The organism is Plantactinospora solaniradicis (assembly GCF_042658085.1).
GTDB lineage: Bacteria > Actinomycetota > Actinomycetes > Mycobacteriales > Micromonosporaceae > Plantactinospora > Plantactinospora solaniradicis.
Map to the genome: position 1 here is coordinate 90,679 of NZ_JBHSPR010000029.1, position 107,281 is coordinate 197,959.

Consider the following 107,281-nt stretch of genomic DNA (forward strand, 5'->3'; position numbering starts at 1 on the left):
GGCGGCCGGGTCGACGGGGATCTCGGGGCCCGTCGACCCGGCCGGGCCGACCGGAGTGCTGATCGGTGGCCGGTACGCGGTGAGCACCGCGATCCGGCAGGCCAACAAGGGTGGCGTGTACCGGGCGCGAGACCTGCGTACCGGAACCGAGGTGCTGATCAAGGAGGCGCGGCCACACGTGGGTACGGACGCCCGGGGCAGGGACGTCCGCGATCTGCTCGGGCACGAGGCACGGGTGTTGCGGCACCTGGGACCGCTCGGCGTCGCCCCTGCGCCGCTGCGCGAGTTCGTGCAGGGGGACCACCGGTTCCTGGTCGAGGAACTGCTGCCGGGACAGCCGCTGCGGCTCGGTGTGCGGGACTTCCCCGAGGCGGGGCCGGGCGGACTGGACGTCGCGGCCCTGCTCGGCGTGCTGGGCAGGCTGGCCCGGCTCGTCCGGGCGGTGCACTCCGTCGGCGTGGTGCTCCGGAAGCTCACTCCCGACAGCGTGCTGCTGCTGCCCGACGGGGAACTTCGGCTGGTCGACCTCGGGCTGGCGGCGCTGCGTACCGGGGGACCGGACGACTGGGCCTGCCTCGACCTCGACGGTGCCGACCTCCTCGGGTTCGTCGCCCCGGAGCAGTTGCGGGGGGCAGCGCCGGACGGCGCGGCGGACCGGTTCAGTCTCGGCATGCTGGCGCTGCACCTGGTCGGCCGGACCACCTCGATCCGGTCGCCGGGCCTCCCGCCGGTGCGGTCGCTGGAGGAACGGGTCAACGCGTTGGTCGAGCCGTCGCTCGGCGGACGTCCGATACCGACGGCGCTGCGCCGGGTCATCACCGGACTGCTCCGGGAGGATCCGGGCGACAGGATCGGGTTCGACGAGGTCATCGCGCTCTGCGAGGGTGCCGATCCGCGCCTCGGCGGGCATCCGACGTCGACGGATCCGGAACGGTGTCGTACCTCCGACGGTGGCGAAGCCGACGCGGAACTGCCGACCCTGCCGGAGGGGAACTGGCGGGACCTGGTCGGCGGTCTGATCGCCCGGCTCGCCACCGACAACGACCGGGACCGTGGCGCCCGGTCGACCGGGCAGCAACCGGCGAGCAGCGGTTCCGGTCGAGGTGTCGAGCCGTGCACGGTGCGGCACGGCATCGCCGGGCCGATCGCGGTGCTGACCCGGCTGATCGCCGACCGATCGTCGACCGTGCAGGCCGATCCGGCCGACCAGATTCCGAAGCCCGGCCGGATGTCCGAACCCGGAACGGTGTTGCGGGCCGGTCGGGTGCTCGACGCCCTGTTGGACCGGCTCGTGCACCACCTGGACCAGGAGCCGCACCGGCTTCCCGGGCTGTACGCCGGCTCCGCCGGAACCGCCTGGGCACTCTGCGACGCCGGCCGGCTGCTCGGCCGACCGTACCTGGTGGACCGGGCGGTCGAACTGGCGCTGCGGTTACCGGTGGTATGGCCCGATCCGGGTCTGAGCCACGGCGTCGCCGGGCTCGGCACCTGCCTGCTGCACCTGTGGCAGCACACCTACCTGCCGGCACTGCGGGACCGGATCACGGCGGCGGCCGGGCACCTGCTCGACACGGTCGACCGCGCCGGCGCGATGCTCTGGACCGTCGACCCGTCGTTCGACTCCGCGTTCGCCGGCCACCGCTCGTACGGCTTTGCGCACGGCACCGCGGGCATCGGCGCCTTCCTCCTCTCGGCGGGGAACCTGCTCGGGCGCCGGGACCTGACCGCCGCTGCCGTCCGGTGCGCCGACACGCTCCTCGACGCCGCCCGGTACGTCGACGACGCCGCGCTGTGGCCGAGTACGCCGACGGCCTCGAAGCCCCGGGCACACTGGTACGACGGTTCCGCCGGAGTCGGCACCTTCCTGTGTCGGCTGTACGTCCGGACCGGCGAGGCGCGCTACCTGAGCGCCTCGGTGGCCGCCGCCCGGGCGGTGATGCGGGCGCGGTGGGCCTCCGGTACGACGTACTGGCACGGGCTGCCGGGTGACGGAGACTTCCTGCTCGACCTCGCCCGCGCGACGGGTGACGGGCGGTACGTCCGGTGGGCCGAGGCGCTCGCGGCGCGACTCTGGGCGGTCCGGGTCTACCGGGACGGCGTCGCGCTGCTGCCCGACGAGTCGGACCGCCGGATCGACGGTGGATTCGGTACCGGCCTGGCCGGGCAGTTGGCGTTCCTGCTCCGGCTCCGGGACGGCGGGCCGCGCCTCTTCCATCCCGATCCGGATGTCACGCCACGTCGGGACCCCGACCGTGGACTGGCCCGCGGCGCCGACCTGCTGCCTCGGCCCAGGACGGCACCGGGCCCGGGGACGGGCGCCGGACTCCCGGCACCCGGGAGCGGAGTGCCGCTGGTCGCGCTGCCGGGAACCGCACTCGTCCACCGCGCCGCCGGCTGTCCCGGCGGCCCGGCCTGTCGCTGCTGACCCCGCTCCAGACGGGGGACCGTTCGGCAGCCGCTGACCCCGCTCCGGTGGGGGCCGGCCGGTCGTCGTCGTGGCGCGGGTTACCGCTCAGCGGCTCGGCTGCGGCCGGAACAGTGGCACCATGCCGTCGAGCAGGCGTTGCAGGCCGAACTCGAAGAGGCTGTCGAGGTTCAGGTCGACGTCGGGCCGGTTGGCGCTGCTGGCGAGCAGGGGAAACGCGCCGGCGTTGAACATGGCGGCGACGGCCGCACCCCGGGTACGCATCCACTCGTCGTCGGTGACGCCGGTGTCCTGTTCGGCCTCGGCCTCGCGTTCCAGGTTCACCGCCGTGCCCCGTACGTAGTTGGCGGTCGTGGCGGCGATGTGGATCACGGTGTCGAGGTCGAGACCATGGCCGCTGACGGCTCGCATCGCCCACTCGGTGTGCGCCATCGCGTTGGGGGCCAGCAGCGGGCGGGTGAGCGAGACGACCTGGGACAGCCACGGGTGCCGCCGGTAGATCGACCATTGCAGCCGGCAGACGTACTCGAGTTGGGCCCGCCAACCCGACGGAGCCGGATCGGGCAGGTCGTCCTCGCCGAACGCGGCATCGGCCATCAGCACCACCAGGTGGTCCTTGCCCCGGACGTGCCGGTACAGCGACATCGTGGCGACCCGGAGTTCCGTGGCCAGCCGCCGCATGGTCGTCGCCGGTAGTCCCTCGGCGTCGGCGACCTCGATCGCCGTCCGTACCACGTGCTGTTGGGTCAGCTCGGGCTCGGCCCCGCCCGCCGAACGGCGCCGGGTGGCACGTGGCGGCGCCGCTCCGGCCGAACCCGGGTGCGGTCGCCCCTGGTCGCCGACCACCACCGTGCCCCGGCCGGGCTCGGCCCGGACCAGGCCCTCCTGGCGCAGCACGGTCAGCACCTTGCTGGCGGTCGCCATCGCGACGCCCCACTGCCGCATGATCTGACGGGTCGACGGGATCTGGTCGCCCGCGCCGAGTTCGCCGGTGCTGATCCGTTGCCGGATCTCGGCGACGATCCGGAGGTAGGGCGGGTCGGGGCGGGTCACGGTCACCTCCGGGGTTGACGTCGCTGTCGCACTAGAGCACTGGCGCACCGAGGATAGCCGGTCGCCGAACGGCTCCCGGTGATCCCGCAGGTCGGCCGCTTGTCGCGAAAACTAGTGCACTAGTGCCACTCCACTCGTCGATTGACGAGAAAAGCGCACCACGTCGACCATGGTGCCACGTGAATCTACGACGTACGGGCACGAGCTGCGTACGGCGTACATCCGCCTGACCAGACCTTGGAGGAACCAGTGCGAAACACCATCCGGGCGATCCGTGCCCGCCGATCCGCGCCGACCGGCCGTCGAACCCGCGCGTGGCGCCGCGCCCTGGCCGGCACGGTCGCGGTGGCCGCGGCGATCGGCGCCGGGACCGTGCTGCTGACCGTCGCGGCCGCCGACCCGGTCGACGCGGGCGAGACCCGATCCGGGCCGGCGGTGGTCCGGACGGATCGCGGAACGGTCCGGGGAACCGCCTCCGGCGACCACCGGTCGTTCCAGGGCATTCCCTACGCGGCGCCGCCGGTCGGAGAGCTGCGCTGGCGGACGCCCCGGCCGGCCGCGCCGTGGACCGGCGTCCGCGACGCGAGCCGCCCGGGACCGGCCTGCGCCCAGTTGCGGGGCCTGCCGATGGATCAGCCGAGCGAGTCGGAGGACTGCCTGTACCTCAACGTGACCACTCCGGCGGCGCGACCGGGCCAGAAGCTGCCGGTGATGGTGTGGCTGCACGGTGGACACTTCCTGTTCGGCCAGGGCGACGTCTACGGTGGCCGGTCGCTGGCGACCCGGGGCGACGTCGTCGTGGTCACGGTGAACTACCGGCTCGGTCCGCTCGGGTTCCTGGCCCACCCGGCACTGGATGCCGGACCGGGCCAGCCGACGTCGGGCAACTTCGGCCTGGAGGACCAGCAGGCGGCGCTCCGCTGGGTCCGGGACAACGCGGCGGCCTTCGGGGGTGATCCCGGCAACGTCACCCTGTTCGGCCAGTCGGGTGGGGCCACCAGCGTCTGCACGCACCTGGCGGCCCCGGCGTCCGGCGGACTGTTCCACCGGGCAATCATCCAGAGCAACTCCTGCGCGACCCCCTTGCAGACCCGGCAGGCCGCCGAGGGTCAGGCCACGGCGCTGGTCACGAAACTGGAGTGCGACACGGACCCGCGCGGGACCGCCGGTTGCCTGCGGGGGAAGTCGGCCGCCGACCTGATCACGGCGGCCGGATTCCCCGGTCCCGAGCACGATCCCGGCCCGTCCGCCGGTGGGACGGTGCTGCCGGTCGACCCGGCGCGGGCGTTGGCAACCGGCCGCTTCCACAAGGTGCCGGTACTGACCGGGACCACGCACGACGAGTACCGGGGTCAGGTGTGGGGCATGGAACGTTCCGGCATGAACTGCCCCGACGGGCCGGGCACCGGCCGCTGCGAACTCACCGACGACCAGTACCCGCACCTGGTCGACGCCTTCTTCGGTGACCGGGCGGGTCGGGTGAACGCGCGCTACCCGCGCGACGACTACGACAGCGCCAGCGAGGCACTGGCTGCGATCATGACCGATCACGAGTACGTCCGCCCGGCGCTCGACGCCGACGCACAGTTCGCGCGGCACGTGCCGACCTACGCGTACGAGTTCGCCGACGTCCAGGCGCCGTGGTTCCGTACCGAACCGGTGCTGAGCTTCCCGCCCGGCGCGTACCACCTGGCCGACCTGCCCTACCTGTTCGACGTCGGGTACGTCGAGCCGCTCCGCGCCGAACAGCGGCAACTGGCCGACCAGATGATCGGGTACTGGACCCGGTTCGCTCGTACCGGGAACCCGAACGGTTCCGGCAGCCCCGACTGGGCGCGTTTCCAGGGTGACTCCCGGTATGTCCAGTCACTCGCCCCCGGCGCGGGTGGGATCCGGCGGACCGACCTTGCCCGCGACCACCGCTACGACTTCTGGCGTTCGATGGGCTGACGCCTGCGACGTGAGCTGTCCGGACTGTTCGGCCGGGCGCAGTGCCGGGGTTGCGCGACGCGCGATCCCGGCATGCCGGGCCGACCCGCGCGTGGTCGGCGCTGCCCCGACATCGTCGCCGGTACGCCGGACGGCGTTCGCGGCGCCGCCCGCCGGGTCCACCGGCGCCACCGGGTTCATCCGGCGGGCGGCCATCCACTGCACCGTCGCGCAGCTCGCGACCCGCTGCGGATCGCCCAGTTCGCGGAAGAGCCGACGCCCGGTCCGGGCCGCCGACCACGCCGCGGTGGGCTCGGCCCGGGCCAGCAGGAGCAGCGCGGAACTCAGTGCCAGTACGGCTTCGGCGCGGCTCGACGCGGACGTGCCCCGCAACGCCGTACCGGCGTGGTCGAGAGCGCGCTGCCAGTCCTTGACGTACCCGCGAAGCTGGAAGAAGTTGGTGGGCGCCACGGCGAGTCGCCAGGCCAGTTCGGTGTCGCCCAGCGTGGCCGCGTGCGTCACGGCGGCGGCCACGAGGTCCCGCTCGGCACCGAGCCATCCGACCGGATCGTCGTCGACGGCGCGGAGCAGGTCGACGGGCGGTCCGAACCCCTCCGGCGGTCCGAGGTCACCGGCGGGGAAGACCTGACAGGGCACCCGCTCGTCGGCCCGCAGCGTCAGTTCCAGCAGCCACCAGTACGCGCTGCGCAGGGCCGTGGCCCGGACCGGCGGAGGATCGTCGAAGCCGACCCGCTCCTGGGCGTACAACCGGATCAGCTCGGGCATCCGGTAGCGTGCGGTTCCGGCGGCCCCGGCTGGACCAGGGTTGACCAGCCCGGCGTCCACCAACTCGTTCAGGGCGAGTTCCGCGGTGCTCCGATCGGTGTCCAGCAGCGGAACGACGAGCCAGCCCGGGAATTCGGCCACCGGAAGCGAGCCCAGCCGGCGCAACAGGGTGGCCGCGACCGGGTCCAGCCGCTGGTAGGCGCTGGCCAGCCCACGCCGTACGTCGCGAGTGCCCTCGGTGAGCCGGTCGAGCCGGCGGGTGTCGTCGGCCAGCCGCTCGGCGGTCTGGGCCAGCGAGTGTTCCACCCGGGTCGCGAGTCGGCTTCCGGTGACCCGGATCGCCAGCGGCAGTCCGTCGCAGAGCTGGGCCACCCGCTGCGCGGCCGGTACGTCGTCGACGACCTGCTCGGGCAGCATCCCGGTGAGCAGCCGGACCGCCGAGTCGACCGGCAGTCCGTCGAGCGCGACCAGGTGGGCGCCGTCCAGCCCGGTGAGCGGACGCCGGGCGGTGACCAGCGCGGCCGAGGCCGGTCCGGTGGGCAGCAGGGACCGGACCTGTTGCTCGTCGGCGGCACCGTCGAGGACCACGAGCAGTCGGCGCTCCGCGACGACCGAGCGGTACAGGGCACACCGTTCGGTCCGGTCGGCCGGGATCGACCGGTCGGTCACCCCGAGCGCGCGCAGGAAGGCACCCAGCACCTCGTGCGGATCCACCGGCACGTCCCGGCCGTCGGTGAGTTCGGCGTACAGGCATCCGTCGGGGTGGTCGCCACCGAGCTGCCATCCGGCCCGGACGGCCAGCGCCGTCTTGCCCACCCCGGGCAGACCGGAGACGACGACCACGGCCGGACCGGGTCGCCCGGTTCGGGCGTCGACGACGCGGCGGATCCGGGCCAGCTCCGGTCCCCGTCCCACGAAGTCGGCCACCGCGGGCGGTAGCTGGCGCGGCGTCACCGGAATGTCGCGCGGCTCGGCCGGAGCCGCTGGCAGGAGTGCCGGGGCGGAGCCGGCCCCGGACGAGACCCGGGAGGTCGTTGCGGCGGCGGCGGGGATCGTGGCGGTCGGTCCGGCCCCGGGCGTGACCGTGCGAGCGGGCTCGTCGGGTAGTCCGGGGTCGGGTAGTCCGGGGTCGGGTAGCCCGACCCAGCCGGCGCATGGCAGGACGGCCGTGCCGTCCCGACCGCCGGGCCGACGGTGCGCCGGGCCACGTGGTTGCCCGCTGGGGCGTCGCCGGGGCAGTGCGTCCGGACGCCGGCCGGGCAGCCCGCCGGCCCGGCGGTGGCCCGGCGGTCCACCGGGGCGTCGGCCCGGCCGGTCCGGCTCGTTCCGGCCGGTCGGCCCCGGTGACGTGAACGAAGCCGTCCCGATCGGCGGATCGAGCACCGGATCCCGGTTGAGGATCTGACGATGCAGCACCGCGAGCTGCGGACTCGGCTCGATGCCGAACTCGTCGGCCAACCGGCGGCGGAACTCTGCGAAGGCGTCGAGAGCGTGGGTCACCCGACCGGACCGGTAGAGGGCGATGATCAGGTCCGTGTGCAGCCGCTCGTTGAACGGATCGGCGGAGGCGAGGCCGACCAGCTCGGTGACGAGGGATTCGTGCCGTCCGAGGGTGAGGTCCAGTTCGATGCGGCGGGACTGCACGGCCGCGCGCCGCTCGTTGAGCAGGGTGGCCGCGGTCTGCACCACCTGGCCGTCCATTCCGGCCAGTGCCGGCCCGCGCCAGAGGTCGAGCGCGGCCCGGAGCTTCGCGGCGGCGTCGGCGAAGGCCCCGGCCGCCGCAGCCCGCTCCGCCTCGCCGACCCACTGCTCGAACAGCAGCGAGTCGATCTCGTCGGCCGACGCGGCGAGTCGGTAGCCGGCGGTCTCGGTGACCACCGCCGTCGGCGGCGCGCCGGCCCGAGCGAGCAGCCGGCGGAGCTGGGAGACCACGATGGTCAGTTGGGAGCGGGCCGTCGGCGGGGCGTGCCAGTCCCACACCGCCTCGATCAGCCGCTCGGTCGGCACCGTACGGTTGGCTTCCAGGAGCAGAGTGGCGAGCAGGGCCGAGACCCGCCCGCTCCGGATCCGGAGTGGGACACCGGCAGCCTCGATCGCCAGAGGACCCAGGATTCTGTACCGCATACGCGTCACCGCCTCGCCGTGACAGCCGTACGGCCGCCGAGGCCGAGCCTGGTCCAACCGTCGGTGTCGAGCCAGGGACACCAGACCCGACGACCCGGGAGGATCGCCCGCGCGGCCGGGCGAGGGTCTGCGGCGCGAGGTCGGTCAGTCAAGTGCCAGGTTGACCAGGACGGTGAGCGCGATCGATCCCAGAATCGAGATCAGGATCATCAGTAGGCAGCCGAGCCCGCCGCCGAGCGGGCGGATCTCGACCCGGCCGAAGCGCATGCCGGTCAGAGCTCTCGGAGCCGGGGCAGCAGCTCGTCCTGCGCCCAGTCCAGGAACATCGGTTGGCCCTCGACGCCGACCTGGACGAACGCCACGTCGGTGAAGCCGGCGTCGACGTACTTCTGGAATGCCGAGACGTGTGCCTCCAGGTCCGGTCCGCACGGCACGAGTTGTGCGATGTCCTCGGGCCGGATGTGATCGCTGGCGCTGACGAAGGACTCGGGGCCGGGCAGTTCCGCCTTGACGGTCCAGTTCAGCGCGGCCCACCGCCACTGGTCGTGCACCGTCTTGCGGCAGGCGTCCTCGTCGGGCCCGTAGCAGATCGCCGCCTGGCCGTAACGCGGCTTGCCGGTGCCGCCGGCCTCGTCGTACATCCGGACCACCGCCGCGTCCGGGTTGTCGCAGACCAGCGCGTCCGCGTACTCGGTGACGAGGGCGACGGAGTGCGGCCCGGAGGCCGCGACGGCGATCGGGACCGGCGTCTCCGGCCGGTCCCAGAGGTACGCCTCGGGAACCTCGAAGTGGTTGCCGGAGTACGACAGGTTGTCGCCGTCGAGCAGCGGCCGGATGATCTGCAACGCCTCCTCGAGCATCTCGTGCCGCTGGTGCACGTGTGGCCACGCGCCGACGACGTGTTCGTTCAGGTTCTCCCCGGCGCCGAGCGAGAGGGTGAACCGACCGTCGGAGAGCACTCCGATCGTCGCCGCCTTCTGCGCCACCACCGCCGGGTGGTAGCGCCGGATCGGGCAGGTGATGTAGGTCATCAGCTTGATCCGGGAGGTGGCGTGGGCGACCGCGCCGAGCACGGACCAGGCGTACGGGGAGTGGCCCTGGGCGTCCAGCCAGGGGTAGTAGTGGTCGGAGATGACCAGGTAGTCGAACCCGGCCTGCTCGGCCCGGACCGCCTGTTCGACGAGTTCCTTCGGTCCGGTCTGTTCGCACATCAACGTGTAGCCCACTCCGACCATGTCGACCTCCTCCGCGATGGGCGATTTCGCTTGTCTACCCGGTTCGGTCGCGGTGAATCCTGGCCGTGTCGATTCAGTGACGTCCTTGACTATCTGTCGACGTCCGGAGTAGCTTCGTCCTTAACCGGTTAAGGATCACCGGTGCATCATCCTTGTGGTGGGGATGACGGCGCCCGGGGGGCCGGTTCCGCCGGCCGCCCGGGCGCCGCGTGCCGGTGCGTCTTCCCCCGGGATGAGCAGCCGTATTAACGTGTCCGACCATGGTGATCTCTCGACGTGTCGGTGCCGTGCTCGTGGCGGCGACGGTCACGCTCTCTCTCGGCGCCACCCCCGCCACTGCGACCGGCCGGGGGTCCGGCCACGACGGCGCCGGGGGCGGACCAGGTGCGCCCGGTGCCGGCGACAACTACTTCCCGGCGGCCGGCAACGGCGGATACGACGTGCTCCACTACGGACTCGACATCCGCTACGAGCCGTCCAGCCGGGCCTTCACCGGAGTCGCCACGATCGACGCCCGGGCCACCGACCGGCTGTCCCGGTTCAACCTCGACCTGCGTGGCTTCGAGGTACGGTCGGTGACCGTCGACGGCCGCTCGGCCCGCTACGACCGGGACGGTCAGGAACTGCGGGTGTCGCCGAAGTCGGGGCTGTCCCGGGGTGAGCGGTTCACCGTGGTGGTCCGGTACGACGGCACCACCGGACGGCCGACCGACGTCGAGGGCGCCCTCTACGGCTGGGTCTCCACCCCGGACGGCTCCTTCGTCGCGAACGAGCCGGACGGCGCCTCCACCTGGTACCCGGTCAACGACCACCCCACCGACAAGGCCAGTTACGACTTCCGGATCACGGTGCCGGCGGGCAAGACCGCCGTCGCGAACGGTGAACTCGTCGACCAGCGGACCAGCAAGGGCTGGACCACCTTCGTCTGGCGGGCCCGGGACCCGATGGCCAGCTACCTCTCCACTGCCTCGGTCGGCGACTACGACCTGCGGCGTTCGACCGGCCCGCACGGGTTGCCGATCATCGACGCCGTCGATCGGGACCTGGGGCCGGACGCCGCCGCCGGACTGGCCCGGACCAGGGAGATGATCGCCTACTTCGCCGACCTGTTCGGCCGCTACCCGTTCACCTCGTACGGCGCGATCGTCGACGACGACGAGGATGCCGGGTACGCCCTGGAGACCCAGACCCGGCCGATCTACTCCGGCCCGCCCAGCGAGGGCACGGTGGCGCACGAACTGGCCCACCAGTGGTACGGCAACAGCGTCAGCCCGGCGCGCTGGCAGGACATCTGGCTCAACGAGGGTTTCGCCAGCTACGCCGAGTGGTTGTGGGAGGAGCACACCGGCGGTCCCACCGCGCAGCAGCAGTTCGACACGGCCTACGCCCGCCCGGCGACGGCCAGCTTCTGGAGCCCGCCGCCCGGCGACCCGGGAGCCACGAACCTCTTCGCCGGCTCGGTGTACACCAAGGGCGCGATGACGCTGCACGCACTCCGTACGAAGATCGGGGACCGGGCCTTCTTCGCACTGCTCCGGACCTGGTACTCCACGAACCGGAACGACACGGCCAGCACCGCCGACCTGGTCCGGCTCGCCGAGAAGGTCTCCAAGCGCCAACTCGACGGCTTCTTCCAGACCTGGCTCTACACCCCGGGCAAGCCGACGTCCTGGTGAACCGAGCGTCCTGGTGAACCGAGTTAAGTAGCCCTCCACCGGTGTACTGGTGGAGGGCTACTTAACCGGTTGCGTTAACTTCTCCATCGGCCTACCCTGATCCGTGCCGCCGCAGGGAGTCGGGTGGTAACTGTCGGGCTGCAGTTGCCAATCCCTCACGTTCCCCCCGTCATGGGGTTCTCCCCGAGGTAGGTCATGAGAAAACGAATCTATGCCGCCGCGTCGGCCCTGATCGCGCTCGTCGTTGCCGTGGTCGTCTCCCTGGTCATCGTGGCCCAGCCGGCTCAGGCAGCGGCTGGTTTCACAGTCAGCGGCGGGCGGTTGCTCGACGCGAACGGCAACCAGTTCATCATGCGCGGCGTCAGCCACGCGCACACCTGGTACGCCAGCCAAACCGGTTCATTCGCCAACATCAAATCGCTGGGCGCGAACACCGTACGGGTGGTGCTCAGCAGCGGCGCGCGGTGGACCCAGAACAGCGCCAGCGACGTCTCCAACGTGATCTCGCTGTGCAAGGCGAACCGGCTGATCTGCGTCCTGGAGGTGCACGACACCACCGGGTACGGCGAAGAGGGCGCGGCCATCACCCTCGACCAGGCGGTCAGCTACTGGATCAGCATCCAGAGTGCCCTGGCCGGCCAGGAGAACTACGTCATCCTGAACATCGGAAACGAGCCGTTCGGCAACAACGAGGCCACCAGCGCCACCTGGCCGACCGCCACCCGTAACGCGATCACCCGGCTGCGCAACGCCGGATTCGACCACACCATCATGGTCGACGCCCCGAACTGGGGTCAGGACTGGCGCTTCATCATGCGAGACAATGCCCAGTCGGTGTTCAACGCCGACCCGGACCGGAACACCGTCTTCTCGATCCACATGTACGGCGTCTTCGACACCGCCGCCGAGATCACCGACTACCTCGGCCGGTTCCGCAGCGCCAACCTGCCGATCGTCGTGGGCGAGTTCGGCCACAACCACTCGGACGGCAACCCGGACGAGGACACCATCATGTCGTACGCCCAGGCCAACGGGATCGGTTACATCGGCTGGTCGTGGAGCGGCAACGGCGGTGGCGTCGAATACCTCGACATGGTGACCAACTTCAACGTGAGCCAGTTGACGTCGTGGGGTCAGCGGATCTTCAACGGTGCGAACGGGATCCGCCAGACGGCCCGGGAGGCGACCGTCTACGGCGGAACGAACCCGCCGACCACCGGCCCGACCACCCGGCCGCCGACGACTCCGCCCACCACCCGGCCGCCGACGACTCCGCCGACCACCCCGCCGGGTGGCAGCGGCGGCTGTACGGCCACGGTGTCGCTGAATTCCTGGAACGGGGGCTTCGTGGCCACCGTACGGGTGACGGCCGGCTCCTCGGGCACCAACGGCTGGCGGGTGAGCGTCGCTCTTCCGTCCGGCGCCGCGGTCACCAACTCCTGGAACGCCCAGGCCAGCGGCACCACCGGCACGGTCACGTTCAGCAACGTGAGCCACAACGGCCGGATCGCCGCCGGGCAGTCGGTCGAGTTCGGCTTCCAGGGCAGCGGCAGCGGCACGGGGATGTCACCGAGCTGCACCGCTAGCTGATCGAGGTAACGCCAGAGCCGGTGCGGTGGGCCAGGACGGTCCTCCGCACCGGCTCCCGCGTCACACCGTCAGGCGCGCTGCTGGAGCTTGGGCAGCACCTCGGTCGCCACCTCGGCCAGCACGGCCTCGTCACCCGCGTACCAGCTCGATTCGCGCGGCCAGTGCGTGACCACGTCGGTGAAACCGAGTTCGGCGGCCCGGCCGACTGCCTCGGTGAAGTAACCGGTGCTGGAGAGCGAGAAGACGGGTGCGGAGTCGAGCGAGAGGTAGCGGTCCAGGGTCGCGGGATCGCGACCGGTGGCGGCCAGCGTCTCGTCGAGCCGCCCCGACAGGTCCGCCACGGAACGCCACCAGGCGTCGAGGTCGTCGTCGCCGTCCCGTAGCCCGGTCGTCACCCAGCCCTGGCCGTACCGGGCGACGAGCCGCATCGAGCGCGGGCCGTTCGCGGCGACGACGAACGGTACCCGGGGCGTCTGGACGCAGCCCGGATTGCTTCGCGCGTCGACCGCCGCGTAGTAGTCGCCGCGCCAGGTGATCTTGTCCTCGCGCAGCAGCAGGTCCAGCAGCTCGGTGAACTCGGCCAGCCGGTCGACCCGATGCCGGGGGGAGAGGGTCTCGCCACCGAGCACCGCCGAGTCGAAACCGATGCCACCGGCGCCGAGCCCGAGCAGCACCCGCCCGGCGGAGACGTCGTCCAGTCCGGTGACCTGCCGGGCGAAGTGCACCGGATGCCGGAAGTTGGGGGAGGCGACCAGGGTGCCGAGACGGATCCGGGAGGTCACCATGGCCGCGGCCGTCAAGGTACCGACCGCGTCGAACCACGGACCGTCCACCAGGTCCCGCCAGCCCAGATGGTCGTACGTCCAAGCGTGGTCGAACCCCCACTCCTCGGCCCGGCGCCACCGGTGCTCGGCCACGGACCACCGTTGGTCGGGAAGGATGACGATACCAACGCGCATGATCGGGAGTTTACGCCCGACAAAAGTCACCCGATCCGGTGATGGTGTGAACGCTCTCAGCAACCTCACAGCTACGGTGAATAGGGTCACGGACGTGCCGTGATGATCCACCGTGGAGGATTGGGCCCGAAACCCGGGGCCACGTCCGTCGTAGACAGCGGCAAATCCGCCGTAAACAGGAGTAACCAAATGGTCTTCAGGAAGATGTTGAGCGCGCTCGGCGTCGGTGGTCCGAGCGTGGACACGGTGCTGACCAACCCGAACACCCGGCCCGGCCTGGTGCTCGACGGACAGGTGAACCTGCGTGGCGGCGACAGCCCGGCCGACATCGAGCAGATCACCCTGGCCCTGGTCACCCGGGTCGAGATGGAGGCCGGCGACAGCGAGTACGCCGGCACCATGGAGTTCTACCGGCTTCCGGTGAGCGGTGCCATGCGGCTTGAGGCCAAGCAGGAAGTCATGATCCCGTTCCAGCTTCCGGTGCCGTGGGAAACCCCGATCACCGACGTCTACGGCCAGCGGCTGCGCGGGATGACGATGGGGCTGCGTACCGAACTGGCGATCGCCCGTGCGGTGGACAAGGGCGACCTCGACGCGATCGCCGTGCACCCGTTGCCGGTGCACGAGAAGATCCTGGAGGCGTTCGCCCAGCTCGGTTTCCAGTTCAAGAACGCCGACCTGGAACGCGGGCACATCTACGGCGTCCAGCAGACGCTGCCGTTCTACCAGGAGATCGAGTTCTTCGCCGCACCGCAGTACGCGAACGCGATTCGCGAGGTCGAGCTGACCTTCGTCACCCACCAGCATGGCGTGGACGTCATCATCGAGTGTGACAAGCGCGGCGGGATGTTCTCCGGCGGACACGACACCGTCGGCCGGTACACCGCAACGCACGTCGAGGTCGACCAGGTCGACTGGCGGGCCCGGGTGGAGGGCTGGCTCGGGCAGACGGTCGCCAGCTACGGCCGGCACCCCGGCTTCGGTCACCCCGGCAAGCAGGGCGGCCACCACGGCCGGCACGGGGCCGGCGGCGTCGTCGCCGGTGCCGCGCTCGGCCTGGCCGGCGGCATGGTCGCCGGCGAGATGCTGGAGGACGCCTTCGAGGGCGACTTCGGCGACTTCGGCGGGGAGTAGCCGGGGGAGTAGCAGCAAAGGGTCGCGGTCCCCGCCGAATCCGGCGGGGACCGCGACCCCCGTGGCATGTCGCCACTGCTCGGGACACTCCGGCTACGCCCGGTCCTCAGGCGCCCGGAGTGTCGTTACCGCCTGCCGTGCCGCCAGGAGCTACCCAGCTTCGCCAGTCCACGGCTACCAAGGTAGGCGATGGTCAGCAGGGTGATGAAGAACCAGGCGTTGTCCGCGCGGAACACGTCCACGCCGACGGAGTTCCGGCCAACCAGTTCAGAGGCGAGCAAGGTGCCACCCACTGCGGCGAGATAGATGTAGAACTCGGTCGTCCGGTAAGCCGGCTTGGTTTCGTTCCCCGGGTTCCGCCGCGTCGGCTCGTCCATCCGGCGCTGCATCTCCGACAATGTCTGCTGTATCTGCTGGTTGGAGATGTTCTGGGCGCCCATTTCCCGGGTCGGCGCCGACTGCATGGCCTGCTGGCCCACCGGCTGCCTGGACGGGGTCTGCGTACTCATCTTTTCCTCCTCGGATTCGATGAGATCTCTTGCGACCTCCCGTGGCCGCGGCATCACCACGGCCCGGCACCCGCTGCCTACCCGACCGGGTAGGCCACAAACAGCGGGCCGCCAGCAAACGGGCTGGTCAAGCGGCGGCCAGCTCCGCCCAGCGGGGCGCCGCGCGGATCGTGGTCGACCGGGGTCCGTCGCCCGGCGTTTGGGAACCCGGGCACCGGGGACACCCCGGACAACAACGAGACGGCGAGGTGGTGGACGTGCGCGGAGACGACGAACGGCGGCAGTCGGCCCGGCGGGCCGAAGACCGGGTCAGTCGCGGGGAGTACGCGCCCGGCGCGATCGAGGAGGTCACTCTGCCGGTCGACGAGGGGCGCGAGGCGCACGAACTCGACATCGAGGATCCGGCGGACGGGGCGCGCGATCCGGATGTACTGCGCGACGGTGGGCCGACCCGGAACCGGGGCGTGATCACGACAACCGGGGGCCGGAAGGCCGGACCGGCCAGTGTTCGGCGCCGACCCCGCCCACCCGGCGGGAACGTCGCGCCGACCACCACCGGGGACGCGACCACCGGCGGCATGAACACCCCGGCATCCGGGTCGACCAGCGACGCGTCCGGCCAGGCCCGGCAGATCGGCAATTTCACGGACAAGTAGTCGACAACACGCGGTCGGGGGTCGGAGTTGTCTCCTGCCCCCGATTAAGTCCTTGCGCTTGACGTACGTGCCCTTGCCGGCCACGACGTAAGCAGATCCTTCGTCGACCAGAATCCGGATGGCCTTCAACGCCGTTCCGCGAGCGATCCCGTGCACGGGTCGGTGTCGCTCGTGGCACTGGGGGTGCGGGGGCGGCACGTCGGCCCCGGTCCGCCCGCGCGCGCCAGGCGGCTCCAGGTTCTGGAGAATCCTGGGCCGTGCCGGAAGATCATCCGCCGGAGAACGGCGAAGACGAGATTGTCGTCGAGAGCTACGTCGCCGCGTGCCCTATCGGTCCGGAACTGGCCGGTCAGATCGTCGAGTTGGCGGACCTGCCGTGGAACGATCCGGACATCACCGACAGGGCGATGCGCGGCCTCGGCTGGTCCGACGACGAGGTGCCGACCGACGAGGCGCGCTTCGTCACCGCCACCGGTCACGCCGTCTACGGCGACTCCTGCTTCTACATGCCGTTCGTCCACTCCTACTTCGTTGGCGGAGAGCTGTGGTCGGACGACTTCTGGGGCGCGCTGCCCGGCTGGTCCAGCCAGCGGGGGGCTGGACGTGAGGAATTCGGGGCGCACGTCGACGCCGCCGTCGACCGGTTCGCCGAACGGCTCGGCCCACCGGAGTGTGATGTGCGGACCGAGGGCACGCGCATAGCCATCGGCCGGTACTCGTGGCGGTACGCCGCCTGGCGACGCGGCGGCAACATCCTCGTGGTCGGCCCGGCCCTGGACGGCTTCTCCTACGGTCAGGACGAGGAGGCCGTCGTCTACGTCGGTGGGTTCACCGAGGACGCCGTGTTCCCGGACGCCGACGGCTTCCTCGACCTCATGCGCTGGTAACAAGGCCCAGCCGGCGCCCTGAAGAGCATCGACAGTGTGGTGATCGCCTGGTCCATGTCGGCGAACTGGTTCGGCCGTAAGGTCGGGCCATGATCGAATCCCAACGCGAAGCCGTGCCGCGCAACGACGGTGGCGAGTTCGACACCGCCCTCGCCTTCTTGTCCTTCGCCCGATCATGCGTGCTGAAGAAGGTCGCGGGCTTGAACGAGGAGCAGTTGCGGCGCCGCCTGGTCGTCTCCGACACCACACTGCTGGGCCTGGTCCAGCACTTGACCGACGCCGAACGGTACTGGTTCGGCTACACGTTCGCCGGCGACCCGCGCTACGCCGAGGTGGACCTCGACATGATGGTCGAGCCAGGCCGGTCCCCAGATCAGATCGTTGCCCGCTATCGGGCTGCGATCTCCGAAAGCGACGCCCACCTCAGCGCAGCCGCTGGTCCGGACGTCCTCACCGCGCAGCCGGTCGGTGACGTGCCTCGTACGCTTCGCTGGGTGCTCGCCCACATGACGAGCGAGACCATCCGGCATGCCGGTCACGCCGACATCCTGCGGGAGCTTATCGACGGCGTCACCCGTCGGTAGGAAATCGCGGTTCGGGGCCGCATCCCATCCAGCGCTACGCACCCTCGTCGACCGCTCCGACATCACCGGCCCGAAAGATCGGCCAGGTGACGGTGAGGAACGCACGGACTGATCTGACGCGCAGATGGCGTCGTGGTGCAATCGCCAACTGGTACTGCTGAGGGGCCGTCTCGTCCTGCTTTGTGGTCCGTCCGGGCACCCGAAACGTGGTCGTGCCGTCCTCCGGAGAGCGCCATGATTGGCTCCGTGACCAGCTTTCCTGCGCAGGCCTGCCGTGTCCGCGACAACACGCTCGCACCGCAGCGCAGACTCTACGCATTGCGGGAGTGCGCTCTGCACTGCGCCCCATACGGATTCCGCGCCACCTGGCACCACCTGGTCGTCGCCGCCCGTATCCCACGCAGGCTCACCGACGATCTCGACGCGCTCGTGCGCGCCGCCGACGAACTACAGCGGACACGCGAATTGGTCCTGCATCGTGCGCAGGAGTACGCCGCCTTGCGGCGTCGAGAGAAGGCGACTGGCATGCGAACCCCACGGACGTCGCCGCCCTGGAACTCGTGGGGCTGGTCCCAGATCGCCTACTGTCCCGACCCTGAGCACCACCCGACGGGACCTCTCGCCACGGTCGTCCAGGCGGTCCTCGATCGCTACGATGCCGGAGTCGACGTCGACAGGCACTGCCTGGCATGCGGCATCGAACGGCGCCGCCCGGGCCGTGCATGCTCGACCTGCGGCGTCCATCCGGACGGCCCCGCCGCACGCTGGCGTGCCTCCCAGATCGAGGAACGCTGGCAACGGGTCTGGCACCGTGAGTTCGACGACCGGCCGACGCCTCTCGTCCCATGAGTTCGAGGTGCACGGATCTGCCGCCGAGCGTGCGCGCCCCCACCAGCCCTAGCCGTCACGCTCCGTGGGCGGCCTCCAGGGCCGGCCGACGTCCGCAGCTGCCGAGAAGAGTACCTCTGATGTAACCGATGATGCGGGCCGTTCTACGGTCGTGGTGCGTACCGCACTCTTGCGAAGGGCCAGTCGGTGGAAAGCCATTTGGACACCGCCTCGTACAGCGGCTTGTCCAGTTCAGCCCGAGCGACGCGCGTCCAGGAGCGTACCTCCACAATCGTTTCATCGTCGCGTGCTGGGTAGATGTAGACGCAGCCAATCACCTCATCAGCCGGCACCTCGATCACGGAGTACGTGAAGCCGACTCTCCGGGCGAAATCTTCTGCATGTCTGCGCAGGTCAGTAAGGTTCTGCTCCAGGGACATCCCGTCTATCGGGGGCCAGCTTCCATCCTCGAAACCCGGCGTCGACCGGATGTGCTCAATGCTGCTGGTCCATGCCGCGTGATCTGGCTCATTGTGCTGGGGGCCAAGTGGCTCCAAGCGAAATCGCTTGGCTGTGAGCTCGCCGGGAACGGCGAAGTAAATAGGAACCAGCGCAGACCGGGGCACATCAGTAGCTTATCGCCGAGCCTCGAGCATCCTCAACTGCCGCCGACCGGGCGCGCCGGACACCGGCACCCCGTCACTCTCCGTGCACCATCGTTCGGCTGCCGAACGCACGCTCGTGCCGATGAGCGAATGGTCCCATCACCGGCTCCGACCGATCACATGAAGGAGATGGTGGAGGCCACGGCGTCGTCCGACGCTCCTGGTCGGCCGCGACAGCTGCGCTATCGAGCCCGGCTTCAACACGAGTTATAGCCTGGGTCTCGTGGCGGTGATGCGCGCGTTCGAAGCTGACGACTACCATCCGGACTACGGGATTATGATTCTCGCCGACACGAACCAGGCGTGGAAGCCGGACGAGGACCCACAGATCCCGCATCACCGCGATCGCGGAGACATGCCGACCGGGGCATTCGCCGGATCGGGCGCGGGCTGGATCGCCGCTCAGGCCCCTGGCCTGTCCGGCCATACAGTGCGTGTTGAGCTGCACGACGCACCGCCTCCGGCCGAGCACGCCGACTTCGATGACGTCCTGGAAACACCGTTCCGATCAAGCTCGGGCGAATTGACCCTGACCGACCTGACCGGCGGCTACGGTGAGACCGACCTCCACCTCGGCGACACGGAGTGGTTCCGGGTACGAGTCGCACGCCGGCCGACTGACGGCGACGGGTACTACTGGCTAATCCGATTCTGGCCGAACCCAGTCAGAGAACTGCCCGCCTGGTTCACCCGTAGCTCCGAGACGGGAGACCAGCCCTCGGGCGTGGCCGGGGACATCGAAGCGCTACTGAGATGGACTCCTCGGCTGCCGCTGGAGACCAGCATCGGCGATCTGGCCAAGCGGCTTCTCGTCAGCAACACAGCCGTACGCAAAGCGCTGGCAGTCGCTGAGGCGAAGGGCTTACTGCATATCGACGGTGACGACCCAGTGCGGCTATCGCTGGATCATCGAACCGACTCTTGAACAGGGCGAACGAACGAGAACAGGCTCAACGCATCCATGATGCGTGCACTCAATTGCCGCGGACCGTGCGCGGCGCCACCAACCAGCACCGTCACGTTCCGTGGCCGAGCCTCCCGCGTCGCATGACGTCCGGTCGTGCCGATGAGCGTGCACCTGATCATGACGCCGAGGTGCGATCGGCGAAGCGTCAGTTGACCTCATCCATCCAGCTTGCGCGGACAAGAATCTCAGTGGCGACCTCGGCGGGAGTACGGTCATTCGTGACTGTGAAGTCCTCAACGAGGGCTTCGGTAGGTATGGGCCGGTGCTCGTCCAACGCCCTCAGGTGCTGCTCAAGCTTTGATCCCGTGTCTCGTTGGCGCAGGCGGTTGCGGACGGTGTCGACGTCCGCGATCAGCCTGACCAGACAGACGTCACAGCCCGCGAGACTCTCCGCGTACTGTTCCCGCTGGGCCTGGCTGTCGATGACGGTAGCGGCAATGAGAAACCGTGCGCCGGCGGCCCTGAAGTTCGCCCATACCGACGCCAGGTTGAGGCACTTGAGTTCGTCATAGAATCGACCGCCCGGGGGGCTCACGCTTGGAGACGGCCCGAACTGGGCCAGCATGTCTGTGTCAACGACGGCCGTGGCGTGGCCCGCTTCGGTGAGAACACCTCCGATCGCGTCTGCCACGGTTGACTTTCCAACCCCGGCGACGCCGGTGAGGAGCAAGGCTTGACACACAGAGGTCTGCACGGCTTTCGGCCCCGAGGCGGGGCGGGCCGACGCCGTTGCGTCTGGATTCAACAGGAACCAGTAGTTGACCGTGGGGCCTTGTGCGGCCAGACCGCCGCCCAGTGACTCGTACAGTGTCCGGGCAGGGGCATTTGTCTCGCCCGTAGTCAGGAACATCCGGGTAGCACCGGCCTGTGCACCGGCTGACATGAACGCGTGTAACAGTGCCCGACCGATTCCCAGCCGGCGGTGCTCCGGCGCTACCTCCAGTCGGTGGAGGTAGAGCATCGAGGAGGTGTCGGGCCGGATCAGGTGATAGCCCCAGCACCACCCGACGATCTCCGCACCGTGGGAGGCCACGAAGGCCAGAGCACCTGGACTCCCTAGGAACGCCTGGCCGCCGCCGCCAGCCGCTGCTCCGAACCTACGCGACGCGCGATCGAAGAGTTGAACGTCGGCTGCCGGTACTCGACGGATCACACGTCATTCTCACCCTTCACCCGTCAGGACGCGGGACAGGAACGCACGGATCTGCCGCAGAGCACGCGCGGCGACAGGTCGTCTACGAGCTACGCAGGGTGACGGCCCGCTGGCGTGTGGCGCACGATCATGGCACCCCTCTCTGTCAAGCGCTGGTCGGGAGCAGTGTTCTAGGCTGACTGGCGGCGGGTCCGGGAAGTGACTTCTCCGAAGAGCCGGCATGGGGATGTGAGCTGGTCACGCTGGAGTCAGTAGTCGTCTCCCGTTGTCCTCCCGGGCCCGTCACCGTGGTAGCCGTTGCATCGTCGATCATGCATCGGTAGACGATGTCGGACAGGCGTCGTTTCAACGCTCGCATCGCTTCCATCGACGTCTTCCCGGCGGCTTTCTTCCGATCAAAGTACGCACGCCCTTCGGTGGGGTTGCGTAGCTGGACGGTGGCCATGATGTGCAGGACTCGGTTGATCTGCCGGTTCCCGGCACGGGAGAGCCGGTGGCGTACCTGCTCGCCGGAGGACGCGTCGATGGGAGCGGTGCCGTTCCAGGAGCCGAAGTGAGCCCGGTTCGGGAACCGGGTGATGTCGCCGGCCTCGACCAGCAGCCGGGCGGCGCCGGATGGCCCGATGCCGTGCAGGTCCATCAACGTGGTCCCGGTGGAGGCCACCAGGTCCCGCAGTTCCTTGTCAGCATCCTTGGAGCGCCGGTAGATGCGTTCGAGGTCACCGATCAGCTCTGCGGCGACCCGGCGCCGGGCCTTGCCGACCACGTCACGGGGCCGGACTGTGGCCAGCAGTGCTTTGGCCTGGGCGGCGGACAGGTTCTTCTTCGCCCCGCCCGGAATGAGCTCCAGCAACAGTTGGTGTAGCTGGGAGACCATCCGGGTGTGGTCCTCACCAAGCGATCGCCGGCGGTCGACGAGGATTCGCAGCAAGGCGAGCTGCTCATCGTTGACGACCGGACGCAGCCCGGCCATCCGGGTGCCGACCAGCGCGATGGAATGGGCGTCGGTGGCGTCGGTCTTGCGACCCTGGCCGGTGGCGAACACCCGCGCCCTGGCGGATAGCTTCGGCGGGACGTCGACGACCTGCTCCCCATCGGCGAGTAGCCGGTTGGCGATGTGCCGGCCGATGCCCTGGCAGCCTTCGATCGCCCACACCCGGTTCGGCCATCGGTTGGCGTACTTCCTCATCGCCGTGTAGCCAGCGTAGTTGGTGTCGTAGCGACCCCCGCCGACAACGGTCTCGTCGCCGGCCATGACCTCGATCGTGGCAGAGCGCTTGTGCGGGTCCATCCCGATGACCACACGATCCGACGTGACCTTCAACGTGTCCTCCGATGCTCGATTCACCTGGTTGTCGAGCCGGGAGGGCAACGCTGCTTCGAGCAGTGCAAACCCCTCTCGAGCCTCTCCCCGCCCTGGCGGCGCCCGGGACTGCGCAGGCCAAATGAGAGCCACACGACCAGCGTGGGCAGCCGAAAAGAGAGCGACAGCCCGGGCGCCTGGACCAAAGCCTGGCCGGGCCACGGTCCTACCGCAATGAAACAAGCAGCCGATGACAGCGCATCTTGGCTCAAGTACGTTGGCGCCATGGCGACCTATTGGACCTTGGGGTGCGATGCCGACGATCCTCAGCGGCTCGCCGCCTTCTGGGCGTTCGCTCTCGGGTACGTCAAGGAGTCCGGTTTCGATGAGCCCGACAACGCGTCGGTCGTGGACCCGAATGGCAGGGGGCCCGCGATTGGTTTCCTGAAGGTACCCGAGGGCAAGTCCGCCAAGAACCGGATGCATATCGACGTCCGGGTGGCGGGTCCAGGCCCATGGGATATGGACGAGCGTGTACGGCTGATCCGGCAGCAGGTGCCCGAGTTGGTAGCCGCTGGCGCGACGGTGGTCCGGGAGGAGTGGTACGACGACGCCTTGGGACACGTCGTCATGCAGGACCCCGAGGGCAATGAGTTCTGCGTCGCCTGATGCCGTGATGGAGTGCAAGTTCGAGGGCGTGGTGTGGGAATGGCGAGGGCCGTCCCCGTACCACTTCGTGACGGTGCCTTCGGCGTGCGCCGACGTCGTGCGCCAGTTGGCGTCGGCGGTCACGTGTGGCTGGGGCATGGTGCCTGTCGGGGTTCGGCTCGGGCGGAGCCGATGGCGGACCTCGTTGTTTCCCAAGGACGGCGGCTACGTGCTGCCGCTGCGGGACTTGATGCGCAAGAACGAGGAGATTGCCCTCCACGACATCGTGCACGTCCTGTACCGCTCGGAAAGTTGGTCCGACCAGCGCCACCTGGGAGTATTCGTTGATCAGGCCGTTGGTCTCGGTCAGTTGCCTCCGCGTCGCCTTGACTACGGGTTCACCCGCGGGTGCTGGCGCAGGTGTTCACCTGGCGCGAGAGGGACAGCGCGGCTGAAGAGGTCGGTGATGGGATTGGTGACGCATCCGATACTAACGGCGGGCCCGTCGACGACCAGGTCGGATACTTGAGGTGGGGTCGGCTTGTCTGGGCTGGCAAGATGCTGACGACCCGTCGTCGGATCTTCAGGCCAGGACGTTGGCATTGACGGCGAAGGCGCTTTCCCGGAGGCAGCGATCCATATAATCCCCGACCGCCCGTTTGGGGTGTAGGCGTCGGTGTGCATGCGCTTGCTGATACTCAGGTGACACCATCCGGTTCCGGCCGGCTTGTGAGCTACCGGCGCCCGACAGGAGGATCTGGCGATGGACGGGGGACGGGACCGGGAGCTCGACACGCTGCTGAGAGCGATCCCAGAGGGTTGGACGCGTGCGGAGGTAGCTGGACGAGCTTGGGGCGTTACGCGTACTACTCGCGCAGGAGGCAAAGTGGTCTCCATAAACGCGGAGCGACTCGGCGCCACCGAGCAACTCGGTGCGAACGTCTGGATCACCTCTGAGGGGCCAATCCTCAGACCCTGTGAGGTGCCGGCGGAAAAGGTCATGCAGGTTCTTCGTGCTGCGGCGGTAGGGTATTCCAGGTAAGCAGAGACGACAGGGCTTCCCGAGTAGCATTCATGCTGCCGCATTCCACTTGTTGTGTAGCGTGTGAAGATGCGCTAGGGCCATGTCGATCGCGGAAGCCCTTGGTGTGACGTCGCGGTACGCCTGCGCCAATAGGCAGCCACCCTGTACGGCTACCAAGAGGCCCGTGGCGAGTTGTGAGACGTCGGCTACATTTGCCTCTGGTCTTGAACAGCCAAGGCCTGGGCAAGATCCGGGCACGGTTGGAGGCAAAGACGGCACCAGCGGTACCCACGCAACCACAGCCGCAGGGTTGGCCTTAAGTCAGCGACGCTCGTCGAAGCCGCCGGCAGCCTCGTCGAGATGGGCGAGGAATCGGGTGATCGCTGGAGGTCGCGCCCGACCGGCGACGGTGGCGGCGAAGACCTGACGGACGGATTCGTCGTCGCGGTGTAGGCGCAGCAGCGCTATGTCGGCCGGCGTGCCCCGTACGGCCAGGGCGGGGACGAGCGCGACGCCGAGTCCGGCCGCGACGCAGCCGAGCTTGCCGATCCACTCCGCCGCCACGATGTCGATCTTTGGGTGAAAGCCGGTGGGCAGGCTGGCCCTCAGCAGCGTCTCTTCGGCCGTGGCGGAGCCGACGACGAACGGGTCGTCGGCGAGGTCGGCCAGCCGTACCGTGCCCCGATCGGCCAGCTTGTGTCTGCGGGCGACCGCCACCAGTAGTCGCTCGTCGAGTAGGTGGTGCAGGTTGAAGCGGCCGGAGTCGATGGGGCCGGTCGGCGATGAACTCACCACCGCGACGTCGGCGTCCCCGGTGACCAGGCGGTCGAGCAGGGTAGGGGTCATGCCTTCGACTAGCGACAGCGCCACCTGCGGATACGTGGCGCGGAACGATGCCAGGGCACGGGGCACCAGCGCGGCGACGGCGGTCGGGAACGCGCCGACTCGCAGCCGGCCATTGCCAAGACCGCGTAGCGCATCGAGGTCGCGCTGGGCGGCGGTGAGCCGGTCGAGCACCGCCTCCGCGTGCGGCAGCAGGATGCGCCCCTCTTCGGTGAGGGCCACGCCGCGCGGCAGCCGATCGAAGACCCGTACCCCGACCTCCGCTTCGAGTGCCGCGATCTGCCGCGAGACCGCCGATTGGGTGAAGCGCAGTTGACGGGCGGCGGCGGTTATCGATCGGTAACGCGCCACTGTCTGGAAAACCTTGAGAAGCTGGGTTTCCATGCTGCCATGCTAGCTACGCATCAGTCTCATGATGAACATTCGTTGGTCGCATCACTTTCGGTGCCTTAGCGTGGCGGCCATGGCAGAGAGCGCGGTTCTCGGTACCGGACTTATGGGTGCGGTCATCGCCCGTCCCCACCGGCCACCGGGTCGCGCTCTGGAACCGCACCCTGCCCGGACCGCCGGTGATGGGCATGGTCCAGGCGCGCGATCTCCGCCAGCACGTGGGTATCCCCGGCGTCGGACTTTGCATCAGAGGTGGAATGCCGTTCCCGATACCGCGCCACCGACATCGGGTTGATCGCATACACCTGATACTCCGCCGCGCCCAGCGTCTGCACGCGCGTGTCACGGCCGGTTTCGATCCCGATCCGCACCGCTCCTCCTGACCTGGCTCGTACGAGCACCAGCCCATCGGAGACCCCTTCCGGTGTCGTGGTCCACTGCTGTGGTGTAACGAGTTTCCGACAGGACACGATGATCGAGGCGGTGGCCGTGGCGGGACCGGTGCCGAAAATGCCTGACCGTCAACAACGCCAGTCAACCGAACGATGTCGCCCCCATTGACGCGCCTGCGTCAATGTCCGAGGGGCGGTCGTGCTTGATGATCTGGTATCGAGGCATGTAGCTGGGATGCTGGCCCGCGCTTGGACCCTCAGCGCGATGAGAGTCGCGAGATCGGCCACCATCGGCGGAGGTTCGCACTTGGCCGGTGCCCCAGGACGGATACGGGAGTGTCGTACGGTTGTCCTGTGTGCAATGGACGGCCAACGCCTTTCTGGCGCCGGTCATCCGTTGCCATTCGGGGGTCTCATGGAGATACGGTTGCTGGGCCAGTTGGAGGTCCGAGTCTCAGGAAAACTCGTGGAAATGGGCGGCCCTCGGCAGCGTGCCGTGCTGGCGGCCCTGGCAGTGGACGCCGGTCGCCCGCTGCTCGCGGATCTGCTTATCCATCGGGTCTGGGGGCAGGATTCGCCGGCCCGGGCGCGTCAGGCGTTGTACGTCTACGTCGCCCGGCTTCGTGCTGTTTTCGCCACCCTCGACGCGGATGAACCGGTAAGACTGCTCCGCCGCGCCCGCGGTTACCTTCTGGACATCGCAGTGGACCGCGTGGACCTGCACCGGTTCACCGAACTCGTCGCACGGTCCCGGGAGCCGGGCGCTATTGACGAGGACCGAGCGGTGTTGCTCCGGCAGGCGCTCGACCTGTGGCGGGGTACGCCACTTGGGGACCTGTCCGGTGACTGGGTGGAACAGGCGCGGCGGGGATGGCAGCGACAGTACCTGGATGCGGTGGTCGGGTGGGCGGAGGCGGAGCTGCGACTCGGACGAGCCGCCCCGCTGGTCGGGCCACTGACCGCTGTGTTGGCGGACCATCCGGTCGAAGAGTCGGTGGCGTTGGTGCTGATGCGGACGTTGCGGGCTGCAGGGCACCCGACCGGCGCATTGGATTGCTACACCGCCACCAGGAAGTCGCTGGTCGACCAGCTCGGCATCGAACCCGGCGCCGAGTTGCAGCGGCTGCACCAGGCGATTCTGCGGGGTGAATCCGACGGCAGCGACGAATCCAGACCGACGGGCGGGAGTCCCGGATCGACGGCCAGGAACGCGCAAAGTGGGACCGTGCCCGCGCAGTTGCCCTTGCAGGTACCGGATCTTCTCGGTCGAGACCATGAACTGGCCCGGTTGGACGCGATGGTCGCGAATGCCGGGGGGTGCGCGGCTGGCGTCGTCACCGGCACGGCCGGGGTCGGGAAGACCGCGCTAGCCGTGCACTGGGCACACCGGGTGGCCGATCGGTTCCCGGACGGGCAGCTATATCTGAACCTCCACGGGTTCGACGAAGAGTGGGCGTCGATCACACCGGCCGATGCCCTGGACGACCTGCTGACCGGCCTGGGGGTCTCGCCGGAGCAGCGGCCGGGCGGATTGGATGCGCGGGCGGCCTTGTACCGCAGTCACCTGGCAGGCCGGCGGATGCTGGTGGTCCTGGACAACGCCCGCGACTCCGAGCAGGTCCGGCCGCTGCTACCAGGGACGCCCGGGTGTGCCGTGGTAGTGACCAGCAGGAACCAGTTGACCAGTCTGGTTGTGGTGGAGGGCGCCCACCCGATCGCGCTGGACCTGCTGTCCGTCCGGAGCGCACACGAGATGCTGACCCGGCGCCTGGGGCCCGAACGTATGGCCGCCGATCCGCAGATCGTGGACGAGGTCATCGAGCAGTGCGCTCGGCTTCCCCTCGCCTTGGCGATCATCGCCGCTCGAGCCGTCGCCCATCCCGACTTCTCGCTCGCGTCGACGCGCGACGAACTGCGCGCGAGCCGAAATGCCCTAGACGTCCTAGACGGCGGCGACCCCTCCACCAATGTCCGAACGGTACTGTCCTGGTCCTATCGTACCCTCAGCGAGCAGGCGGCCCGCCTGTTTCGGCTGTTGGGCCTCCATCCGGGCGCCGACATCGCCGTTCCTGCGGTGGCGAGCCTCATCGGTGTGCCGGTCCACCGTGCCCGGCGGCTTGTGGCCGAGCTCATTCGGGCCAACATGATCACGCACCACCTACCCGGCCGCTACCTACTGCACGACCTGTTACACGAGTACGCGGTTGAGATGACCGGCTCCGTCGATTCGACAGCCGAGCGAAGGACGGCGCGGCACCGGCTGTTCGACCACTATGTGCACAGCGCATGCTCCGCAGCGTTGCTGCTGGTTTCCCAGCGTCTGCCGCCAGTGCCCGAGACGGCACTCCCCGGGGTGACCGTGGAGAAGTTCGCCGACCCGCAGGCGGCCCTCGGCTGGTATCAGGCTGAGTGCGCGGTACTGGTAGCGACGGTCCGAGATGCCGCGGCTCATGGCTTCGACTCGCACACTTGGCGGCTCGGCTGGACCCTTCGGACCACCCTCACCCGTCGGGTGCGCTGGCCCGACAGCTCCGCCCTGCAGCGACTGGCATTGGAGGCCGCCCGGCGCTGCGTGCGTGACGGCGACCACAGTGAGGACCGAGCCGGCCAGGCACACCTCCACCGTGGACTGGCTAGAGTCGAGACCCGCCAGGGCCAACACGACCGGGCCGAGGCACATCTGCGCACGGCGCTCGTCATTTCCACCGAGATGGAAGACCCGCTCGGCGTGGCGGACACCTACATCGGTTTCGGCTGGCGTCATCAGAGACGGGGGGAATTCGCCGAAAGTGTCCGCTACCTGGAACGGAGCCGGGAGATTTACGAGGACATCGGCCATCGCGCCGGACAGTTCGAGACGTACCATGCGATCGCATGGGCTCATACCCGCCTGGGTAACTACCAAGAGGCGCTCGCGTACGGGGAGCGGGCGCTGCGCGGCTATGAAGGGCTCGGGGACGACACCGGTGAGGCGCACGTGTGGGACACACTCGGGGCGTGCCACCGCCGGGCGGGCGACCACCAACAGGCGATCTTGTGCTACCAACGCGCGCTAGCGTTGTTCCGGAAAAACGGCAACAGCCTGTACGAAGCAGACACTCTAACCTTCCTCGGCGACGCGTGCCAGGCCATCGGAGAAACTGAGGCAGCCCGGCGTGCTTGGCAGCGGGGCCTCGACCTGTTGCCCGGTCTCGAAGGCCCGGAGGTGACGGACGTACAGGGCCGGCTTCGTCAGCGGACCTCCGCCTGAGCCGACGCCGTTGCGATGACACCGGACGCAACCTACGCCTGGCGGTTCGGGAACTGGTCAAGCTCTCCGCCTGGCACGCCGCTGTCGCTCGGTGGCGCCTACGCATCATCCGGAGGTTCGGCCTACACCCTGTACATCGGCGGCGGGAGTAGGTTCAACCGCCAGTCGGTTGGCGTGCCTGCGCTAAGTGCCAGGAAATGTGGTTCGCTGGGAGCAACACCTCGGGCGCCCTGCCCCGCCGCCGGTGGACACGAGCAAGCCGCAGCTGGCAGTACTCGATAGCGTTCTCGTCCCGCGAGCCCGTAGGCCCGATCGGACCGCCCGGCAACAGTGGATGACGCGAGACACGAGCATGACGCAAAACACCTCCGTCGCAGGGAGCCGTTACTGGCGACGCCGCCGGATCCGACAGCTCGGCAATCCGACCACCGGGGCCGCCGCCGATGCCGGCGCGCTGGCCCAGCCCGAGCAGCTCGCCCTCAATTCTTTGTGGCCCCAGCGGGGAGTGCGCGATTGCTGCGGACTGTGAAGGGCAGAGCGTCGAACAGGCGGATCGTGACCAGATGGATGAGTCGGGAGACCATGACCACGACGGTGCCGTACTCCGACGAAACCCCAGCTCACAGCTGGTTATGCGCGCCCACGCCCACCTCGCCGTCACTGCCGCACACGCCGAAAGAGGGGCTGTGAACCCGATGGGGACCGGCTCATCCCACTCACCTTGGGCGAGGTCCGTCGTCTCCTGGCACACCTGATCACCCGGGTCCGATCATTTGACCACGTCTATCGAGGGCCGTGGTGACGCCGTCGCCACCAGTACCGGGCTAACGTGAGCCACTACCTACGAGGGCAGCGAATTCAGCAAGTATGGTTGGAGTGATAGACGCGAATCACCGCCAACGACTTTCAGAATGACCACCTGCCCGCGAGGTTTACGCTATGACGACGGCCACCGAGCGATCTTCGAGTGCCCTCACGGGCCATCGTTGATCACTGCGGTGGCCGCCTTCATATCCGCGTCACATCCATCGCCGGCGTTGACTGGCGTTGCATTAGGGAAAGCCGCCGGCGATTCCGGTCAACGCGCCAGTCCGTAGTCCCCCCAACCGCCGCATCCGAGCCGTACAGCACCCTTCAGCCCGCCACTGCCGTTACCGGACCATCGATAGAGGCACCAGTCGCCGCCGACATAAGTATAGCCGAGCAGGTCCCCAATTCCATCGCGGTCGAGGTCGCCCATACCGGCGATATGCGCGTCGTAATCGTTCCAGCCGCCGCAACTCGAGGTGGATGTAGACCCGAAGCCGCCGTTGCCGTACCACCGATATAGGCAGTCGTTATGGATCGAGACGAGATCGGCGTTCCCGTCTCCGTTGAGGTCGCCAATGCCGGTCAAGCCGTGCTGGTAGGGCGCCCAGCCACAGCCGATCTGTGTGGTAGAGCCGAAGCCGCCGCTGCCGTTGCCAAGCCACTGGTAGAGGCACCCGGAGCCGAATCCTCCGGACCTGCTGACAGCGACAATGTCGCCGTCGCGGTCGTTGTTAAGATCGCCCGCACCGACAAGGGCACCGTAGTAATCTCCCCAGTTGCAAGCGATCTTCGATGCCGAGTTAAAACTGCCGATGCCATTTCCTGTCCATCGATATAGGCATCCATCCGGGTTGTATCCGAGCTAATTTTTAGCAGGACGTTCGGAATGTCCCGGAACGGATGTCAGCTAAACCGGTAGTCAACGTCCGGTATGTGTGGGTGCCAGTTCCTGAGCAGTTGTAGCGGAGAACACCGGCGCCACCGCCGGACGGAATGCGGACAGTCATCAGCGTCTGCCAACCGTAAATCCTCTGCCGTTCCAGGAAGACACTCCACGACCCACTGCAGCCTGACACTCCCCCGCCTGCAGTGATGAGCGATCCGCTTTTGAAGGGGACGTTTGCGTATATCGAGCATTGGGCGAATGCTGGGCCGGCAGTGAATACCGCAGTCAAAGATGCGCCGATTGTTAATGCAGTAGCAAGTGCAATTGACCTGCGAGAAAAGCCACCCATTAAGGTCCTCCAAGCTTTAGGGGCGATGGCCGAGACACTACCGAAGGTCATTCGTTTGAATTGCATTAGATCTCCTATCTTCGAGAGGATACTGGATGAGTTGCTGCACGGAAGCCGATATCCGCCTTCACTAATCCCGACGATGTCGCCTATGCCATCGCTGTTGATGTCGCCTGGCGCGGCAAGTTGGTACGGCCTCCAGCCGCAACCCAGCTGATCTGCGGTTCGGATTCCGCCGGATCCGTTACCCGACCAGCGGTACAGGCAATCGTTAGGCAAGTTGGTCGCCATGATATCGCTGATTCCATCGCTGGTGAGATCGTTGTGCTTGTCAGCGATGGTCGCGTGTGCTGGAGAAGGCGCGAAAGTAAGCGCGAGCACTGCGACAGCCAGTAGGATTGATAGCCTCCTTAGCGTACTCCGGACGCGTTTTCCTGCGTCTTTCGATGGGCATGCTTGTCCCACCTCTCCTGTCATCCGAGAAGCCCCTTCGCGGGACCTGGCGTATAGGCCCGCCGAATTCGAACATAGCCGCATCGTTGGCTGACATCAATGCCCCAGAGACGGTTGGGCGCGGCTGCAATGTTTCTGCAAGCACGCCTTAAGGCGTTGCCCTAGTTTGACTTTGTCGGGTGGGTACCAGCCGGTCGCATGGAAGGGAAAATCCGAGGCAGTTCCTGGAGGGCCACGAACAGGCTCGTCCCGCCGCTTTCGGATGCAGGCCCAGGGCCCGACGCGGAGGAGTTACCGCCATCGGGGTAATCCACCATCAACTGCGTCCCCCAGGTGTGGTTCTCCGCAGCCAGGCGTTGGACGAGGTCGCGGATCTCGGACGCGACCTGGTCGGAGCGACACAGCCTGATCATGCTCATCGCACTCGGCGAAACGATCATCTCGATCGGAACCAGTCGCGGTTTCAGCGACGAGCACCCGATCACCTGGTCCGTCCTCGGCGGCTCCGCACTCGGTTTCGTCGTCGTGGCGTTCCTGTGGTGGGCGTACTTCGACATCGCCTCGCCTGCTGCCCCGACCCCGGTCTTCGAGCTCGTCCCACAGGGCGGCATCGGGCTGGCGTGCGAGCCGGCCGAGCAGCATGCCGACGCTGACACCAGAGGCGTCCCGCCCATCCCACGTCGAGCGCCAGTCGAGCACCGGACGATTCACCACATCCGTCGTCCCTTGGCGCACACAGCGCCGTGAGCCGCCGCCCGGCCACGGTTCATGATTCGACATCCGCCTCTGCCGCCGGTCGGGTGCGCCGCTCGGCGAAGCAGGCACGCTGCATACGGTCTGCCCGTCGCGGGTTCCCTCACAGAATGCGGGCGGAAGCCCGGCCGTTCGATGCTCTCACCAAGGGCCGGCCAGGAAGGCAACGCGGCCGACTGCCGCCCCATAGGTCATCATCGGTGGGTAAATGTTGTCGCCTTCGCCGTACACGAAGACGTCCTTCCGGAGCGCATCACCCAGCGTACGCAGGAACCGGCAGAACGCATCGAGCCGCTCCTGTCCCTGGATCTGATAGAGATCCACGTCGCTGAGGATCTCCTCCACGGCCCACGGCCGGACCATCCACTCCAGGTCGGGATCGGGCCACACCGTCAACAGCGTCCTCTCCTCACGGTCCTCGGCCGCAAACAGATCGGCCGCAGATTCCGGTACAGCAGTCTCCCGGTCACCGCGCTCGCACCGGCACAACCATCCGCGCGAGCGGATCAAATCAAAGACGAGCTGCCAATGGGCCAACGTCGTATCCGCCACGATCACGTCCGGGGCACTACCGTTCCCAACCGGGTCGAACCACTGCTTCACGTCGTCCCACAGCAGGTCACTCACCAGACGATGATCCCCCGAGGTCCCGCCACCGGCATCCCGATCTGCCGCGAGCAGCGTGCTACGGAACGTAGTGATACCGAAAACCACTCGCCGCTCCACGTACGCCGACGAGCTGGAATGCGAGGCCGTCGCACGACGTGAGCGGCGGCGCGTGCGACACTCGTCGATCGTGGACACCGATGACGTGTGGCGCCTGGTCGAACAGTCGCGAAGTGAGTCGGACGAGGCTGTCGTGGACGCCAACGAGGTGGCACAACGCCTGGTCGCACTGCTTGGCCAACACGAACCCACTGAGATCGTCGCCTTTGCCCAGCCGCTGTGGGATCTGCTTGCCCAGTCGTACCGGGCCGATCTCTGGGCGGCCGCCTACGTGATCAACGGTGGCGCCTCCGACGACGGCTTCGACTACTTCCGTGGCTGGCTCATCGCTCAGGGACAAACCGCATTTCACCAAGCACTCGCCGACCCGGACAGCCTCGCCAGCCACCCCACCGTGACCCAGGCCGCCGCAGAAGGCGAGGACCTGTGGGGTGAAGACATGCTCGGCGCCGCGTGGAACGCGCACCTGACAGCAACCGGGCAAGAACTACCGTCCGACGCTTTCGCAATTCGGTATCCGCAACTCGACCCCGACTGGGACTTCGACTTCGACGACGAGGCCGAGATGCGCCGACGCCTGCCACGCCTCACCGAGCTCTATTACCAGCCGGCCGAGGCATAGCAGAACCCTGCCGAACAACCGACCCATCACAGGACGTTGCGGCATGAGACGTCTGGCGTCCGAACAGCATCGACACATAGTCTGCCGACCCGAGCCTCAGGACGATCAACACCGCCAGATCGACTGCGCGCTCATGCCGCAGTCCACGCGCTTCGCGCTGGCCGGAGTCGTCACGCTTTGTGGCCAGCCTCCGGTCTCGATTGACGTCCAGCACCTGTCCCAGCCGGCTCGGTCTCGAACTGGGCGGGGCATCCTGTCGTGGCTCTGGCCAGGCGGGAGCACCGCTCGGTGGCCTCGCGCGGTCGAATGTACAACCTGTGGTCGCGTCAGGAAGAGACGCAACGCGATGGGAGGGCCACCGTACGGTCGGACTCGCCGACTATACGGCCGGTACCGATCTTGGTTCGAATCGTGACACTCTCCTTCCTCTACAGGGGAGGGCCTAGCGTGGCGTTGGGCTATACCGGCCCCGCGAGCGGAAAAACCGATCCGAGGAAACGCAGGATGACACTGAGGCGGCAGACTAGTGAGCGGCTGAGTTGAGGTGCCCGACACGTCCAGTGGAGACCTGCCGTGGATTCTCGGGGAGTCCGTTTCTGGGTGCTGGCGCTTTGGTGGCGTTGGACTGCAACGAATCAGGGTCTATCGCGCATGATCACGTATCCGCTCATGCCGCCGCCCGAGTGTGACGGCCGTCGCGCGGCGCGCTCGAGCCGGTCGACTCAGGCGGGGTCGCCGAGATAGCCGACGTCCGTGGAGCCCGACGCGACGTGGACGCGATTTCCCCCAGTGCCGTAAGACCTGGGCGATCCTTGCGGCGCCGGCCGGGTTGGCGGAGTGGACGTTGATGACTCCGACGTCAAAGGGGCGCCTGTCAAAGGCCGCCCGTTCCAGGACCTCCACGACCGGCCAGATCGTGTCGTTTCCGCCTAGGTCGTGGTCCAGCCAGAGCTCGTCCAGGCGCCGGTCCCGGTACCGATGGAGGAGTTCAGCTCCGGCGGTGCTGGTGCGGGCCACCTCGGCGCTACGGCCATCCACGAACGAACGGAGGTCATCGACCAGGACGATCGTTCGGCGGGCATCCACGCGATGATGATGCCTGACACCGTCATGATCCGACATCCGGATTTGCCGCCGACCGGGCGCGTTCAGCTCGGCCAGAGCCGCCACCTTCCGTGGCCGTCCACCGGTTCGGTCGGCATCCGGAACTGCCGAAAGTAGTGCGCTTTCGGGAGCGCATGAGCGATCACTGCATAGTGGTGGCGGGCGGGTGGTCAAAGGAGACCGGACAGCGAAAGATGTACAGGGAGTAGCCGCGGCCGATCGAAATGCCGGTGGGGGTGAGCGATGTCGTCGCCGGCTCCTCTTCCACCGGCCGCCAACTGCAGTCCGCCCCGTTCCGCTCGCTGGAGTCGACGGTGAACAGCAGCGTCATTGGGGCAGCACACTCCGCGCAGTTCATCGGGTGCGGGTCTGTCAGCGACCAATTTGCGAAGCCACCCACTTTCCAGCCAGGCGCCAGCGACAAGTCAGACTGGTAGCTGTACCCGGCTTCCTCCTCCGTCGTCTCTTCCCATGCGGTGATCTGAGCGTCCAGGTCTTCGGGTAATAGATCGCCATACTCGTACTCGCGGACCTGTTCCGGGTGCACCACGCAGGAGACGGGCAGGTAGGAGTCGTTCACCACGGGCGGTTCGGGGCTCGTGGTCAACGGCCGAATCACCTCGGTGCTGCGCCGCCAATACAGCCGTACCCGCGGGTTGTAGCCCTCCTCCGGGTGGTCCAGCGGGCACCACAGCACCTGCATCAGATCGGTCCCTTCCGGACCGGAGAAGTCGGGGACGTCACGGCGGTAGAGCTGGGCCACCGGCAGCAGCGGAATCGGTTGGTCAACCAGCTCGTCCGGCTCGGAGAACTCATAGTCGGGCAACTCTGCCCGCTCCTCGTCGGTCAGGTCGTAGCGCGCGCCAGTCGCGTCCGCTCGGGCCTCGGCTGCCGCGTAGATCTCCCGGCTGCGGCGGACGGTTGCCGGTGTGGTCAGCCGGAATATGTAGTGGGTGTCGCCGTCCGTGCACACCGGCCACGGCTCGTCGGCCGGCCAGAGTAGCGGCCCACCGACCGAGCTGTCGGCGACCGTGGGCGTACCGGGGCGGGGATGCAGCCGCGTGGCGGTTGTCGAGTGCTCCCGCAACTCTGGGAAGAGTTTCGTGATGTCCACCGGTCGCGGCGGCGTGGTGCGCGTCATGGCTGGCGATCATACGGACCGGCTACGACGAAGATCCGTATGAGGCCTCAGTGGCCCAAGAGGCGCGGCACGGCGTTGCGCTGCGCGATTTTTCCGCAATTCGCCGAGATCAGGTGTACGGATTGCCGCAGAGCGCGGGCGACGCCGGAGCGTCCGTGACCCCTGGCGGACCGTAAACCGCGGTACGTCCAGGCGCGAAGAGATCCGGTCGTACCGATGAGCGGATAGATAAATGCAATGAATTCTGGGCTCGGGCATGCAAGGATTTTGGGGTCCCGACAACAGGCGTCGCGGGGCGCCCGAGGCCACGCCAAACCGGCGGAAGTAAGAGGCGGCTGATGGGGCGGTCGCACGCGTGGCACGCGAACGGTGCCCTGAGCAGTCGCCGCTGGACCCGCACTCTCATGCCGCCACCCGTGCGTGCCCCTGAACCCGGAGCCGTCACGCTCTGCGCGCGGACCGGGATTACCTTCGCGACTGCTTGCGGTACTGGCCGGGGGCCACGCCTTGCTCCCGTTTGAACGCCTTGGCGAAGGCGAATTCCGAGGTGTATCCGGCGCCCTGCGCTATGGTGTGCACCGGCTTGTCGCTGTCGCGCAGCAGTTGTGCGGCCAGGGTCATCCGCCACCAGGTCAGGTAGCCAAGCGGCGGTTTGCCGACCAGTGAGGTGAACCGGCGAGAGAAGGCCGCCCGCGACAGCCCGGCCTTCGCGCCCAGCGCTTCGACCGTCCACTGCCGCGCGGGTTCCTGGTGGATGTGATGCAGCGCCGCGGTGATCGCGGAATCGGCGAGCGTCGCGGCCCATCCGGTGGCCGGGCCGCCCTCGGTTTGGTCGGCGAGCCAGGCCCGCAGGATGTAGAGCAACATCATGTCCAGCAGGGCCGAAACGACGGCTTCGGTTCCGTGGTCGGAGTTGGCGATCTCGTCGCCGAGCAGATTGACAGCAGTGTGCAGCGGCGAGCGGCGGCCGAGGCGAGCCGGCAGGTGAATCACCTCGGGCAGTTCCTGGAACAGTGGATGCGGCCGGGTCTGGTCAAGCGTGTAGGCACCGCATAACAGGATCGTCGCGGCGCCCTCGCCGTCGTCGGCGCTCGGCGTCACCTCCGGCAGAGCAGCCGAGGGTGCGCCCGCCAGTGGCGTGGACAGGCTGTCGGCTAGCGCGTGCCCGCAACCGTGCGGCAGGCACACCACATCGCCCGGACTCAGCGCGATCGCCGCGCCCTCAGACGGGATCAGCCAGCACGTCCCTTCCAGCACCACGTGGAAGCCGGCCCCGGAGAACGGCTCAGCCCGCACTCCCCACGGGACGCGCTTGCGGATCTCGGCGGAATGTGGGCGTCCCGTGCGCATGACGCGGATGGCGTCACTGAGAACGTCCATCTCCAGATCGTATCGCCCGACAGGGCTGGTTGAGACGATCAGACATAAACCGAGGACGTAGAGCCATGGAGGGCGGTCTTTGATCTCCATAGGGTGAATGCAGTCAACCGATCGTCTGTCTAACAGGGGGACAGGACATGAGCCACTACACCGCCGTCGCGACCGCCACCGGCCGCGACGGCCGCGCCTTCAGCTCGGACGGCAAGTTAGACGTCACGCTCGCCCTCCAGAAGGAGTTGGGCGGCATCGGCGACGGCACCAACCCCGAACAGCTGTTCGCGGCCGGTTACGCCGCCTGCTTCGCCACCTCGATGCAACTGGTGGCACGGAAGAAGAAGATCGACGTCTCCGGCATGTCGGTCACCGCTGAGGTCGGCCTCGTCCCGAACGAGCAAGGCGGCTTCCGCCTCGAAGTCGCCCTGCGGACCAAGCTGCCGGAAAGCCTGCCCCGGGAAGCCGGTCGCGAACTCATCGAGGCCACCCACCAGGTATGCCCGTATTCCCACGCCACACGCGGCAACATCCCAGTCGAACTGCTGGCCGAGTAACCGCCGCCCGCCGGACGCCACCTGGAGCGCGACCAGCGGAGTCCGCGATCAGGTGCTCGTCGGCCCCGCCGACCCGCTCGTCCCCGGGCTCGTACTGCCGTCCGGCTCTGCCGCTAGTCGAGCGGTACCAGAGCTGTCACGCCATGAGGGAGGCTTCCAGGTCGCGGCGGGTGAGAGCGGCGCGGAGTTGTAGCGCCTCGGCCGCCAGATTCTCACGAGCGCCCTGCTCGCGGTCGATGGCGCAGACCACCGTCTCCACCTGGGCGCCGATGGACCGTAGCTGCCCGCACGACGTCAGTAGGGCACCTCCGGTCGTCACGACGTCCTCGATCACTACGACCCGCCGACCGGCAACCGGGCCGCCCTCGGCGGCCTTGGCGGTGCCGTACTCCTTGGCTTGCTTACGAACGAATACCGTGGGTAGCCCTGTCAGCTGTGACATCACCGTGGCAAGCGGGATACCGCCCACTTCCATCCCGGCCAGCACGTCGCACTCCGGCAGCAAGGCCACCATCGCTTCGGCAACCTCGCGCAACAGATCCGGCTGTCCCTCGAACAGGTACTTGTCGAAGTACTCCTCGCTGACCTGCCCGGATCGCAGACGAAACCGTCCGGTCAGATGGCAGGTGTCGTAGACGCGGCGCGCGAGCGGGTAAGTCACACGCTCAGCCTCGCATCTCGCCTGGATCGAGCAGGTATCCTCTCGGCGGCGCTCCTCGGGATCGTCCTACAAGGACGACTTCGTAAGCTCTTCGGCATCCGGATCCGCGGCCGTCCGTGTGCACCACCCGCAGCCGGAGCCGTCACATATCGTGACCGTGCTCTGGTGTCGGTCGGCGTCCCGTCGTCGCCGATGAGCGCGCACCCCTGGCTCCCGGAGCGACGTCACGTGGCGAGCACGGCGGTGAGCATCGAGAGGTACGACTCGTGGGCGAGACGCAGGCTGTCAAGGTCGGACGTCTCGAACCACGCCACGGCGTCGTGTTCGTCCGGCGCGGCGTTGACGGGTGTTCCGGTCCACCTGTCGACCAACCAGATCTGCATGTCGAACGTCGCGGTCCGGATCTCATGCATCGGCGGGCTGGACGGCTCCGGCGCCGTGATCCCCAACTCCTCCCGAAGCTCGCGGACAAGGCTCTCCTTCGGATCCTCCCCCTCGTCAACATGACCGCCCGGCAGGTCCCACACATCGGGATACCAGCGGCGTCCGGCGCTTCGATGACACAGCAACACCCGATCGCCGTCGCGAAGAACGGCCGTAACAATCCGGACCGGACCGGAGTCGTCAGCGGAGATCGTCATCGGCACATTCCGCCGCCATGTAGCCGCTGGAAACAGTTCCGCCTCGCCGTAGCGTTTCGACACCCCGTCGATGTCGAGCCCGTCAGTCATGTCGCTCCCATCATCGCGGTGTCGTCGGCGGCGTCGCGCTCAACGTCGCGCCGCCGATGCGCCCGCGGGCACGGCCGCACTTAAGTGGACAAGGCGTGATCTCGATCGTGGTGTGGTGGAGGTGAGCGGTCCGGTGACACCAGCTCGGCGGCCACGGCCTGGATCCCGGCGGCGCCAACCAGGCCCTGACAGGGGCCGGTGTCATCGTCTCGGCGATCTCGGCTCAGGAGCGGCTGAGGGCCCTTCCCGCTGCGGCGACGATCGTGCTCGCGAAGACCCAGCCGATCAGCATCAGGACGACCATGACGACCTTGTCGGCGCCGACCGGGTCCCACGCCCTCTCGTGGCCCAGGTCCACCACCGGGATCAGCAGGTCGAGTGCGTAGAGGAACGGATCCCAGGTCGGATGCTCGTCCGTCTTGACCGGGCACAGCCCGCGTCGACCGGCACAATCGCCAAGAACCGCGAAGTAGGCGGTGCCGGCGAGCAGGGCACTGCCGAAGATCGCTGCGGCCCGGCCCGGAAGGTAGCCGTAGCCGACGGTGAGATCTTGGACCAGACCCCACAGGCGGCGTGGCCATCCTCCGGCGTGCGATTCCCGGCGCAGTTTCTCCCGGAGTACCCTGCGGGCGTCACGCTCCCGTCCGGCGCTGCGGTACGCGGCCGCGAGCTGCTCATACGGCTGGGGTTCCACGGTCGGTGTGGCCCGACGCAGGATGTCCAGCCGCCGAGCGACCGGCGCGTCCTTGCGTAGCTGCTGGTAGGTGAAGTGCGTGAGGAGGAGCCGTCCGGTGCGGACGGACCAGGCCCCGGGGGTGTCGCACAGCACATGGACGGTGGCGTGGCTGAGGTCGACGCCGCCAGTAGGTGGGTGGCCCTCGAACACGAGTTGGAACGCGGTCAACCCGTCGGCGGCCACCGAGCAGCCGTCGACACAACCGACGCGGCTGTCCAGGAAGGTGACCGTGCCGTCGACGCGCGCGCCCGCGAGCGCGACGGCGCCGTCCAGCGCGGCCGATGTGAGGTCGAGGTCGCCGGCGACGACAATGTTGTCGGCGAACAGGCTGCCTGGGGCGGATGGGCCGGCGGAGATTTCGACCGCGCGCAGGTCCACGCCGGCCGAGACCTGGGCATGCTGGAGGGACACGGGACCGGCCAGACGAGCGTGCCGGGCAACCACCCCGCTGCGGACCACCGCGCGCGGCAGATACAGGCTGCCGTGCTCACCCGGATCGGTGCATCGGACGTAGGAAAGCTGGACGGCGCCGCGGATGTCGGCGGCCTGTAGGTCGACGGTGCCAGCGAAGACTGTGTCGGCCTGCGCCTCGAAGGAGCCCGCCACCGTCATTCCCCAGCCGCCGAAGGAGATCTCGCCGGGATTCTCGATCTGTGCGCCGGCAAGGTCGACGGGACCGTTTATCTGCGAGTTGTACAGGTTCATCGTGCCGTGCAACCGCATCCGGCGGCCGTAGACACCACCGGCGACCAGGCTCGGCGCTTGAACGAAGCCGTCCGGTAGCCGCGCTTCGCTGAGGATGAGGGCACCGTCGATCCGGGCCAGGTTGAGGAACAGGGCGCCGTAACAGGTGAGCCTTTCGCCGTCGAGGTCCCCGCCGACGGTGATGTTCTCCGCGTCGATGCCGACGTAGTGGTCCGGCGTCCTTGCGGAACTCGGTAGATCCGGTCGTTTGCCGAGATAACCCGTGGGGACGACCACGGTGGCTTCCAGGTCGAGCTGAGCACCGATCCGGGCGTCACGCAGGTAGCACGATCCATCGATCCGCGATCGGGTGATCGTGAGGCTGCGGGCGACGCTGATCCGGTCGGCGGCGAGACCGGGCAGGCGGCAGCCGGTCAGCCAGATCGCGGGCGCGCTGAGGCCGTCGAGCAGGGGCTTTCCCTCGAAGGTGCAGTCGTCGAAGTCGACGACACACGACAGATCGAGATCGCGCAGATCCAGCTCACCGGCGACCGTGACGCCGCGAAGCCGCAGCGCCGCCTGTCGGCCCGGTCGCGGCTCCGATCCGGCCAGCAGCATCTGGCGAATGCGGTTGCCCTGGACGGAGGTATCGCTGGTCTCCGGATCGGGTACAAACCGCTCACCCTCGTGGTACGCCTCCCACATGGACCGTTCGACCACGGACCAGCCCCGCGTAGCGACCGGATCCGTCGCTGTCTCTCCGAGAGTCACCCCGCCGATTGTCACACCGTGACGCAACAGCATCACTGAAGGTGACGCGATTGGGGGTGCCCGGTCCTTTCCGGCGCGGCGCCCTATGTGGACGCCACTGCTCCGGAAATTCGTACTTCGCGACGCCGTGCACGAACGGCACGGCGTCGCTGTCGGCGACGGGCAGAGCCCTACCGGCCGACCCGGAGCACGCCGAGGCGCTGAGTGGCCCGGGTGAGCGCGACGTACAGGTCGTTGTGTCCACGGGGAGACTCGGCGACGATCCGGTCCGGATCGACGACCAGTACCGAGTCGAACTCCAGCCCTTTCGCCTGGGCGACGGTCAGCAGCACCACCCGGCTCTCCAGTTCCGGGGCGTCGCCGAGGGCCAGGCCGGGCACCGCCTCGGCGGCCGCCCGCCCCAGCACGTCGGTCCGGCCGGCCGGCACGATCACCCCGACTCGCCCGTCGCCGACCTTGGCGATCTCGGCGCGGATCGCGTCGACCAGCCGGTCGGGCAGCGCGCCCTCCTCGACCCGGACGTCCCAGGGCTGCTCGCCGGTGCCGCGTACGGCGCGGGGCGTGGTCAGCGTGGGGTCGATCTCGGCGAGCACCTTGGCCGCGACCGCCATGATCTCGGCCGGCGTCCGGTAGCTCACCGTCAGCTCCTCCAGCCGCCACCGATCGCCGACATACGGCTCCAGCACCCCGTGCCACGACGACGCGCCGGCCAGCGCACCGGTCTGGGCCACGTCCCCGACCAGCGTCATCGACCGGCTCGGCGCGCGGCGCATCAGCACCCGCCAGGCCAACGGGGAGAGTTCCTGCGCCTCGTCGACGATCACGTGACCGAAGGCCCAACTCCGGTCCGCCGCCGCCCGCTCGGCGGTGGTCAACTGCTCGCCGTCCTCCTGCCGGTCCGCCAACCGGTCGGCGACGAGCAGGTCGGTGACGTCCAGCATCCCGTCCTCGGCCTCGGGCTCGTCCTCGAAGTCGATCGACTTGGAACCGGACGCGATCTCCAGCACGCCCTCGGCGTACTCGATCTCAACCTGGCGCTGCCGCGTCGCGCGGGCCTTGGCGGCGCGGTCGTCCCGGCCGAGCAGTTCGGCCGCCTCGTCCAGCAGCGGTACGTCGGCCGGGGTCCACCCGCCCCGGGGCTCGCGCCGCAGCGAGGCCCGTTCCGCCTCGGTGAGGCTCGTCCCGGCGACCGCGAGACGGTCGGTGGAGGCGAACAGCCCGGCCACGACCTGCTGCGGGGTCAGCACCGGCCAGAGCCAGTCCAGTACCGCCAGGACCTCGGGCTCGGTGCGCAGCTCCCGCCGGAACTCCGCGAGGTCGGCCTCGTCGAGCAGGTTCTCCCCGCCCAGTGGATCGGCACCGATCCGCTCGGCGAGCTGGTCGGCGAGGGCGTGGATGATCTCGATGTCGAACAGTGGCCGGGCCAGATTGTGCGGCCGGCCCGAGCGGCGGGCCCGGTCCCGCGCGGCGACCACGGTGGCCGGGTCGAGGACGATGGTGTCCCGCTCGATCGAGATCTCCAACGGCTCGTCCGGGACCCGTTGCCGGTCCTGGATGGCGGCGGCCAGCACCTGCACCATCTCGGTCCGGCCCTTGAGCTCGGCGACCTCGGCCGGTTCGGCCCTGGTCGCGTTGACACCGGGGAACAGCTCACCGACCGTGCGCAGCAGTACGCCGGTCTCGGCCAACGCCGGCAGCACCTGGGAGATGTACCGCAGGAAGGTCGCGTTCGGTCCGACCAGCAGCACGCCCCGGGTGGAGAGGATCTGCCGGTGCGTGTAGAGCAGGTACGCGGCCCGGTGCAGCGCCACGGCCGTCTTGCCGGTGCCGGGCCCACCCTGTACCACGAGCACACCGTCCAGGTCGGCGCGGATGACGCGGTCCTGCTCGGCCTGGATGGTCCGGACGATGTCGGTCATCCGACCGGTACGACTGGCGGTCACCGCGGCGAGCAGGGCCGCCTCGCCGGTGAGCCCGCCGGTGCCGCCGTTGCCGGTGCGGCCCGCCACGGCCAGGTCGAGCACCTCGTCGTCCAGGCCCACCACGGCACGGTCCCGGGTCCGGATGTGCCGGCGTCGGCGGACGCCCTCCGGGGTCGCGGCGGTGGCGAGATAGAACGGCCGTGCCGCCGGGGCCCGCCAGTCCAGCAGTACGGGTTCGAACTCCCCGGCGTCGGCGAACATGCCGATCCGGCCGATGTACCGGCGGATGCCGCTGTCGAGGTCGAGGCGACCGAAACAGAGCCCCTGTTCGACCGCGCCGAACCGTTCGATCTGTTCCGCGTACATGCGTACGGTGCTGTCGCGCTGCGAGCGCTCCTGCTGGGTGCCGCCGGTGTTCCGGAGTGCCCAGTCGAGTCGTTCGCCGGCCTGTTTCCGCAACTCGTCCAGGCGTCCGTAGAGCATGGAGACGTACTGCTGTTCGTCGGAGATCTCGGCCACGGACGGGCCGGTCAGCTCGGCCCGGTCGGGCTCGGTGGACCCTGCTCCGTCGGTGGGTCCGTCAGCCTCGAACCGCCCGTTGACCGGCTCGTGGAGACGCTGGTCATGCGAAACGCCGGATTGCTTTGACAAACCGTCTCTCCATTGTTAGACTTCTGCGAGAACGGCATTCGGTGCCGTTCTTTTTTGTGCGCGAACTGATGAAAGATAGCGCGTTTCCTCGCTACCGGCCACGATTGTATCGGCGGCGATAGATCATGGCTGGGGGCCGGTTTGACCGGCCGGGGACGGGCGGTCTGCCGCGGTCCCTGCGGTCAGCTACTCACGTCGCGGGCGCCGAACCGGGCCCAGGCGGCGGAGAGGAAAATCGCGATGTACGCCGCCGCCGACAGCAGTCCGGGCCGCAGCGCGTCGAACGCCACCGGATCCCGGAGCAGTTCGACGTACGCCTGCCAGTGGTGCGTCAGCAGGTACGGGTGCAGCCAGTCGAGCTGCGGGATCTGATCCAGCACGAAACTCGTCACCGAGAGCATGGTGATCGCGATGGTGGCGCCCATCGGCTGCTCGGTCAGTGTGGAGACGAACAGCCCCACCGCGCCGAGCGCGCACAGCCCCACCGACAGGTAGCCGCAGACGGCGAGCAGCCGCAGCAGCCCCTCGCCGAAACCGACCTGGGTTCCGGAGAGCAGGGTCACCGGTCCACCGCCGAACGACGCCAGTCCGGCGACCAGGCCGACCGAGGCGACCAGCAGCGTCACCGTGAACGCGAACACGACGATCCCGGCGTACTTGACGGCGAGCAGCCGGTTCCGGCCGACCGGCACCGTGAGCAGGTACCGCAGCGTGCCGAGGTTGGCCTCGCCGGCCACGCTGTCCCCGGCGATCGCCGCCACCGCGATCGGCAGGAACAGTCCCAGCTCCACGCCGAGCGCCGCCAGCGCGACGAAGAAGCCGTTGCCGGTGATCGAGGAGAAGAAGCCTGGGCCGTCGCCGTTCCCCGCCGTCGGGGCGTCGGTCACCCGCATCGCGATGGCGATGATCACGGGTACCGCCGCCAGCGCCACCATCCCGGCCTGGTTGCGGCGGCGACCGAAGATCAGCCGCAGCTCGGAGCGGAGGAAGCGGGTGCCGACCGTACGGGCGGAGCGCCGGGGCCGACGACCGCCCGGCACCTCTCCGGGGCCGGTCACGACGTCGGTCCTGCCGGGCCGGGAAGCCGTGCCGGGCCCGGAAGCCGGACCGACCTGACCGGCAGGCACCGCATCACCAACCGCGTCAACCGCTGACATCGAAGCCCTCCCCGGTGAGCGAGACGAACAGCTCCTCCAGGTCCGGCGTGACCACCGCGAAGCCGCGTACCGGCACGGCGGCGTGCACCAGGGCGGCCACGACCTTCTCCGGCGGCACCGGGCCGAGGATCCCGGTGGCCTCCCGGGCCGCCGTGTCGACGTCGGTGAGCCCCAGTTCGCGGAGCACCTGGGCGGCCTCGATCGGCCGGTCGGTCGCCACCCTGGCCCGGGGCGTGGCCGCCGCCCGCAACTCCGCCAGCGGTGCCTGGGCGACCAGCCGTCCCTGGTGCATCACGCCCACGTCGGTGCAGACCTGCTCCACCTCGGCGAGCAGGTGGGTGGAGAGCAGCACGGTCGCCCCCTCGGCGGCGAGCGCCGCGACCAGCGTCCGGACCTCCCGGGTGCCCTGCGGGTCGAGCCCGTTGGTCGGCTCGTCGAGGATCAGCAGGTCCCGAGGTGCGAGCATCGCCGCGGCCAGCGCCAGCCGCTGCCGCATACCCAGCGAGTACGCCCGGTACCGCTTGCCGGCCGCGGCGGTCAGCCCGACCCGGTCCAGTGCCGCGCCGATCCGGCCCGCGGCGGTGGCCGGATCGACGGTCAGGTCCGCCGCGTCCAACCGGCGTAGGTTCTCCGTGCCCGAGAGGTACGGATGAAACGCCGGACCCTCCACCAGCGCCCCGATCCGGGGCAGTACGGCCGCGGCCCGGCCCGGCATCCGCTCGCCGAGCAGCGTGTGTCCACCCGACGTGGGCCGGATCAGCCCGAGCAGCATCCGGATCGTGGTGGTCTTGCCGGAGCCGTTGGGGCCGAGGAAGCCGTACACGGAACCACGCGGGACCGCCAGGTCGACGGCGTCCACCGCGACCTGGCGGCCGAATCGCTTGCTGAGCCCGTGGCTCTGTACCGCTAGCTCCGGCACGGGTCCCGCCAACGGAGCGAGCGCGCCAGCCGGAGTGCCGGCGCCGGCCGACCCGTCACCGGCCCCGGCGGCCGACGACCGCTCACCTGTTGCCCTGGGCGACTTCGTAGAGCCGTTCCGGGGTCACCGCGCCGACCAGTACCCGGCCGTCGTCGGTGGCCAGGGCGGTGAAGAGCTTGCCCTTGAGCAGCCGCCCGCTGCCCCACTCGCCGCTCACCTTCGGCAACCCGCCGAGAATGCCCTGTACCAGGTCGCCCTGCCCGCCGTCGGTGTCCGCGTTCGCGGCGGTGGCGAGTTGCGGCACCTGGGCGATCAGCACCGTCGTCCAACCGGTGCCGACGAACGTCGGCTTGTCCAGTTCTGCCGGCGTGGCGGCCGGTTTGTCGGCGGTCAGCGGTTCCTCGGTCACCTTCGTCCCGGGCGGCGGGTTGAAGGCGAACTGGGCCGGATCCGGGCGTTCGAAGTCCACCTGGGTGAACGCGATCTCGAACGCGGGCGTCCGGGTGCCCTCCGGAACGATCTGGAAGCGCAGCGGCACGTGCTCGCCGGCATCGATCGCGATCTTGATCTGGCCGACCAGCGACGTCTCGTCACGCGGTTCGAGCACCAGTTCGTAGGCGTCCCGGCCGGCGATCGTGGCGGACCGCCCGACACTGACCTCGGTGCTCGGGTCGATCGCCGCGAGCGCCTGCTCGGCGGCCTCCTGTGGGCTCGACGGCAGGTGGTCGGGCCGCCCCTTCGGGACCGCGCCGTCCCCCAGGTCCAGCGTGCTGTGCCGGGCCTCGTTCTTCTGGCTGTCCCAGACCCAGATGTCCGCGCCGTTGCGGATCACGTCGGTCTCGCCGAGCGTGCCGAGGAGTGCCACCCGGGTCTTGTCCGGACCGGCGTGCCAGACCCGCAGCGTGTGCGTACCGGAGATCAACGAGGTCAGTTCCGCGCTGCCCCGCCCGCCGATACCGGGCAGGCTCGGCAGGCCGAGGTCGGCGCGTTTGATCACGGTGCCGGAGAGCCCGTCCAGCCGGGCGGTCTGCAGGTCGACGAGGAGCTGCGCGGCGCTGCGTTCGGGCAGGCTCGGCTCGGCCGCCGAGGCGAACGTGCCGACCGCGGCACCACCACCGATGATTGCCAGAGCTGTCCCGGTCGGGACCAGCCAGCGCAACGCGGGCCGGGTGTGGAAAACAGACATGTTCGTACCTCCTGGCCCCCATCCTGCGCCCTCGGCACTGTGAAACCACTGAGAACCGCTGTGGTTCCACTCAGTCGGGGGTGGCACGCTTGTCCCGTGCGGTTGCTGGTGGTGGAGGACGAGGCCCGACTGGCCACGGCGCTGCAGCGCGGCCTGCAGGCGGAGGGGTTCGTCGTCGACGTGGCCGGGACCGGCCCGGCGGGGCTCGACCTGGCCCGGCACGGCGGGTACGACGCCATGATCCTGGACGTGATGCTGCCCGGGCTCTCCGGCTACCGGGTGGTGCGGCAGTTGCGGGCCGAACGGCACTGGCTGCCGGTACTGATGCTCTCGGCCAAGGACGGCGAGTACGACCAGGCCGATGGCCTGGACTGCGGCGCCGACGACTACCTGACCAAACCCTTCTCGTACGTCGTCCTGCTGGCTCGGCTGCGGGCCCTGCTGCGCCGGGGTGCTCCGCGCCGTCCGGCGGTGCTCGTCGCCGGAGACCTGAGCCTGGACCCGGCCCGTCGTCGGGTGACCCGGGGCGGGGCCGAGGTGGAACTCACCGCCCGGGAGTACGCGCTGCTGGAGTACCTGCTGCGCCGGGCGGGTGAGGTGGTCTCCAAGACGGAGCTGCTGGACCACGTCTGGGACGCGAGTCTGCAGACCGCGCCCAACGCCGTCGAGGTGTACGTCGGCTACCTGCGTCGCAAGATCGGTCGGGACCGGCTGGAGACGATCCGGGGCGCCGGGTACCGGCTGGTGACATGACCGGCGGCGGCAATGACGGGTAGGGCCGAAGCGGCCACCCGAGCTGTCACGTCCGACGGACGCGGCTGGCAACGCCCGTGGTTGCGGCTGAGCCTGCGGGCCCGACTCATGATCATCAGTGCGTCCGGCCTCGCCGCCGGCCTCGCGGTCGGCGGACTGGTGCTGATCGGCGCGTTGGGGTACGCGCTGGAGCGCACCGTGGACACCGAGGCGCTGAAGACCGCCGAGGCGGTGGCCCGGCTGGCCGGCGAGAACGCGCTACCCGACCCGCTTCCCGTCGCCGGCAGCCAGGTACGGGTGCAGGTGATCGACGGCGAGGGCCGAATCCGAGCCGCGTCGATCGACGCCGACCGGCTGGTGCCGATGCTCTATCCCAGCGAACTGCAACGGTTCCGGGACGGCGAACGGGACCGCTTCTACCTGCCGGGGCGGCGGTTCGGGCTGTCCGGCCCGGTCCGGGTCGTCGCCGTGCCGGCGGGGCCGGCCACCGACCCGCAGACGGTGCTGGTGGCCAAGTCGACGGCGGATGTGACACACAGCGTCACGGTCGTCCGGACCATTCTGCTGATCAGCTTCCCGCTGCTCCACCTCGCGCTGGCCGCGGTGGCGTGGCGGGTGATCGGCGCCACCCTGCGCCCGGTAGAGGCGCTGCGGGCCGGCGCGGAGGAGATCACCGGGGGCGCCCGGCCGGGGCGGTTGCCGCTGCCCGCCTCGCACGACGAGATCCACCGGCTGGCGGTGACCCTGAACGGGATGCTGGGCCGGCTGGAGTCGGCCCGGGCCCGGCAGCGGACGTTCGTCGCCGACGCCGCGCACGAACTGCGCAGTCCGCTGGCCAACATGCGGACCCAACTGGAGGTGGCACAGCGGCTCGGTCCGGCGACGGACTGGCCGGCGGTCGCCGACGACCTGCTCGCCGACACCCAGCGGCTGAGCCGGCTGGTCGACGACCTGCTGCTGCTCGCCCGGTTCGACGACGTGAACGCCGGCCCGCCCCGGGCGGCCGGGCCGGTCGAGTTGGGCGAACTGATGACCAGCGTCGCCGAGCGCTACCCGGCGGCGCCGCTGCGGGTGATTCCGCCGAGGTTCCCGCTCTGGGTGGTGGGCGAGCCGGACGCCCTCGCCCGGATCCTGGCCAACCTGGTGGACAACGCGGTACGCCACACCACCAGCGAGGTCCTGCTGGAGGCCGGACCCGGCGGATGGAGCGGGCCGGCGTACCACCTGGTCACGGTGACCGACGACGGGCCGGGCATCCCGGCCGAGGACCGGGACCGGGTCTTCGACCGGTTCACCCGGCTGGACGACGCCCGGGCCCGGGACGCGGGCGGCGCCGGGCTGGGCCTGGCCATCGTCCGGCAACTGGTACGCCGTCAGGGCGGCACGGTGACGCTCTCCGACGCGGCACCCGGCCTCCGGGTCGAGGTGCGGCTGCCCGCCGGGGAGCGCCCCACGGCACCGAGGCAACCCGTGCAGCCGGCGCCGCGGGACGATGGTCAGCGGGCGCTGGAGGACGATGGTCAGCGGGCGCCGGGCGAGCTGCCGGGCCGGCCGGTGCAGACCGGTTCGGCCCGGCCCACGACGGCGACCGAGTAGACCACCGCGACGGAGAAGCAGTAGTTCGTCTGGCGGTCCAGGCCGTAGACGACGTATCCCGTGGAGCCGGCGGGCAGTTCCTGGAAGGCCCGGAGTTCCTGGCCGACACGTCCACCGGCCACCACCACCGGCCCCTCGGCACCGGCCGGGTACGTCCAGGCCAGGGTCACGCTGCCCCGGTCGTCCGCCAGCGTCACGTTGCCGGGCGGCGTGCCGGGGGAGGCGGCCGGCACCGGGGTGCTCGGTGCGGCGCTGGTCGGCGTGTTCGGTGCGCTGGCCGAAGGCGCCGGCCGCTGCTGCTCCGAACCGCCGCCGTCGGTCAGGCCGAAGCCCACCACCACCGCCACCGTGCCGAGCAGCACCAGCACGACCAGGCCGGCAACGATGATCATCGGCAACCGGCCGGACGAGGGCTGAAGTCGATGGATCCGGACCGGTAACCGGGACGACCGCCGTTCGGGCAGGTGCCGGATCCGCCGTACCCCGTCGGCCTCGTCGAGGCCGTCCGAGAATCCACTCGGTGGCTCGGGGGAGGACCCGCCACCCGGGCCCAGCGCGGGTACGGCCGGCGGCGTCGTGGACCCGGCACTGCCGCTCCACCGGCTGCCGCCGGGGTCCACGGTCAGGTCGTCATCGAGGTCGTCGTCCGGATGTCGCCGGGCCACCTCGGGCGGCCACCAGCCGTGCTCCGGATCGAGGTCTTCGTCGTCACCGCCGCCGGGGTCGTACGAACCCGAGCCGGTGCCGGAGCCCGGCATCCCCCGGTCGGTGGTGGTCCGGGGCGGAGGCACCGGGGGACGGGCGGCGGGGCGAGGCGGGCTGGCCCAGCGTGGCGGGGATTCCACCGGCGGTGCGGGCGGCAGCCGAGGCGGCGGCACCTGCGGCACGGACGTGGTCGAGGACTGTGCGGCGGACCAGGGCGGCGCCGGTGCGGTCGGATACCGCAGCGGCGGCAGGTCCTCCAGGGGTGGCAGGTCGGCGTCCGGCGGGTGCTCCGTCCCCAGTGGATACCCGCCCGACGGCTGCGCCGAGCCGGGCTCGTACGCCGCCGCCGAGGGCTCGTACGGCGTTGCCGGGGGGCCGTACGCCGCCGCCGAGGGCTCGTACGGCGACGCCGGGGGGCCGTACGGCGACGGGGCCGGCGAGGTCGGCCGGTCCGGCTCGGTCGCGGAACGGGTCGGCGGCTCGGTCTGCCTGGGTGTGGCGGTCCGGGCGGGCGGCACCTGCGGAACTTCCCGGGTCCCCGGGGCGGCGTCGGCGCAGACGTGGTCGGGATTGGCCGCCGCCCGGGCGAGCGCCCCGATCTGGGCGGCCAGCGGATGGTCGGCCGGCAGGTGCTCGCGGCAGAGTTCACGGGCCAGGGCCAGATGCTCGTGCGCCGAGGTGTGCAGTCCACAGTCGCGCTGCATCGAGCCCAGCCGGGCGAGCATCCGGATGCCGGCGACGTGACCGTCCCCGTAGACCTCACGATGCAGTTCCCAGGCGTCTTCCAGCCGGTTCCGGGCGAGCGTGCACTCGCCCTGGGCGTACTCGACAGTGGCCAGGTCGGCGTGGGCGGCGAGCACCCGCAGCGATTCCGGGCCGTCCGTCGCGGTGAGTTCGATGATGACGTCCCGGTACAGCCGGGCGGCCCGCGCATGGCTGCCGACCCGGTGCAGCACAGCGGCGAGCGTGGCCGCCGTTCCCACGGTCCGCTGGTCGGCCGGGCCGTACAGCCGGGTGGCCGCCGAGTACGCGAACGCCGCCCAGCCCCGCGCCGAGTGTGCGTCGCCGAGGGCGACCAGGACCCGGGCTTGCAGGCCGGCGGCCTCGGCCAACTCGGGTGAGGCGTTGCCCGGGCTCGGGTCGGCGCCGCGCAGCGGTGGGCCCAGCAACTCGCGAGCCCCGGTCAGGTCGCCCGCCGCCACGAGTGCCTGCGCCTGGGAGGTGAGTGCAGCGAAGCCGGAAGCCACGCCCCATCGTGCTCGCCCGGCGACGTTCAGTACAAGAGGGCAGGTGGGGGCAGTTTGGTCATGATGTCGGGCGATCCGGTTCGAGATGGGCGACCAACGCCTCGCTGATCCGCCGCAACTGGTCGATCTGCGCGGGGCTGAGCGGGTCGAACAGGTGCTGCCGTACCCCGTCGACGTGTCCGGGTGCGGCGGCGGAGAGAACCTCGAAGCCGTACTCGGTGAGCACGGCGACCTGTCCGCGACGGTCCGTGGGGCACTCCTCCCGACGCACCCAGCCGGACTCGGCCAGCCGGGCCACCGCGTGGGACAACCGGCTGCGGGAGCCACCGGTGGCGTCGGCGAGATCGGACATCCGCAGCTGCCGGCCGGGAGCCTCGGAGAGCCGGACCAGGATCTCGTAGTACGCATGCGGCATGCCGGCGTCGCGTTGCAGTTCCCGGTCCAGGGTCGCCATCAGGGCTCGGGACGCGGTCAGGAACGCGCGCCAGGTCCGCTGCTCATCGGGATCGAGCCATCGGGTCATGACGACGATCATACGGCAAATAGTTGAACGCTCAACCATCTGTCGCTATCGTGGAGGCATGGCGATTCACCGGCTCAACCACGCAGTACTCTTCGTCCGCGAGCTTGCCCGCAGCGTCGCGTTCTACCGCGACGTCCTCGGCTTCCGCCCGGTCGCGATGACTCCGGACGGGTTCGACGGCGCCGCCTTCCTCCAGGCACCCGGATCCACCAACGACCACGACCTCGGCCTGTTCGAGGTCGGCGCGGCCGCGGGCCCGTCCGGCGCCGGACGGACGACGGTCGGCCTCTACCACCTCGCCTGGGAGGTGGACACCCTCGACGAACTCGACGCGACCGCCGCGCGGCTGTCCGAGGCGGGCGCGCTGGTCGGCACCTCCGACCACGGCAGTACCAAGAGCCTCTACGCCAAGGACCCGGACGGACTGGAGTTCGAGGTGGTCTGGCTGGTCCCCGCCGACCGCCTCGACGAGCAGACCCTGGCGGCACGCAAGCAGATCTCCCGGCTCGACCTGGCCCGGGAGAAGCAGCGGTACGGCGGGCAGACCCGGGGTGGAGTCGGCATCTCCGTCCCGTCCTGAACGAACCGTGATCGGCTCCCGATCGGCTCCTGGACGAACCCCCGATCGGCGGCCGAGGCGGCACCGTGGCGTGACAGAGCGGGACCGGGCGCGGTAGACACGCAGCATGCCCGCTGACCCGATCGGTGCCGTCAAACGCGAACTGCTGGTACGCCAGCTCGACTCCTGGACCCCGGCGGCGCTGCACCGGTCCCGGCGGGCGACCTTCGCGCAGGCGTACGCCGGTCCCGACGACGGAGCGGCCGACGCCGCGCTGCGGGTCTTCACCGAGTTCGCGGACCTGCTTCGGGGGCGTCGGATGACCGTGCTGACGATCGCCGGCGTAACGGACGAACTGGCCGTACGCCACACGGCGGTGCAGCCGGAGCTGCCGGCCGAGGTGACCGCGCACCTGATGCCGGGCGATCTCTCGCGGCTGCCCGTGGCGCTCAAGGCGGCCGGCGCGGCCGGTGCTCCGGTACTCGCCTATCTGGACGCCACGGGAGGTCCGGGGCCCGATCGCGACATCCTCGGCGCGCTGACCGTGGGGCGCCCCGCCGAGCTGCTGTTGGCGCTCGATCCGCCGGCCCCGTCCGGCCCGGACCTCCGGCGAATGCTCACCGAGGCCGGATTTCCACTCGTGACCGAGGTCGAGTTGGTCGCCGACGCGCCGGCCGAACCCGAGAGGATCGTCTTCGCCACCGCGTCCGGCAAGCGGCTCGACGCCTTCAAGGACGCGCTCTGGGCGGTGGACGAGTACGCGGGCGTGCGGTACCGGGATCCCGGCGATCCCGAGGGGCATCTGCTGGACATCTCGCTGACCCCGCATCCCGGGCCACTGCGCCGTGAACTCCTGGCCCGACTGGCGACCGGCGGCCGGGCGTCGGTGACGGACCTGCGCCAGTTCACCGCCGAACGGACGGTCTACCGCGCGGCCGACACCAACCGGGTGCTCGGTGCGTTGTTGGCCGCCGGCCTGGTCAGCCGGGATCCGACGGCGGGTCGACTCTCCGGGGACGTGACCATCACCGCGATCTGACCGGCCCGACCGCGCGGAAACACCCCGGAAACGCGGCGGGGATGCCGACGGCGTCCGTCGGCATCCCGCCCCGCGCAGGTGTACCTACCGGCGTGACTTGTCCTGCTTCCAGGACAGCGGGCCGGGCAGGTCGACCCGGTGCGCCCGGGCCCGGGAGTTCCACGACCAGCGGCCGATCTTGATACTCCAGGAGGAGAAACCGTTCTCGGTGAAGTTGAGAATCAGCGGACCGAACTTCTTGCGCTTACGGAACATTAGACCCACGGCCATGCTCCCTTCGAGACAAAGCTTGCTCTTCCGGCGGGGTGGCCACGAAGTTCCCCGTACGCGTGTTCGGCAAACCTGCCGGGCTCCTCACCGGACAGTCCGCTCCGGACGTCCGCGCCGGCGGTCAGCGGGGCGGGGGAGCGTCGGTCAGCGGGGTTGCCAGGCGTCGGGGCGGGTCGTCAGCTTGCGGACGTGCGCCGGCATCCGACCGCTGACCAGCTCCGCGAGGCTCACCTCGTCGACGACGTCGCGCACCGCCGCGCGGACGGCGACCCAGAGCCGGGGCAGGTTCTCGGCCGCGCCGTCGTACCGGGTCTCCTCGGGACGCAGCCCGCGTACCCCGGCGAGTGGGCCGTCCACGGCCCGCAGGATCATCCCGACGGAGATCTCCCGGGGCGCCGTAGCCAGGGTGTAGCCGCCCTCCGCGCCCCGCTGGGCCCGGACGATCCCGGCCCGCCGGAGATCGGCCAGCACGGCCTCGAGGAACTTGCGGGGCAGGTCCTGCTCCGCGGCCAGCGCCTGGGCGGACATCAGCGACGGGTACGCCGCCGCCAGGCTCAGCCCGGCCCGTACCGCATAGTCACCTCGCGCGGAGATCTGCACGCCCCCATCATGCACGCCCCCGCCCCCCGGCCCGGCACTGGCCAGGGCTGATGGCGACGACTTACCGGCGAGCAGGGACCACTTCCCGACCGTGTGCCAACCGTGCGGCGTCGTTCACCCAGTCGAGCAGGGACTCTGCTCAGCCGAGCAGGGGAGTCCGATCGGCGTTGGGCAGACCGGCCCGGCCGGTCAGCCCGGCCCGGAAGGCGCCCGGACTGTGCCCGACCTCCCGCTGGAAGAACCGGCCGAAGTTCGTCGGCTCGGGAAAGCCGAGTCGACGCCCGACCTCGGCGACCGGGAGGTCGGTCGCCGCGAGCAGCCGCCGGGCCTCCAGCGCCACCCGGTCGTCGATGACCTGCTTGGCGCTGCGCCCGGTGGCGGCCAGGCAGGCCCGGGTGAGGGTACGCACCGAGCACTCCAGCCGGCCGGCGTAGTCCTCGACCCGTCGGGTCTGCCCGTACGAGCGCTCGACCTCGTTCCGCAGCCGCCAGAAGTTGCCGACGTCCTCCCGTACGGTGGGGCGGCCCGGTACGGATTCGAGAGCTGCCGGGGCGTCGGGCGCCGGGCTGGCCGGCAGCAGTGCCAGGCGGAGCAGGAGGACGGCGAGCTGGTGCCGCAGCAGATCGGCGGCGAGGCTGTCGCCACGGTGCCGCTGACAGTCGACCACCAACTGGCTGACCTCGTTGATCACCGCATCCTCGTCCTCACCGGCGAGTTGCCAGTAGCCGGCGTCGTACGGCGGTGCGACGGGTGTGACCCCGAGCCCGCCCATGGCCTCCGGGGCCCAGCAGACCATGATCGCGTCGAGTCCGGCCTGCCCGCCGTGCTGGAGGACCTGACCGGGCTGGACCCAGATCAGCGAGCCGGGCCGGCACGGGTAGGTCCGGAAGTCGACCTCCTGCGCCCCGTGTCCGACCGTGACCAGAATGAGCAGATGCCGGTCGAGCAGCAGCGGACGCTGCGACATGGGATCGACCGAGAAGTCGCGCAAGGTGAGGGTGCGAATACCGGCCCATTCGGGCGGGGGCGGCGACTCACCCGGGTCGCTGGGAAACTGACCGAATCGGACCATCCCCTGCGACGTTAGCCGTCGACGACTTCCGGCGCACCCCTCCGCGCCGCCGATCCCGGGCTCAGCCGGTCGGGGCGGGGCCGTCCTCGACGCCGTACACCCGGAGTTCCCGGGCCCGGCGTGCGTCGAAGACGGTGCCGGCGGTCCGCAGCGTCTCCGGGCCGACGCGGCGGGCGAGGTCGCGGAGCAGTTCGGACTCCGTGCGCATCTGCTCGGTGACCGCGACGGTGAACTCCCGGAGCGCGATGTCGAACTGGGAACTCGTCGGATCGGTCGCCCGCAGGATCCGCAGTCGGTCCTCGGCGGAACCGGCCCGGGGCAGCCGGGGTGGCGAGGCGTCAGCCACACCGTCGGCGTGGTCCGGGGCGGTCAGCATCGGGTAGACCTGCTCCCCGGCCCGCAGGTGGGCGGTCAACCGGGCGGCGAGTTCCTCGACCAACGCGACCCGATCGCTGGTCGGCACGGCGAGCCGGTCCAGCAGGGCCGTCAGCACCCGGTGGTCCCGGTGCATCAGCGTGACCGCGTCGGACATCGTCGTCACCCCTGTCGCGAAGTCGCCCCGCCGCTCCGTGTCGCGGACCGGCCGGGCCGGGGCTACCCGGCGGAACGGGTCGTCAAACCCTGTTATACATCGACGTCCGGCGTTGACCGCAGCCGTCGAAGATCGGTAGCCTGACGTCGGTCCGGGCTGGCCACGACGCGCGGGTACGCAGGCAGACCACGCATGACCCCACCCCGTCATGCCCGTCCGATCCGCCTCGGACGCGCGGAGGAATCCCAGGAGATTCGCTCATGCGCCGCAGACCCGTCCTGCCGCTGTTCGTCAGCGCATCACTCTTCGTCAGTGCGTCGCTCGTCGGCACCGGAGGAGCACTCGTCCTCGCGCCCGCGCCGGCCCTCGCCGAGCCCGGGCCGACCCTCGAGGTCGACCTCGCCGCCGACCGGCACCCGATCAGCCCGCACATCTACGGCATGAACTTCACCGACGAGGCGCTGGCCGAGGAGTTGGCCCTGCCGGTACGGCGCTGGGGCGGCAACGCCACCACGCGCTACCACTACCGGTACGACACCACCAACCGCGCCTCGGACTGGTTCTTCGAGAACATCGCCGAGGCCAACGACAACCCCGAGGCGCTGCCGGACGGCTCGTCCACGGACCGCTTCGTCGAGCAGGACCGTCGTACCGGCACCGACACGGTGCTCACCGTTCCGCTGATCGGCTGGGCGCCGAAGGCCCGGGACGGCTCGTGCGGCTTCTCGGTGGCCAAGTACGGCCCGCAGCAGAGCACCGACGAGTGGCGCCCCGACTGCGGCAACGGGGTCCGGCCGGACGGTACCCGGGTGACCGGCAACGACCCGCTGGACACCAGCGTGCCGGTCGGCCCGGAGTACGTCCGGGAGTGGCTCGGCCACCTCACCGCCAAGTACGGCACGGCTGCCGAGGGCGGGGTCAAGTTCTACAACCTGGACAACGAGCCCGACATCTGGCACTCCACCCATCGGGACGTGCATCCGACCGGGGCCAGTTCGGCGGAGCTGCGCGACCAGGCGTACGCGATCGGTGCGGCGATCAAGGAAGCCGACCCGACGGCGGCGACGCTCGGCCCGGTCGGCTGGGGCTGGACCTCGTGGGACCACTCCGGACTGGACCAGGAGGTCTGCGGGCGTACCGGGTGCTGGGCGAACCCGCCCGACCGGCCGGCCCGGGACGGGCTGCCGTTCACCACCTGGTACCTGCAACAGATGAAGAAGTACGACGACGAGCACGGGCAGCGGGTGCTGGACTACTTCGACATGCACTTCTACCCGCAGGCGTCCGGGGTGGCGTTCGGCAACGGCAACGACCCGGCCACCAACACGCTGCGGCTGCGCTCGACCCGGGCGCTGTGGGATCCGTCGTACACCGACGAGAGCTGGATCAACACCCAGGTGCGGCTGGTGCCCCGGATGAAGGAGCTGGTGGCCGCGAACTACCCCGGCACGAAGACGGCGATCACCGAATACAACTGGGGGGCGCTGGACCACGTCAACGGCGCGCTGACCCAGGCCGACGTGCTCGGGATCTTCGGTCGGGAGGGGTTGGACCTGGCGACGCTCTGGGCACCGCCGGGGGCGACCCAGCCGGGCGCGTACGCCTTCCGGATGTACCGCAACTACGACGGCGCGGGCGGCCGGTTCGGTGATGTCGGCGTCCGGGCGACCAGCGCGGACCAGGAGAAGCTTTCGGTGTACGCGGCCGAGCGCACCGACGACGGCGCGCTCACCGTCATGGTGGTGAACAAGAGCGGCGCCGAGCAGACCAGCGAGCTGTCGCTGCGCGGTCGGACGGCGTCGACCGCCAAGGTGTACCGGTACGGCGCCGCCGACCTCACCTCGATCGTCCGCGCACCCGACCAGCAGATCGTGGTGCCGTCGCCGGGGGCCGGCGCGCCGAGTGGCCACCTGACCCACATCTACCCGGCCGACTCGGTGACCCTGTTCGTGGTGGACCGGCCGACCCCACCGGCGTCGTCGTTGACGGTCGGGTACCGGAACCTGGACCGGTCGCCGACGGACGCCGAGATCAGGCCGGCGATCCGGTTGGAGAACTCCGGCGCGGTGCCGGTCGACCTGTCCCGGGTCACCGTCCGCTACTGGTTCACCCGGGACTCCGGCCGGAGCCCGATGCAGGCGTGGTGCGACCGGGCCAGCCTCGGCTGTGCCAAGGTCACCCGGCGGGTGGTGGCGCTGCCGACACCCCGGCCGGGTGCGGACGGCTATCTGGAGGTCGGGTTCACCCCGGGAGCCGGGGTGGTGCCGACAGCCGGGCAGGTCGGTCCGCTCGAACTACGGCTCCGCAAGGCGGACCGGTCCCGGTTCTCCGAGTCGGACGATCACAGCTGGCGGGCCGCGGGGCCGAACTTCGAACCCAGTACCCGGGTCACCGTCTACCTGGACGGGCTACGGATCGCCGGGGTCGAGCCGTAGCATCGCCGGGACCGAGCCGTAGCATCGCCGGGGCCGAGTCGGCGGATCGCCGGGTCGAGCCCAGCATCGCTGGTCCGCCCGCCGGGCTTGTTCCGGTGGGCGGCCACGATTACGTTACCGAGCGGTAAGTAAAGTGAATCGGGTCGGCATCGTCGTCGGGATGACGGCGGCCCAACGTCGAAGAGGTGTGCATGCCAGGTCTGTTCTCGGTCGAGGACAAGGCGGTGCTGGTCACCGGCGGCACCCGGGGGATCGGTCTGATGATCGCCCAGGGCTTCGTCGAGGCCGGAGCAAAGGTGATCATTTCGTCCCGCAAGGCGGACGTCTGCGCCGCGGCCGCCGAACGGCTCTCCGCGTACGGCAGTTGCGTCGCGATCCCGGCGGACATCTCGACGACGGCCGGGGCGAGCCGGCTCGCCGAGGCGGTACTGGCGCAGGTGCCGGCGCTGGACGTACTGGTCAACAATGCCGGCGCGACGTGGGGGGCGCCGCTGGAGGCGTACCCGGAGAGCGCCTTCGACAAGCTGTGGGCGATCAACGTCAAGGCGGTCTTCCAGTTGACCACCGCGCTGCTGCCCGCGCTCCGGGCCTCGGCGAGCGCCGACGACCCGGCCAGGGTGATCAACATCGGCTCGATCGACGGCATCCGGGTGCCGTGGATGGAGGTGTACGCGTATTCGGCCACCAAGGCCGCCGTGCACATGTTGACCCGTAGCCTGGCCCACCAGCTCGCTCCCGAGCACATCACGGTGAACGCGATCGCCCCGGGACCGTTCGAGAGCAAGATGATGGCGTTCGCGCTCGACGATCCGGCCACCCGCGCCACGATCGAGCACCAGGTGCCGCTCGGCCGGATCGGTCGGCCCGACGATATGGCCGGGGCCGCGATCTACCTCGCCTCGCGAGCCGGCGCATACCTCACGGGAGCCGTCATCCCGGTCGACGGTGGCATTACGACGCACGGCTGACGGGTAAGGAAGGGCCCCCGCTTATCGCTTTTTGCATATAAAGGGGCCCTTCTTAACAGCAAACCGGCGCCGCGCGGACTCGGCAGGTCCGCGCGGCGTGGTGATCTCTCCCGGGACGGTCGCTCGACGAGCGGCCGACGGGTTGTCGGTCTAGCGACCGGCGAGGAGCCGGTTGACGGCCGTGTCGACGTCGAGGTGGTCGCCTTCCCGGCCTCGGGGCACCACCACGTACGTCCGGCGCAGGAACCTGACCAGAACGCTGCGTGGCACCTCGAACAGTGCGTTGCCGTCCGGTGACGAGAGCGCGAGCGCGACGAAGTCGCCGCGGGGCGTGGCCCACGGCCAGACCCGGACGTCGCCGATCCCGGCCGGCTCGTCGAGGCCGGTGACGAGCAGTTCCCGCGCGAAGGACCAGCTGACCGCTTCGCCTCCGGCGGATTCCGCATGGAACAGGACATGGACCGCATACGGGTCGGCTGGGTCGTAGCGCAGACTGGCGCGCACGGGCAGAGCCGTGGCGTCAGGTGCAACGAGCCTTAACGACGTCTCGACCTCGACCGTGGTCGGTCGGATGACACTCATGGACGTTCTCCCCCCGGCACCGCTGCGGGACGTACGTGTCCCGCTTTTCCCATCCTCAGGTGCTACTCATGGTTACGCTCCGCCATACGCTGATATCACCCAGTAGTGGGAAGAGGTTTCCTAGCTACCGATCGAAATCGAATCTTTATGTAGGATGTCCAGTTCCGCCCAGGTACTCGAGTCCACCCGACGCCAGGTGGTTCAGCCTTCGACTCACTCCGGTAACGTCCAGTCGTCCTGTTGAGTGACGGGCCGGGCCACACTGGGGGTTGAAATGGCTACGAAACCATCCTCAATGGAGAAAGCGGCTCCAACGGGGGCGTCGAGGGTGAACGGGGCCGGCCCGGAGGTCCGCTCCGGTGCCACGGGGGCGGTCGACGAGCGGAGGTACGACGTGCCGGAGGACGAGCGCGTCAGGCGGGAAGCACTGCCGACACCCGCCACCAGGTCAGACGTGGACGAGGGGAGCGCCGTCCGCACCGATCCAGACGCACCGGGAACCCGGCGGCAACGCTTCCGTACGACCCTGGAGATCATCCGAGCCAACCCCACCGGCCGGATCGCGTTGAAGGTCTTCGTGGCGGTCGCGGGTGCGATCGTCGTCACCATCGGCCTGGCGCTCATTCCGTTGCCGGGGCCGGGCTGGTTGATCGTCATCGGCGGCCTGGGTATCTGGGCGGTGGAGTTCCACTGGGCCAAACGGCTGCTCAACTTCACCCGTAGGCACGTACAGAGCTGGGCTCGTTGGGTACGCGACCAGTCACTGTTGGTGCGGATTGTTCTCGGCTCGGTCGGTCTGGTGTTCGTCGCCGTCGTGGTCTGGCTGTCGGTGCGGGCCAGCCTGGGGATCGATCTCATCGCCCAGGCGATGCACTACCTCGCGACGCACTGACCCCGGAGATGCGCGACGACGCGCCGATCAGGTACAGTCGTCCGCGCTGAGGGCGATTAGCTCAGCGGGAGAGCGCTTCGTTCACACCGAAGAGGTCACTGGTTCGATCCCAGTATCGCCCACCACTGTTCAAGCAGGTCAGAGGCCAGATCCCCGGTACGGGGGCTGGCCTCTTCCGCTTCTCCCACCCTGGTTGGGGAGAAATCTGGGAGACGATCTCGTGGGCATTGATCCGTTCGATCTACCGCTGGGAAGGCACCGTCGAGGACGAGCCCGAAGCACGCGTGGCGCTTCACACCAGGGTCAGTCTCGTGCCGCAGATCGTTGCGCAGGCTGACGCGGAGCACCCGTACGATGTCCCGTGCGTCATCGCACTTCCCGTCGTCGCAGGGAACCCGGCTTACATGCAGTGGGTCCTAGACTCCACTGCCGAACCCGACGGGGACCCGGGATGACACACCGCAGCCGCCTCTGTCACTTCGTGATCGACTGTGACGACCTCGACCGGGCCGTGCAGTTTTGGTCCGCCGCCCTCAGCGCCACCGAGGATCAGATCGGCGAGGGCAGCCGACACGTCTACCGGCGGCTTAGGCTGCCGGACTCCGAAGTTCGCGTGCTGCTACAACGCACCGTCGATAGCAAGGCCGCCAAAGAGCGGATGCATCTCGATCTCGAAACCGACGACGTTGGGGCTGAGGTTCGGCGCCTCGAAGCTCTCGGCGCCACACGATGGGATCACCAGCAGGAGCGTGGATACGACTTCTGGGTGATGCGTGATCCGTGGGGCAACGAGTTCTGCGTCCTACAGACCACCTTTCCGGACTTGCTGGCTCGCAGACCTACGTGGTGAGAACTTTCCATACGTCTTCAAGGCGGCCGCAAGCGGCCGCTGCCGCCGGGGGCGCGGCGCCTTGCCGCTTCGCTCCCGGCGCCGGGCCCCCAGCGGCTCCCGTGCGCAGGCACGACAAAGCCCGGCGCCAACCCACAGGCACCGGCACCGGGCAGTCCGCGCGTGAACTTTCATGTCCGTCATGCAAGCTCGCCTGCGAGCCGGGCGGTGCCGTCACCAAGAGCCGGCGCCGCTGGCGTCACCGCAGAGACCTCACCCCTGCCGCAGCGGAAGCCTCTCCATCACCCAGGGAAGCGCGGCAAGTTGCTCGATCACTACGTCTGCGCCGACGAGCACGTCCGGGTGATGTGTACTAGCAAGGCCGACCACAACCGCGCCAGCGGCTTTGCCCGCCGCCACACCAGCGGGCGCGTCCTCGACCACCACGCACGACATCACGTCCACATCAAGCCGCTGCGCGGCGAGCAGATACCCTTCCGGATCCGGCTTGCCGCGACTCACGTCCTCCGCAGCCACCAGCACGGCAGGCACCGGCAAGCCGGCAGCTCGCAGCCGTGCCGTCATCAACGCCCGCGACCCCGAAGTCACGGCAGCCCAACGCTGCCCGCTCAACCGACCCAGCACATCCACCGCACCCGGGATCGGCTTCACAAGACCCGCACAATCCAGTTCCAATTCAGCGATCTGCCGCACCACCGTCGCCACAGACCCCTCGGGAAAGAACTCAGGAACGACATCCTCGTCACGCCGGCCGTGACACACCCGCAGGATCGCGTCAGCATCGACCCCATGACGACGCGCCACCTCCCGCCATACCGTCGTCACTACCTCGGTGGAGTCGACCAACGTGCCGTCGATATCGAAGAGAACGGGCCAATCCATACCTGAGTCACCAAACCCCGTTAGTCGCGTCGCCACCCACACGAAACCCGGGCCGACCAGGACCCGCATCTGTCGGGGGCACAGTCCGATCAGCTCGGTCACTGCCGATGCTACGTCCCACCCCACCGCCGAGCGCCGCAGCAAGCCCTCACGCCGGCCCCGCTGATCCAGGACGCGCAAGCGGGTAGCCACCAGGGCTACGCCTCCGGCGGGGTAGGGCCTCCGGCCCTACGACCCGGAACCGGCCTCCGGCGGCCAGGGCTACCCGCCCTTGGACCCGGGCGGCTCCGGGATGCCCGGTCGACCCACGGGCACCCGCCGCACACCACAGGCAGCTGGGCGAAGCCTGCGCGACGGGAAACCGGCACCGACAGGAGCCAAGTACAGGCCCGTCGGTCTGGGAGAGAACGGGGAGACGATCTTGTGAAGGAGTGCTTCCCGCGCCTCGCTAGACCGACGAACGCCAACACCGTGACCAGCGCGAACAGCCAGACGCCCATGTCACACATGGAACTTGACCTTGTTCACACCGAAGAGGTCACTGGTTCGATCCCAGTATCGCCCACGCAGTTCGAAGGCCACTTCCCAGCGATGGGGGGTGGCCTTTCTGCTGCCCGTACAGCACCAAGTACAGCAGTAGTCAGCCGTCGAGAGACCAACCCAAGCCGCTTGAGCGCTTCGCGGGTGGCCCTGGACGACGCCTGTGTGTAGATCTCCATGATGATCGAGAACTGGGCGTGCCGGAGGACCCGCATCGCCACCCGGGGCTGCACGCCGAGGTCCGCCAGCAGCGACGCACGCGTCCAGCGCACGTCGTGCACAGTGATCGGTCGCACCCGTGCCTTGTCACAGGGAGGTCGCCGGGAGCGCTCGAAGCCGCGCCGCCGGTCGAGTCGCTTGTGGCTCAATCCCGGGCGATGGACCGACCTACGAACCTCTCGTCGGTGGCGTAGGTCGGCGTCGCCGGGTGCGATTCAAATGATCTCGGACGGCCGGTACGTGAGAAAGCTGCTGATCGTCTGCGTAGACCTCAATGAGGATCTGGACTGGGCAGACTCCGATCACGATCCCGTGTCCGACCCCCTCGACACACCATGACGACCCCTTGAACCGATCATGACGGCGCGTATGCCCCTGGATGACAAGCGCTAACTCCGCGAGACGTGAAGCTGTGGCAGACGGACATCGTCGGCGAAGGTCTGGCGCTACTGTGGCTGGCCCTGCGAAGTACAGCTACGTGGCGCGACCGGCCTTGAGCGCGGCCGCGGTGTCGACGGCGCGGCGGGCCTGATGACGGGCCGCCTGCAGGGCCACCTCGCTGGCCGGGCCGTCGCCAACCACGTGGGAGGTGCCGTAGGGGTTGCCGGACTGGAACTGGATGGGATCGGTGTAGCCGGGGGGCACGATGATGCCGCCCCAGTGGTAGAACGTGTTTCCCAGCGCGAGGAGGGTGGACTCCTGTCCGCCGTGGGCGGTGTTGGAGGCGGTGAAGGCCGAGTACACCTTGTCGGCGAGCTTGCCCTGGTACCACAGGGCACCGGTGGTGTCGATGAACGCCCGGAGTTGGCTGGCCGGGTTGCCGAAGCGGGTGGGGGTGCCGAACAGCACCACGTCGGCCCAGGCCAGGTCGTCGTGGCTGGCCTCGGCGACGTCGGCGGTGTCCCGGAGGTGCCGGGTCCACTCCGGCCTGGCGTTGATCGCCTCCGGTGGGGCCGTTTCGGCGACCTTGCGCAGTCGGACCTGTGCGCCGGCCTTTTCCGCACCGTCGGCGGCGGCCCGCGCCAAGGCGTGCACGGTACCGGTGGCGCTGTAGTAGATAATCGCGACGTTCACGGGTTGCACGATCGTTTCCTTCCCTCGCGTTCGGGTTCACGGGTCCGACGACGCAGCCCTGCGGAGTGTGAGGTGACGTGCCGACCCTCACAGATCGGCGTGCTGAGCCGATCGAATGGCGTGTCCGGTCGGACTCGTTTCCCCGGTGTACCGTCCCGAGTGGCGGCCCGGGAACGGTGTGGGCGGCCTCGCGGTGTGGGCGGCCTCGCGGTGTGGGCGGCCTCGCGGTGCGGGCGCCTCTATGATCCCGGTCGTGTTCGTATTCGGTCGGCCGGAGAATCCGGGAGACCCGCGCAGGAGTCGGCGGAGACTGTGGCTGATCGCCCTGGTGGTTGCCGCGGCGGCGGGCGCCGGACTGTACGGATATCTACGGAGCACCGAGCCGACCGGCTACACCTGCGCGGTGGTCTTCTCCTCGGGGGACGAGGCCGCACGGCAGCGAGCCCTGGAGCTCTGCCACCGTAAGCAGCGCGACCTGGCGCGGCGGGCTCCGATATCTTCGCGCGGCCCCATCGGTTACGAGGGCACTGCGGCGATCATGCACGATGCCGTCTCCCGCAGTTCCGGGTGCCCGACGCTCGCCGATCCGAGCTGTCACGGGTCTCGGCCGACCCGGGCGGCCACCGCCGCCGACGTGGCGGCAGCCGAGCGTGCCCTGGCTCAGGCAGGGCTTGCCGACAGCGTGGTCCGGGTGGCCCGACCCGATGATCCGGCTCCCGACGGCGCCCTGGTGTACGCGCTGCGGATGGGCGACGGCTGCGTGGTCGGCTACCTCGACGTCGGGCGCGGCGACGGCGACCACCTGGTCGGTGGCCTGCTGCCCAACGGGCAGTGCCTGGCCTCGTAGGACGGGTCGGCCGTCGAGTGCCCCCGTCGAGGTGGGGAAGGCTGTCACGGGTGGGGTCATGGTGGACATCTCTTCTCCGAGGACGACGGAAGAAGGGGCCACGATGACGATCTTGGACAATGACCGGATAGACGACCTGGTGCGCAGTGCGGCACCACCCGCACCGTCAGATCCGGACAGCGAACTCGGAAACGTCTTGCAGCATCTGGCCGTCGAGGTGGTCAGGACGCAGCCGGCGCGGTCGCGCCGGGGAACCGTGTCCCGCCTCCTGCGGCGCTGGCGTCGGCTGTGGCCGGTGCCGGTGGCCGCCGGCGCGGTGCTACTGACCGCGGCCGCCGGCTTCGCGGTCTGGCACGACTCCGCGTCGCCGGACTTCGGGCGGGCACTCGACGACTACAGCGCCGAGCTTCCGCTGCCCCCGGGGACGGACCGGGCGGCCTACGTGGCCCAGGTGCGCGATCAGGGCCTGGAGCGGCCCGCCCAGGTCTCCGATCTCGGGGTACGGAGCATGGTCAGCGGCTACGGAGTGTGCGCCTGGCTGGCGGCCTGGGATGCGCGGCATGACGCGGGTGACGACGCCGCCGAGGCCGAGGCGGTCGAGGCGCTGCGCAGGGCGATCGCGGCACCGGCGATACGTGCCACGGACGGCGGCGGGGTCGTCGCCAATCTCGGGCAGGTCGTCGATGCCGCCGCACGCGGTGACGAGGCACGCGTCGCCGTCGAGCTCCACGGCAACTGCGCCGGGCTGCCGCTGGGCGGCATCCGATGACCGCACCGGTGCACCAGTCGGCCGAAACCCGGTTCACCGGATTGATGAACGATCACGGCCGGGCCGTACTCGGGTATCTTGCCCGGCGTACGGACCCGCCGCACGCCGGCGCGGACCTGATGGCCGACGTCTTCGTCGTCGTCTGGCGACGCCTCGACGAGGTGCCCACCGACCCTCCCCAGGCGCGGGCGTGGCTGATCGGGATCGCTCGCGGTGTCCTGGCCAACCACCGTCGCGGCACCGCTCGCCGCAATCGCCTCGCCGACCGGCTGCGCCAGCACCTGCGGACCCAACCGGCCGTCGCTCCCGACGACTCCACCTCGGCCGTACGCGTGGCTCTGGATCGGCTCGGTGCGCAGGACAGGGAGCTACTGACCCTCGTCGCCTGGGAGGACCTCACCCCCGGCCAGGCCGCCGCCGCCCTGGGACTGTCTCCCGCAACGACCCGCAAACGACTCGAACGTGCTCGCGCCCGGCTCAGAGCCGCGCTCGACTCGGAGGAATCGGCCCGGTCGAGCACCGCCAGCGCGTGACGATCCTGCGTCGAGGTCGGTCGGCCCGGGTCAGACCGCCGCCACCACCCCGGTGACGGCGGTCAGCGCGTCGACGGCGTCACCCACCGCGGATGGCTTGGCGTAGAGCCGGTCGGCGATGACCACCACGTCCAGGCTGGACGAGGTGAACGTGTGGAACGCCTCGGCGCCGGCCCGCGCGGTCGGTCTGCCCTTGATGTTGAGCGAGGTGTTCATCAGGACCGGTACGCCGCACAGCCGCTCGAACTCGTCGAGGATCCGCCAGAACCGGGGGTTCTCCGCCTCGTACACGGTCTGCACCCGGGCGGTGCCGTCGTCGTGCACGACGGCGGGGATGGCCGGCCGAGCGTGTGGGCGTACCGCGACGGCGACCGTCATGTGTCGGAGGTTGGTGCCGGCGGGTACGACGAAGAAGCGGTCCGCGCACTCGGCCTTCACCGCCGGAGCCAGTGGCCGGAACTCCTCCCGGAACTTGACCGCGGCGTTCACCCGGTCCCGTGCTTCCCGGTCCCGCGGGTCGGCCAGGATGCTGCGGTTGCCCAGCGCCCGGGGACCGAACTCCAGTCGGCCCTGTGCCCAGCCGATGATGTACCCCCGGGTGAGCAGCCGTGCCACCACCCGCTCGGCGACCCCCGGCGCGACCTCGACGGACCAGTACGGATGTCCGGCCGGCGGGCCGTCCTCGGTCACGTCGGGACCCAGGTAGGTCATCACCGGATAGCGCGCCGCCTTCGCCACGGCGGTGGAACCGGCCACGGCGAGGGCGGCGCCCACGGCGGTGCCCTCGTCCCCGGCGCACGGCTGTACGTAGATCGCGTCGACCAACCCGGAGTACGCGAGCTTGCCGATCGCGGCGCAGTTGAGCGCCACCCCGCCGGCCAGCGCGACCCGGCGTAGCCCGGTCTGTCGGACCCAGTGCCCGATGAGGTGGGCCATGGCCTGCTCCAGCCGCTCCTGCGCGGCGGTGGCCAGGTCGATGTGCGCCTGGGTCAGTGACTCGCCCGGCCCGCGCTCGGGGCCGACACGGTCCCGGAGCCAGGCGCGGGAGCCGGCGAAGGTCTCCCGGCTGCGGGGGTCGCGGTTGTGTCGCAGGACCGGTACGTCGAGCCGTCCGTCCGGGCCGAGCGTGACGGCCTCGGCCATGGCCGCCCGGTAGCGTTGCGGATCGCCGAGCGCCGCCAGCGCCATGACCTTGTACTCGTCGCTGTTCGGCCAGTACCCGGTGAACATCGTGACCAGGGCGTAGAACAGCCCGAGACTGCTGCGGTAGTCCAGCGCGGCCAGCCGGTCCAGGGTGCCGTCCCGCCAGGCGTAGACGCTGACCGCGTGCAGCTCTCCCATCCCGTCCAGGACCACCACGAGCGCCTCGTCGAAGCCGGAGGGGATCGCGGCGGTCAGTGCGTGCGCGTGGTGGTGCGCCACCGGCACCAGTTCCGCTCCGGACAGCGCCGGCACGAACCGGTGCAGCAGGTCGCCCTGCCGCTCGGGCGCGAGTACCTCGGTGTAGCGGCGGCGCGCGTACGGCTCGCCCTGGGCGAAGACCCGGACCCGCGAGTGGTCGAAGTTGTGCGCGACCGTGTCGACCCGGGAGACGTCCAGGTCGGCCAGGCGCAGGCAGGACCAGATGGCGTCGATCGGGAACGCGTGGTCGAACTTGACGCCGGAGTACCGCTCCTGCTGCACCGCCGCCACCAGTTCGCCGTCGACCACCAGCGCCGCCGCCGAGTCCAGCCCCTGGAACAGCCGCGCCTCGCGTTCGTCGAGCCCGGGGAAGCAGGACGCCTTCAGCTCGGCGGAGCCGTGCAGTCCGCTGTAGCCGAGCACCACTGTGGGACGGTTCGCAGCCCTCATCGGTTTGTCTCCTTCAGTCGTCGGTCCGGGCGCGCCAGCGGAAGGTGCGTACGGCGACCAGGAAGGCGAGTACGCACCAGGCGGCGAGGACCAGCGCGACCCGGTCGAGTTCCCAGCTACCGGCCGGCTCCTGGGCCCGGTACGCGTCGGGCAGGAACACCGACCGCATGCCCTGGGCGATCCACTTGAGCGGGAAGATGGCCGCCACCGTCTGCATCCAGTTCGGCAGGGTGGCGAAGACGAAGTACACGCCGGAGATGAACTGGAGCACGATCGCGATCGGGGACATGATGGCCGGGGCGGTCCGGCCGTTGCGGACGAGCCCGCTCGCGGCGATGCCCAGCATGGTGCACGAGGCGATGCCCAGCACGATGACCCAGAGGTAGGTGATCCACCGCCCGACGGTGTCCGGCAGTTGCAGGCCGAAGAAGGCCGAGCCGATGCCGAGCAGCAGCACGTTCTGGGCCAGCGCCACGAACGCGACCATCACCATCTTGCCGAGGAAGTACGCGGACCTGGGCATCGGCGTACCGGCCAACCGTTTCAACGTGCCGATGTCCCGTTCGATCGGGATCGCGATGGCGACGTTCTGGAAGCTGACGCCGAACAGCCCGGCGCCGATCATGCCGGCCACGAAGTACTGGGCGAGGTCGACGTCGCCCGGCAGCCGCTGACCGTGGAAGATCGATCCGAGGATGATCAGCAGCAGGACCGGGAAGATGAAGGTGAAGACGACCGAGATCCATTCCCGGATGAACACCAGGAACTCCACCCGGGCCCGGGCCCGGGTGACCGCCAGGAGGGCGGGCGCCCGCCCGAGCATCGCGGCGGCGCTCACGCCGGCGCTCCGATCATCCGCAGGTAGACCTCTTCGAGGGTGGGCCGCTCGACGGCCAGGCCCGGCACGTCCTCGCCGAACCGGGCGGCCAGATCGGTGACCAGCGCGGCGGGCGTACACGTCTGCACGCTGCGTGGTCCGTCGGGGCCGAGCCAGCGGACCGTGGCGGCCGCGGAGGCCCGGCCACCGAGGGTCTGCGGCGGACCGACCTCCACGATCTGGCCGTCGACGATCACGGCGACCCGGTCGGCGAGGTGCTCGGCCTCCTCCAGGTAGTGGGTGGTGAGCAGAATCGTGGTACCGGCCCGCGCGAGGTCGGCGATCAGGTCCCAGAACCGGCGTCGTGCCTCGGGGTCGAACCCGGTCGTCGGCTCGTCCAGGAACAGCAGCTCCGGCCGGCCGATGATGCCGAGCGCGACGTCGAGCCGGCGGCGCTGCCCCCCGGACAGGTGTGCCGCGCGGGCGTTGCGCCGGTCCGCCAGGCCGACCAGTTCGATCACCTCGTCCGGGTCCCGGGAGTTCGGAAAGCACGCCGCCATCGCGCGTGCCCAGTCGCGGACCGTCAGCGCACCGGCCTGGGTCAGGTCGTCGGAGCGCTGCAACACGATGCCGATCCGGGCCTTCCAGTCCGCCCGGCCGAGCGCGGGGTCGACGCCGAGCACGCGTACCTCGCCCGAGTCCCGGCGCCGGTGCCCTTCGAGGATCTCCACGGTGGTGGTCTTGCCGGCACCGTTCGGTCCGAGCAGGGAGAACACCTCACCACGCGGGATCACCAGGTCGATCCCGGCCACCGCGGGCCGCCCCCGGTACGACTTGCGCAGGTCGGACACGACGATCGCGGGATTGCCGGCCGGGCCGCCACTCATCGGCCGTCGCCAGCGGTCAGTACGGGTTGGCGTGCCCACGCCTGCGGGTCGGCCGGGTCGGCGGGCGGGTCGGCGCAGATCACGTACCGGTGCGGCGTCATGGCGGTGCGGCGGCCCGGCATCGCGGCCACGCAGGCCGCGTGGGCCTGTCGCGGTGTCCGGACCGAGCCGCCGACCAGGTACGCCACCAGCCGGAACCCGTCGTCCTCCGGCACCGCGAACACCCGCTTCACCGCCGCGTCGAGTGTCTCGTCGAGCAGTCGCTGGGCCTGCGCCAGCTCGACCCAACTGGAGTCGACCAGCCGCCATCCGTCGCCCCGGTCCATCGGCTCGATGCCGGTCAACTCGCCGATCCGGGACAGCGCGAAGTCCCCTTCGGCCCCGGCCACCAGCACCTGCTCGATCCCGCGTAGCAGGGACTCGATCTCCGCCGGAGGTATCCGGTTCCGGTCGTGGCCGATGGCACCGAGCACCAGCTCGCCCCGTTTCTGCATCAGCCGGAACGCCAGCAGCGGTGAGATGGGTGGCCAGTCCTGCCACCACACCCGGCTCTCGCCCAGTGCTCGCCGGACCTCGGCCGGGTCGGCCGAGGGTCCAGGGTTCCCGGCGCCCTCGGCGGGGTCGGTCGAGGGCGCCGGGTTCCCGGCGGCCGGCCCCGCAGGGCCGGACGTCTCCGCGTTGTCGTTGAACGTGCTGGCGTCGTTGAAGGTGGTGTCCCGGCCGTACCAGCTACCGCGCTCGTAGTGGATCCGATCGATGATCCGGACCCGCTTGGCGTCGTCGACCATCGCCTGCCGGCCGGCCCGCAGTACCGCGGTGCCCACCCGCCGCACCTGCTCGTCGTAGGTCTCGGCGTCGGCGTCGATCGGCACCAGGCTGTCGGCGGCCAGCGGGCCGATGTATCCCCGGAGCCGACGCTCGGTCCGGTTGCTGGCCAGGGTCGGCAACGGGAAGCGCGGCAGACCGGTGCGTCGGGCCAGCACCGCGCAGATCGCGGCGAGCACGGCCATCGACTCACTGGCGCCGATCCGGGCCGTGATGTGCGGCAGGGCCAGGGCACCCGCGCGGGACCACAGCCAGCCGGAGGTGGCACCGGCGGCGGGCTGCTCCGATCGCGGTGTCGCCCAGGTGCACTGCGGCAGCCGTCGTAGGTGGCGTCCCCAGTACTCGACGGCGGTGTCGAGCCGGCGCTGCCCGGCCGGCGACCGCTCGTACGCGGCCTGGTCGAGGGGCTGGTGCAGGGGTGGGCCGACGGTCCGGCGGGCGGGGTCGGCGGCGAGTTCGGTGAACTGCCGTCCGAGCAGTTCCGCGCTCATGAGGTCGACGACGACGTGCGAGTACACCACGGCGCCGGTGGTGAGAACGCCGTCGCGGACGGCCACCGCGGCCCGCAGCGGTAGCTCCTCGGCCAGGTCGAACTCCCCGTCCCGCAGCCGGTGGAACAGCTCCTCGATCAGCGCGGCCGCGGTGGCGTCGTCGTGTTCGTACACGTCCAGCGGCAGCTCGCAGGTTTGCAGAACCCGCTGCACGAGCTGCTCGCCCTCGCCGGTGAAGAGGGTACGCAGGCCCTCGTGCCGGGCGACGAGGACGCCGAGCGCCGCCACGACGTCGTCGACGGTGGCGCCGCCGGGCAGTTCCAGCGGCGCGGCCGCCCAGCGTCCGTACGGCTTCTCCTCGCGGATCCACTTGAGCATGGCGAGATGCCCGAGGGTCAGTGGTCCCTCGCCGCCCCGGACGCCGGTGACCTTCACGTACCGCCTGTCCACCCGGCGCATCTCGACGGTCGACGTTCGCTGCCCGACGACAGGTGGCGGGAAAAGGTCAATAGGTCGTATTCCCATTGCTGTCTCCTCAGGGAACCGGGAGTCGCCGCGTCGATCGGACCTGGGGTACGTCGACTGGCCAGGCGGCTGTCGGAGACGCTAGGCGAATTCGCAGGCCCCCGCAATCGGGTAAGCCCGACCCTTTATACATTGACAGCCATCATAGAAGGTAGGGGAATCCCCAGTTCCGCCGAAGGGATCTCACGCATAATCTGGCATCGCCGCACGCCGAGCGTTGTGGCCGACCAGAGCAGAACGGTGGGACGCTAACTTGGAGGAATCAGTGGCCGACCACGTCACGACCCTGCTGCGCGTCGAGGCGTTCGCGCCGGAGCGGTCGTGGACCGTGGAGGAGATTGCCGAGGCGAACGGTCTGAACCGGCATCAGGCGCGCATGTTCCGCCGGATTCGCGGGCTGGACCGGGTACATCTGGATCCCGACCTGGACCTCTTCGACCTGCTCGCCGCGCCGGCCGAGATGGTGCTGCGTTCGGTGCCCGATCCGGGACGCATCCGGTATCTGATCTACGCACACACGTTCCCCGACCTGACCCCGTCGTACGTCTTCGCGGCCGACCGGCTGCGCGAACGGCTGGGCCTGCCCGACGCGGACGCGTTCGCGGTGACCCACCAGATGTGCGCGAGCAACCTGGCCGCGCTGGACGTGGCCGGTGAGCTGCTGCGCGCCGACGGCGACCGCACCGCGCAGGCATTGGTGATCACCGGGGAGAAGCCGTTCACCGGTCTCGTCCGGTACATGCTCAACGTGTCGGTCACCGGGGAGGGGTCCGCGGCGTGCCTGCTCGGCATCGACGGACCGGGCAGCCGGATCCTCTCCTACGCGGCCCGGACCGCCGGGGAGTTCGCGGACGGGTTCCGGATGACCGTCGAGCGGCAACGCGAATTCGACGACACGTACAACGTGTACCTGTGGGAAATGATGACCGAGGCGCTGCGCCGAGCAGATCTGGATATCTCCGACATCGCGATGGTGGTCCCGCACAACGTCAATCGGACGCTGTGGCTGCGGTTGTGCGCGAAGGTCGGCCTCGATCGGAACCGGGTGTTTCTCGACAACATCTCCCGCTACAGCCACACCTACTGTTCCGACCCATTTCTGAACCTGGCGACGATGCGGGACCGCGATCTGCTGGTTCCGGGCGAGCGCTACCTCCTGACCTCCGTCGGGGTTGGCGCGACGTACGCGGCCATGGTTCTCGAGTACTGACGAGGGGACGGACGATGGATACGAGCTATCTGCGTACGCTCAAGGGCAGGCTGCTCGGAATACCCACCGGGCGTCTGGTCTTCGTCTGCAACTTCGAGGCCGAGAACTGGTGGGCCGACGGATACGTCGGACTGCCCGCGCCGCGGTTCGCCGTGCCGACCTCGGTGGTGGCCCGGATGGAGGAACTGGGCGTCCTGCTGGCCGGCTCGGACGACGTGCTGATCCTCAAGCATCCGCTCGACCCGGGGTACCGGGAGTACCTGTCCCGGCTGGGCCTGCCGGTGCCCACCGTGCTCGTCCCGGAGAACGTCCGCCCCGACCGGTCGACCACCGAGGACGTGCTCGACTCACCGGAGTTGCTACGGCAGTTGTCCGCACTGGGCGCCGAGGGTGCGCACCTGCTGCCGATGGGGACGACGGTGCTGGAACAGAAGCTCACCGAGCGCTGCGGCCTGCCGCTCGCGGTGCCCGACGCGGCCACCTTCGCCCGGGTCAACAGCAAGATCTATGGTCGGCGGCTGACGGCGGCGGTCGGATTGCGCGGCATCCCCGGTGACTGCTGTGAGAGTCGCGACGAACTCGCGGCGGTGCTGCGCCGCCGCCGGCCGGCGCTCGCCGCCGGCACCCCGATCGTGGTGAAGGACGCCTACGGGGTGTCCGGCAAGGGCCTGCTGCTGGTGGACCGCCCGGAGACGGCGGACCGGCTGCTCCGGATGGTCGACCGCCGGGCCGAGCGCACCGGCGACGACCGGCTGCACGTGGTCGTGGAGGAGTGGCAGGACAAGAGCCACGACCTCAACTACCAGCTCACGGTGGCCGGCGACGGCGGGGTCGCGTTCGACTTCGTCAAGCGGGCGATCACCGAGAACGGCGTCCACAAGGGACATCTCATGCCGGCCGTACTGACCTCCGGACAACGCGCCGAGCTGGAGCACGCCGCCGAGCTCGTCGGCGGACGGCTGTACGACGACGGCTACACCGGCATCGTCGGCGTGGACGCGATCCTCACCACCTCCGACGTGCTGTACCCCGTACTCGAAATCAACGCCCGGCTGAACATGTCGAGTTACCAGGGCAGCGTGACCGAGCGCTGCCAGCCTCCGGGTCTGGTGGCGTTCGCCCGGCACTATCCGCTGCGGCTCTCCGCGCCGGTCGCCTTCGACGAACTCGCCCGGGTGCTCGCCCCGGTCCTGCACCGCGACGGCCCCGAGCGGTTCGTCATCACCTGCTTCGGCACGGTCAACGCCGATGCCGGCCGCCCGCCGCCCTTCGACGGCCGGCTGTACGCCCTGCTCGTCGCCGCGGACCAGGCCGGTCTGACGGCGCTGGACGACGCCGCACGCGCCGCACTCGCACACCTCGCACCCCGGGAGCACTGATGACCGATCGCTATGCCGAGGTGGCCGACAGGTTCGGCACCCCGGTCTACGTCTACGACGGTGACCTGCTGCGCCAGCGGTACGAGGCGTTGCGGAGCCGGTTGCATCCCGCCGTGGACGTCTTCTACTCCGCCAAGGCGAATCCGAACATCAGCATCTGCGGGCTGTTCGGCGCGCTCGGCGCGGGCATCGAGGTCTCCTCGCTGGCCGAGCTGGTCACCGCCGTTCGGGCCGGCGTCGACCCCGCCGACGTCATCTTCCTCGGACCCGGCAAGTCGGCTGCCGAACTCCGGGCCTGTTGCGAGAGCGGCATCCACGCCGTGGTCTGCGAGTCGCTCGACGAGGTGCTGGCGCTCGACGCCATGGAGATCGCCGACGGCATGCGGATCGTGCTGCGGATCAACCCCGACTTCGACACCCACGGCTCCCGGCTCTCGATGGGCGGCAAGCCACGCCAGTTCGGCATCGACGAGGAGATCCTGCGCGGCCGCCCGGCCGCGCTCACGGGCCTGCGCCGGGTACGCGTCGTCGGGATCCACGCCTACCTCGGCACCCGCATCCTCGACGCGTCCACCGTGCTGCACAACACCCGGGGCATCCTCGCCACCGCCGAGGCGACAGCCGGGATCCTCGACATTCCGCTGGAGGTCGTGGACATCGGCGGCGGATGGGGCGTGCCGTACTTCGACAACGAGACCGACCTCGACGGCGACGAGGCCGTCGACGGCGTCAACCAGGCGGTGGCGGCGTTCCGCGAGCGTCATCCGGACACCCGGATCATCACCGAACTGGGGCGGTACCTGGTGGGCTGGTGCGGCACGTACGTGGTGCGGGCGCGGTACGTCAAGCAGTCCAAGGGCGAGTGGTTCGTCGTGGCCGACGGCGGAACCAACCACCACATGGCCGCCGTCGGCATCGGCAGCTTCGTCAAGCGCAACTTCCCGATCCGGTCGCTCACCCGCCCCGACGAGCCGGCCGAGGAGACCTACACGGTCACCGGCCCGCTCTGCACCCCCAACGACGTGGTCGGCAAGCGGGTCCGACTGCCCGAGGTCCGGCCCGGCGACCTGCTCGGGGTGGACCGCTCCGGCGCGTACGGCCCCAGCGCCTCACCGGTGCTGTTCCTCAGCCACGGCCACCCGGCCGAGGTGCTCCTGCTCGACGGCGACGCGCACCTGATCCGCCACCGCGACACCGTCGACGACCTGCTCCGGTCGCAACGTCTGGTTCCACTCCCCGTTCCGGCGACCACCGCCGCCGCTCCAGAAAGGACCAGTCATGGATCAAGGTAAGATCATCGCCGGCATCGAGCAGGCACTGAGCGACGTGCTCCAGCGGCCGGTGTCGGACATGCCCAGCCAGACCCGGCTCTTCGAGGACCTGCACCTGGACTCCACGTCGATCCTGGAACTGCTGATGGCGCTGGAGGACACGGTCGGGATCGAGGTCGACCCGGAGAACCTGGAGATGTCCGACTTCACGTCACTGGAGACGCTCGCCAGCTACGTGTCGGCAAACCTGAACGACGACGCCTGATTCCCATGCCGCTGTCACTGTCATCCGCGGCCCTGGTGCTGGAGCCGGACCCCGTTCCGTACCGGCCGGATCCCGATTGTGCGATCTTCGAACGCGACCTGCTCGTCCGGTTCGGCATCGGACGAGACGAGGGGCGGCTTCGACAGGGCGCGAACATCGGGTTCACCGAACTCGCCGACAGCCTGATCCGGGCGCTGCCGATCCAGCTGACCAGCCCCGACCTGCTCATCTTCGCGTTCGGCCTGCCGGACATGATCGCGCTCAAGCACGTGGCCCAGCGGGTCAACTACATGCTGGGCGGCCGCAGCCACTGCTTCGCCGTCTCGGAGCAGGGGCTCCGGGCGCCGTTCACCGCCCTGAAGGTGGCCGACGCCTTCGCCCGTTCCGGCCGGTGCGGCACCCTCGCCCTGTTCGTGTGCGAGCAGAACACGTACGCCTACCCGGATCCGTTCATCGAAGACAACAAGGTGCCGAACTCCGCCGCACTGCTCTACTTCGACGACGCCGGCCGGTACGAGTTCCACGGCACCCGGATGGCGCCCCGTGGCACCCGACTCGGCACCCTGCTCGACTCGATGACGGCGGGCCTGGAGCCCGGCGGGGCCCTGCTCGTCGCCGGGCCGTGGGCCGATGCCGGGGAACTCGCCGGCACCGGCCTGCCGATCCATCGGACCGCACCTGGCCCGTTCTGCACCGGCGTCTGGCTCGACCTCGCGCGCCACCACGAGGACTGGAGCGCCGCGTACCGGTCGGTCGTGTTGTGCGACACCGACCCGCGTACCGGGCAGAGCCAGGCGGCCGTCCTGCGGCTCCGGCCCACCGACCCGACCCACAGGAGGTCGTCGTGACCAGCGCGTTGATCGACCAACTCCACGCCACCAGGTATCCGGGCATGCTGGACGCCCTGCACCGGCGGGTCTGCTCGGGCGAGCTCGTTCCCGCACCGACCGGGTACGTCGCCGCGTCGGTGACGGCGCTGCCGACCGCCGAGCCGACGCCGTTCGCCCGGTTCGGTCTCGCGGTGGCGCCGTGGCCGGGGCCGGCCGTACCGGCGGACGTCGCCGCGAGGTTCGCGTCCGGGCTGCTCGACCTCAACCGGGCGGTGCTGCGCCGCGCGCTCGACCAGGCCGTACGACACCTGGGGGAGCGCAGCTCGGAGGGCACCTCACTGCTGGCCAAGCAACTCGTCCAGGCGCAACTGGCCGACATCGCGATGGGGCTGCGCGAGGACGAGGTGATGCCGCCCGAGCGGCGGTCCGGCGACCCCGCCGCACGATGGCGTACGCACCAGCGCCTGGTCCGGCTCGGCCGCGCGGTGCTGTACCTGTTCGGAGCCTCCGGGTTCCTGGTCGGCGGCCCGGCGGGCGAGATCTACCTCGCCGAGGTCACCGGCAACATCTACCTGCACCCGGGAACGGAGGATTCCGATGCCTGAGCTGCTCGACGACACGATGCACGCGCTCGACGGGTTCTGTCGCGAGGTGTCCGGCGACTTCCGCGAGTTGGGCCGGCTGCTCGACCGGGACCCCGACGTCATCGGCGAGTACCTGGACCGGCCCGGGGTACGGCTGTCCCGGTTCGTCGCCATCCCGCCCCGGTACTGGACCGGGCCGGAGGCGCCGGCGAACCTGGTGGGTGCGCTGCGTACCGTGCTGGGGCAGAGCGTGGCCTGGGAGCGGCTCGCGTACGGCGATCCCAACGTCTGGCTGGCCAGTCCCGGCCCCGCGCTCTCCGGCGGTGTCATCGACGTGCTGGCCACTCCGGCCCAGGCCGACCGGTACTACCAGCGGCTGGTCGCCGAGCCGTTGCACACCTTCTTCGGGCTCACCGAACCGGCCAAGGGTTCCGCCGCCACCGAACTGGAGACCACCCTCACGCCCGCCGAGGACGGGGACGGCTGGATCCTCGACGGGGAGAAGTGCTACATCGGCAACGGCGCGCGGGCACAGTTCGGCGTGGTGTTCTGCCGGCGGGCACCCGGGCTGCTGGGGATCGAGGCCGTCCTGCTGGACACCGCCACGCCCGGGTTCAGCGGCGAACTGCTGCCCAGCGTGGGCCTGCGCGGCGCCCGGATCAGCCGGATGCGCTTCGACCGCGTACGCATCCCCGCCGAGAACCTGCTCGGCGCGCACCTGCCCGCGACCCGCCGTGGCCTGTACGGGGTCACCCAGGTGTTGTACCGGGCCCGTCCCACCATCGCGGCGATGGCGCTGGGCTGCGCCCAGGCGGTGTGCGACTACGTCCGGTCACAGCGGCGCACCCTCGCCGGTCACGACCGGCTGCACCTCGAGGACGTGCTGGACCGGATCGCCGCGGTACGCCTGCTCATCCACTGCAGCGCGGCGGACGTCGATCGGGACGTGGTGAACAGCCATCGGCTCGGCGCGGCCAAGGCGCAGGCCGCCCGGCTCTCGGAGGAGGCCACGCTGCTCGCCGCGCGGTTGCTCGGCCCGGCGGCACTGGTGGAGCACCCCTGGCTCGAGAAGATCTACCGTGACGTGCGGGCCTTCGAGATCATGGAGGGGACCACGAACCTGCACCGGATGTCGGTGTTCCGCGGCGTACTGAAGAACAGCTTCCTGACCGCGCCGGAGCCGAGTGGGAACGGCCATGCGGCTGGGCATTGATCTGCTGGCCGTGAACGAACTCGACCGGCTCGCGCAGCGGGCCTGGTTCACCCGGTACGTCTTCGCGGACGTCGAACTGGCGCACGCCGAGCGCCTGTCGGACCGGCGGCGGCGGGAGTTCCTGGCCGGTCGGTTCGCCGCCAAGGAGGCCGTACTCAAGGTGCTCGGCATGGGCCTGTTCGAGGGTGTGGCGCCCCGCGACGTCGCCGTGGCGTCCCGGCCGGGCGGGGCACCGCAGGTCAGCCTGCACGGTGCCGCGACCGAGGCCGCCAGGAGGGTGAACGTCGGACAGGTGACCGTTTCGATCACCCACAAGGGCGGCCTCGTCGCCGCCGTCGCGATGGGCTGGTGAGAGCGTGATGGCCGGCGGGGAGGGGGCGAGCGTCCGACGCAGCCGCGCCGGGGCGCGCGTCTGGCAGCACCCTGAACGTCGGCAGCTTACTCGGGCCTGGCTGCCGCGTTCAGCCGTCGTGCCATGCCGACCCGGTTGCGTACGTCGAGCTTGGCGAACACGTGGGTGAGGTGCATCTCGACCGTCTTCTCGGTGACGAACAGCGCGGCCGCGATCTCGCGATTGGTGAGTCCCTCGCCGGCCAGATCGGCAACCTGCCGTTCGCGTCGGGTCAGGGCGGTCAGCAGGGCCCGGCCAGTCCGGCGTTGGGCCCGGGGCGCGGGTGCGCCACCCGGTGACCCGTCCGGTCCGGGGCCGGCCTCGCCCGGCACGATCGGCTCGTCGGCGGCCTGTGGCCCATCATCCGCGCCGGCACCATCCGTGGCGGCGTCGTCCGGTCCGGCATCATCCGTGGCGGCGCCGTCCTGGCCGGCGTCATCCTGGCCGGCGTCATCCGGGCGCGCGTCAGGCGTGCCGGTGTTGCCCAGGTTGATCTGGCCCGGCTCGGTGTCACGGGGTTCGGCGTCGCCCGGGTCGGCCTGACCCGCGTCGATCCGACCCGCGTCGGCGTGAGCCGGGTCGGCATCGTCCGGGTCGCCGCTGGCTGCGGCGGCACGCCCCGCGCCAGCGAGGGCTCGGGCGCGTGCGGCATCCCACCACAGACCGGCATAGCCGAGCGCCTTCGCCGCGGCGGCGGCCACCGCGGCGCCGCCGCCGGGTTCGCTGGCGGCCAGGACCTGGGCCCTGGCCAACATGGCAAGACCGGTGAGTCCAGGCAGGGACACGTCACCGGCGACCAACTCGCCCTGACGCGCCCACTCGTCCGCGAGCGCGGTGCGCCCGGCCCGCAACGCGGCTCGGGTGAGTAGCTCGGCGTGGACCACCCGGGTCCGTGGATCGGCGGGCGGAACGGCCTCGTCGTCGGGGCCGAACCCCGCCACCGGCCCGCCCTCGGAGTCGAGGACCAGCCGGTTCTCCGTCGCCAGCACCCGTCCGAGGGTCGTGAACCAGCCGCCGCTGGCTGTCCCGGTGTCCGGCGGCGAATGGTGGGTGGCCTGCGCCGGGTGGCCGGCTCGTGCCGCCACCCAGGTACGCAGGATGGCGGCCGTGTTCCGCAGGTCGGTGCCGCCGAACTCCTCGGCGACGTCGACCGCCCGCTCGGCGCTGTCGCCCGCTGCGCCGAGCCGCCCGGCCACGCCCAGCGCGAGGGTCCGCACGATGAGGACCTGGCAGAGCGTGATGCCGTGGCCGTCGGGCGGATGATCGGCCAGCACGGTCACCGCGCGGTCGAGATGATGCAGCGCGTCCCGCTGGCGCTCGGCCCAGAGTTCTGCCCAGCCGAGCCACAGGGCGGCCTCCGGTCGAGCCGTGAGTTCGTCGTCGGTCAGCCCGTCGAGTGCCCGCGCCGCGTCGGCCAGCACGGACTGAACCTGACGGACCGCGCCCTCGAAGCAGCTCACCGCGGCCAACAGGGCCAGCGCGCCGGCCCGGTCGGATGGTCGCCGGCAGTTCGGGGCGGCCTTGGCGACCCCCGCGGCCAACGGTCGTGCTCGGTCCGGCGCTCCGCACACCAGTTCGAGGTGGGCCAGCAGCAGGGTCAGCGACACCCGGTGCGGACCGTCCGGATCGACCAGCGCGGCCAGTTGGGAGCGGATCAGTTCGCGCCCCTGCGCGCCCCGCCCGAGCACGTGGCTCAGCCGGCCGTACAGTGCCGCTACCTCGGCCCGCTCCGCATCATCGATGGGTACCGGCTGGCGCAGCGCCTCGCGCAGTGCCGCACAGCCGTCCGCCGGCCGCCCGGCCCGGCCGTGCGCCCGGCCCAACCCGACCAGGAGCGCGAACCGCGTGGGTGCGTGCCGGTCGCTGGTGCAGATACGCAGCGCCGCACGCAGCCAGTGTGCCGCCGTCTCCGGAGCGGTCGTCTCCACCGTGGCCGCAGCGGTGATCAAATTGCGGATCGCGCCCTCGTCGTCCCGCGTGGCGACCACTGCGAGGTGTGGCGCGAGTGCGACCGCGTCGGACCCGGCGGTGAGTATCCGGGCGGCCCGGGCGTGCGCGTCGAGTCGCCATCCGGGACGGCTGCTCTGATAGATGGTGCGACGGACGAACGGATGCCGGAAAGTCAGGTCACCGGTCTCCGGCACGTACCGGACGAGGTCCCGCTCCACCAGTTCGTCGATCGCGTGCAGCAGGTCGACGTTGGACAGTTGGGCGACCTGTGCCACGACCGGCAGGTGGAGCCGGTCACCGATGACCGAGGCCGCCGATGCGGTCTGCCGGGCGTTGGGTGACAACCCGTCGAGTTCAGCGACGGTCGCGGCGTCGACGGCTGCCGGGCCCACCGTGGCCAGCGCCTCCAGGTAGCGCGGGTTCCCACCGCTCCGCCGGTACAGCTCCTGAGGTCGCAGTGGGTGTGACCGGCCGGCGAGCAGGACACCGACCTGGCGTCGTGACAGTGGGCCGAGGCGCAGGCGGGTGAGTTCGGGTGCGGTGCCGGCCGCTGCCCGGAGCTGGGCCGGCGTCTGCCGCTCCCGGTGCGCGAACGCCACCAGCAGCGCGGCCCGGGGCGGGGAGTGCAACAGGTAACGCAGGGCGTCGATCGTCTGGTCGTCGGCCCGGTGGAGATCGTCGAGAACGATCACCAGGGGGCCGCCGGTGGACGGGTACGACTCCACCAGCGCGTGAATGGCGCGGACCAGTGCGTACCGCTGCGGTAGGCGGGCGGGCCGGGAATCGCCGTCTGCCGGTCCGGGAAACGTCGGGAAGATCGACGCCAGTGCTTCCTGGTCGTCCGGCGAGAGTCCGGCGAACTGTACGGGGCTGGCGCCGACGAGATGGCGGTCGACGGCATCGACGAACGCGCCGAACGGGAACTCCCAGCCGGCCTGTGGCGCCGCACCGGACCAGACCGGGATCTTCCGTGCCCGCGCGAGGTTCGCGATCTCGGTGAGCAATCTGGTCTTGCCGATCCCGGGGTCACCGGTGACCTCGACGAAGTGCGCACCACCGCCGAGGTCTTCGAGGATCCGTTCGATCTGCCGCGTCTCCCCGCCCCGGGTGAGCGCCAGTTTCGGACCGGACTGGCCGGTACGACTGGGGCGCCGGAGGTCGGCGCGACGTCGGCGGGAGTCGTGGGGGGCGGAGGCGTCGTCCGAGCCGTCTGCCGCCAGCTGGCTGAGGTCGTACAATTCACGCCTTTCCTGTCGCCGATGCCGGTAGGCGGAGCCTATGCAGCGGGACTGGATGGCGAATGTACGGCGGCTGGACCGAATCAATACGATGTTCATCGATGTCCGAATCGGGCTCGCCCGGTAGGGTCGAGCGTCCACACCTCGCACTTCCGGGTGGCGAAGCGTCATCGCTCCACCACCCGGTCATGCCCAGGACCTCCGGTCGGCTAGGCGGGGGCGGGGGCCCGATCGGCGATCGGCATGGTCAGGCTCCGGCCCATCAGCGGCGACAGCAGGCTGACGATGTCGGCGATCTCCTTCAGGTCCGAGTTCATCAGTGCCTGGTCGCCGTCGCAGAGCGCGACCTTCGGCTGCGGATGCACGTCGATGATCAGACCGTCGGCGCCGACCGCGATCGCCGCCCGGGTCAGCGGCAGTACGAGGTCTCGGCGACCACCGGAGTGTGACGGGTCCACGATCACCGGTAGGTGTGACAGTCGCTGTGCGACGGGGACGGCACTGATGTCAAGGGTGTTGCGGGTCGAGGTCTCGAATGTGCGGATGCCGCGCTCGCACAGCACGATGTCCAGGTTCCCGCGCTGGGCGATGTACTCGGCCGCGCTCAGCCATTCCTCGATCGTCGCGCTGAATCCGCGCTTGAGCAGAACCGGCTTGCCCGCCGAGCCGACGGCCTGGAGGAGCGCGAAGTTCTGCATGTTACGCGCGCCGACCTGCAGCATGTCGGCATAGGACGCGACCATGTCGACGCTGCCCGGATCGATGACCTCGGTGACCACCGGCAGCCCGGTCTCGGCGCGGACGTCGGCGAGGATCCGCAGTCCGGCCTCGCCGAGTCCCTGGTACGAGTAGGGCGAGGTGCGCGGTTTGAATGCACCGCCGCGCAGCAGCGAGGCACCCGCCGCCTTTGCCATCAGCGCCGCCTCGAGGGTCTGCTCCGGAGTCTCCACCGCGCAGGGGCCGGCGATCATGCTCATCGTGTCGGGTCCGATCGGCACCCCGCCGACCCGGATGACCGATCGGGCCGGATGGTGTTCCCGGCTGACCAGTTTGAACGGCACGGAGACCCGCATCACCTGCAGGACGCCCGCGAGGCTGCCCAGGTTCAGCGCCTCGAAGTCTCCGACGTCGCCGACCAGACCGACGATCGTCCGGGACACGCCGCGGCTGACGAAGGCCTTCCCCCCGGCCGCCTGCACGGAGTCGACGACGGCCGCGACGTTCTCCGCCGTGGCCTCCGGGGCCATCACCACCACCATGACGCTCTCCTCCTGTCGAAGAATTTCCGGTTCTCGCTTGCTACGGAGCATGTAGTTCCGCAGTTGGTTTGGATGTCGCCGAATTGACTCTTCCGGTTCCGCGAAAGTTTGCTCAGCAAAGAGGTTTTCGGCTAGTCGATCCTTATGCTGCCACTGCTGAATGTCAATTCCGATTTTGCCCACTTGTACGCGGTCCGCAACGCCCGGATGGTCACTGCCCGCATGTGTCGGTAGGGTGTTGTGTCGGCGGCTATCGATAGTCGTTTTGTCGCAACCAATACGAGTGGCCGAAGATCTTGGCTGAAAGGCTGAGTACCCCTAGGGCCCGAGGTCAGTCGAGTATCCGACGTAATGGTGCTCAACGTCGTGTTTTCTTGGTGTGTCATCGCGACCGGTTTGGCCGAGGGCTGTCACGTTTGCCGCGTCAAGGACTTCAGGCGGCACATATCCGCAGGTAGAGCGCCTGTGAGCATCGATCAGTATGCGTATTCGCGAATCGGACACTATCGCCTTTATTAAGCCACTTATCGCCAAAGAACTCGATTCTGGCTAGGGGTGGCCTAGGGGTCGGGCAGGGGGGTGGGGGTTTCTCAGGGGTTTCGTCGCCGAAATTGACGGTGATAATTTCGGACGACTGCTTGGATCGCGAATTAATGCGATCGAGCGTGCTGCTCATACGACTGAGGGGAGTCGAGAGCCGTGGTAAAAGGCCGGATCTCACATTCTGGCACGGCGCTCCGTGACGGATTCGCCATGGATGATCGCCTCGGCAGGGGTGTCGTGCAGCGCGCTGCACGTTCCAGGGCCGTAGGGTCGTCCGAGGATGAGGGAATTAATCAGCAACCTGTCGTCCAGGTCGAGGTCGGCTCACTGACGACTGCCGACTCGCCCCGACTCTCGGGCGAGAATCCCGAGCATCTGGAGGCGCTCGCGGCGGCGCAGAGCCCGTTGCCACCGATCATCGTGCACCGACCCTCGATGAGGGTCATCGACGGCGTGCACCGGCTGAAGGTGGCCATCCGGCGCGGCGAGGAGACGATCGCCGTCCGGTTCTTCGACGGCGACGAGGCCGAAGCGTTCGTGCTCGCGGTACGTCTGAACGTCACCCACGGCCTGCCGCTGGCGCTCGCCGACCGCAAACGTGCGGCAGAGCGCATCATCACCTCCCACCCGGTGTGGTCCGACCGGAAGGTGGCCTCGGTCACCGGCATCTCCCCGGGAACGGTGGCGGACGTGCGGAAGCGGGTCACCGGTGGAGCACCGGGGGCCGGCATCCGGGTCGGACAGGACGGCCGGGTCCGACCGCTCGACGGAAGCGCCGGTCGCCGGCTCGCGGGACAGCTGATGAGCGAGAATCCGCATCTGTCGCTCCGTCAGGTGGCCCGGGCCGCGGCCATCTCGCCGGAGACCGCGCGCGACGTGCGCAACCGGCTGCGGAACGGTGAAGACCCGATTCCCAGGCGGCGGCGGAAGCCACTGGCGGCCACCGGCGAGCCCGTCGTCGACCGCCGCGGGGACCTGGACTCACTGGCGATCCTCCGGCCACCCGCGCGCCCACAGCGGGAGCCGGTACTCGACCGCGCCACGACACTCAACCGGCTCAAGGCGGACCCGGCGCTGCGGTACAGCGAAACCGGGCGGAACCTGTTGCGGCTGTTGACCCTGCACACGCTCTGGACCGAGGAATGGGAGGCGATCATCAACAACCTCCCGCCGCACTGCACGGGCGTCGTCGCCGGCCTGGCCGGGCAGTTCGCCGACCTCTGGACCGAGTTCGCCACGCGGGCGACCAGGAATATCGCAAAGGTGGGATGAGGCTCCCACCTCCGCCTGGTGTCCAGACAGTCACGACAAGCAGTTGGACGACCCAGCTGGCCGCCATCCCCCACGATCGCGCACCACGGAGGCTTGCCATGGAATGCCGCACGATCGACCACCTCGAACTGTTCACCGACGACGCGGACAAGGCCGCCACGGAACTGTGCGACGCCTTCGGATTCACCGTCCATGGGCAGGGCGGGCCGGACAACGGAGTGCAGGACCGCCGGTCTGTCCTGTTACGCCAGCACGACATCGCCCTGCTGGTCACCTCGGCACTCAGCCCGGCGCACCGGGCCGATGAGTACGTTCGCCGGCATGGCGCCGGCGTGGCCGTCGTCGGGCTCGCCGTCGACGACGCGGCCGCCGCCTTCGCCGAAGCGGTCGCGCGCGGAGCGGCGCCCGTCTCGCCGCCGGTGGTTCTCGAGCGGGACGGCGCCCAGGTGACCATCGCATCCGTGGAGGGCTTCGGTGACGTCGAGCACCGGTTCACTTCGCGGAGCCGGGCCGACGCGCCGTTCGCGCCCGGGATGATCGAGGAGGTCGCGGCGGCGCCGGCCGACAGCGGTCTCCTCCGGACGGTCGACCATCTGGCCGTCTGCCTTCCGGCCGGGACCCTCGACGCGACCGTTCGCCGCTACCGGGACGTCTTCGACCTGGACCAGACGTTCGAGGAGCGGATCGTCGTCGGTTCCCAGGCGATGGAGTCCAAGGTGGTGCAGAGCCGGTCCGGCGGCGTCACGTTCACGATCATCGAGCCGGACACCAGCCGGGCCCCGGGACAGATCGACAAGTTCGTCCGGGACCATGACGGGGCCGGCGTGCAGCACATCGCCTTCCGCACCGAGGACATCGCTGCCGGCGTACGAGACTGCACCGCGCGGGGGCTGCGGTTCCTGTCCACGCCGGACGGCTACTACACCGCTCTGCCGGAGCGGCTCGGCGAGGTGGGTGTGCCGGTGCCGACGCTGCGGGAACTCAACATCCTCGCCGACCGGGACTACGGAGGGGTGATGCTCCAGATCTTCACCGAGTCCCGGCACGACCGGCGCACGCTGTTCTACGAGCTGATCGAGCGTCGTGGGGCGCGGACCTTCGGCAGCAACAACATCAAGGCGCTCTACGAGGCCGTCGAGCGGCAGCAGGCGGCCGAGCGGGACTGATCGGCTCCATATCGATCGCCAGAGCCGGGGCCCTTCCACCGATCGTACCGGTGGAAGGGCCCCGGTTCCTGTCGTGTCGGTCGGCCCGTTCCCCCTTCGGGGGGCCGTCGGGTACGGGTCGGGGGCCCGGTGTCGCGGACCCCCGGACCCGTACGGAGTCAGTCCGCCGCCGGAGTGGTGGAGGAGGGCGGAATCGGAGTGGACGTCGGCGGAAGCGGGGTACCCGAGGGCGGTGGCGTTCCACCGGGACCACCGGGACCGCCCGGTCCACCGGGCCCCTGAGCACCGGCCGTGACGGTGGCGACCAGGGTGCCGGACAGCGTTCCACCGGCATAGAGCCCGCCGCCGAGAGCGGTGCCGGACACCGTACCGCCGAGGTGGATCTGGTACTGCTGGTTGCGAATGATCGGATCGGCGGCGAGGACGATGCTGCGGATGTCCCGGTCGGACCGGAACGCCGCCAGCTGGGCGCCGGTCGAGTCCGCCAGGTGCAGGACGGTGCCGGCGGGCTGCACGGAGCTGAGGTCGTACGACACCCAGCCCATTCCGGTCGGCGGCAGGATGTTGGCGGACGCGTGCAGGCCGACGGCGGCGAGCACACCGCCGGTCAGCTCCAGCGCGCCGCTGGTGTCGATGCCGGCCTCGCCGCCGTCGAACAGCGTCGACGCGCCGCCGGCGATGACGACGCCACCGGAGACGGCCAGCAGCCCGTTCGAGTCGAGCCCGTCGGTGCCACCGTTCGCGACCAGCGTCCCACCGGAGATCCGGATCACCGCGTTCGGCGCGATCTCGGTCTCGGGTACGCCCTCCTCGACGGCGTTGACCGCGTCGTCGGACGCCTCGATGGTGATGTTGCCGCCGGTGACCTCCACCTTCAGTCCTTCCAGCCCCTCGTAGGACCGGGTGATGCTGATGGTGCCGCCCGCGACGGTCACGGTGCCGTCGGCCTTCATGGCGTCGTCCCCGGTGGCGGCGGTGATCCTGCCACCGTCCACGATCAGGTCGGCGTTGGAGTTGACGGCGTCGTCGGACGAGTCGAGGTCGAGGCGGCCACCGCTGATCACGATGTCCGTGTCGGCCTTCACGGCCTGGGCCGAGCCGGAACCGGGTGGGGTGCCGCTGCCGCCGCCGGTCCGGACGGTGAGCCTGCCGCCGGCGATGATGGCGTCGGTGGTGGCGGTAATGCCGTCCCCGGTCGCGGTCAGGTTCGCGGTGCCGTCACCGAGGTAGGTGTACCCGAGGCCCGGGTCGTCCTCGTTGTCCGCCTTGACGGCGTCGCCGCCCGCCGTGACGGTCAGCGTGCCGCAGTTCTGCACCACGTAGTCCTGGCCACGGACGCCGTCGTCGGCCGCGGTCACGGTGATGGTGCCCGAATCGATGACCAGGCCACCGTCGCTGGCGATCCCGTCGGCGGCGTTGCCGGTGACGGCCAGGGTGCCGGTGCCGCTGATGGTCAGGTCGGCGACGCTGGACAGGGCGGCGGACGGATCCACCGGGACAGTGTGCGCCGACGCGTCGGAGAGCCGGTTGGTGGTGCCGGCGGCCAGCACCACCATCACCTCGTCGGCGGCGGTGACCGCGACCGGGGCGCTGGTGGAACTCGCGATCGTCACGCCGTTCAGGATCAACCGGACGATGCCGGGCCGGGAGGTGTTGACGACGATCCGACCGTCGGCGAGGGAACCGGTGAACCGGTACGTGCCCGGCGACGTGACGGTTATCGTGCTGCCGCTCACCGTGATCCCGGCGCTGCGGCTCCGGGCTTTCCCGCCGGCGAGGGTGACGTCGGCGACGTGCGAGTTCTTCCATTCGTGGTCGGCCGGCTCGTCGTGGTCGGTGGTCTTGTCGGCCAGCGCTTGCTTCGCCGCGAGTCCGGTCGCCGGGCCGGCGGCAACGGCCGCTCCGAGGGTGGCGACCGGGGGCGGTTCCGCCGGACCGGCGATGGCTGTGCCGCCCGCCCAGACCGCAGCCGCCGCCACGGCGACGGCCATGGCGGCGGTGACTGTGCGAGAACGATACATCGATGAGTCCTTCCGCAGGGGTTGGTGGACCTGGGGTGATCCAGGAGCCTGGTGATGTCGTCGGTACGACGGGTGGAACCGCCGAAGTGACCGAGGTGCGGTCACGCAGCGGGGATGAAGTGCCGGCGGAGGGTGCGCCGCCACGGTGCGGCGGGCAACTCGGGGTGGAGGGCGGCCAGTGCGGTCGCGTACTTGGATATGGAGGTCGGGCGGTGGCCACGGGCCCAGAGCAACCGGTCGGCGGCGGACGGAGCCGACCTGGTCTTGGTCTCGATCACCGCCAGGTGCGGTAGGTCCAACTGACGGTGGCCGTCGTCCTGCCAGTGCAGGTCGACGTCGATGGTCAGCCGACTGGCCGACGCCGGCAGGTAGAGCGTGCTGCGACGGTAGCGGGTGACGAGCGTCGGATCGAACACCAGCGCGGTGTGCCCGGCGACGGCAAGGTCGCTGAGTACCGACTCCACGAACCACCGGCCCGGGGCGACGGTGGCGTCGTCGGCACACCGGTACGGGAGCCGGTTCTTCACCGTTCCGCCCCGGGTGCCCTCCGTCTTCACCTCGAGCCAGCAGGTACCCGAGTCGAGGTAGGTCCTGGTCCTGATCTTGAATCGGCGGCGTCGGCGGTGCACCGTCGAGCGGAAGCTGGTCAGTTCGGGGGTGTCGAAGTAGACCGACTGGTAGCGGAACAGCCGCTCGGCACCGATCTGCAGCACCCGGGTGTCCGGGGCGAGTTCCGGCAGCAGCGCCGACACCTCGGGTAGTGGCAGCAGATACTTGCGGTCGGTCCGGGCGAGCAGCGCGGCATGCTCGGTGAGTTCGGTCAGGCCGATCGGTGCCAACTCGGCGAGCGTGGCCAGGGGAGCGGGCCACGGGGCCGAGGGAGCGGGCCACGGGGCCGGGGGAGGCGATGGAACGGCCGTCGACTCTGTCGGTTCCGTCGGCACGGCCGTCGGTTCCGTCGGAACCGGGGACCGTCGGGCCGGCGTCGACGTCATCGTTGCGCCGCCAGCCGGGCCGCGCGTCGGGCGCCGAAACCGGTCGGGCCGGTGACCGGTCCGCGAATCCGGCGTGAGTAGCGGACCTCGACGACCGTGGTTTCGTTGACGAGATCGATCCGCTCCACGGCGGCCGAGTGGACCCGGCCGCCGAGTAGCTGTTCCAGTTGGGTGACGAGCGCGACCTCGTCGGTCACGGCGGAGTCCAGTACGACGATCTGGCGCCGGTAACTGCGGAACAGCCTCGGATGATCGCCGAGGTACATCACGACCAGGATCAGCACCATCAGGCTCGGTGCCAGCCAGGCGGAGCCGCCACTGAGCGGCCCGAGGATGCCGAGCGCCAGCGCGGAGAAGTAGTACGCCACCTCATGCTGGTCGAGTTCGGTGGAGCGCAGTCGGATGATGGACAGGACGCCGAACAGCCCGAGGCCGAGTCCCGCGCCGACGTTGCTCGAACTCAACGAGCCCGCCACGGCGAGCACGCCCACGTTGACGCCGAGATAGGCGACCACCAGGTCCCGGCGGCGGTGGCGGGGAAAGTAGAGCGCGAAGACGAGCACACTCACCGCGACGAGATCGATGATGAACAGTACGAGGCGCGACACTGGCGTTCCTCCCGTAGTGTCCAGCCGACGCCTGTCAGGTGAACACGCGCCGACGTGGCGGTAACTGATTCACCACCATAGTCGGCCCTTACTGAGTCATCGCGATAGCTTGCGGTCAATTGTTTTTCGTCACGGTGAAAGGGCGGATTCGCCTGCTGTCCAAGTGTGGAAAACGGACGGTTGGACGAGTGCGGGGGGCGCAAATGATTTGTCGACCGAAGGGCGGGGCGGTCGACGAGGTGCCGGGCCGACTCGGCCCGTCCGGGTTCGACGGATGTCGGCCAGGACGGTCCCGCCTCGACCGGAAGCCGGCTCAGACCCGGGCGGTTGCGGTGACACCGTCGACGGCCGGCCGGTCCGGTCGGCGAGGACCCGTCCGGGTGGTACGCAGCTCGCGGGCCGCCGTGACGCTGTCGCATCCGGAGAGTCCCAGCGCGTCCCGGAACTCGGCGGCCAGGAGGTCGAGGACCTGGCGCACGCCGTTCTCGCCCCCGACGGCCAGACCCCAGACGAACGGGCGGCCGATCAGGACACCGGACGCGCCGAGCGCGATCGCCCGAAGCACGTCCGTTCCGCTCCGGATGCCGCTGTCCAGCAGGACCTCACAGCTTCCGTTGACCGCCGCCACGACGTCCTCGAGAGCGTCGATGCTGGCGACGGCGCCATCGAGCTGGCGGCCGCCATGGTTGGAGACCACGATGGCGTCGACGCCGAACTCGATGGCCCGTAGCGCGTCCTCCGGAGCCAGGATGCCCTTCAGGATCACCGGCAGCCGGGTGTGCCTCCGCAACTGCGCGACCGAGGCCCAGGTCAGTGCCGAGGTGAACGTCTGCCGGGTGTGATCGGCCACCGCCGAGGTGTGGGCGCGCTGCCGGTGTGCCGTCGTACCGGTCGTGATGTTGGCCGCCCGTACGTGCTCGGGCAGCGCGAACCCGTTGCGGATGTCGCGGAGCCGCCGACCCATCCACGGCACGTCCACGGTGAGCACGATGGCCTCGCAGCCCGCCTCCTCCGCTCGGCGGACCAGGTCGAGTGTCTCCGTGGTGCTCTGCAACCAGTAGAGCTGGAACCAGACGGACCCGCCGACGGCGGCGATCTGCTCGATCGGGACGCTGCTCAGCGTGCTGGCGATGAAGGGGACGCCAGCGGCAGCGGCGGCACGGCCGGCGGCCAGCTCGCCGTCGGGATGCACCAGCCGCTGGTACGCGACGGGTGCGACCGCCATCGGCAGCGTCACCGGCCGACCGAGCAGAGTGGAGGTGGTCGTGCAGGCGGAGACGTCCCGGAGCACCCGGGGAACGAGAAGAACGCGGTCCAGGCCCGCCCGGTTCGCGTCGAGGGTCACCTCGCCGCCGCTGCCGCCCGCGACGAAGTCCCGGACATCGGCCGGCAACACCGAGGCGGCGGCGCGTTCGACGTCGGCGACACTCCTGACGGCCGCGAGCGCCGAATCAGCGTTGAGGCCTGTCATGACCCGTCCTCTCCAGCTCCACCGCCTCGTACAGGGCCTTGATGTTCGCGCTGCCGAACGTCCGGGCGCCCTGTCGCTCGATGATCTCGAAGAAGAGTGTGTGCCGAGGGTGCGTGGAGGCGGTGAAGATCTGGAACAACTGCCCGGCGTGATCCTCGTCCACCAGCACGTTCGTGGCGCGCAGCCGCCGCGACCTGTCGGGTCCGAGCGCCACCCGCTGGTCGAGCAGGTCGTAGTAGGCCGGCGGGGTGTGCAGGAAGGAGACGCCGCGTCGACTCAGCGCCCGTACCGCGCGGACCGCGTCCCCGGACGAGAACGCGACGTGCTGGACGCCGGCACCCTGGTGGCTCTTCAGGAACTCGTCGATCTGCCCGGGCTCGGCCGACGTGTCGGGCTCGATGAGCGTCAGGGTCACCCCACCGGACCGGCTCTGCACGACCGTCGACTCCATCGCCTGGTCGCCGACGACGATGCGTTCCTCGAAGATGTCGCGAAAGCCCAGGGTCGCCCGGTAGAAGTCCACGGTGGACCCGAGGGTGCCCGGGTCGAGGCAGACGGCGATGTGGTCGACGCCGAGCAGGCCCACGTCGTCCGACTGCCCGTCGTCCGGACGGAGGGTGCCGACGAAGCCGACCGGCAGGCCCGGCCCCGCGTCGGGCGCACGCTGCACGAGCGTGTGTACGACGTCCCGGAAGCCGCCGATCGTAGCCGTCACGGCGGGACCGCCGTCCGCGTGCCGGGTCGGCCGGCGGCGGACCTCGGCACCGCTGGTGACCGCCCTGCGGAAGGTCGCCTCCACATCGGGGGTACGCAACGCGATGTCCGCGAAACCGTCACCGTGACTGAGCACGTACGCCGATGCGGGATGCCGGTCGGACGTGGCCTGGGTGAGCACCAGAGTGATGGATCCGTGCCGCAGGGCGATGCTGCGGTGTTCCGGGGAACGACCGCTGCCCACCACGGCAAATGCGTATTTGTCAACCCAGTTGAATGCGGCCTGTTCGAGGTTTTCCACGTACATCTCGATGTAATCGATCGAGATATCGTCCGGTGGATCCGTCGGCTCAGTTGAATCAATCATGATGTCCCCTGGGTGATGAATGATCGAATCCTCCGGAGTGTAAAACTCCCCCAGGGTTCTGGCTACAGGACGGTACGCGGGGCCGGTGAACGCTTTGTGCGGATGCTTTTCGGCGCTGGAGGCGTACGTCCCGGGCTGCTATCCTGCCCAATTATCGGCCGGGTCGACCTGCCGCCCGTACCGGATTCTGGAACAGCATCGCCGCGGGAGTGCCGTCCGGGTCCCTCGTGCCCGACCGACCGTCCCTTGCGCCCATCGGTGTGGCGGAGCCGGCTCGTGGTCATTGTTCGTCTGTTCGACACGGCGTATTTCCGAACACCGTGCACGTTGGTCGGACGGCGACGGGGCCCTCCGGTCCGGACCGGCGGTGGGTCCACCACCATCCGCCGATCCGGGGCAGTTCGTCCCGTGATGGTGCCTCCGGCCGTCCGGGCGCCGGTCGCCGACCGCGACGCTCCGGCAACCGTGGATTCCGGCAGCGACGGCGGCGGCTGGCCGGATCCGTAGCCGTTGACCGTAGCTGTTGACCGCGGCCGTCCCACCTATTAAGCATCGTCGAAGGCAAACGCCTGTCAATTTGGCCGACGATCGCGGGCGTCGCCTCGACCACGACCTGCGACGTTCCTGGTGGCGTCCCTGCGCTCGGCGCGCGTGCGTCCGACGGGTCGTGAGCCCGACGGTCTGGTCGGGTCACAAGGTACGCCTGCCCTACTACGATGGAAATGCAGGCGATATCACCGGAGGGTGCATCGGTACGGGGGACCTGTGAGGCTCGGGGAACGGGATATTGAATTTCGCCTTATCGATCAACTTTACTCGGAGTGCCGCGAGGGTAAGGGCGCTGCCGTCATCGTCACCGGTCCCGTGGGATCGGGAAAGACGGCCCTGCTCCAGGCGACGGCGGAGCGGGCAGGTCGGCACGAGGGCACGTTCTTCTCGGTGACCGCCTCGGTCAGCGAGCGCCCGCATCCGCTCGGCCTGGTACAGCAGTTGGTCAAGTCCATGCGGGCGGCGGGCATGCCTGACCCCTTGCCGGACGAGGAGACCGAAACCGACGGTACGCCGCAGGACCCGTTCGCCCTGGAGCAAGGGATCTGCCGGACCATCTGCGAGTTCGCCGAGGGTAGGCGGATCGTCATCGGCGTCGACGACGTCCACTTCGCCGACGAGGAGTCGCTGCGCTGCCTGGCCTACCTCGTCCGGCGGATCGAATGGTCGGCCGTGTTGATGGTGCTGACCGAGAGTTCGTCGCACGAACGGGAGTTGACGGCGCTGCACGCGGAGACGCTGCACCTGCCGTACAGCCACCGGATCAGGTTGGCGCCGTTGACGCGCGTCGGCGTCGCCGAACAGTTGACCGAGCGGATGGGTGTCGAACGACCGCAGGAGATCGTCGGGGCCTGGACGGAGACCAGCGGCGGCAATCCCCTCCTCCTGCACGCGCTGATCGACGACTACCCGACGGCCGCGTCGGTGCCGGGCGAGCCGGAGCCCGGCCCGGCCTTCCGGGAGGCCGTACTGCGCTGCCTGCACCGGTCCGAGCCGGGAATGGTGGCGGTCGCCCGGGCGGTGGCGGTGCTCGGCGCCTCCTCGACACCCTGGCTGATCGGTGAACTCCTCGGCGTGGACGCCAGCTCCGTACACGCCAGCGTCCTCGACCTGAGGGCCATGGGACTGCTGACGGCGGAGCGGTTCCGGCACGAGGAGGCGCGGCTCTCCGTTCTCGCCGACGTACCGCTGCGGGACCTGCGCGCCATGCACGGCCGGGCGGCCGAACTGTTGCACGGCAGCGGAGCACCGGCGGTGGCGGTCGCCGACCTGCTGATGGCGGCACATGACTTCGCGCGGCCGAGAGCGTCGTGGCGGGTGGCCATCCTGCACGAGGCCGCGCGGGAGGCGATGGCGGTCGGTGACGTCGTCGACGCGGTCAACTACCTGCGCCACGCCTCGGGCATGGTCGCCGACGACCGGCACCGGGCGCAGATCATCGCGATGCTCGCGGACGCGCAATGGCACATCGATCCCACCAAGGCGGCGCGCTACCTGCACTATCTGAGTCAGGACGTCCGCGCCGGCCTGCTGACCGGCGAGGCCGCGCTCGTACCGGTCAACCAGCTGCTCTGGCGGGGCGACTTCGCCGAGGCCGACGAACTGCTGCGCATTCTCGAATCCACGAACGAGCAGCCTGCGAACGACACCCTGTGGCCGACGGCGCCGGGCGCCGGGGCCATCGCGCGACTGTGGGTCGCCTTCTGCCAGCCGGGCCTGCCGCTCGGTGTCGTCGGCCGCGAAGCCGGGCGGTCTCGCGACGTTCCAGCGGCCCCGTCCGGTCCGATCGGCGCCGTGACGTTCCTGAACTCGGCGGTGAGCCTGACGTACGACGGGGTGGAGGCCGAGGGCGCCGACCAGATGTTGCACGGCATCCGGGCCGGCAGTTCCCTCACACCCGCACTCTTCGCGCTTGTCCAACTGGTTCGCACGGGACGACTGGACGAGGCGGTGCGCTGGTCGGACCGGCTGTTGGAGGAGCCCTGGATCCGGCACGTACCCATGCGGCGGATCATGTTCGAGACGATCAAGGTCATAGCGGCGCTGCGTCGTGGGGCCAGCGCCGAGGCGCTGGACGGGGCACGGTCGGTGCTCGACTTCATCGCTCCGTCGGCCTGGGGCGTCGTGGCGGGCATCCCGCTCTCCCTGGCGATTCGCGCGGCGACCGAGGTGGGCGACGTCCGGTCCGCGATGTCGTACCTCACCTTCCCGGTGCCTACGGCGATGTTCGACACCCCGTTCGCGCTGCCGTACCTGCAGGCGCTGGGGCGGTACCACCTGGCGATGGGCCATCCGGAGACCGCGCTGACGCATTTCAACTCGTGCGAGGAGCTGGTGTCGAAGTGGCGCCTCGACACGCCGGACGTCGCGGACTGGCGCAATGACGCCGCCGCGGCCCTGACCGCGATGGGCCGGAGCCAACCGGCCCGCGCGCTGATCGAGAAGCAGCTGTCCGGGTTGGTCGATCGACAGTCCCGGACGGGGGATGGTGCGGCTGGCGCGCCGGCCCGGCTGACCCTGCTGCGCGAGGCGGTGCAGATCCTCGAGGCGAGCGGTGACGGCCGTGAAGTGGCACGTCTTCCGACGGAACTGGCGGCTCCGTCCGATGACGATCCGGAGGAGCACCGGCGCGGTACGGGGATCTCGCCTCGCTACGGCCACCTCCGGCCCGCCGGCACGGAACACGGCCCCTATTCGGGCCGGGCCGAGCTCACGGACGCGGAACGCCGGGTCGCGGCCCTCGCGGCCGCCGGCGCCACCAATCGGCAGATCGCCGACAAGCTTTTCATCACCGTGAGTACGGTCGAACAGCACCTCACGAAGATCTACCGCAAACTCAACGTACAGCGCCGTTCGGGGCTGTCGGCCGGCCTGCGGCAAAACCTGTCATAGCCGTATGGTGGGCGCTCTTTCCGCCGGTTGCGTCCAACAGTGCAAATAGTCAGTTGGACGAATTTCCGAGAATCTTGAACCGGTGTGCGGTTATCGGCCAATTTGGACTGATCCGTATTATGAAACGATCATCGCGGTCGAATTTCCGGATGATCTATCGCCGGTGCGGAGTGTGACCATAGGCGGTTGGACGTGTCGTTGACGTGAATGTGCAATTCACATTACCGTTCCGGAAAGTCGATCCTGACCTCTTGCGAAGGGCGAGGCAAATGACCGGAAAAGTTGTCAAGAAGGTGCTGCGCAGTAAGCCGCGCATGTGGGGCTGGATGTACCGATGACCATCAGCATCGAGCATCCTGCGGACACCTCCGTCGCCACCCGTCTGCCGGCCATCTCCCAGATGGTCGGCGTAGGAACCGCCGTCTCCGGCACGCCGATCTCGCAGCCCGAGTTGCTCGGGCTCATGGAGATCGAGGATCCCAGAGTCCGGTCGGTCTACCTGAACAGCGCCATCAATCGGCGTCACCTCACCCTGCCGACGCCCGACGCGGCGGGACGCCGCGGCGCGGAGCCACAGGGCGACCTGCTCGACAAGCACAAGAGACTGGCCGTCGAGATGGGCGCCCAGGCCCTGCAGGCCTGTCTCAAGCGGGCCGGCGCCGACCTGTCCGACCTCCGTCACCTCTGCTGCGTGACCTCGACCGGCTTCCTCACACCGGGACTGAGCGCACTGGTCATCCGTGAACTCGGCATCGACCCGCACTGCAGCCGCTCGGACATCGTCGGTATGGGCTGCAACGCCGGTCTTAACGCCCTGAACGTCGTCGCCGGCTGGTCGGCGGCCCATCCGGGGGAACTCGCCGTCGTCCTCTGCAGCGAGGCGTGCTCGGCGGCGTACGCCATCGACGGAACGATGCGGACCGCCGTCGTCAACAGCCTGTTCGGTGACGGAGCCGCCGCGCTGGCCCTGGTCTCCGGCGGGAGAGAGGCAGCGCCGGACGGCACCTCCGTAGCCGCGACCGGTCCACGCATCCTCAAGTTCGCCAGCTATCTGATCACCGAAGCGATCGACGCCATGCGGTACGACTGGGACCGCGCCCAGGACCGCTTCAGCTTCTTCCTCGATCCTCAGATTCCGTACGTCGTCGGCGCGCACGCCGAACTCGTCGTCGACAGGCTGCTCGCCGGCACCGGTCTGCGACGCAGCGACATCGACCACTGGCTGGTGCACTCGGGCGGAAAGAAGGTCATCGACGCCGTCGTCGTGAACCTCGGCCTCAGCCGCCACGACGTCCGGCACACCATCGGCGTACTGCGGGACTACGGCAACGTTTCCAGTGGTTCGTTCCTGTTCTCGTACGAGCGGTTCCTCGACGAGGGAACCGCCGCACCCGGAGATTACGGAGTCCTTATGACCATGGGGCCAGGCTCCACGATCGAGACGGCGCTGGTCCAATGGTGAGCGCGATGGGGTTCAGGAGCGACCTGGTGCTGCGGATCGACGGCGCGCAGCCGCTCTCCGCCGCCCCCTTCCACGCGTTGCAGACGCTCTGCGACCGGGCCGAGGACGATCCCGCCGCCGGTCCGGTGACGATCCACGTCTCCGGCGTGCCGGGCGACGGATGGACGACCGACCTGAGCGTCGGCCTGGTGTCCAAGTGGGAACGGGCGCTTCGCCGGCTGGAGCGGCTCATCGTGCCCACGGTGGCGATGGTGTCCGGCGACTGCGGCGGGCACGCCCTGGACGCCCTGCTGGCCACCGACTTCCGGATCGCCACCCCCGAAGCCCGGCTGCTGGTCACCGTGGACGGCGACGCCACCTGGCCGGGCATGTCCCTCTACCGGCTGGCCCGGCAGGCCGGCGCGGGCCGGATCCGCCGTGCGGCGCTGCTCGGCGTCCCGATCGAGATGACCGAGGCGCTCTCGCTGCGCCTGGTCGACGAGGTCGTCGACGACCCCGATGCCGCACTCGCCGCGCTGGCGGAGCGAACCGGCGCCGTCGCCGGCAAGGAACTGGCGATCCGGCGACAGCTCCTCTTCGACGCGTCGAGGACGAGCTTCGAGGACGCCCTCGGGCCCCACCTCGCCGCCTGCGATCGCGCTCTCCGCCGGGGAGCCGGATCGTGACCTCAGCCGTCGTGACCGTGCCCGGAGCAATGCGCGCCGGCCTGGGCCCGGCCCGGGTCGGGCTGGCCGAGGCGGCGCAGCGGGTCGGGGACCTGCTCGCCGGGATGCCGGAACCGGGTTCACGTTCACCGGCCCAGCGGGCCGAGGCGGCCGCGGCGCACGCCGGGGCGCGTGCGCTGCGGGTCCGTTTCATGGCGGCGCACGCGGACGAGGTGTACGACGAACTCACCGATGCCCGCGCCAACCACCTGCGGCTGGCGGAACTCGTCGAGGCCGCCGCGCGGTCCTTTCCGGGACTGGTCCCCTCCGCGGCGCAACTCGCGGCGGAGCGGTCCCGGGCACAGGCCGACAAGGAAGGACACGAGATCGACCAGGGCATCTTCCTGCGTGCGATCCTGTCCTCCGGGCAGGCCGGTCCGCATCTGATGAACGCCATGCTCCGGCCGACGGCCCGGGCACTACGGCTGCTTCCCGAATTCGTCCGCACCGGCCGGCTGGAGATGGAAGCGGTCCGCCTGGAACGGCGGGACGGGGTGGCCCGGTTGACCATGTGCCGGGACGACTGCCTGAACGCCGAGGACGAGCGCCAGGTCGACGACATGGAGACGGCCGTCGACCTGGCGTTACTCGACCCGGCCGTACGGGTGGGGCTGGTCCGGGGCGGGCAGATGAGCCATCCCCGCTTCCGGGGCAGGCGGGTGTTCAGCGCCGGCATCAATCTGAAGAAGCTCAGTGCCGGCGGCATCTCCCTGGTCGACTTCCTGCTCCGCCGCGAACTCGGTTACCTCCACAAGCTCATGCGTGGGATCCACCAGGAGGATCCCGAGCGCTGGCACTCGCCGTTCGTGGAGAAGCCGTGGGTCGCCGCCGTGGACACGTTCGCGATCGGCGGCGGCACCCAGATGTTGCTGGTCTTCGACCACGTGCTCGCGGCCTCGGACGCCTACTTCAGCCTTCCCGCCGCGAAGGAGGGGATCATTCCGGGGGTCGCCAACCTCCGCCTGCCCCGGGTCGTCGGCGCCCGGCTGTCCCGGCAGGTGATTCTCTCCGGACGCCGGATCTGGGCGAAGGAACCCGAGGCGCGTCTGCTCGCCGACGAGGTGGTCGAGCCGGAGGAACTGGACGCGGCCGTCGAGCGCAGCCTGGAGCGGCTGACCGGCGACGCCGTCGTCGCGAACCGCCGGATGCTCAACCGTGCGGAGGAGTCGCCGGACGAGTTCCGCGGCTATCTCGCCGAGTTCGCGCTCCAGCAGGCGCTGCGGATCTACGGCGCGGATGTGATCGACAAAGTAGGCCGATTCGGAGGAAGTGCGACATGATCGGCGACGCCACCCGGGTGCGGTACGAGAAGCGGGATCACGTCGCCTACATCACGCTCGATCGACCCGAAGTGCTCAACGCGATGGACCTACGGATGCACGAGGAACTCGGAGCGATCTGGGACGACGTCGAGAGCGACGACGACGTACGGGTTGCCATCCTGGCCGGCGCGGGGGAGCGTGCCTTCTCCGTCGGCCAGGACCTCAAGGAAAGATCACGGCTTGACGCGGCGGACACCGACACTCCGAAGTCCACGTTCGGCAGCCGTGGCCTGCCGGGCTGGCCACGGCTCACCGAGCGGTTCACCCTGTCCAAGCCGGTGATCGCGCGAGTCGACGGGTACGCGCTCGGCGGTGGTTTCGAACTGGCCCTGGCCTGTGACCTGATCATCGCCTCCGATCGATCGGTGTTCGCGCTGCCCGAGGTCCGGCTCGGGCTCATTCCCGGTGCCGGTGGCGCGTTCCGGCTGGCTCGGCAGCTTCCACAGAAGGTCGCGATGGGCTATCTGTTGACCGGGCGATGGATCGACGCGGCAACGGCGCTCTGGTTCGGGCTCGTCAACGAGGTCGTACCGCCGAACCGGCTGGACCAGTGCGTCGGAGACTGGACCAAGGATCTGATCGAGGGCGCGCCGCTGTCGGTCCGGGCGATAAAGGAGGCGGTGCTCCGGTCGGTCGACATGCCGCTCCAGCAGGCGTTCACCGCGACGTACCGCTGGGAGGAACGGCGCCGGCGCAGCCGCGACGCGGTCGAAGGGGTCAAGGCGTTCATGGAAAAACGGCCGCCGGTGTGGTCCGGACGCTGAGTCGGGCGGACCGGGTGGGTGCGGAGGAGTTCTGATGGCGGTCGCGCGGATCAACGGGATCAACCTGGGCTACGACGACTACGGCACGGGAGAACCCATCGTCATGGTCACCGGAACCGGTGCCCCCGGGCGGATGTGGCGAACCCACGTCCCCGCGCTGAGGGCCGGCGGATTCCGGGTGGTCACGATGGACAACCGGGGGATTCCTCCCACCGATCTCTGTCCCGAGGGCTTCACCCTCGACGACATGGCGGCGGACGTCGCCGGTCTCATCGAGTTCCTCGGCCTCGCGCCGTGCCGCGTCGTGGGGTTCTCGCTGGGCGCCGTCATCGTCCAGGAGTTGCTGATCGCGAGGCCCGAACTGGTCCGCCAGGCGGTCCTGATCGCGACGGCCGGCAGAACCGACGCCCTGACCGCCGCCCTGGCAGCGGCCGACCTCGAACTCTGCGACAGCGGAATGAAGCTCCCCCCACGTTACGCGGCGGTCGTCGCGGCCATGCAGAACCTGTCACCGCGGACGCTCAACAACACGACCGAACTCAACGACTGGCTGGACATCTTCGAACTCTCGCCGGTCGACCTGTCCGCCATCCGTACCCAGTTGGGTCTCCAGTTGATTCCCGACCGCAGGCCGCACTACGGAGGGATCCGCTGCCCGTGCCTCGTGATCGGCTTCGGGGACGACCTGATCACCCGGCCGCATCTGTGCCGGGAGGTCGCGGACAGCATCCCGGGCGCGGTCTACCAGGAGATCGAGGGCTGCGGTCACTTCGGGTACCTGGAGCGGCCGGCGGCGGTGGACGCCGCCATCGTCGGCTTCTTCGCCGGCACCGGCACCGGCACCGGCAGTTAGGGGCCGTGGCCCTGGTCGCCCCGGCGGCTGGGGCCGGCCCGCTACCGGTGCCGGGCCGGGATCTGCTCGGTCCTGGAGGCCAGGAGGTGGATTCGGCTCGTCACGGTGGGAAAGGTGACGCTGATCGTCAGGCCACCCTCGGGTCTCGCGGTGGTGTCGACGGTGGCGTCGTGGGCGTCGGCAACCGCCCGCACGATCGACAACCCCAGGCCGAGCCCGTCGGCCTTCGCGGCGCGGGTGGTGTCGAGCCGCCGAAACGGCTGGAAGAGTTCGTCGATCACATCCGGGTGCACCAGCGGGCCGGTGTTCGACACGGTGAGCGTCGCCTGGCCGTCCACGATCCCGGAGCTCACCTCGACCCAGCCACCAGGGACGTTGTACTTGAGCGCGTTGTCCACCAGATTCGCCACCAGGCGTTCGGTGAGGTTGCGATGGCCGGCCATCAGCGCCGGGTAGATGGCCGCCCGCAACTGCACGCCCCGGTAGTCCGCCTCGGCCTGCCGGGTCTGGACCACCTCGTGGGTCGGTTGTGCCAGATCGAACGGCTCGCGGACCTCGATGCCCACATGTCCCCGAGTCAGGGTGAGCAGTGCCTCGATCAGCCGTTCCTGGTAGGCATTCGCCACGAGGATGCGCTCGTGCGCCTCCCGTAGCGAGGCAGCGGTCGCGCCGGGATCGGAGAGCGCGACCTGACCGAGCACCCGCTGCCGGGCCAGCGGCGTACGCAGCTCGTGCGAGGCGTTCGCGACGAACTGGCGCTGGGCCCGGAACGAGGCCTCGAGCCGTTCCAGGAGGCTGTCGAACGTGTCACCGAGTTCCTTGAGTTCGTCCTGCGGCCCGTCGAGGGCGAGCCGCCGGTGCAGGTTCGTCGCCGAGATGTCCCGAGCGGTGCTCGTGATGGTTCTGAGCGGGCGCAGTATGCGGCCGGCGACGATCCAGCCCAGCACGATGGAGACCCCCGACATGAGCGCCAGCGCGATACCGGAGTTGACCAGGAGTTCGCGCATCACCCTGCCCAACTGCTCAGACAGGGCGCTTCCCGGCTGGACCTGGGCCTGTCCGCCGGGACCCTGCTCGGCGCCGCCGAGTGGTGGCACCGCCGGCTGACCGTCCTGCGGCGACGTGACGACATCGCTGCTGGACGGGACGTCGCCCGGACCGGGAGGGCTGACGGCCCGGAGTACCAGGATGTAGGTGACGGCCAGCAGCAGGGCACCGGAGACCAGGAACAGGCCCCCGTACAGGAGCGTGATCCGCAGCCGCACCGTACGGTGGGGCAGACGCGCCTGGGCCATCCTGCCGGCGAGCCGCGGAAATACCGACATCACATCCTCAAATCCGGTAGCCGCGCTTGGCCACCGTCTCGATGACCGGAGGATCGCCCAGCTTCGTACGGAGCCGGCTGATCGTGATCTTGACGGCGTTGGTGAACGGGTCGGCGGCCTCGTCCCACACCCGTTCCAGCAACTCCTCGGCGGAAACGGCCCGACCCTTGGACGCGAGGAGCAGTTCGAGGACGCCGAACTCCTTGGGCGCGAGCTCCAGCGGGCGACCGCCCCGGCTCGACGTACGCCGGGCGCTGTCGACGACGAGATCCCCGTGCCGGAGCAGCGGCGGCACCGCCGGATGTGCCCGCCGGGCCAGTGCGCCGATCCGGGCCACCAGCGCGGGAAAGTCGAACGGTTTCGGTAGGTAGTCGTCCGCGCCGAGGTTCAACCCGTCGACCAGGTCGTCCGTCGTCGCCGCGGCCGTGAGCATCAGGATCCGACTGCGGCAGCGGGCCGAGATCAGCTCCGCGCACACCGCGTCGCCGTGCATCCCGGGCAGATCCCGGTCCAGCACGATCACGTCGTAGTTGTTGTACAGCGCCCGCTCGAGCCCGGCTCGCCCGTCGAAGGCCACGTCGACGGCCATCTGCGCCCGCCGGAGACCCGTGGCCACGGCCAGCGCCATCTCCTCATCGTCCTCCACCACGAGCACCCGCACCCGTCGCCCCTTCCCTCACGTCCACACTTGACAACCCCAGCTTGACAACCTCCACCCATCATGTTCCACCCCGGGTTTCGGGAGAGTATCGCCGGCCGGCGGCGTGGCGCGGCCGGCCGCCGGAGTCCGCACCGGATCCGCACTCCGTAAATATGCGGAAAGTGGTCCACGGAATAGCGTCCAACTGTCTGAAGGATAGAGGTTGGACAGTCTTACTCAAGACAACATCTTGTCGGTATCCGGGTCCCCGATTACCGTTTTCAAGGTCGTGGATAGACAACCTTGGGGAGTGGTCATGGGTAACCCGTTCGACGACGAGAACGGCTCCTTCTTCGTACTTGTCAACGATGAGGGCCAGCATTCGCTGTGGCCTGCCTTTGCCGACGTTCCGGCCGGATGGACGACGGCGTTCGGCGCCGATGCCCGTCAGGCCTGCTTGGACTACGTCGAGAAGAACTGGACGGATATGCGCCCAAAGAGCCTGATCGAGGAGATGCAGAAGGCCGAAGTCGCCAGATAACGGACCTGACGAGCCTAGGACAGGAGGTATCTGTGCCATGACAATTGGCGCGGGGCCCATGCCGTTACGTGGTCCGGGTCCTGATCTGTCGGTGACCCGACAGCAGATCAAGGCGGGTACGGCGAAGCGAATTCTGCCGTACACGAGGCCGTACCGTCGCAGCATTGCCCTTCTACTGGCTGTTACCACACTCAACGCCGCAATAACAGTGGCCACACCTGTACTTCTGAAGTACCTCATTGACAACGGCGTTGTGGTGGGCGACGGTGCGGTCGTCCTTGGGATCTCGATTGCTGTCGTCGGCCTGGCTCTGCTATCGACCATCCTGGGACTCGGCGAAGCCTGGTTCTCGGCCCGTTTCGCCGAGGGACTGGTCTATCACCTCCGGACCACGGTGTTCGATCACGTCCAGCGTCAGTCGCTGGCGTTCTTCACCCGCGCGCAGACCGGAGCACTGGTCAGCAGGCTCAACACCGACGTGGTCGCCGCCCAGCAGGCGGTTGCCTCGCTGTTGTCCACGGTCGTCTCGGCCGCACTGACCCTGTTGTTCGTGCTTATCGCCATGTTCTACCTGTCCTGGGTGATCACTTTGGTCTCCCTGGTGGTGCTTCCCCTGTTCATCCTGCCCGGACGGATCATCGGACGTCGGCTGCAGCGGCTCACCCGCGAGGTGATGCAGACCAACGCCGAGATGGGCTCGATGATGAACGAGCGATTCAACGTGACCGGAGCCCTGCTGGCCAAGCTCTACGGACGGCCGAGCAGCGAAATGAGGCTGTTCTCCCGGCTGGCCGGCAAGGCCCGGGACGTCAGCGTGCTGACCGTCGTACACGGCAGGATCCTGTTCCTCTCGATGATCCTGCTCAGCGCGCTGGCGACGGCCGTGGTGTACGGCCTCGGCGGCGGTCTCGTCATCCAGGGCGTCTTCCAGATCGGCACGCTCGTGGCGCTCACCGCGCTGCTCACCCGGCTGTTCGCGCCGATAAGCATGCTGTCCAGCGCCCAGGCGAACGTGCTGACCGCACTGGTCAGCTTCGACCGGCTGTTCGAGGTCCTCGACCTCAAGCCGCTGATCGCGGAGAAGCCCGACGCGCGAGAGCTGCCGCCCACCGCGCGGTCCGGCGCCGACCAGGCGCCGGAGATCAGGTTCGACCAGGTGTCGTTCCACTACCCGAGGGCGAGCGACGTCTCACTCGCGTCGCTCGAATCGATCGCCTGGCCCATGCGCGAGCGGGCCGTCGACACGTGGATCCTGCGCGACCTGAGCTTCACCGTGCCGGCCGGCAAACTCACCGCGCTCGTCGGGCCCTCCGGGGCAGGCAAGACGACCATCACCCATCTGGTGCCCCGGCTCTACGATCCCACCGAGGGAACCGTGCAGATCGACGGTCACGACCTCCGTGACCTGACCCTGGATTCGCTGCGTCACAGCATCGGCATCGTCACCCAGGACGCGTATCTGTTCCACGCGACCATCCGGGAAAACCTCACCTACGCCCGGCCGGACGCGACCGAGCAGGACCTGATCGACGCCTGCAAGGCGGCACAGATCTGGAACCTGATGGAGTCGCTTCCCGACGGGTTCGACACCGTGGTCGGCGACCGTGGGTACCGGCTCTCCGGCGGCGAGAAGCAGCGCATCGCGATAGCGCGGCTGCTGCTCAAGGCTCCGTCGATCGTCGTACTGGACGAGGCGACCGCGCACCTCGACTCGGAGTCCGAGGCAGCGGTGCAACGGGCGCTGAAGACCGCGTTGGCCGGTCGGACGTCGCTGGTGATCGCCCATCGGCTCTCCACCGTGCGGGACGCCGACCAGATCCTGGTCATCGACAACGGACGGATCGAGGAACGCGGCACCCACGAGGAGCTGCTGGCACGCGACGGGCTCTATGCGGAGCTCTACCGTACCCAGTTCGCCGATCAGCCGTCCCGCAACGGTGACGGGCCGGTCCCCGAGCCGGTCGGTGCCTTCGGGCGAGGACCTCGCCTGCCGGGCGGCCCGGGGCCGGGCTTTCCCGGTGGCCCAGGGCCCGGCTTTCCCGGTGGCGCGGGGCCCGGCTTCCCGGGCGGACCGGGACCGGGTTACCCCGGTGGTCCCGGACCGGACTTTCCGGGAGGCCCGGGGCCAGGCCCGGGGCCGGGGATGATGCGCGGGGGACCGCCGCCCGGGCACGAATAGAGCCCAACTCTCCTCCCCACGGAAACAGAGACCGCAGCCTGACGTCCGCAGCAAGGGGAAACTTCATGACCGAGCCAGTCCCTGGTTCCCGCCGTGTGCCCGTGTCTGCTGTTCACCTGACCAGATGTGTGTCAGGTGAACATTGGAACGTCCGGTTCGTGGACCGCCCGGAACCTCTGATGCACCTGTACGCGTCCAGGGCGGAGGCGGTCGCGATCAGCGCGGCGTATCTGCACCGGGTGAGTGGTGTCCGCGACATCGTCGTCGAGGTGGCGGACACCACCACCCCGGTACGGATCACCGCGCTCCCGACGAACACGGTGGCCGAACTCGCTCGGCAGGCCGGCGGAGCGTTCGGGAACGGCGATGATCCGGCGGACACCCACGGATCCGTTCCCGACTGCGCGGTTGTCGAACCGGATGGAGCGGGTTCGGCCGGAGCGGGATCGGACGGAGCGGGATCGGCCGACCACGGGCGTGCCTTCTCGACGTTCGCCACGAATGCGTTCGCCGATCCGGCCGCCCGGCTGTGCGACATCGACACGCTCGGCGACGCGGAACGGTCGCTGGTCGTCGGGCGGTGGAACGACACGGCGGTGCGGGTTCCCGACCGGATGGTGCCGGAGTTGTTCGAGGCTCGGGTCGCGGCGTCACCGGACGTGGTCGCGGTGCGCTGCGGTGCAGATGTGCTGACCTACGCGGAGTTGGACGAGCGGGCGAACCGGCTCGCTCGGTACCTGGCTGGGGTGGGGGTGGGGGCGGAGTCGCGGGTGGGTTTGTGTCTGCCGCGTGGGGTGGACATGGTGGTCGGGTTGTTGGCGGTGTGGAAGGCCGGTGGCGCGTTCGTGCCGTTGGACCCGGCGTACCCCAGCGACCGGCTCGACTACATGGTCGCCGACAGTGACACCATTGTCCTGGTCGGCACCACCGACACGTTGTCGGGGTTGTCGACGGCGGGGGTACGACAGGTCCGTCTGGACGAGGTCACCGATCAGGTCGCCGGTGAGGTCGACGCCCTGTCGGTGGCTGTGTCGGGGCGATACGTGGCTCCGGACGGGTTGGCGTATGTGATCTACACGTCGGGTTCGACGGGGCGGCCCAAGGGGGTCGCGGTCGCGCATCGTGGGGTGCTGAACCTGGCCGAGGTGATGCGGCCGGTTCTGGGTGTGGACCAGGGTGTGGTGGCGTTGCAGTTCGCGTCGTTCAGCTTCGACGCCGCG

92 protein-coding genes, 1 tRNA gene and 3 pseudogenes are annotated in these 107,281 nt (G+C 69.6%); 49 read left to right on the top strand and 47 right to left on the bottom strand.

Translation table 11 applies throughout. The features are described 5' to 3' along the window. Positions 1-2,425 (top strand): lanthionine synthetase LanC family protein (locus ACFP2T_RS28250; RefSeq protein ID WP_377426793.1); only part of this gene is annotated, 2,425 nt, incomplete at its 5' end. 87 nt (positions 2,426-2,512) lie between these two features. Here ACFP2T_RS28250 and ACFP2T_RS28255 read toward each other — a convergent pair. Further along, complete coding sequence (locus ACFP2T_RS28255) at positions 2,513-3,478, bottom strand: TetR/AcrR family transcriptional regulator C-terminal domain-containing protein (protein WP_377426796.1); 966 nt, start codon at positions 3,476-3,478, stop codon at positions 2,513-2,515. A 249-nt stretch (positions 3,479-3,727) separates the two neighbouring features. Here ACFP2T_RS28255 and ACFP2T_RS28260 point away from each other — a divergent pair, with 249 nt between their 5' ends. Then, positions 3,728-5,428: a carboxylesterase/lipase family protein gene (locus tag ACFP2T_RS28260; protein ID WP_377426798.1), complete on the top strand. Its 1,701-nt coding sequence runs from the start codon at positions 3,728-3,730 to the stop codon at positions 5,426-5,428. On the opposite strand, the gene ACFP2T_RS28265 is transcribed toward ACFP2T_RS28260, so the two are convergent. The 3 genes from ACFP2T_RS28265 to ACFP2T_RS28275 form a co-directional block, all read right to left on the bottom strand. Next, complete coding sequence (locus tag ACFP2T_RS28265) at positions 5,345-8,317, bottom strand: AfsR/SARP family transcriptional regulator (RefSeq protein WP_377426801.1); 2,973 nt, start codon at positions 8,315-8,317, stop codon at positions 5,345-5,347. The two genes, ACFP2T_RS28260 and ACFP2T_RS28265, sit on opposite strands and share 84 nt — an antisense overlap. Positions 8,318-8,461: 144 nt before the next feature. Then, complete coding sequence (locus ACFP2T_RS28270; RefSeq protein WP_377426804.1) at positions 8,462-8,584, bottom strand: hypothetical protein; 123 nt, start codon at positions 8,582-8,584, stop codon at positions 8,462-8,464. A 5-nt stretch (positions 8,585-8,589) separates the two neighbouring features. Beyond that, entirely contained in the window at positions 8,590-9,552 is a 963-nt protein-coding gene (locus ACFP2T_RS28275) for a TIGR03557 family F420-dependent LLM class oxidoreductase (protein ID WP_377426807.1), read from the bottom strand. 260 nt (positions 9,553-9,812) lie between these two features. On the opposite strand from ACFP2T_RS28275, the gene ACFP2T_RS28280 reads away from it, so the two are divergent. Together ACFP2T_RS28280 and ACFP2T_RS28285 are read left to right on the top strand one after the other, a co-directional pair. Then, positions 9,813-11,228 (top strand): M1 family metallopeptidase, encoded by a 1,416-nt coding sequence (locus ACFP2T_RS28280; RefSeq protein ID WP_377426810.1) that lies wholly within the window; start codon positions 9,813-9,815, stop codon positions 11,226-11,228. Between the two features lie 195 nt (positions 11,229-11,423). Then, complete coding sequence (locus ACFP2T_RS28285; protein ID WP_377426813.1) at positions 11,424-12,818, top strand: cellulase family glycosylhydrolase; 1,395 nt, start codon at positions 11,424-11,426, stop codon at positions 12,816-12,818. A 68-nt stretch (positions 12,819-12,886) separates the two neighbouring features. Here ACFP2T_RS28285 and ACFP2T_RS28290 read toward each other — a convergent pair whose 3' ends face one another. Then, positions 12,887-13,777, bottom strand: a complete 891-nt coding sequence (locus ACFP2T_RS28290; RefSeq protein WP_377426816.1) for an LLM class flavin-dependent oxidoreductase — start codon at positions 13,775-13,777, stop codon at positions 12,887-12,889. Positions 13,778-13,966: 189 nt separating this feature from the next. Between ACFP2T_RS28290 and ACFP2T_RS28295 the strand changes: the two genes are divergently transcribed. Next, positions 13,967-14,911 (top strand): sporulation protein, encoded by a 945-nt coding sequence (locus ACFP2T_RS28295; RefSeq protein WP_377426819.1) that lies wholly within the window; start codon positions 13,967-13,969, stop codon positions 14,909-14,911. 125 nt (positions 14,912-15,036) lie between these two features. Here ACFP2T_RS28295 and ACFP2T_RS28300 read toward each other — a convergent pair whose 3' ends face one another. Beyond that, positions 15,037-15,420, bottom strand: coding sequence for a hypothetical protein (locus ACFP2T_RS28300; protein ID WP_377426821.1), 384 nt, complete (start codon positions 15,418-15,420; stop codon positions 15,037-15,039). A 257-nt stretch (positions 15,421-15,677) separates the two neighbouring features. On the opposite strand from ACFP2T_RS28300, the gene ACFP2T_RS28305 reads away from it, so the two are divergent. The 4 genes from ACFP2T_RS28305 (at position 15,678) to ACFP2T_RS28320 (ending at position 18,396) form a co-directional block, all read left to right on the top strand. Further along, complete coding sequence (locus ACFP2T_RS28305) at positions 15,678-16,076, top strand: hypothetical protein (RefSeq protein ID WP_377426824.1); 399 nt, start codon at positions 15,678-15,680, stop codon at positions 16,074-16,076. A gap of 257 nt (positions 16,077-16,333) precedes the next feature. Then, positions 16,334-16,963, top strand: coding sequence for a hypothetical protein (locus ACFP2T_RS28310; RefSeq protein WP_377426827.1), 630 nt, complete (start codon positions 16,334-16,336; stop codon positions 16,961-16,963). 89 nt (positions 16,964-17,052) lie between these two features. Beyond that, positions 17,053-17,547 carry a DinB family protein gene (locus ACFP2T_RS28315; RefSeq protein WP_377426830.1) on the top strand — a complete coding sequence of 165 codons (495 nt, stop codon included), beginning with the start codon at positions 17,053-17,055 and terminating at the stop codon, positions 17,545-17,547. Positions 17,548-17,781: 234 nt separating this feature from the next. Beyond that, the gene (locus ACFP2T_RS28320) at positions 17,782-18,396 is read left to right on the top strand and encodes a hypothetical protein (RefSeq protein WP_377426832.1); all 615 of its coding nucleotides are present in this window, start codon (positions 17,782-17,784) and stop codon (positions 18,394-18,396) included. A 143-nt stretch (positions 18,397-18,539) separates the two neighbouring features. Here the strand turns inward: ACFP2T_RS28320 and ACFP2T_RS28325 are convergent, their stop codons facing one another. Then, positions 18,540-19,001, bottom strand: a complete 462-nt coding sequence (locus ACFP2T_RS28325) for a GNAT family N-acetyltransferase (RefSeq protein WP_377426835.1) — start codon at positions 18,999-19,001, stop codon at positions 18,540-18,542. Between the two features lie 262 nt (positions 19,002-19,263). Between ACFP2T_RS28325 and ACFP2T_RS28330 the strand changes: the two genes are divergently transcribed. Next, complete coding sequence (locus tag ACFP2T_RS28330; protein ID WP_377426837.1) at positions 19,264-19,965, top strand: hypothetical protein; 702 nt, start codon at positions 19,264-19,266, stop codon at positions 19,963-19,965. A gap of 187 nt (positions 19,966-20,152) precedes the next feature. Here the strand turns inward: ACFP2T_RS28330 and ACFP2T_RS28335 are convergent, their stop codons facing one another. After that, the gene (locus ACFP2T_RS28335) at positions 20,153-21,160 is read right to left on the bottom strand and encodes a GNAT family N-acetyltransferase (RefSeq protein ID WP_377426840.1); all 1,008 of its coding nucleotides are present in this window, start codon (positions 21,158-21,160) and stop codon (positions 20,153-20,155) included. Positions 21,161-21,305: 145 nt separating this feature from the next. Beyond that, positions 21,306-22,685, bottom strand: a complete 1,380-nt coding sequence (locus ACFP2T_RS28340; RefSeq protein WP_377426842.1) for an IS110 family RNA-guided transposase — start codon at positions 22,683-22,685, stop codon at positions 21,306-21,308. A 63-nt stretch (positions 22,686-22,748) separates the two neighbouring features. On the opposite strand from ACFP2T_RS28340, the gene ACFP2T_RS28345 reads away from it, so the two are divergent. Both ACFP2T_RS28345 and ACFP2T_RS28350 read left to right on the top strand, forming a co-directional pair. Then, positions 22,749-23,132 carry a VOC family protein gene (locus ACFP2T_RS28345; protein WP_377426844.1) on the top strand — a complete coding sequence of 128 codons (384 nt, stop codon included), beginning with the start codon at positions 22,749-22,751 and terminating at the stop codon, positions 23,130-23,132. A 7-nt stretch (positions 23,133-23,139) separates the two neighbouring features. Next, positions 23,140-23,640 (top strand): DUF1905 domain-containing protein, encoded by a 501-nt coding sequence (locus tag ACFP2T_RS28350; protein WP_377427010.1) that lies wholly within the window; start codon positions 23,140-23,142, stop codon positions 23,638-23,640. A gap of 816 nt (positions 23,641-24,456) precedes the next feature. Here the strand turns inward: ACFP2T_RS28350 and ACFP2T_RS28355 are convergent. After that, positions 24,457-25,362, bottom strand: a complete 906-nt coding sequence (locus ACFP2T_RS28355) for a LysR family transcriptional regulator (protein WP_377426846.1) — start codon at positions 25,360-25,362, stop codon at positions 24,457-24,459. A gap of 188 nt (positions 25,363-25,550) precedes the next feature. Then, a pseudogene (locus tag ACFP2T_RS28360) lies at positions 25,551-25,880 on the bottom strand (IS110 family transposase); the annotation flags it as partial. Between the two features lie 307 nt (positions 25,881-26,187). Between ACFP2T_RS28360 and ACFP2T_RS28365 the strand changes: the two are divergent. Beyond that, positions 26,188-29,010, top strand: coding sequence for an AfsR/SARP family transcriptional regulator (locus ACFP2T_RS28365; RefSeq protein WP_377426849.1), 2,823 nt, complete (start codon positions 26,188-26,190; stop codon positions 29,008-29,010). A gap of 1,078 nt (positions 29,011-30,088) precedes the next feature. On the opposite strand, the gene ACFP2T_RS28370 is transcribed toward ACFP2T_RS28365, so the two are convergent. Both ACFP2T_RS28370 and ACFP2T_RS28375 read right to left on the bottom strand, forming a co-directional pair. Then, a complete protein-coding gene (locus ACFP2T_RS28370) occupies positions 30,089-30,634 on the bottom strand; it encodes an FG-GAP repeat domain-containing protein (protein ID WP_377427012.1) in 546 nt (181 codons plus the stop codon). A 55-nt stretch (positions 30,635-30,689) separates the two neighbouring features. Then, positions 30,690-31,592 carry an FG-GAP repeat domain-containing protein gene (locus ACFP2T_RS28375; RefSeq protein WP_377426851.1) on the bottom strand — a complete coding sequence of 301 codons (903 nt, stop codon included), beginning with the start codon at positions 31,590-31,592 and terminating at the stop codon, positions 30,690-30,692. Positions 31,593-31,841: 249 nt separating this feature from the next. Here ACFP2T_RS28375 and ACFP2T_RS28380 point away from each other — a divergent pair, with 249 nt between their 5' ends. Then, a complete protein-coding gene (locus ACFP2T_RS28380) occupies positions 31,842-32,255 on the top strand; it encodes a low temperature requirement protein A (RefSeq protein ID WP_377426853.1) in 414 nt (137 codons plus the stop codon). A 147-nt stretch (positions 32,256-32,402) separates the two neighbouring features. On the opposite strand, the gene ACFP2T_RS28385 is transcribed toward ACFP2T_RS28380, so the two are convergent. Beyond that, positions 32,403-32,888 carry a hypothetical protein gene (locus ACFP2T_RS28385; RefSeq protein ID WP_377426855.1) on the bottom strand — a complete coding sequence of 162 codons (486 nt, stop codon included), beginning with the start codon at positions 32,886-32,888 and terminating at the stop codon, positions 32,403-32,405. 169 nt (positions 32,889-33,057) lie between these two features. On the opposite strand from ACFP2T_RS28385, the gene ACFP2T_RS28390 reads away from it, so the two are divergent. Next, entirely contained in the window at positions 33,058-33,609 is a 552-nt protein-coding gene (locus tag ACFP2T_RS28390; RefSeq protein WP_377426857.1) for a DUF4240 domain-containing protein, read from the top strand. Positions 33,610-34,331: 722 nt separating this feature from the next. Here the strand turns inward: ACFP2T_RS28390 and ACFP2T_RS28395 are convergent. After that, positions 34,332-34,695 (bottom strand): annotated as a pseudogene (locus ACFP2T_RS28395) (cyclic-phosphate processing receiver domain-containing protein). On the opposite strand from ACFP2T_RS28395, the gene ACFP2T_RS28400 reads away from it, so the two are divergent. Then, on the top strand, positions 34,588-34,830 hold the full coding sequence (locus tag ACFP2T_RS28400; RefSeq protein ID WP_377427027.1) for a hypothetical protein: 243 nt from the start codon (positions 34,588-34,590) through the stop codon (positions 34,828-34,830). The pseudogene ACFP2T_RS28395 and the gene ACFP2T_RS28400 overlap by 108 nt on opposite strands. Positions 34,831-34,855: 25 nt before the next feature. Here the strand turns inward: ACFP2T_RS28400 and ACFP2T_RS28405 are convergent, their stop codons facing one another. Both ACFP2T_RS28405 and ACFP2T_RS28410 read right to left on the bottom strand, forming a co-directional pair. Next, positions 34,856-35,854, bottom strand: coding sequence for a hypothetical protein (locus ACFP2T_RS28405; RefSeq protein ID WP_377426859.1), 999 nt, complete (start codon positions 35,852-35,854; stop codon positions 34,856-34,858). A gap of 465 nt (positions 35,855-36,319) precedes the next feature. Then, complete coding sequence (locus ACFP2T_RS28410) at positions 36,320-37,234, bottom strand: AraC family transcriptional regulator (RefSeq protein WP_417629212.1); 915 nt, start codon at positions 37,232-37,234, stop codon at positions 36,320-36,322. Between the two features lie 137 nt (positions 37,235-37,371). On the opposite strand from ACFP2T_RS28410, the gene ACFP2T_RS28415 reads away from it, so the two are divergent. Then, positions 37,372-37,782 (top strand): organic hydroperoxide resistance protein, encoded by a 411-nt coding sequence (locus tag ACFP2T_RS28415; RefSeq protein ID WP_377426864.1) that lies wholly within the window; start codon positions 37,372-37,374, stop codon positions 37,780-37,782. A 136-nt stretch (positions 37,783-37,918) separates the two neighbouring features. Here ACFP2T_RS28415 and pyrE read toward each other — a convergent pair whose 3' ends face one another. From pyrE to ACFP2T_RS28450, 7 genes are all read right to left on the bottom strand, one after another. Next, a complete protein-coding gene (gene pyrE, locus ACFP2T_RS28420) occupies positions 37,919-38,443 on the bottom strand; it encodes an orotate phosphoribosyltransferase (RefSeq protein ID WP_377426867.1) in 525 nt (174 codons plus the stop codon). Between the two features lie 224 nt (positions 38,444-38,667). Next, positions 38,668-39,084 carry an NUDIX domain-containing protein gene (locus ACFP2T_RS28425; protein ID WP_377426870.1) on the bottom strand — a complete coding sequence of 139 codons (417 nt, stop codon included), beginning with the start codon at positions 39,082-39,084 and terminating at the stop codon, positions 38,668-38,670. Between the two features lie 313 nt (positions 39,085-39,397). Beyond that, on the bottom strand, positions 39,398-41,365 hold the full coding sequence (locus tag ACFP2T_RS28430; RefSeq protein WP_377426873.1) for a hypothetical protein: 1,968 nt from the start codon (positions 41,363-41,365) through the stop codon (positions 39,398-39,400). A 170-nt stretch (positions 41,366-41,535) separates the two neighbouring features. Further along, the gene (locus tag ACFP2T_RS28435; protein ID WP_377427015.1) at positions 41,536-43,770 is read right to left on the bottom strand and encodes a HelD family protein; all 2,235 of its coding nucleotides are present in this window, start codon (positions 43,768-43,770) and stop codon (positions 41,536-41,538) included. 350 nt (positions 43,771-44,120) lie between these two features. Next, positions 44,121-44,996 (bottom strand): ABC transporter permease, encoded by an 876-nt coding sequence (locus ACFP2T_RS28440; RefSeq protein WP_377426875.1) that lies wholly within the window; start codon positions 44,994-44,996, stop codon positions 44,121-44,123. Positions 44,997-45,081: 85 nt separating this feature from the next. Then, positions 45,082-46,014, bottom strand: coding sequence for an ABC transporter ATP-binding protein (locus ACFP2T_RS28445; protein ID WP_377426878.1), 933 nt, complete (start codon positions 46,012-46,014; stop codon positions 45,082-45,084). 82 nt (positions 46,015-46,096) lie between these two features. Continuing rightward, positions 46,097-47,200, bottom strand: a complete 1,104-nt coding sequence (locus ACFP2T_RS28450) for a LolA family protein (protein WP_377426880.1) — start codon at positions 47,198-47,200, stop codon at positions 46,097-46,099. A 96-nt stretch (positions 47,201-47,296) separates the two neighbouring features. Here ACFP2T_RS28450 and ACFP2T_RS28455 point away from each other — a divergent pair, with 96 nt between their 5' ends. Beyond that, positions 47,297-47,953 carry a response regulator transcription factor gene (locus ACFP2T_RS28455; RefSeq protein WP_377426883.1) on the top strand — a complete coding sequence of 219 codons (657 nt, stop codon included), beginning with the start codon at positions 47,297-47,299 and terminating at the stop codon, positions 47,951-47,953. 108 nt (positions 47,954-48,061) lie between these two features. Further along, a complete protein-coding gene (locus ACFP2T_RS28460) occupies positions 48,062-49,549 on the top strand; it encodes an ATP-binding protein (protein ID WP_377426885.1) in 1,488 nt (495 codons plus the stop codon). Here the strand turns inward: ACFP2T_RS28460 and ACFP2T_RS28465 are convergent. Beyond that, positions 49,474-51,501 carry a tetratricopeptide repeat protein gene (locus tag ACFP2T_RS28465; protein ID WP_377426888.1) on the bottom strand — a complete coding sequence of 676 codons (2,028 nt, stop codon included), beginning with the start codon at positions 51,499-51,501 and terminating at the stop codon, positions 49,474-49,476. The two genes, ACFP2T_RS28460 and ACFP2T_RS28465, sit on opposite strands and share 76 nt — an antisense overlap. Positions 51,502-51,559: 58 nt before the next feature. Continuing rightward, the gene (locus ACFP2T_RS28470; protein WP_377426890.1) at positions 51,560-52,036 is read right to left on the bottom strand and encodes a MarR family winged helix-turn-helix transcriptional regulator; all 477 of its coding nucleotides are present in this window, start codon (positions 52,034-52,036) and stop codon (positions 51,560-51,562) included. Between the two features lie 46 nt (positions 52,037-52,082). Here ACFP2T_RS28470 and ACFP2T_RS28475 point away from each other — a divergent pair, with 46 nt between their 5' ends. Both ACFP2T_RS28475 and ACFP2T_RS28480 read left to right on the top strand, forming a co-directional pair. Continuing rightward, on the top strand, positions 52,083-52,604 hold the full coding sequence (locus ACFP2T_RS28475) for a VOC family protein (protein WP_377426893.1): 522 nt from the start codon (positions 52,083-52,085) through the stop codon (positions 52,602-52,604). Between the two features lie 106 nt (positions 52,605-52,710). Further along, positions 52,711-53,622, top strand: a complete 912-nt coding sequence (locus ACFP2T_RS28480; protein WP_377426895.1) for a hypothetical protein — start codon at positions 52,711-52,713, stop codon at positions 53,620-53,622. Positions 53,623-53,706: 84 nt separating this feature from the next. Here ACFP2T_RS28480 and ACFP2T_RS28485 read toward each other — a convergent pair whose 3' ends face one another. From ACFP2T_RS28485 to ACFP2T_RS28500, 4 genes are all read right to left on the bottom strand, one after another. Beyond that, a complete protein-coding gene (locus ACFP2T_RS28485; protein ID WP_377426898.1) occupies positions 53,707-53,886 on the bottom strand; it encodes a DUF4236 domain-containing protein in 180 nt (59 codons plus the stop codon). A gap of 150 nt (positions 53,887-54,036) precedes the next feature. Then, on the bottom strand, positions 54,037-54,492 hold the full coding sequence (locus ACFP2T_RS28490; RefSeq protein WP_377426901.1) for an RrF2 family transcriptional regulator: 456 nt from the start codon (positions 54,490-54,492) through the stop codon (positions 54,037-54,039). Between the two features lie 139 nt (positions 54,493-54,631). After that, a complete protein-coding gene (locus ACFP2T_RS28495; RefSeq protein WP_377427017.1) occupies positions 54,632-55,459 on the bottom strand; it encodes a helix-turn-helix transcriptional regulator in 828 nt (275 codons plus the stop codon). Between the two features lie 166 nt (positions 55,460-55,625). Continuing rightward, positions 55,626-56,096 (bottom strand): hypothetical protein, encoded by a 471-nt coding sequence (locus tag ACFP2T_RS28500; protein ID WP_377426904.1) that lies wholly within the window; start codon positions 56,094-56,096, stop codon positions 55,626-55,628. A gap of 260 nt (positions 56,097-56,356) precedes the next feature. Between ACFP2T_RS28500 and ACFP2T_RS28505 the strand changes: the two genes are divergently transcribed. Continuing rightward, positions 56,357-58,531, top strand: coding sequence for a glycoside hydrolase family 44 protein (locus tag ACFP2T_RS28505; RefSeq protein ID WP_377426907.1), 2,175 nt, complete (start codon positions 56,357-56,359; stop codon positions 58,529-58,531). Between the two features lie 191 nt (positions 58,532-58,722). Continuing rightward, positions 58,723-59,499, top strand: a complete 777-nt coding sequence (locus ACFP2T_RS28510) for an SDR family oxidoreductase (RefSeq protein WP_377426910.1) — start codon at positions 58,723-58,725, stop codon at positions 59,497-59,499. A gap of 150 nt (positions 59,500-59,649) precedes the next feature. Here ACFP2T_RS28510 and ACFP2T_RS28515 read toward each other — a convergent pair whose 3' ends face one another. Further along, positions 59,650-60,081 (bottom strand): SsgA family sporulation/cell division regulator, encoded by a 432-nt coding sequence (locus ACFP2T_RS28515; protein WP_101365276.1) that lies wholly within the window; start codon positions 60,079-60,081, stop codon positions 59,650-59,652. Between the two features lie 295 nt (positions 60,082-60,376). Between ACFP2T_RS28515 and ACFP2T_RS28520 the strand changes: the two genes are divergently transcribed. From ACFP2T_RS28520 to ACFP2T_RS28535, 4 genes are all read left to right on the top strand, one after another. After that, positions 60,377-60,973: a TIGR02611 family protein gene (locus ACFP2T_RS28520; protein ID WP_377426914.1), complete on the top strand. Its 597-nt coding sequence runs from the start codon at positions 60,377-60,379 to the stop codon at positions 60,971-60,973. A gap of 50 nt (positions 60,974-61,023) precedes the next feature. Then, a tRNA-Val gene (locus tag ACFP2T_RS28525) sits at positions 61,024-61,098 on the top strand. Between the two features lie 102 nt (positions 61,099-61,200). Next, complete coding sequence (gene cutA / locus ACFP2T_RS28530; protein ID WP_377426916.1) at positions 61,201-61,428, top strand: divalent-cation tolerance protein CutA; 228 nt, start codon at positions 61,201-61,203, stop codon at positions 61,426-61,428. Then, the gene (locus tag ACFP2T_RS28535; protein WP_377426919.1) at positions 61,425-61,823 is read left to right on the top strand and encodes a VOC family protein; all 399 of its coding nucleotides are present in this window, start codon (positions 61,425-61,427) and stop codon (positions 61,821-61,823) included. Before cutA ends, ACFP2T_RS28535 begins: the two co-directional genes overlap by 4 nt. Before the next feature lie 252 nt (positions 61,824-62,075). Here ACFP2T_RS28535 and ACFP2T_RS28540 read toward each other — a convergent pair whose 3' ends face one another. From ACFP2T_RS28540 to wrbA, 3 genes and pseudogenes are all read right to left on the bottom strand, one after another. After that, positions 62,076-62,705 carry an HAD-IA family hydrolase gene (locus ACFP2T_RS28540; protein ID WP_377427019.1) on the bottom strand — a complete coding sequence of 210 codons (630 nt, stop codon included), beginning with the start codon at positions 62,703-62,705 and terminating at the stop codon, positions 62,076-62,078. 659 nt (positions 62,706-63,364) lie between these two features. Beyond that, positions 63,365-63,586 (bottom strand): annotated as a pseudogene (locus tag ACFP2T_RS28545) (site-specific integrase); the annotation flags it as partial. Between the two features lie 352 nt (positions 63,587-63,938). Continuing rightward, positions 63,939-64,550, bottom strand: coding sequence for an NAD(P)H:quinone oxidoreductase (wrbA, locus tag ACFP2T_RS28550; RefSeq protein ID WP_377427022.1), 612 nt, complete (start codon positions 64,548-64,550; stop codon positions 63,939-63,941). 241 nt (positions 64,551-64,791) lie between these two features. Here wrbA and ACFP2T_RS28555 point away from each other — a divergent pair, with 241 nt between their 5' ends. The 3 genes from ACFP2T_RS28555 (at position 64,792) to ACFP2T_RS28565 (ending at position 66,687) form a co-directional block, all read left to right on the top strand. Continuing rightward, complete coding sequence (locus tag ACFP2T_RS28555; RefSeq protein WP_377426922.1) at positions 64,792-65,385, top strand: hypothetical protein; 594 nt, start codon at positions 64,792-64,794, stop codon at positions 65,383-65,385. A 103-nt stretch (positions 65,386-65,488) separates the two neighbouring features. Next, a complete protein-coding gene (locus tag ACFP2T_RS28560; RefSeq protein WP_377426925.1) occupies positions 65,489-66,154 on the top strand; it encodes a hypothetical protein in 666 nt (221 codons plus the stop codon). Continuing rightward, positions 66,151-66,687 (top strand): RNA polymerase sigma factor, encoded by a 537-nt coding sequence (locus tag ACFP2T_RS28565; RefSeq protein WP_377426928.1) that lies wholly within the window; start codon positions 66,151-66,153, stop codon positions 66,685-66,687. The genes ACFP2T_RS28560 and ACFP2T_RS28565 overlap by 4 nt, the downstream gene beginning before the upstream one ends. A gap of 30 nt (positions 66,688-66,717) precedes the next feature. Here ACFP2T_RS28565 and ACFP2T_RS28570 read toward each other — a convergent pair whose 3' ends face one another. From ACFP2T_RS28570 to ACFP2T_RS28585, 4 genes are read right to left on the bottom strand one after another with little or no spacing between them, the layout of a single operon-like run. Then, a complete protein-coding gene (locus ACFP2T_RS28570; RefSeq protein ID WP_377426930.1) occupies positions 66,718-68,538 on the bottom strand; it encodes a carbamoyltransferase family protein in 1,821 nt (606 codons plus the stop codon). Positions 68,539-68,551: 13 nt separating this feature from the next. Further along, a complete protein-coding gene (locus ACFP2T_RS28575; protein ID WP_377427024.1) occupies positions 68,552-69,361 on the bottom strand; it encodes an ABC transporter permease in 810 nt (269 codons plus the stop codon). Positions 69,362-69,372: 11 nt separating this feature from the next. Further along, entirely contained in the window at positions 69,373-70,242 is an 870-nt protein-coding gene (locus ACFP2T_RS28580; protein WP_377426932.1) for an ABC transporter ATP-binding protein, read from the bottom strand. Next, complete coding sequence (locus ACFP2T_RS28585; protein WP_377426935.1) at positions 70,239-72,083, bottom strand: condensation domain-containing protein; 1,845 nt, start codon at positions 72,081-72,083, stop codon at positions 70,239-70,241. Before ACFP2T_RS28585 ends, ACFP2T_RS28580 begins: the two co-directional genes overlap by 4 nt. Before the next feature lie 265 nt (positions 72,084-72,348). Between ACFP2T_RS28585 and ACFP2T_RS28590 the strand changes: the two genes are divergently transcribed. The 8 genes from ACFP2T_RS28590 to acpS are packed head-to-tail and all read left to right on the top strand — an operon-like array spanning position 72,349 to position 79,187. Further along, a complete protein-coding gene (locus ACFP2T_RS28590; protein WP_377426937.1) occupies positions 72,349-73,293 on the top strand; it encodes a 3-oxoacyl-ACP synthase III family protein in 945 nt (314 codons plus the stop codon). A gap of 14 nt (positions 73,294-73,307) precedes the next feature. Further along, positions 73,308-74,672, top strand: coding sequence for a preATP grasp domain-containing protein (locus tag ACFP2T_RS28595; RefSeq protein ID WP_377426940.1), 1,365 nt, complete (start codon positions 73,308-73,310; stop codon positions 74,670-74,672). Continuing rightward, positions 74,672-75,964, top strand: coding sequence for a type III PLP-dependent enzyme (locus tag ACFP2T_RS28600; protein WP_377426943.1), 1,293 nt, complete (start codon positions 74,672-74,674; stop codon positions 75,962-75,964). Before ACFP2T_RS28595 ends, ACFP2T_RS28600 begins: the two co-directional genes overlap by 1 nt. Beyond that, positions 75,951-76,208 carry an acyl carrier protein gene (locus ACFP2T_RS28605; RefSeq protein ID WP_377426946.1) on the top strand — a complete coding sequence of 86 codons (258 nt, stop codon included), beginning with the start codon at positions 75,951-75,953 and terminating at the stop codon, positions 76,206-76,208. The genes ACFP2T_RS28600 and ACFP2T_RS28605 overlap by 14 nt, the downstream gene beginning before the upstream one ends. Positions 76,209-76,213: 5 nt before the next feature. Next, on the top strand, positions 76,214-77,056 hold the full coding sequence (locus ACFP2T_RS28610; protein WP_377426948.1) for a hypothetical protein: 843 nt from the start codon (positions 76,214-76,216) through the stop codon (positions 77,054-77,056). Next, the gene (locus tag ACFP2T_RS28615; RefSeq protein ID WP_377426950.1) at positions 77,053-77,643 is read left to right on the top strand and encodes an acyl-CoA dehydrogenase family protein; all 591 of its coding nucleotides are present in this window, start codon (positions 77,053-77,055) and stop codon (positions 77,641-77,643) included. The genes ACFP2T_RS28610 and ACFP2T_RS28615 overlap by 4 nt, the downstream gene beginning before the upstream one ends. Then, complete coding sequence (locus ACFP2T_RS28620) at positions 77,636-78,835, top strand: acyl-CoA dehydrogenase family protein (protein ID WP_377426953.1); 1,200 nt, start codon at positions 77,636-77,638, stop codon at positions 78,833-78,835. The genes ACFP2T_RS28615 and ACFP2T_RS28620 overlap by 8 nt, the downstream gene beginning before the upstream one ends. Continuing rightward, positions 78,819-79,187, top strand: coding sequence for a holo-ACP synthase (acpS, locus tag ACFP2T_RS28625; RefSeq protein WP_377426956.1), 369 nt, complete (start codon positions 78,819-78,821; stop codon positions 79,185-79,187). Before ACFP2T_RS28620 ends, acpS begins: the two co-directional genes overlap by 17 nt. 86 nt (positions 79,188-79,273) lie before the next feature. Here acpS and ACFP2T_RS28630 read toward each other — a convergent pair whose 3' ends face one another. Beyond that, positions 79,274-82,414 (bottom strand): AAA family ATPase, encoded by a 3,141-nt coding sequence (locus ACFP2T_RS28630; protein ID WP_377426959.1) that lies wholly within the window; start codon positions 82,412-82,414, stop codon positions 79,274-79,276. 209 nt (positions 82,415-82,623) lie between these two features. Continuing rightward, the gene (gene aroF / locus ACFP2T_RS28635) at positions 82,624-83,856 is read right to left on the bottom strand and encodes a 3-deoxy-7-phosphoheptulonate synthase (protein ID WP_377426961.1); all 1,233 of its coding nucleotides are present in this window, start codon (positions 83,854-83,856) and stop codon (positions 82,624-82,626) included. 570 nt (positions 83,857-84,426) lie between these two features. On the opposite strand from aroF, the gene ACFP2T_RS28640 reads away from it, so the two are divergent. Then, on the top strand, positions 84,427-85,488 hold the full coding sequence (locus ACFP2T_RS28640) for a ParB/RepB/Spo0J family partition protein (RefSeq protein ID WP_377426964.1): 1,062 nt from the start codon (positions 84,427-84,429) through the stop codon (positions 85,486-85,488). A gap of 98 nt (positions 85,489-85,586) precedes the next feature. Beyond that, entirely contained in the window at positions 85,587-86,654 is a 1,068-nt protein-coding gene (gene hppD / locus ACFP2T_RS28645; protein ID WP_377426966.1) for a 4-hydroxyphenylpyruvate dioxygenase, read from the top strand. Positions 86,655-86,812: 158 nt separating this feature from the next. Here the strand turns inward: hppD (ACFP2T_RS28645) and ACFP2T_RS28650 are convergent, their stop codons facing one another. From ACFP2T_RS28650 to hppD (ACFP2T_RS28670), 5 genes are all read right to left on the bottom strand, one after another. Continuing rightward, entirely contained in the window at positions 86,813-88,675 is a 1,863-nt protein-coding gene (locus ACFP2T_RS28650; protein ID WP_377426969.1) for a carbohydrate-binding domain-containing protein, read from the bottom strand. Positions 88,676-88,776: 101 nt separating this feature from the next. Then, positions 88,777-89,514 carry a polyphosphate polymerase domain-containing protein gene (locus ACFP2T_RS28655; protein WP_377426971.1) on the bottom strand — a complete coding sequence of 246 codons (738 nt, stop codon included), beginning with the start codon at positions 89,512-89,514 and terminating at the stop codon, positions 88,777-88,779. 152 nt (positions 89,515-89,666) lie between these two features. Continuing rightward, on the bottom strand, positions 89,667-90,278 hold the full coding sequence (locus tag ACFP2T_RS28660) for a DUF4956 domain-containing protein (RefSeq protein WP_377426974.1): 612 nt from the start codon (positions 90,276-90,278) through the stop codon (positions 89,667-89,669). A gap of 313 nt (positions 90,279-90,591) precedes the next feature. Continuing rightward, entirely contained in the window at positions 90,592-91,749 is a 1,158-nt protein-coding gene (locus ACFP2T_RS28665) for an alpha-hydroxy acid oxidase (protein ID WP_377426976.1), read from the bottom strand. Continuing rightward, a complete protein-coding gene (hppD, locus tag ACFP2T_RS28670) occupies positions 91,730-92,830 on the bottom strand; it encodes a 4-hydroxyphenylpyruvate dioxygenase (protein ID WP_377426978.1) in 1,101 nt (366 codons plus the stop codon). The genes ACFP2T_RS28665 and hppD (ACFP2T_RS28670) overlap by 20 nt, the downstream gene beginning before the upstream one ends. 765 nt (positions 92,831-93,595) lie before the next feature. Between hppD (ACFP2T_RS28670) and ACFP2T_RS28675 the strand changes: the two genes are divergently transcribed. From ACFP2T_RS28675 to ACFP2T_RS28700, 6 genes are all read left to right on the top strand, one after another. Continuing rightward, positions 93,596-96,271: a helix-turn-helix transcriptional regulator gene (locus ACFP2T_RS28675; protein WP_377426980.1), complete on the top strand. Its 2,676-nt coding sequence runs from the start codon at positions 93,596-93,598 to the stop codon at positions 96,269-96,271. A gap of 334 nt (positions 96,272-96,605) precedes the next feature. Next, positions 96,606-97,733 (top strand): 3,5-dihydroxyphenylacetyl-CoA synthase DpgA, encoded by a 1,128-nt coding sequence (gene dpgA, locus ACFP2T_RS28680; RefSeq protein ID WP_377426983.1) that lies wholly within the window; start codon positions 96,606-96,608, stop codon positions 97,731-97,733. 5 nt (positions 97,734-97,738) lie between these two features. Next, on the top strand, positions 97,739-98,398 hold the full coding sequence (gene dpgB / locus ACFP2T_RS28685) for an enoyl-CoA-hydratase DpgB (protein ID WP_377426986.1): 660 nt from the start codon (positions 97,739-97,741) through the stop codon (positions 98,396-98,398). Beyond that, positions 98,395-99,717, top strand: a complete 1,323-nt coding sequence (gene dpgC, locus ACFP2T_RS28690; RefSeq protein WP_377426989.1) for a (3,5-dihydroxyphenyl)acetyl-CoA 1,2-dioxygenase DpgC — start codon at positions 98,395-98,397, stop codon at positions 99,715-99,717. The genes dpgB and dpgC overlap by 4 nt, the downstream gene beginning before the upstream one ends. Next, positions 99,714-100,523 carry an enoyl-CoA-hydratase DpgD gene (dpgD, locus tag ACFP2T_RS28695; protein ID WP_377426991.1) on the top strand — a complete coding sequence of 270 codons (810 nt, stop codon included), beginning with the start codon at positions 99,714-99,716 and terminating at the stop codon, positions 100,521-100,523. Before dpgC ends, dpgD begins: the two co-directional genes overlap by 4 nt. Positions 100,524-100,557: 34 nt before the next feature. After that, positions 100,558-101,376 (top strand): alpha/beta fold hydrolase, encoded by an 819-nt coding sequence (locus ACFP2T_RS28700; RefSeq protein WP_377426993.1) that lies wholly within the window; start codon positions 100,558-100,560, stop codon positions 101,374-101,376. Positions 101,377-101,417: 41 nt separating this feature from the next. Here ACFP2T_RS28700 and ACFP2T_RS28705 read toward each other — a convergent pair whose 3' ends face one another. Together ACFP2T_RS28705 and ACFP2T_RS28710 are read right to left on the bottom strand one after the other, a co-directional pair. After that, positions 101,418-102,701 carry a sensor histidine kinase gene (locus tag ACFP2T_RS28705; RefSeq protein WP_377426995.1) on the bottom strand — a complete coding sequence of 428 codons (1,284 nt, stop codon included), beginning with the start codon at positions 102,699-102,701 and terminating at the stop codon, positions 101,418-101,420. Positions 102,702-102,708: 7 nt separating this feature from the next. Then, entirely contained in the window at positions 102,709-103,362 is a 654-nt protein-coding gene (locus ACFP2T_RS28710; RefSeq protein WP_377426997.1) for a response regulator transcription factor, read from the bottom strand. Between the two features lie 295 nt (positions 103,363-103,657). On the opposite strand from ACFP2T_RS28710, the gene ACFP2T_RS28715 reads away from it, so the two are divergent. The 3 genes from ACFP2T_RS28715 to ACFP2T_RS28725 all read left to right on the top strand — a co-directional run. Further along, entirely contained in the window at positions 103,658-103,882 is a 225-nt protein-coding gene (locus ACFP2T_RS28715) for an MbtH family protein (protein ID WP_377427000.1), read from the top strand. A 58-nt stretch (positions 103,883-103,940) separates the two neighbouring features. Further along, positions 103,941-106,061, top strand: coding sequence for an ABC transporter ATP-binding protein (locus ACFP2T_RS28720; protein ID WP_377427003.1), 2,121 nt, complete (start codon positions 103,941-103,943; stop codon positions 106,059-106,061). A gap of 179 nt (positions 106,062-106,240) precedes the next feature. Beyond that, the coding region (locus ACFP2T_RS28725; RefSeq protein WP_377427005.1) for an AMP-binding protein at positions 106,241-107,281 on the top strand (1,041 nt) is incomplete at its 3' end.

Bases quoted from the DNA above. Each gene is read 5' to 3' on its own strand.
- ACFP2T_RS28265 (WP_377426801.1), bottom strand. From the start codon at position 8,317: ATGCGGTACAGAATCCTGGGTCCTCTGGCGATCGAGGCTGCCGGTGTC.
- ACFP2T_RS28270 (WP_377426804.1), bottom strand. From the start codon at position 8,584: ATGCGCTTCGGCCGGGTCGAGATCCGCCCGCTCGGCGGCGGGCTCGGC.
- ACFP2T_RS28275 (WP_377426807.1), bottom strand. From the start codon at position 9,552: ATGGTCGGAGTGGGCTACACGTTGATGTGCGAACAGACCGGACCGAAG.
- ACFP2T_RS28280 (WP_377426810.1), top strand. From the start codon at position 9,813: ATGGTGATCTCTCGACGTGTCGGTGCCGTGCTCGTGGCGGCGACGGTC.
- ACFP2T_RS28285 (WP_377426813.1), top strand. From the start codon at position 11,424: ATGAGAAAACGAATCTATGCCGCCGCGTCGGCCCTGATCGCGCTCGTC.
- ACFP2T_RS28290 (WP_377426816.1), bottom strand. From the start codon at position 13,777: ATGCGCGTTGGTATCGTCATCCTTCCCGACCAACGGTGGTCCGTGGCC.
- ACFP2T_RS28295 (WP_377426819.1), top strand. From the start codon at position 13,967: ATGGTCTTCAGGAAGATGTTGAGCGCGCTCGGCGTCGGTGGTCCGAGC.
- ACFP2T_RS28300 (WP_377426821.1), bottom strand. From the start codon at position 15,420: ATGAGTACGCAGACCCCGTCCAGGCAGCCGGTGGGCCAGCAGGCCATG.
- ACFP2T_RS28315 (WP_377426830.1), top strand. From the start codon at position 17,053: ATGATCGAATCCCAACGCGAAGCCGTGCCGCGCAACGACGGTGGCGAG.
- ACFP2T_RS28320 (WP_377426832.1), top strand. From the start codon at position 17,782: ATGATTGGCTCCGTGACCAGCTTTCCTGCGCAGGCCTGCCGTGTCCGC.
- ACFP2T_RS28345 (WP_377426844.1), top strand. From the start codon at position 22,749: ATGGCGACCTATTGGACCTTGGGGTGCGATGCCGACGATCCTCAGCGG.
- ACFP2T_RS28350 (WP_377427010.1), top strand. From the start codon at position 23,140: ATGGAGTGCAAGTTCGAGGGCGTGGTGTGGGAATGGCGAGGGCCGTCC.
- ACFP2T_RS28355 (WP_377426846.1), bottom strand. From the start codon at position 25,362: ATGGAAACCCAGCTTCTCAAGGTTTTCCAGACAGTGGCGCGTTACCGA.
- ACFP2T_RS28375 (WP_377426851.1), bottom strand. From the start codon at position 31,592: ATGCGGCTATGTTCGAATTCGGCGGGCCTATACGCCAGGTCCCGCGAA.
- ACFP2T_RS28400 (WP_377427027.1), top strand. From the start codon at position 34,588: ATGGAGGAGTTCAGCTCCGGCGGTGCTGGTGCGGGCCACCTCGGCGCT.
- ACFP2T_RS28405 (WP_377426859.1), bottom strand. From the start codon at position 35,854: ATGACGCGCACCACGCCGCCGCGACCGGTGGACATCACGAAACTCTTC.
- ACFP2T_RS28410 (WP_417629212.1), bottom strand. From the start codon at position 37,234: ATGGACGTTCTCAGTGACGCCATCCGCGTCATGCGCACGGGACGCCCA.
- ACFP2T_RS28415 (WP_377426864.1), top strand. From the start codon at position 37,372: ATGAGCCACTACACCGCCGTCGCGACCGCCACCGGCCGCGACGGCCGC.
- ACFP2T_RS28425 (WP_377426870.1), bottom strand. From the start codon at position 39,084: ATGACGATCTCCGCTGACGACTCCGGTCCGGTCCGGATTGTTACGGCC.
- ACFP2T_RS28435 (WP_377427015.1), bottom strand. From the start codon at position 43,770: ATGCTCTACGGACGCCTGGACGAGTTGCGGAAACAGGCCGGCGAACGA.
- ACFP2T_RS28450 (WP_377426880.1), bottom strand. From the start codon at position 47,200: ATGTCTGTTTTCCACACCCGGCCCGCGTTGCGCTGGCTGGTCCCGACC.
- ACFP2T_RS28460 (WP_377426885.1), top strand. From the start codon at position 48,062: ATGATCATCAGTGCGTCCGGCCTCGCCGCCGGCCTCGCGGTCGGCGGA.
- ACFP2T_RS28470 (WP_377426890.1), bottom strand. From the start codon at position 52,036: ATGATCGTCGTCATGACCCGATGGCTCGATCCCGATGAGCAGCGGACC.
- ACFP2T_RS28475 (WP_377426893.1), top strand. From the start codon at position 52,083: ATGGCGATTCACCGGCTCAACCACGCAGTACTCTTCGTCCGCGAGCTT.
- ACFP2T_RS28480 (WP_377426895.1), top strand. From the start codon at position 52,711: ATGCCCGCTGACCCGATCGGTGCCGTCAAACGCGAACTGCTGGTACGC.
- ACFP2T_RS28495 (WP_377427017.1), bottom strand. From the start codon at position 55,459: ATGTCGCAGCGTCCGCTGCTGCTCGACCGGCATCTGCTCATTCTGGTC.
- ACFP2T_RS28500 (WP_377426904.1), bottom strand. From the start codon at position 56,096: ATGTCCGACGCGGTCACGCTGATGCACCGGGACCACCGGGTGCTGACG.
- ACFP2T_RS28505 (WP_377426907.1), top strand. From the start codon at position 56,357: ATGCGCCGCAGACCCGTCCTGCCGCTGTTCGTCAGCGCATCACTCTTC.
- ACFP2T_RS28510 (WP_377426910.1), top strand. From the start codon at position 58,723: ATGCCAGGTCTGTTCTCGGTCGAGGACAAGGCGGTGCTGGTCACCGGC.
- ACFP2T_RS28515 (WP_101365276.1), bottom strand. From the start codon at position 60,081: ATGAGTGTCATCCGACCGACCACGGTCGAGGTCGAGACGTCGTTAAGG.
- ACFP2T_RS28520 (WP_377426914.1), top strand. From the start codon at position 60,377: ATGGAGAAAGCGGCTCCAACGGGGGCGTCGAGGGTGAACGGGGCCGGC.
- ACFP2T_RS28535 (WP_377426919.1), top strand. From the start codon at position 61,425: ATGACACACCGCAGCCGCCTCTGTCACTTCGTGATCGACTGTGACGAC.
- ACFP2T_RS28540 (WP_377427019.1), bottom strand. From the start codon at position 62,705: ATGGATTGGCCCGTTCTCTTCGATATCGACGGCACGTTGGTCGACTCC.
- ACFP2T_RS28560 (WP_377426925.1), top strand. From the start codon at position 65,489: ATGACGATCTTGGACAATGACCGGATAGACGACCTGGTGCGCAGTGCG.
- ACFP2T_RS28565 (WP_377426928.1), top strand. From the start codon at position 66,151: ATGACCGCACCGGTGCACCAGTCGGCCGAAACCCGGTTCACCGGATTG.
- ACFP2T_RS28570 (WP_377426930.1), bottom strand. From the start codon at position 68,538: ATGAGGGCTGCGAACCGTCCCACAGTGGTGCTCGGCTACAGCGGACTG.
- ACFP2T_RS28575 (WP_377427024.1), bottom strand. From the start codon at position 69,361: ATGCTCGGGCGGGCGCCCGCCCTCCTGGCGGTCACCCGGGCCCGGGCC.
- ACFP2T_RS28580 (WP_377426932.1), bottom strand. From the start codon at position 70,242: ATGAGTGGCGGCCCGGCCGGCAATCCCGCGATCGTCGTGTCCGACCTG.
- ACFP2T_RS28585 (WP_377426935.1), bottom strand. From the start codon at position 72,083: ATGGGAATACGACCTATTGACCTTTTCCCGCCACCTGTCGTCGGGCAG.
- ACFP2T_RS28595 (WP_377426940.1), top strand. From the start codon at position 73,308: ATGGATACGAGCTATCTGCGTACGCTCAAGGGCAGGCTGCTCGGAATA.
- ACFP2T_RS28600 (WP_377426943.1), top strand. From the start codon at position 74,672: ATGACCGATCGCTATGCCGAGGTGGCCGACAGGTTCGGCACCCCGGTC.
- ACFP2T_RS28605 (WP_377426946.1), top strand. From the start codon at position 75,951: ATGGATCAAGGTAAGATCATCGCCGGCATCGAGCAGGCACTGAGCGAC.
- ACFP2T_RS28610 (WP_377426948.1), top strand. From the start codon at position 76,214: ATGCCGCTGTCACTGTCATCCGCGGCCCTGGTGCTGGAGCCGGACCCC.
- ACFP2T_RS28620 (WP_377426953.1), top strand. From the start codon at position 77,636: ATGCCTGAGCTGCTCGACGACACGATGCACGCGCTCGACGGGTTCTGT.
- acpS (WP_377426956.1), top strand. From the start codon at position 78,819: ATGCGGCTGGGCATTGATCTGCTGGCCGTGAACGAACTCGACCGGCTC.
- ACFP2T_RS28640 (WP_377426964.1), top strand. From the start codon at position 84,427: ATGGATGATCGCCTCGGCAGGGGTGTCGTGCAGCGCGCTGCACGTTCC.
- hppD (WP_377426966.1), top strand. From the start codon at position 85,587: ATGGAATGCCGCACGATCGACCACCTCGAACTGTTCACCGACGACGCG.
- ACFP2T_RS28650 (WP_377426969.1), bottom strand. From the start codon at position 88,675: ATGTATCGTTCTCGCACAGTCACCGCCGCCATGGCCGTCGCCGTGGCG.
- ACFP2T_RS28665 (WP_377426976.1), bottom strand. From the start codon at position 91,749: ATGACAGGCCTCAACGCTGATTCGGCGCTCGCGGCCGTCAGGAGTGTC.
- hppD (WP_377426978.1), bottom strand. From the start codon at position 92,830: ATGATTGATTCAACTGAGCCGACGGATCCACCGGACGATATCTCGATC.
- dpgA (WP_377426983.1), top strand. From the start codon at position 96,606: ATGACCATCAGCATCGAGCATCCTGCGGACACCTCCGTCGCCACCCGT.
- dpgB (WP_377426986.1), top strand. From the start codon at position 97,739: ATGGGGTTCAGGAGCGACCTGGTGCTGCGGATCGACGGCGCGCAGCCG.
- dpgD (WP_377426991.1), top strand. From the start codon at position 99,714: ATGATCGGCGACGCCACCCGGGTGCGGTACGAGAAGCGGGATCACGTC.
- ACFP2T_RS28700 (WP_377426993.1), top strand. From the start codon at position 100,558: ATGGCGGTCGCGCGGATCAACGGGATCAACCTGGGCTACGACGACTAC.
- ACFP2T_RS28705 (WP_377426995.1), bottom strand. From the start codon at position 102,701: ATGTCGGTATTTCCGCGGCTCGCCGGCAGGATGGCCCAGGCGCGTCTG.
- ACFP2T_RS28715 (WP_377427000.1), top strand. From the start codon at position 103,658: ATGGGTAACCCGTTCGACGACGAGAACGGCTCCTTCTTCGTACTTGTC.
- ACFP2T_RS28720 (WP_377427003.1), top strand. From the start codon at position 103,941: ATGCCGTTACGTGGTCCGGGTCCTGATCTGTCGGTGACCCGACAGCAG.